We start from the raw sequence: 115343 nt of genomic DNA on the forward strand, positions 1-115343 counted from the left end.
CCTCCAGATCTCTACGCATTTCACCGCTACTCCTGGAATTCTACCCCCCTCTACAAGACTCAAGCCTGCCAGTTTCGAATGCAGTTCCCAGGTTGAGCCCGGGGATTTCACATCCGACTTGACAGACCGCCTGCGTGCGCTTTACGCCCAGTAAATCCGATTAACGCTTGCACCCTCCGTATTACCGCGGCTGCTGGCACGGAGTTAGCCGGTGCTTCTTCTGCGGGTAACGTCAATTGCTGCGGTTATTAACCACAACACCTTCCTCCCCGCTGAAAGTACTTTACAACCCGAAGGCCTTCTTCATACACGCGGCATGGCTGCATCAGGCTTGCGCCCATTGTGCAATATTCCCCACTGCTGCCTCCCGTAGGAGTCTGGACCGTGTCTCAGTTCCAGTGTGGCTGGTCATCCTCTCAGACCAGCTAGGGATCGTCGCCTTGGTGAGCTGTTACCTCACCAACAAGCTAATCCCATCTGGGCACATCTGATGGCAAGAGGCCCGAAGGTCCCCCTCTTTGGTCTTGCGACGTTATGCGGTATTAGCCACCGTTTCCAGTAGTTATCCCCCTCCATCAGGCAGTTTCCCAGACATTACTCACCCGTCCGCCACTCGTCAGCAAAGCAGCAAGCTGCTTCCTGTTACCGTTCGACTTGCATGTGTTAGGCCTGCCGCCAGCGTTCAATCTGAGCCATGATCAAACTCTTCAATTTAAAAGTTTGATGCTCGTGAATTAAACTTCGTAATGAATTACGTGTTCACTCAGAGACTTGGTATTCATTTTTCGTCTTGCGACGTCAAGAATCCGTATCTTCGAGTGCCCACACAGATTGTCTGATAAATTGTTAAAGAGCAGGTGCGACGCGGCTTTCAGCTCACCGTCGCGAGGTGGCGCATATTACGCTTTCCTCTTTTTGAGTCAAGCCTTTATTTTCGCTTTCCTCACAGACTTCTTAACGAAGTCTTTCTGACCCAGCGGCCTGTATGCCGTTGTTCCGTGTCAGTGGTGGCGCATTATAGGGAGTTATTAGAGCCTGACAAGACCTAAATGCAAAAAAAAGCTCAACCGTTCACTTTTCAAACAACATTTGAACCAAAAGCCTATTTTTGCCTGGTTTTTAAACAAAAACGAGCCCGTCAGGGCCCGTTTTATTCAAATTTGTGACTTACTGCACTGCCACAATACGATCATCATTGGCTTCAAGGCGAATCACTTTGCCAGGAACCAGTTCACCAGACAGGATTTGCTGCGCCAGTGGGTTTTCGATCTGCTGTTGAATAGCACGTTTTAACGGACGCGCCCCGTAGACCGGATCGTAACCGTTGGCGCTCAACAGTTTCAGCGCCTCGTCGGAGATATGGATTTCATAACCACGTTCTTCCAGACGTTTGTACAGACGCTGCAGCTGGATCTGAGCAATAGAAGCGATGTGTTGCTCACCTAACGGATGGAATACCACAACTTCATCAATACGGTTGATAAATTCCGGACGGAAGTTTTGGCTAACCACACCCAGCACCATCTCTTTCATTCGACCGTAATCCAGTTCGCCAAAGCGCTCCTGAATGAGATCGGAACCGAGGTTAGAAGTCATAATAACCACCGTATTACGGAAGTCGACCGTTCTCCCCTGCCCGTCAGTCAGCCGACCGTCGTCCAGCACCTGCAACAGAATGTTGAATACATCCGGATGCGCTTTTTCCACTTCATCCAACAAGATGACGGAATAAGGACGACGGCGCACCGCTTCCGTCAAATAACCGCCTTCTTCATAGCCGACATATCCTGGAGGCGCCCCGACCAAACGAGACACGGAGTGTTTCTCCATAAACTCAGACATGTCGATACGCACCATCGCGTCGTCGCTGTCGAACATAAAGTTAGCCAGCGCTTTACACAGTTCGGTTTTACCGACCCCCGTCGGCCCCAGGAACAGGAAGGAACCAATCGGACGATTCGGATCGGACAGCCCCGCGCGGCTACGACGTATGGCGTTCGATACTGCTTCAACGGCTTCATTCTGCCCGATCACACGGCTGTGTAACTCTTGTTCCATACGCAACAGTTTTTCGCGTTCGCCTTCCAGCATTCTGGCAACCGGAATACCGGTCCAGCGCGCCAGCACTTCGGCAATTTCTGCATCCGTTACTTTGTTACGTAACAGACGCATGGTTTTACCTTCCGACTGGGTCGCGGCTTCCAACTGTTTTTCCAGCTCCGGAATTTTGCCGTACTGCAGTTCAGACATTCGCGCCAGGTCGCCAACGCGACGCGCCTGCTCGATGGCGATCTTCGCCTGCTCCAGCTCCGCTTTAATAGTTTGCGTACCAGAGAGCGACGCTTTTTCCGCTTTCCACTCTTCTTCCAGCTCAGAGTACTGACGCTCTTTATCGTCCAGTTCTTCATTCAGCATATCGAGACGTTTTTTACTCGCCTCGTCAGACTCTTTCATCAACGCCTGCTGTTCCAGTTTGAGCTGAATAATGCGGCGGTCGAGCCTGTCCAGCTCCTCCGGCTTAGAGTCAATCTGCATACGAATGCTGGATGCCGCTTCATCGATCAGGTCGATAGCTTTATCCGGCAACTGACGGTCGGCGATATAGCGATGAGACAATGTTGCCGCCGCCACAATCGCCGGGTCAGTGATCTGCACATGGTGATGCAGCTCGTAACGTTCTTTCAGGCCACGCAGAATAGCAATGGTGTCTTCCACTGAAGGTTCTGCGACAAACACTTTTTGAAAACGACGTTCCAGCGCCGCGTCTTTTTCAATGTACTGACGGTATTCATCCAGCGTGGTGGCGCCCACACAGTGCAGTTCACCACGCGCCAGCGCCGGTTTCAGCATATTCCCGGCGTCCATTGCGCCATCGGCCTTACCTGCGCCAACCATGGTGTGCAGCTCGTCGATAAACAGGATGACGTTGCCTTCCTGTTTCGCCAGATCGTTCAGCACGCCTTTCAGACGCTCTTCAAATTCGCCGCGATATTTCGCCCCGGCCACCAGCGCGCCCATATCCAGCGCCAGTACGCGACGACCTTTTAAGCCTTCAGGGACTTCACCGTTAATAATGCGCTGCGCCAGTCCTTCAACAATTGCCGTTTTACCGACCCCTGGCTCACCGATTAACACCGGGTTGTTTTTAGTACGACGTTGCAGTACCTGAATGGTACGGCGAATTTCTTCATCACGACCAATTACCGGGTCAAGATTACCTTGTTCAGCCCGCTCGGTCAGATCGACGGTATATTTTTTCAAGGCCTGACGTTGGTCTTCAGCCCCTTGATCGTTCACGCTTTCACCTCCGCGCATCTGTTCAATTGCCTGAGTGATATTGGCCGTGGTCGCACCGGCTGATTTCAGCAGATCGGTTAACGTGCCGCGAGACTCAAGCGCCGCCAGAACAAACAGCTCTGACGAAATAAAATTGTCCCCCCGTTTTTGCGCCAGCTTGTCGCAAAGGTTCAGTACGCGTACCAGTTCCGAAGAAGGCTGTACGTCGCCGCCGGTGCCTTCCACCTGCGGTAAACGGCTCAGCGCCTGATCGATAGCGGTGCGCAACTGGCCAGCATTAATGCCGGCGGAGGTTAATAAAGGACGTATCGATCCCCCTTCCTGGTTCAGCAAGGCGCTCATTAAATGAAGAGGTTCGATGAATTGGTTGTCGTGCCCCAGCGCAAGCGACTGGGCATCGGCAAGAGCAAGCTGGAATTTGTTAGTAAGACGATCCAGACGCATAACTCCTCCCATAACAGGTCAAAATTGCTACTGGAGATTAAATGAGGTCATCCCTCAATTATTCAAGGTGAATGACCTGAATTATGTGAAAAGAAAGTTACCCGTACCGGATCGTCTTGATTCTTTAGGTTATATCAGCCAAATAAAACTTGCCATACGACCTGTCGTCTTGTCGCGACGATAAGAGAAGAAAGTCTCACTTTCGCTAAAGGTGCAGCGATCCCCGCCATAGACATGTTCAACGCCGGTATTCGCCAGACGTTGGCGTGCAAGCTGATAAATATCCGCCAGAAATTTTTCCCCGTGCGGCAAAAATGCGCTATCGGCTTGCGCATCTTTTGCTAAAAATGCGTCACGCACTTCCGGCCCCACTTCAAACGCGGTCGGGCCGATCGCCGGACCTAACCAGGCGATGATATTTTCTGGTTTGTCAGCAAAGCAGGTGACAGTTTCCTCCAGTACGCCTTCACATAATCCGCGCCAGCCCGCATGAGCCGCCGCCACTTCTGTTCCCTCACGGTTACAGAATAGCACAGGCAGGCAGTCTGCCGTCATTACCGCGCAGACGGTTCCTGGCGTATTACTGTAAGACGCATCCGCACGTTTGGAGGCATAAGGTTCTCCGGTAAGCCTCAACACATTTTTACCGTGAACCTGTTCAAGCCAGACAGGTTTCGAAGGCAGATTGCCCGCCGCAAACAGACGCTTGCGGTTCTCTTCAACATGCTCCGGGTTATCGCCGCAATGCGCGCCCAGATTCAGCGAATCGTAAGGCGATAAACTCACCCCGCCAATACGGGTAGAACTACAGGCTGCGATGCCTTTCGGCAGCGGCCACTGCGGGACAATCAGTGCATTCATAACCAGTCCACATCATCTTTATGATCTTCGAAATCGGCGCGCATCGCATCGATAAGGTCCACCATATCTTGTGGAATCGGCGCGTGCCACTCCATTTCGATACCCGATACAGGATGGTAGAGACGCAGCATCGTTGCATGAAGCGCCTGGCGGTCAAACTTACGCAACGTGGAAATAAACTCTTCCGATGCGCCTTTCGGTGGACGTGGACGACCACCGTAGACCTGATCGCCCACTAACGGGTGCGTAATATGCGCCATATGCACGCGGATCTGGTGCGTACGCCCGGTCTCCAGACGCAACCTAAGACGCGTGTGCACACGGAAATGTTCCATAATGCGGTAGTGGGTCACCGCCGGTTTGCCCATGGGATGCACCGACATATGGGTACGTTTGGTCGGGTGACGACTGATGGGTTCATTCACCGTTCCTCCCGCCGTCATATGTCCGATCGCGACCGCTTCATATTCGCGGGTGATCTCGCGCAGCTGCAAAGACTCCACCAGGCGCGTTTGCGCCGGAACGGTTTTGGCCACCACCATCAGCCCCGTCGTGTCCTTATCCAGACGATGCACAATGCCCGCGCGCGGAACATCCGCAATCGGCGGATAATAATGTAGCAACGCGTTCAGTACCGTACCGTCCGGGTTACCCGCGCCAGGATGTACCACCAGATCGCGTGGTTTGTTGATAACCAGAATATCGTCATCTTCATAAACAATATCTAACGGGATATCCTGCGCTTCAAAACGAATCTCTTCGTCGATCTCCGCATCAATAGCCACCCGCTCGCCGCCTAACACTTTTTCTTTTGGCTTATCGCAAAGTTGACCATTGACCAACACGCGCTGATTCAAAATCCATTCTTTTATACGCGAACGTGAATAATCCGGGAACATTTCGGCCAAAGCCTGATCTAAGCGTTGACCGAGTTGGTTTTCGGAGACCGTTGCGGTGAGTTGTACTCGTTGTGCCATATACAGCTTCTTCGTTTAACGTTGGGTTTTACGGCTTTGCCGTTTAATATAGTGTGCTATTGTAGCTGGTCTTAACCGGGAGCAGGAACAGAGAATCTCCCGTAAAACATTTTGAGGAAAGTCAAAACGTCATGACGCGCATGAAATATCTGGTGGCAGCAGCCACGTTGAGCCTGTTTCTGGCGGGTTGCTCGGGTTCAAAGGAAGAGGTGCCCGATAATCCGCCGAATGAAATCTACGCGACTGCTCAGCAAAAGCTGCAGGACGGTAACTGGAAACAGGCAATAACGCAATTGGAAGCGTTAGATAATCGTTATCCATTCGGACCGTATTCTCAGCAGGTGCAGTTGGATCTTATCTACGCCTATTACAAAAACGCCGATTTGCCGCTAGCGCAGGCCGCCATCGATCGTTTTATGCGTCTTAATCCAACGCACCCTAATATTGACTATGTCATGTACATGCGCGGCCTGACGAACATGGCGCTGGATGATAGCGCGCTGCAAGGTTTCTTTGGCGTCGATCGCAGCGATCGCGATCCGCAACATGCGCGGGCGGCGTTCAATGACTTTTCGAAACTGGTACGCAGCTATCCTAATAGCCAGTACACCACCGATGCCACTAAGCGTCTGGTATTCCTGAAAGACCGTCTGGCGAAATATGAATATTCCGTCGCAGAGTACTATACCGCGCGCGGCGCATGGGTTGCGGTCGTAAACCGGGTAGAAGGTATGCTACGCAATTATCCTGATACGCAGGCCACCCGCGATGCGTTGCCGCTGATGGAAAACGCCTATCGTCAGATGCAGCTGAATGCGCAGGCTGACAAAGTCGCGAAAATTATTGCCGCTAACAGCAAAAACACCTGAAGCAATACCAACAAGCAAAACGGCAGCCTTCCGGCTGCCGTTTTTTTATTCGATATCTGATGCAACAGAAATGATTTCACTGCAACGCATCCAGTCAAATATGGCCTGCTTTCAGCCATTCCTCAAGTAAAAGATCGCTTCTTCCTGCGATGCCTCACAAAAAGTTCGCCTTGACAAAAAGTGACAAAATAATGTGATTTACATCACACATTTTGACATTAAGAACGGTATGCTGGAATCACCAAGACGGGAAAGACAAGAGGTAAAATTTATGACAATGAACATTACCAGTAAACAAATGGAAATTACTCCGGCAATCCGCCAACATGTCGCAGACCGTCTCGCCAAACTGGAAAAATGGCAAACTCACCTGATTAATCCTCATATCATTCTGTCTAAAGAGCCACAGGGCTTTATTGCTGACGCCACCATTAATACACCGAACGGACATCTGGTCGCCAGCGCAAAACACGAAGATATGTACACCGCTATTAATGAATTGATCAACAAGCTGGAACGGCAGCTCAATAAAGTGCAGCACAAAGGCGAAGCCCGTCGTGCCACCGCATCGGTGAAAGATGCCAGCTTCGTCGAAGCAGAAGAAGAGTAGTCCCTTACATTGAGTGTATCGCCAACGCGCCTTCGGGCGCGTTTTATTTCACCGTAGCACACTGAAATAAAAGGATTTATTTCAACCAGCGTCCACATATCGACCACATCGACAACAAAAAACCCCGAATCTGGGGTTTTTTCATATGGAGTCTTAAATGCAAGAGTTAGAAGGAGCACCACTACATCAATCAAAACTGGCCGGCGTCAGGCTTGCTTGTCCTCCTGAACTTTCAGCTCCAATAAAAGATTACTTCAAAAGTAACGGGTTTGACGTTAGTAACACTGTTTGCTTTTCCAACAATGCACCGGATAGACTTAGTCTCATCTTTGAAGTGGCCACTCAGGCAAGGAAGTTAGCAGGGGTTATTATGGGATTACTGAACAGGAACGATGTTGAAATCGAGTTGAATCTTTGCACTCGCGGTGATGAGCCGAAAACAGCAAAGGTAAAATTGCGTAGCCTGAAAGATGTTGAGGCTTGCGAACGTCTGATCGACAAACTGGCATCAGTGGTTGTGAAGCCCAAACAAGACGACCAGTAAACGCAGCAATAGCCCCATTCTCTGGGGCTTTTTTGTATCTGCAAAATGTTAAAAAGTTTGCGCACCTCCACCTCTCATATTTAAGACGGCCATCGGAAAACCGTCACAACCATCACGACTCTTAAAATCCACCTTTAACCATCTGATTATCATGAATAAATGTTGTGACGGTAAAACCATCACAAAACGCAACACAAACCGTCACACCTAATAAACTCAATAAGTTATAAAACAGAATTGTGATGATTTAAAACCGTCACACTGTGATGCTCCTGTGATGATTTTGTGATGGTTTTAGTAATACCTATTTATTATTTAATATCATATAGATAGATACTATTTTTAAATCTTGTGACGTTTGTGACGGTTTTCCGATGGTCCCATTCAAATTTTGAAAATCTCATAACTGGCTATAAATCACCCTGATTTGTTAGTAATAATGTTGGTGTAAATGTTGGTGATTCGTATCTGGGCAGATGGGAAGCGGGATATGGTGTGGGGATACAGAAATGTTAAAGGCCACCGGGGGTGAGCCGGTGGCCTTAGTTACGTTTCCTGGCTGCTTACGGTAAGCAGGCCAGAATCAGCTCAATCAAAGCGACAATCGCTTTCAGAGCGATGACAGCAATCTGAAGAAATGCTTTCATCCGTTCGCCTCTAAAAGAAGCGCGGTTTACCAGTCATTGCCTTTGTTCTGCCTGTCCGACTGGCTCTCCATCAGATGTTAGTTGATGAGAATCGCGCTCCAGCCCAGGCACTGAACAGGTACCACCCTGATTCAGCCAGGTCTTGAAAATCCTTTTCGCAGCCATTGCACTCCAACTGACCAGAGCGAGAATTCCACTAACAGGTCGGATTATAAGGGGATTTACACTGAAATTAAACTCACACCGTTTACTGAAGCTAAAAAAAACCCGGCTGGTAAGGCCGGGTTCTTTTAATTTGCTACTGGCAGTTTGGTAGACCACAGTAACAGCGCGATTCTCATCAACTAACAGGGTTTATTCTAGCATTATACGAAGTTATGTCAAAAGTCCTGCCAACGTCAGGCACGCGCAGTCAAAGATTTCAGTTTTTAAATTTGCCAACAACTTGTATTTAAAGGGTTCATCAGTTTACTCCCGTGCAAAATCGTTACGTTAAAAGGTACGTAATCCACCACCACCCCGCACCACATCTGGCTTTTTCGTTTTCATGCCCCTGACGGAAATTGCCTGAAAACTGAAATCTTTGAAATCTGTTTCACACATTTCAGTTAGCACTCGGCAGTCAAAGCCCCAGTACTGGCGCGGTCTGGCGATGTGTTTTGTACCACCGGAAAAACTGAAATCATTCTCAACACGAAAACCGCAGGCGGGTGCGGTGTAGCGCCGTTTTCGTCACTTCCGCCGTTATTTCGTCGCCAACAGACAGCCGCAGCGGCTTGCTGTGCCACTGAAACAAATGAGGTAATGGATGAACGGGGGCAGATATTAACGACGCTGAAAATGCGTCTGATACGGTCTGAAAGTGGGGATAAAAAAGCCCGCATTATGCGGGCTGAAAAGAGAGAATCAGGCGATGATGTTCTGGTACTTGCTCCGGGTCTGTCCGGCCTTCACTGCCGTCTGGTTAAATGCGCCCGCGTTCGTCGGCGTACCGACACTGGGGTGCGAATGGCTCGCGCACTGCTGCGCCAGCTCTGCCAGTAAATCAATGGTGTCCAGCATCATGGTTAGCGTATTTACGCCCTCGCTACCGATATGCACGGTTGGCCCCATAATCTGCTGACCGCCCACTGCCACGGATTTACGTAATGCGGCAATCTTTTCTGTCAGGGTTCCCCCCACATCAACATTCATGGCGCCGGCCACTTTCGTGGACTGCTGCCCGGCGATTTCGGTTTCTTCATTTCCTGTAATACTGGCCAGCCGGTTTCCTTTTACCGCCTGGCTGAAGTCGCCAGCACTGACCTGCTGTATGGCTCCGGCCATCAGCGTGGCGGTACCCAGTACTGTGATTTTATCCGTGGCTTTCACCGTGGTTTCACGGCTGACCAGTTCGCGCCGTTCCGTGTCGGCTTTCACCGTCCGCGCCATCGATGTTTCACTGATGGTCTGATCCGTCTGGCGTACCCAGTCTCCTGCCTGTGTCACGCGTTGCGATACTTCCGCGCGCTGCTGTTGCAGCTGTTCGCCGGGCTTAATGTCCGGCAGACTGGTGCCATCCGGCAGCGTCTGCCTGATAAAGGGCTTGTCCGGTCTGCCGCCCGTAAACGCCACTTCTACCAGCGTTCCTTCCGGTGGAAACTGGAACATTCCCGAATCGTTACCGGCCATTGGCACCGGCAGCGGTACGGCGGAATATACCGGCGTCTGGTTGTCCGGGTTGCCGTCCGCGTCAAGCAGCTGCACGTCAACAGCGTACCGTGGCCGGAACGGGTCGGCAAAATTACCGCTTTTTACGGCCTCGCTGGGTGCCACCACCCTGGCCAGTTTGGGCAGGTGAAGACCTGAAGCCAGTTCCGGGTAATGGCTTTCTATCTGACGCTGCGCCGGTGTTTTCTGTAATGGCTGACCTGTGGCGCGGTTCCGTGGTGTCCACGTGATGGTCATTGTGTCATTCGTCAGATGAACTTTGGTCACGCGTTCCCCGTTCACGTCCACGCCCGGACGAAGACTCTGGATCACCGGCAATGTCATGGAATTACCGCCCGCCGTTCCCTGGCTGAACTCTGCCGGGATTTCTACCGGACGTCCGGCAAACAGCGCCTTTTCTGCGCCGCCGACATACAGCGAACCATCCGGCAATGGATACCAGATGTAATCCGTGATACTGAATGCCCTGCCCAGATTATTCAGCAGCTGGTATCCCGTCCCGTTATGGGTGAAATGGGGGATCGGTTTATCACTGTACGGCACATCCGGTACCGCAATGCTGATCCCGCTGTTTTCCTCCAGCCATCCGGCCACATCGCGCAGTGTTGGATGCTGGAATGAGCATGGCCACATCCGCTCAAATACGCCAGCCAGCTCGCGGACGAACAGACGCTGATAACCGTTTTCGGCAGGCTGTGAGCGCTCCACATAGCCGGTAAACCAGCGCAGAAGTAAACCGGAATACCCCACATCCAGCCGTACCAGTTTGCCGGTGTAGTCTGTGGTCGTCTGTGCCGTAATAAAGCCACGTCCACAGCTGTTCAGCTCCAGCACCAGACTGGCGTCAGCCAGGTGTATTTCATCCGTTGAAAGGTAAAGGCGTTTTACTGGTTTCATCATTAACCTAAAGCATCATTGACGGGCTTCAGCACCCTGCGTTCAAACCACGTCAGTTTTTCTTCATCCTCTCCGGCACTCTGGCCACCGGATTGTCCCGTACTGCTGGCCGTCTGTTTTTTTGCCGTTGTTTTACCGGTTGCCCTGGCTTCCCGCTTCTCCTGTACGCTGACATGTTCCGCCAGGGTGAACGTGACCAGCCAGGCCATTTTCCCGTCCTGCGGCGGTGCATCCAGCATTCCGCTGAAGGTGGCCTCACGAAAATTCACCGCTCTGGCCACCTCATGCGCAACGCGGTATTTCATGCGTTTCCCGTCTGCATCAGTGGCGCTGGCCAGTTCAAAAATACGCTTCAGGATCTCCGGGTTTTTAAAGGGTATTTCGCCGCTGATACGCAGCTCTTTGCCCTTTGCCCCCTGCTCTGATTTGGTGGTCGCGCTGGTCTGACCGGACTGGTCTTTATCCTGAAACTGCTGGGAAACGGTCACGCGCATGTTTTTCAGCAGTATGGCCTCACCATTAAGCGCCAGTGTCGGGATCGACGTCATGAATCATGCCCCTTATTCCATCAAGATTTTTTCCGGCCAGCATGATTGCCGCAGTATAAACGGCTGAAGGCTGCGGAATGTCCTTTACCAGCGCCAGAAGGGTGGCGGCGGTGTCGCCACTGGCCGTAAATACCCATGCCCTGGCGCTTTTCCCCTGCAAATCAGCAAGGCCGCTGGCCACATCGTTAATCAGGCTGTCACGCAGTTGCGTAAATTCCCCCAGCTGTTGTTTCAGCCCGTCCAGGCTGAATCCGGCGCCAGCCGCTTTCTGCGCCTCACTGATAGCGGCAGCGGATAACGCTGCCCTGCTGGTCGGAACGGACAGCGGAATGGCAACCGGCAGTCCTGCCCCGGCTTTCGCGGGGATCTGCATTTTCTCAGTAGCCAGTGTCGCCGCAGACTCAGCCAGACGTCTAACCTGGGTGAATGCGGGCGCGGGGAAAACATCCACCAGGGTGTTAAGCCCCTTCATGAAGTTTTCATGGGTCTGTCCCGTTACCATCATGATCACCACATCGGTATTGCCTCCCGTTCCGGCCAGCCTTTCCGCCAGATAATGGATTGCATTGACCGGACTCAGGTATGCCCCGTTATCTGTCTGCTGCCCCAGACCGTGAATCCACGGATGCGCCGGAACGACAGAACAATCCAGCGCAGCCAGAGAATCCGTAAAAGCCAGACGCGCTTCACGCCACATCCGGTACCTCCGGCCAGTCAGGGGAAGCTGTATCCACACGGTTAACCATTACGCTGTAGAGTTCCCATGCTTCAAGCCGTTTAATCTCTTCATCTGTGGCAATTTTTAGTTTTACTGCCCGCGCCAGTGGTGCAATGGCTGATTCAGCCTCAGCAAGGCGGCGAACTTTTTCAGCCTCCGCCTTTTTACGCAGCTCTTCCGGCGAATAAACCCGTTGAACGACTTTACCGTCTTTAAACTGCCAGCCGCCTGAAATATCAGCGCAACGGTTTTCATCCGTATCAGGTAGCTCCGCCACGCTCTGGCCAGCAGGCCATAAACCGGAAATATCGCGCGTAATACACGTAATAACATCGTTATCGTCGTAGGTAATTTTCAGCGTGTCTGCTGAAAATAATTGTTGGCACCCGTACCAGTCCTGACCATCCTCTGATTTAAGATGCGCCGCACCGGGGAATGATGCATCCGGTGTATAAGGGATGAAATTTTTAATATTTAAAAACTGTTCGCTCTTTTTGTTTCTTTCCGCTTTCATCATTATTCCTTCTTATACACTTGGTGCCGTTACCCACGTATCACCAATCAGATACTGAATGGGACGGTAATAAACCTTGTCATCATCACCTTCCATTTCCCAGCTACCGTCAGTATGGAACCCCGTCACCACCTGTCCGCCGCCGAGCTGAAAATCACGCCACAGACCGCCAGAAAGCGCCACCGGGCCGAGTCTGATCGCTTTGACCATATTCGAGTAGAGGTAGCCGCTCAACCAGGCTGCATTCCCTCCCCCCCACACGGTGCCTGATACGTCTCCGTTATTGGCGTAGATGGCCCCGCCTGCACGAAGTGTGTTAGCGGTGATATCTCCATTGACCGTAAAGACAATCGAACCATCAGGATTTCGCTGGCTGTACAGATGCCACCCCTGATCGTCGTCCAGTTCAATAACTGTTGGCCTGTTTGCGTCGCCCCATAAATTAAACGTGGCTGTCATTGTCGAATTATTATTGCTCGTCAGTGACAGTTTTTTTGCGTTGCCTGCGCGTACGGCACCATTAGTGAGAACATCTACTGACATGTGCAGCCCGGAATTGTCGATATAACCAACCAGAGCATTATTGGCATAAATCCCCAGAACGCCGTCACTGTGCCACTTAAACCCTGTATCGTTATCGCCGAATACAATCGAATTGCCGCCCAGCGCATTATCAGTACCAATGCCTAAAGACCCATTAATCCGCCCCCCGGTAATCGGCAATGCACCCACATCACCGGCTGAAGGTTTATTTGCGGTGTTGTAGTCAATAACCCACGGGCGGCTGGTATTCGGTACCGTTCCCCAGTCCTGGCGCTTTGCGTTCGCGCCCATATGCGCGTAATAGTGCTGAAACCAGACTTCCCCGATTTTCTCAACAAACATATATCCGTAGCTGTACAGCTTGCTGCCATCCGGATAGGTCGGAAAATCAGCGACCGTATCAGAATTCGACACCGCCACCCGCCACCATCCTGGAGTATTAGCTGATGCCATCGTGCCGTTATCGGTAATCTGTCCAATGGCATCGGCGGAAATAGCCTTCACATCTGACGCCCACAGGGTGATATCCCCGGATAATGGATGCCCATTGACCTTACGGTCTGACGGGACACGCCCGTTCGCATTATCCATAGCCGCTTTAACCGCTTTCGGCGTTGCGGCCAGTGATTCCGACTCACTGTTCGTATCACTGCTTAACTGCACAAACCCTTTTTCGCGGGTTGTGGCGTCCGGATGATTACGGGATTGTTCATGTTTTCTCAGCGCATCGCTGGCCTGCTGCTCATTCAGCGTCCCTTTCGGGCGTAAATCCGTAATATTGCCGTTTTCATCAATACCCGCCACCGCAAACATATAATGCTGTACGCCGTTCTGCACATAATCCGCCAGGTTGTCAGCAACCGTAATACGGGACTGCACACCCCACACGCTGGTAAGCGTTCCTGTCCAGCATACATCCAGCCAGACTTTGACCGGCCTGGTTGTCACGGTAATATTCAGGTTTTCTGCAAGCGTTGTGCGCAGCCCTGCCACATAGCCGGTACCTTTGGTCACATAAAACTGATTCCCGCTTTTCCCGACCAGATAGCCGTCACCAAAAAACGCCGCCGCCCCGAAGATATCGATATTTTCCAGGCGCTGGCGCTCGTCCATTCCGGCCATACGTGCGGTAAAGTCAATCTGCCAGGTCTCAGCAGGCGTATTAATTCCGGTTTCAGCCTGTGCGCCGTTATATTCCATCAGAAACGAGCGCGTAAGCACGTTCCCCTGTTTCCCTTCAGCTGTTTTAAGTTTTTGCTGTAATGGCGCATGAACAATCATTGCCAGCGTACCGCTGGCTTTATTCAGCAATCCAATCCAGTTAAAAGAAAAATCCCCCACGTCCGCCCCCAGTACGACGGAATGCACCACGGCGTTGTCATTCACCACACCCTTACGGCTGACGGCCTGCCGGTGAACAATCTGTTCAGCCGGTGGCAGGGTTTCATTGCGGTCAACCGGCTGATCCGGATCAAGTCCCGGTACGTTAGCGAACACAAATTCATCCAGCAGGACAGGCTCCCCCGTGGCCCCCTGTTGCGCTTTCCACTGTTCAAATGCCAGTGTAATTGTTGTCTGTGACATATAATCCCCTTATAACCCTGCGCTGTACGTTGCGCTGCTGGTTTCCGTACCGCTCAGTGCTGCCGGATAAACCACATATTCCCCCTGATCCCATCCCGCCCGGATAGTCAGCCGTTCGGACGTGATCACTTCAAACTGGTAACGGCGGCATGTCCGCCCGTACTGCCGGATAATCTGGATCATCAGCTGCGTGTTAGTCGCAATCTGGCTGTCCGTGACGCGAACCTGAATCACATCCCAGTCAATACCCGGCTGGCGCTCCATCAGTTCAACGTACCCGATCCCCAGACGCTCAAAGATACTGATAAATCCCTCAACAGAACCGGCGTCACGCGCATTCACGAAGGCATACGCCACACGCCTGCGGAACAGTTCCAGCGGCTCCCCGTCAAAGCGGGAAATGTCCCGGTCATACGCCAGCAGGTTAAGTAACGCCGGTGTACAGGTCAGCGGATCAAACTGGTTCAGTGGCCACGTCACCCAGCCGTACACTTCCGCCCAGAACCGACGCGCCGTTTGCAGCAGTTTTCGCGGCTCGCCCCTGTCCATCCAGGAGGGAAGTACCATTCCGGCCAGTTTTTTCATGAACTCATTCATTCTCAATACTCACCACAAGCGATTTCAGGCGCGGCACATTCAGCTCACTGGCAATGTCATCCAGCGAAAAATTCAGCGATTCCGTTACCGGAAAATTTTTATGGATTTCGCGCCCCAGCTGCGAGAAGGAGAACCGTGAATACGGCCACGTCCTTCTGACGTCATAGTCCGTATTTTCCCGGAAGGCGCACCGGATCAGGTTTTCAATACCGTCCTTCAGGCGCTTCTGTTCATCATCACTGATGTTGTTCAGGTTCCTGACCCAGACAGTGACCGCCAGATCGTGCAGGGTTTCCGGCATGGCATAACACTGCATATCGTCCCCGTGGCCGTGATGCCCCTGCGTGTTGATATAGTCATTTACGGCATCCACAAACGGCGCAGAAGCCACGCCGCTGTCCAGCAATAAATAGGCGTTGGCCGTCCCCGGCCCCCTCGGTGCTTCGTGCTCAAAGAAAATCCGGTCAATGCTCAGTCCGGCAACACCGGCAATCATCGACCGGTACACCGCGTCCGTGTGGTAGTTGCCCACCAGGTTAAACTGGTTACGGCAACGCTCACGCAGTTCATCATCGCTTTCCTCATCCGCGCCCGGTACGGTCAGCCAGTTTTCTTCACTGGCCACATGGCTGATGCCGTCCACGGCCACCGGCAGAATGCGGTAATATCCCGGCGCAAGGTTATATGCGCCGCCCGTTCCCGTTGCCTTTACCGGCAGCAGTGCGCTGGCGGTACCGGAGGCAATCACCACATCTTCCGTGATGGCCAGTTCATACACCCTGCCGTTAATACGTTCTGTCTGTATCACCGTTCCGGCCTTCACCGTCACCACGGCGCTGGCGTCTTCCTTGTAAAAACGGATAACGCCCTGTGCAGCGCTGGCGGGCTTCGGCGTGATATTCACCGCCCATGCCAGCAGCCGTAACATGCTTCCACTGGCCGTGGCCACAAACATATTGGCCAGTACGGTGGAGATCAGAACCTCCTTCAGCCACATCACCGGCGCGGTTACAATGGCCGTGACCAGTCGCCAGAACGGAGACATACGGGAGGTATTCGTGATAATTCCCTCCTCCGTCGCAATGGCATTAAAGCGATCGCGAATCTCTTCTTCCGTCACCGGCATACCGCTGGCTTTCACCGCCTCTTCAAAGTCAACCTGTGGCTTTTCCGTCATAAATCCACCTGTACCGATATTCCGCCGAAGTCATAAGTGCTGGCCGTGATCCACAACCGTGTCCGGCTTTCTTCACCAATTTCCACTGTTCCCGGAACGATACGTTCATCATCCTCAATCAGTAATTCCATACGGGTAAAAATATCTGCCCGCATGGTCGGGCTTCTCTCGGCAATTAATTCCGTCGCCAGACCGCTTTCAATAATGGAATGAATAATGTCCTGCCCGATACTTTTACGGTTATTACATAATTCAGGTTCATTACCGGCATTCAGGACAAAGTCATTTCCCTGAATTAATAAATCAACATACAGGATTTCATTCATACGCCCAGCTCCTGAAACTCCATTAACTGCCCCGGCGTTATCATTTCTTTTGGATAGATATTGACAGTATTAATTTTCCGGCTGTTATCCGTCACAGCCCTTGAGTTATTACTGACAGATTTACTGATACCACCTTTATCAATTCCTTTTAATTCTCCACCAGTAGAAAGCGTATTTGTTGTCAGTGCCGGAGGTGACTCGTTAGCCAGCGAAATATTGACACCGGGTATTTTATTCAACTTTTCTACAATCCAGTTCCATGATTTCAGGAAGCTACCTTTAACGGACTGCCAGATATTATCAAACATGGATACAATACCATCGGCCATCCCGCTTAATGCCTGTGAAGGTGAAAATCCCGTCAGCAGATTAATAAAGCCGTTCCAGCCGTCCTTAATCCATTGCCATGCCGTCGAGAACACACCGGCAAGCCATTCGACAACGCCAGCCACAGCGGTAAACGCTGCCGTATTCATCACCGCCGCCTGTACATCGTCCCAGTGTTTAATCAGCAGATAACACCCTGCTGCCAGCAGGCCAATCGCACCAATAACCAGCAGAACCGGCCAGCTCATCAGATTTATGCCAATTCCGGCCATAATTGCCGCCATACGAACCGCAAGAAGCGTACCACGCAGAAATTTAAGCGTCAGATTCCATGCCGCTACAGCTTTTGAGGCAATCCAGACGGTGGCGGTGTATATCTTCGTGACTGAAGTCAGTGTCTTCCAGAGAGCAATCGCACCCAGCTTAATAAGTTTTGAGACGCCCAGAACGATGTTAGCTATTGCGCCGGCAGCAGCAAACCCCAACAACGCCATAGCCGCATAACCGATAACACGCGCAATGTTGGGAAACAACTGCATCCAGCGGGCAAAGGTCTGTCCCATATCAGCCAGGCGGTTCAGCACCGGATACAGGACGGGGATCAACGTCAGTCCAATGACGGTCTGAACAGACTTAAGGATCTGTACAAAGCGATCCCACGGTTTCACCAGTTTGCCGGCCATCTTCTGTGTACGCTTCAGCCCGTCAGAACCGCCCAGCTCAGTGATGTTACGTTGCAGTAAGGCCACATTGCCGTACAGGTGTTTCACCACCGCCGAACTGTCACCAAATGCCGCATCCAGCTCCGCCTGTGCTTTCAGGTTCCCTTCCAGGCTTTTGCCATACTTGCCCTGTAACTTGATCAGCATTTCAGGCATGGATAGCATTTTGCCGGTGGCATCCGTAAAGGACAGCCCCAGCTTTTTACCGCCCTCAATGGCTCCGGTCATGAAGCCTTCGTAAGCGCTGCTGGCTTCCGTTCCCAGCGTGCGGTTAAGCTGCCCCAGTACGGCCAGCTGTTCATCCAGTCCGACGCCGTAGTTGGTACCGACGCCCCGCGCCCCTTCCATCAGGTCTTTGATAGTGCCCATTTCGGTACCGAAGACCTTGCGCATATACACCATTTTTCCGGCCAACTGCTCAGCAAACTGAACCTTGCCCAGACGCTCCGCATCAGCGGAAAAATTACCGAACATCTGCCCCATAAATTCCGCCGTTTCGGCAGATGTGGATCTCAGGGCAAATGCCAGGGTATTAGCAACTTTTGTCACTTTCGGCAGCTCATTACCGGCGAGGCCGGCAATGGAGGCATTAATATTTTCTGTGGACTTAACAAACTCCACCGCGCTGGCACCGTAGGTCATACTGAACCGCAGCGCATCACGCTGGACAGCCTTTAAAGCCTGATCATCAATCCCTTTTGCCGCAGCGTCATTCAGTGCGTCATACATCTCAATAGCCGGCGATAACGCCCCTTTGATGGCCATCCCTGTGCCGGCTAAAGCCAGCGCACCGCCCCCAATCTGCGTAAAGGCCGCTTTCGATTTTTCCGCAAAGCCTGTGACACTGCTCTGCACCTGCTTTAACGGGCGCGTCAGTTTATCAATCAGGCTTAATGTAAAATCTAACTGTTTCATCCTGAACCTTTAAATGCGGTGCTTATTCCGTTAGCAACCGCTATGCGCGTATTTTCCCAGTGGCGATTATCCAGCCAGATAGCGGCGGAAATATCATCCACGGAATCCTGACCGTGCGGTAAATAATGACGCCGTAAAATCAGATATTGTTCGAGTCCGTTCTGTTCGATTGACCGGACTCGCTTTGTCAGTTTTTTACTTCAATTTCCAGCTCTGGCGCATAAAGCTCATTGATTTTCCCTGCAAGTTGAAGCGCTGCCCCCGGACGCTTCAGAATATCTTCCAGCGCTTCTTTACACTCTGGTACAACAATACGCATAAGATAACTATGGGCTGGAGCCACTTTATTATCCATCGCCATTTCATTGATGAATTTATTATAAGCCGTCTGATTTGGTTCAAACGTAATTTCTTTCTTACATACAATCAGATTAATTTTTTCCATAAATAATATTCTCTCTTAAATTAATTTCATCAACCAGCGTGTTATGACGTGCAGCACACTGCCCGTATAACTCCAGATAAAGTGTCAGTAATTCCGCCGCATCTTTTCCCTGCGTGCCATTCAGGCGCGGCAGCTGCGTGGCACATTTAGTTTTCAGGTTTTCCTGATAACGTACGTTCGGTACTGGTGACGGCGTCGTTGTACATGCGGACAAAGTCATCAGACAGGCACACGTTAGTAAACACCGGTTTAACCACCTCCGTACGAATTTCACGCGGCGGCGCATTTTTCAAAGCCTCCAGTTGTTCTTCCAGTTTTCGCCCGGATTCACTGGCCACGCTCGCCAGCGTTTCCCCGGTAGCGCTGGCTGACCGGCTGATGGCCAGATCGATACTGTCACGCTGCCAGTTAGCCGCCTTCCAGCCTGCCCAGAAGGCCAGAACAACCGTCACAAGCCAGCCCGCCACCACACGATCCATCAGCGAACCCCGTCATGTTCCAGACTGAAATGATTGCCGTCCGGCCTGGATTTGAAGCGCCCGCCCCAGCTGCCGCCCAGTGACTCCCAGTATTCGCCCAGCGGCAGGTAATCCTCTGTGCGGGTCTGGTACTGGCCGTTAACAAACAGGTTAAAATCCACCGCCAGACGCCGGGTATGCAGACTGTTGGTAATACCGCTACCCTTTTTAGCGTTCAGCGCCGCCTGTTCCGGCGTGCGGTAAGCCTCCCCGAACGTCAGCCGGTAGCCGTGTTCTTCTGCCCAGTGGATCAGATTTGCCACCATAATGGTAAACAACTGTTGTTTTTCGCTCAGTGTCACTTTGTCACCCCCTTGCCCAAAATTCCGGCAAATCCACGTTTACGTAACCATGCTTCCACCACGTTTTGTCCCAGAATCCCCAGACCAGAACCAAATCCCAGCAATGCCAGCGGATGAATATTTGGTACAAAGTAAAGAGCAACGCCGGCAATAACAGATAACCCGGCCCCGACAATGACACGGCCGGCCACCAGACGAAGGGTAATCGGCTCGTCACTGTTAAGTAGTTTCCCCAGTGCAATCAGCCCCCCCATAACCACAAGGGCAATAAATCCCTTTTCATAGTCCTGCATCCCTGCTGCCCCTTATCCAATCAGGTTTTCCGTGGCCTCCGCTTCCAGATACGGAACGCCGTTGATGTTGACGAACTTCGGACTGGTCACGAAGTATTTAATTTTATGCGTGGACACGCTGCTGCCCTTCGGATCAACATCCAGTACACTATTGAGCTGGAGCTTATTACCGAAGGTTTCCACCTTCATTTCTTCGCTGCCGGCTTTGGCGTAAAAAAGGAAGTCCACAGGGGGAATGCCCCGCCATGAACCGGCTGAACGGGCTTTGGCCGTCAGTACCTGAAGCACTTTTGAACTGACTTCAATTTCACCCTCTGCGGCCACATCGCCGTCGACATAGCCGTCAGGTACACCGCGTGTCTGAGCTGCGGCACTGTTGTCGGTGATATCCAGCGAAATCTTTTCAATATGGATCAGGTCGCCGTCCACGTAGACGTCAAAGGACATCCCTGAAATACGTTTGGTCATGCGCTGGCCTCCAGACTCGCATCCAGTAACAGACTGATGGTGATTTGCAGTGGTACTTCATACGTACGCACCACAATGTAGATATCCACCGCCTTTTTGTTCTTCCAGACAATGGTCACGTCACCGTCCTGCGGTGGCTTCACTTCGCCCGGAAATGACACACCGTTAATGCTGGCCGCCGTGGACATTTCACGCAGCGGACGGGCAAACAGCGTCTGGTGTGCGGCAATGCTTCCCGGTGTACTGTTCAGGGAGCGATCGGCAATCTTACCGATAGCCAGCAGACGGACACGACGGGCGGCCTTGTCCACAATACGCAGCGTCTCAATGGACTGATAATCACCTCCTTCCACATCCAGCGTGCGACCGTCAGCCCAGTAAAAGCCGTCATAATCCGGATACCACATCGGCACGCTGTAGCGCTGCGCTTCCAGCGCTTTAAGGGTGGCCAGCTCCAGTGTTTTCCCGGTGCCATCTTCCGGCAGTTCATCGCTGCCCAGATTCAGTAACGGCCCGGTTTTTACCCGCGCCGGACTGTCAGCGATGGTAACAGCGCGATTACAGAGGCGACCGGCCAGAACACCCGGTTCATTCCCCCAGAGACGCGGAACCAGCTGCACCGCTTTTTCAGCAATACCCTGCTGAAGAGTGGACAGACGTTTCAGATAATCCGCCTGTGATTCATCCTCCTGCATACCCTGTACGGCCAGAATGAACCACACCCAGCGACCGTATTTTGCAATCAGTTCGGATCGCAACGTTGCCGCCTGGTTAATCTGCTCTTTTGCAGCCACATCATCCGACAGCACCACACCTTCCACCGAACAGGAAACCTGTGCAGCTTTGACGGCATCAACCCACGCCCCTGACTCACTGTCAGCGGCCAGCACATGGATGAACCCCCACCAGTTCTGCCCGGCGTTCGCCAGTGCAGCCAGTACATCACTTTTTAACGGACTGTTTCCCTCACCCAGTAGCGCGTTAAAGTCACTCTGTGCATTAACAGCCAGAGTTTTTCCCACATTTTTGGTACCCGTACCGATAAACAGCAACGTGCGTTCCACCTCTTTGGTTTCACCCAGTAACTGGTTTACCTGGTTAACGGTTACGATTGGCCAGGTCATGCTCTCCCCCTGATATCCTGCGCGTTAACATCCCAGCCGAACCCGATAGCCTGAAGCTGTCGTGCCAGCGCTCTGTTAAAATCATCCTGACCTATCCCCAGAAACGCCCTGGCAGGTAAATCAATCTGCCAGGATGTTTTGACCGGTTTGTCCTCCAGTATCCGGATAAGCAAACCTGCCTGTCTGGCGGTCATTTTTTCCTGTATTTCCTTATAACCGGGCTTACGCCAGCGCTTGCCGCGCCTGACTTTATACCCGGCCTTACGCAGACGTTTCGCCTGTCGCAGTGATGCAGGTTTATCCCCCTGCTCACGGCCTTCCACCTGCCTGCGGTTGACGGTTACGCTCATGCCATTCTGCTGGACGTAACCCACCACGCCGGCAGGCAGATTTCCCTTCGCATTCCGGTAATGGCCACCGGCCAGATACAACCTGACGGAATCCGTTTCCGGCATTTCACGGATGCGGATAAGTTTCGGCATATTGCGCAACATTTTGCCTTTACGCCGGGTCTGTCTCCCCTGCCACTTATCCCCCTCCGGTGACTGCTGGTTGCGCACATTGCGCTTTGCTGCGGCTTCCACGCCGTATTTCGCCATACGCCACAACAGCCGGCGACGTCTGGCAGGAGGCAAATCCAGCTTTTTCAGCGCCTCCTGTAGCTGGCGGAACTGTTCCTGGTTCAGTTCGCCATTTATCATCCCTCCCCCTCATTGACGGGGATCACCGTCACCTCATCCGCCGTCCAGACTTCGGGGTTTGCCAGCTTCCAGCGCTGGCCATCAAACGGGATCTGACCTTTGGGATCGGGGATCAGATTCAGTTCCTCCACCATTGGCAACGTCACCACCATAATGGCGGTTTCCTGGTCGATGGTTTCGATATCAAATTCCGGTAGTTCGGCATCAATGCCGGTTTCCTCAAAGAGCGCCCGCTCATCCTGACAAAGCCACGACATAAATAACGCCATCAGAATTTTGGGATCGTACTCACGGTAGGGATAACGCTCCCACGTCAGCACGGCGTTATAACGAATGATGGCAATGCGATACTGCCCCAGCCCGGTGTCACGCTGTGCCGGGATGAATGCGATTTCATCCATCTGGCTGTCAAATCCCTGCATTGCCCGTCTGGGCATGTTCGCAATGAGAAAATCCGTTAATTCGGTAAGCTGGCTCATATCATGGCCACCGTGATGCGTTTCAGCCCTTTGATACGCCGTACCGCCAGCGTGGATTCCGCTATCAGACTGGAGCGGGTTTCATCGCTTTCCTGCCCCGGATGGCTTTCACGGCGACCAACAGACGCAAATTCGCCCATCAGGTCAGCTTTGGCGCGGGAAAAAACAGCCTTGCGGTAACGGGCGCACAACAGATTTTCACCGTCAATCTCAACGCCCGGAACGTCCGCCGCGCTTGCATGGCCACTGAGACGACAATCTGCCACTACCCTGATCAGATCATCATTGATTTCACCGGCTGCGGTCAGCAGCGCCTGACGGATGGTGGCTGCGTCGATATCGGCAGGAATAGCACGCTGGGACTGAAAATCCTTCACGCTCAGGTCTGGCCAGAAGCCATCATTCGTCAGAATGGCATCATCAAAATCAATTGCAGTTCCGCTGAACATCCTGTTCCTCCGGAAAAAAGCGGGCTGGCCGGTTTCCACGGGCGATACGCTGATGCGATCCCCTCCACCGCGCCCGCTTTCGGGTCGGTAGTCTTATTCGCCGCTTACTGCGGCCTGAATCTCGCCTTCTTCAAACCACGAATCAACCGCACGGCCATCAGCAGCCTGATAGTGGATCAGATACTGATTGCAGCAGTGGGTGTATTCTGCACGGGCTTTCACATGCCCTTTCTCACCGCTGACAGAAATCTTCACTGCTTGCCCAAGTGAATGTTTAAACCCCATTTTTGAACTCTCCGATGACTATTTTTCAAGCGCCCGCAGACGGGCAGCAATACGCTGCAACATCGTACCAACGCCACATTTAGGGTCGAATCCCTTCGCCTGCTCCAGCAAATCCTTCGCCCGGAGCAATACATCCCTGTCTTCCGTTGCCGCTGCGCGTGGCTCTCCGTTCTCATCGCGTAGCAGGTGCAGACCGGCAAATTTCACATATTTGGCCTTGATGACCTCATACATATTCCAGTGCTGCATAACGTTTCCCAGCGTGCGGCTGAAATACGGCTCCACATCCTGCCCCTGTGCGGCTTCCGTCTCCGCCCAGGCCAGTACCGTATCGGCCACAAACACCGGGAACGCACTGCCGAACGCGGCCGGGGTTTCCTGCCCCCGTTCGATGGCCACATCCGCCCAGTCCAGCGCCTGATCGAACTGGCCGGTATCAAACAGCCAGATGACACACCAGGCAAAAACGGGATTCTGATGCATGCTGTCACTTTCCAGCCAGGTTTGTGCGGTCGGCATCCAGCGGGGCAACAGCACATCACGCTTGAACTCCATGCGCTCCGCACGGTTGCTAATCGCTGCGGCCGCTGCCACATCCTTTTCCAGTGCCGCAATCTGGACGTGCAGACTGGTTTCACTGTCGAGAGATTGTTGCTGACGCAGCAGCCGTTCTGCTGCAATACGCGCGCTGTGTCGCTGTGCCGGTGACAACTGCATTATTTCCCCCGTTATGCGCCTGCTGGCGGTGCAGCCGTTGCCCCAATCGTTACCGCGCTTTCGTCAAATGCGGCATACAGTTCCGGATATTCCACGGCATAGCCTTCATTACGCAGGTATTTGTTTTCATACTGCTTGCGATCTTCCACAAACTCCGCTTTACGCTGACGCGTACCGCGCTGGGTGTAGATATGCAGGTTAGGCAGTGTGGTAACAATCATGCGCTTGCCTGGCATAAACGGCGGAACATAAGCCGTACGGCCGGCGATACTGTCAGACAGCAGCTGTGCCGCAATCTTTTCAGTGGGTTTATCAGCTTTCTGATACAGACGGAACGACTCCGCCGCCACCAGGTCAGCACCTACCAGAACCACCAGACGCGGATCATTACGGTACTGTGCCGGAATTTTGGCATTGATAAGATCGGATGCCATCGCATCCAGCGACACGTAATCACCTTTACCGTCACCGTCCAGCACAACCTTATCAGTGATGATCTGCTGGCCGTCCTTCCACTCTTTAACGATTTGATGCCAGCCCTTGTTCACATCCTCGCCGTTCGGGTTGGTTTCCGCATTTGTGGTTTCTGCCACTTTGGTACCATTAAACCCGATACGCAGCATATCCAGCGCAAACGCCTGATTGGTGAACTCCTGGACGCGCTGGAAAAACTCGTTTTCATCGCCGGCATTCGCCCAGACAGAAAGCAACTGCCAGGTCAGTGCGGCACACGAATCTGTTTCGACCAGCCTGTAATCATTCCCGCTGACGCCCACTTTTTTACGGAAACGGCCATCCAGCACACGCCCGGTATACAGGCCAGAACTGCCAACCGGAACCACCTGCCCCTGTAACTGATCCACATCAGCAACCGTCAACAGATTCAGGAAAGATGACTCCTCCAGCAGCGCATTACGCATCTGGGTTTCTTTCGGATCTGACAGCGCAAACCAGCGGTCGCCATCGGTCGCACCGTAGGATTCACGCAGACCATTGTGGTACTGGCGCAGAAATTCACGGGCTTTCGCATTTAATTGCATATCCTTTTTCCTTAAAGAAAAGTTGTGTTATCCCTTACAGGAAATTGAAGCCTTTTTTGCCCTTGCTGAATTTTTTATCCGGCAACTGGGTAACTTTGCTGTTCAGCTTGCTGAAGTTTTTCACCAGCTCCGGCAGATTGCCCACCAGGCGCGCAAAATCTTCGGTATCCACCACTTCTTTTACTGTATCCACATCATCCTGTACGTCAGATACAGCGTCTTCGGTTTCACTAAGGCGCGTCTCAATAGCGGTAACACGCTTATCAATGGCGTCCAGTGCTTCAGCCAGCGCCTGCAAGGCGTCAGATTGTGACGGCTCCTGTTCCGTGGTTTGTTCCGGCTCTTCAATACTGAAAAAATGGCGCCAGCCTTTTTTCGCTTTAGACATTCCCTTTTCCTTTTTAAATTCCCTGACTTCATCAAACGCCAGCGGCTTATACGGGCCGATGCGTTTTCCTTTGGTGCGGCTGAAACGTAGCCGTGTGGTGCTCACTCCTGCCGGGCTGTCAGTGACTGCCAGCCCTTCCAGATAGGTCTTACCGGTGTTCCGGAAATTACCGTCCGGTGTGAATTCCGGAGACAAAAATAAAAGTTGCCCGTTGGCGTTCGCCTGAAGTAACGAAATACCAGGACATAAACGAGCATATAAACGCAAAATACCTTCATCATCACGTTCAGCTTTTAATTCCAGCACCTCCCCCATATTCCCGAAATTACGGGAATGCTCCGGCCATAACAGCGCCGTATACAAAGAGGGGTCGTATAATTCAGCGGCATCCAGTAGCCATTGCTCTTCAATAGCCCGCTTATCAACCGTTTCACCCGCAGTAGCGATACAAATCCAGTTTGTTGCCAGCTGTGAACCTGACATATTGCCTCCCTTCCTGCTGCGGTTTTCAGTATCGCCAATTAAATTAACCGCCGCATTCACTTCATTTCGGATATAAACAATTAACCGAACACATCAGAAATAAAGCAGGATTTAATAAAGAACTGCCCGTGCATAATGTGTGCATGGCTAAATACTCTGAAGAATTAAAAGGCGTTGCGCGGGCGCTTTATTTAAAACGTTATACCCCGCAGGAAATTGCCGGTGAACTTAATCTGCCTAACAGACGCATTGTCTATTACTGGGCGGAGAAATATTGCTGGGCGGAATTACTCAGCCACGAATCAACCGAAGACGCATTAAACCGCCGTATTCAGTCGCTGACATTACGTGAAGGGAAATCGGAACTGGAGCTGCGGGAGCTGGACAGCCTCGTGTCTCACCTGGTGAAACTGCGTGCACAACATAATAAACATCAGGAAAAGCTGGCAGAAATTAAACTCAGTGAAAGTGATGCGCTGGCGTCCCGCCAGTCCTGTGGCGACGAAAAGCCCCGGAAACGCGGCAAATACAAAAAGAACGATATCAGCCATCTAACCCAGGAGGATTTTGACCGTTTCGCGCTGGAGCACCTTTTCGGCTACCAGAAACACCTTCGCGACAATCTTCATCAGCAAATCAGGAATATCCTGAAAAGCCGCCAGATTGGCGCAACCTGGTATTTCTCAATAGAAGCGTTTGAGAATGCGGTTATGACAGGTGATCCGCAAATCTTCCTGTCCGCCTCAAAAGCCCAGGCTGAAGTATTCCGCAGCTATATCGTCAACATTGCGGAGCAGTATTTCGGCGTGGAGCTGACCGGCAACCCCATCCGTTTGTCCAACGGCGCGGAGCTGCGCTTCCTGTCAACCAATAAGAACACCGCCCAGTCATACAGTGGCCATCTGTACTGTGATGAATATTTCTGGGTACCCAACTTTGCAAAATTAAACGAAGTGGCCAGCGCAATGGCCACACACGACAAATGGCGCACCACTTACTTTTCCACACCCAGCAGCAAAACACACCAGGCGTACCCGTTCTGGACAGGCGAAGAGTGGAAGCGCGGCGACAAAAAACGCGCACGAGTGGCGTTCCCAACAGAGAAGGAGCTGCGTGACGGCGGACGGTTATGTCCTGATGGCCAGTGGCGCTACATCATCACGCTGGAAGACGCGATCGCAGGCGGGTTTAACCTGGCCAGCATTGATAAGCTGCGCAACCGCTACAACCGCGACACCTTCAACATGCTGTACATGTGCGTGTTCGTGGACAGCAAGGACAGCGTATTTTCGTTCTCCCACGTCGAACGTTGCTGTGTTGATCCGGATATCTGGGAGGATCATGACGAAAACCTGCCACGGCCATTCGGCAATCGTGAAGTATGGGCAGGCTATGACCCTGCACGCAGCGGGGACACATCCACCTTCGTGATTATCGCGCCGCCAATCGTGGCTGGCGAAAAATTTCGCGTGCTGCGCGTATTCCACTGGCAGGGAATGAACTGGAAATGGCAGGCGGCACAAATTAAGAAGCTGTTTGGCCAGTACAACATGACCTACATCGGCATTGATATTACCGGTCTGGGGAGTGGTGTCTTTGAGGATGTGCAGCATTTTGCCATGCGTCAGGCGGTGGCTATCCGCTACGGCGTGGAAACGAAAAACCGCCTGGTGATGAAGATGATCGACGTTATCGAAGACAACCGCGTGGAATGGGATAAGGAGAAGACGGAAATCGCCGCCAGCTTTATGACCATCCGCAGAACATCCACGGCCAGCGGTAACGCTATGACGTTTGTTGCCGACCGTACAGCTGAAACCGGCCACGCTGACAGCTTCTGGGCTATCGCCCATGCCATTGACAACGAACCATTAAACTTTGAAAACCAGCGAAAATCACGCTGGGGCAACTTAGGGAAAGCAGCATGAAAAAACGGAAATACAGGGAACGCCGCACCGTTACCAGACCGCGCCATATGAGTCTTATCACGCTGGGTAAGCCAGAACCCATTCTGACGACCGGCACGAACTATACAGACGTCTGGTATGACAATGAAGCGGAACACTGGACGCTCCCGATTGACCGGCTGGCGCTGGCGCAACTGGTAAACCTGAACGCGCAGCACGGTGGCGTGCTGTATGCCCGCCGCAATATGGTGACAGCAAATTATGATGGCGGCGGCCTGACGCATGAGCAACTGGGCGCGGCCGTGTTTGACTGGCTGACGTTCGGTGATGTGGCCATTCTCAAGGTACGTAACGGCTGGGGGGATGTAATCGCACTTTACCCGCTGCCGGCACTCTATACCCGCCAGCGTAAGACCGGGGAATTTGTTGTACTTCAGCAGGGTGAACCGGTAATTTATCCGCCTGAAGATATTATTTTTCTCAGGCAGTACGACCCGCAACAGGCCATTTATGGTCTTCCGGATTACATCAGCGGCATCCACTCCGCCATGCTCAACGGTGAAGCCACGATTTTTCGCCGGCGTTACTACCACAACGGTGGTCACACGGGCGGCATGATTTATTGCAACGACCCGAATATGACCGACGAAGTGGAAGAAGAAATCATTCAGAAGCTGGAGCAGTCGAAGGGGATCGGGAACTTCAGCACCATGTTTGTGAACATCCCCAAAGGCGATCCGGATGGCATCAAATTTATCCCGATTGGCGATATCAGCGCCAAAGATGAGTTTCAGAACATCAAAAGCATCAGCGCCCAGGACGTGCTGACCGCGCATCGTTTTCCGGCTGGTCTGGCAGGGATTATCCCCACCAACGGAGCTATAATGGGCGATATTGAGAAAGCCGCCAAAACATACCGCAAAGCGGAGATTTTACCTATTCAACGCATGTTCACCGCCGCAGTGGAACAGGAAAATGATGTCCCCCCCCACCTGTATCTTAATTTCCTGAAAGACAGTGAGCTGGAAGGTGATTAATGTCCGCAAAAAGGCTAAAATATCATCGTTTTCCAACTTCCGGAGCGATGGATATGCGGGTAATGAAGGTTTACTGTCCGGTATGTGAGGCAAGGGCTGTTATCAAAAAAACAGCCAGAAAGCACAAGGAGCTATCTGATTTATATTGCGCTTGTACTGATGTTGAATGTGGTCACACGTTTGTGATGAATATGACGTTCTCGCATACCATCAGTCCCAGCGCCAAATCCAGCGATGCGTTGATCGCCACTATCTGTAACAGCCTTGATATGCAGCAAAAACAGCTAATGCTCAAGTTTCTGGGTCAGGACGGCACCGCAGCTGCATAGAAAAAGGCACCAACTGGTGCCTTTTTACATAAACGTTGAGCAATTATTTGTTTTTATTTATATCATTATTAGGATGGTTTACAGGAATAAGGCCGGAGGCTAAATCATTAGCAGTTTGAAGACTGGCAGGAATCAGACCAGGCCAATTTGCCCCAGGTATCCCCCAATGAAGTTTAGCTAGATTCTCACCTGGCCAAGTTGATTCCGCAGAACTTAAACCAAGCCCCTGAAACCCGCTTGAACCTAAAGTCGGCCTTGCAAAAGGCAATGTATTTTTAGATATCTCCTGATTAATAGCGTCTAATTTATTTTGATTCGTTATAATTTTGGCATTCAAATCCATTAGTTCCTTTTCTTTTAATTCCAGTTCCGTTCTCACCTTCGAAATTGAGTCTATAGCATTATAATAAGAATTGGTAACTGTCTGAACCTCTTTTCCCTTTTCCTTTATTAATTCATTAATATCCCTGAGTTTTATCTGGGCATTATTATATTTATCTTCAAGCGCGTTTGTATCATACTCAATAGCTTTATTTGCCCTTTCAGCATTTAGCCTCGCTTTTGCGTCTGCATATTCATACTCGACATTTTTATTTATTTCTTCTATTTTTAAATCAAGAGCACTCTGTTTTCTCTTACTATCATTTGTACTCTTTTTCGTAAGCACTCCATTTTGTATTACATCGACAACGTATGAAATAAAAGGAGTACCAACTACAAATATAATTGAGGCAACAAATGGATACCAAAATGTATGGGTATGAGGGATACTAATTCCAAAAAAGACACTATTTGAGGGTAACGCTTTTATTTTTTCAATACGTTGTTCAATGTCCAGACTGAACGAGAATAAGAGTAATAGAACGCGGTCCCAGTTACAGAGAACCCAAGAGGATATAAAGCATAGAAAAAATGGATTTGATAACCGTTGATTAACAGCTTTCACTACCGGTTCAGTTGTAACTGATTTTACCGCATCCAAAGCTTTATCTATTGTTTCGCTCATTTTAGGAATATCAACCATTAGTTTTTTAAACAAAGTTATTGATAAATGAATAATATCATACTATTAGAAAACTGTGACATCACGACTTCCTTCATGATGTCACAGTTTTTAGCTATAAACTGAGAGATACAAGGTGGTTAATCTCGTTTAAAAATCCAGCATCGGAATGTATCCGGCATCCGTTGCATATCCCCTTTACCACGGTTATGGCGCTCACTAACTGCGCTGCGCGTGGTGCTTTGTCTGATGAACCGACGTTCATTACCATTCTTAAGCAGCTTTTTTATTTCTGTTAAAGTGAACGGAATACGCTGCCTGTGTGCTGCTGCAACTTCTTCCATGTGGTTGAAATTTACTGCAATTTCATTTTCATCTGATGAATGGTTGATGCCATAGGGTGCCAGTTCATCCAGGTAATCAAACAGCTCCCAAAACTCCTGCACCATTGGGTGATCCTTTTTAAGCGCCTGACAACGTTCAATGGCCAGTGCGGTGATGGCTTCACGCGTTTTTTCTATGCGTTCGACCGGCACAGGTACAACAAGCGCAAGCGCCTCCAGCAAGCCCACAAGCTGCGCGTGATTCTTTGCAATACGGATATGGCGAATATTGCTGTTAGACTCCAGCTCGCTCCTGGCGCGTTCGTATCCCTTACCGAACGTTTGCATGATTTCTTTCTCACGCATGGTGGCCAGTAGTGTGAATCCGGATACTCGGCTAACAGGGAGTTGTTCCAGTCGCTCCGCAGCGTGGCGCGTCTGAATAGATTGCCCGCGCTTGTCGGTATAGATATGGATAATACGCTCCAGAAACGCCTTGCTGCCGTCTGTATCAGCGTTCTGCGCAATCACAATACTGCCCCTGAATGGCGGTTCGTATGTCTCGTTATTGTTGGACTTTATCCCCACAGCACGGGAAGCGCGGCCGTTATACAATGATTTCAGTTCATCCCAGTCAAAAGCGCGTTGCTTGGCGTTATCCGTGGTGCGGTCGCCTTCGATTAACACAACCGGCAGGTTGCCGACCTGGGCAAAGTTGCGCCCACGCGCTGCGGCCGTGGACTTAGAAGGATCAAAACCTTCGTATTCTTCACGGCCGGCGAGCTTCCACAGAAATTCAATCAGTGTGGATTTACCTGTCCCCGGTTCCCCCACGATTTCCAGAAACGGGAATGACTTATCGCGCTCCCGGATTTGTTCGGCAAACAGCGACCCCAGCCAGAATGCCAGCGCCACGTACCCCTTTTCACCAAATGCCGTCCAGATATCGTCAATCCAGCCCGTGGTAAATTCATTCAGCTTTGGATTCAGATCCAGCGATGGTGTCAGGCTCAGGCTTTTTACACTGGCGTGATTGATTTCAAAATAGTCTTCATCGTTCATCTCATACAATCGGCCATCGCACACGGCCACACGGTTAAACAGCCACGCTGAATAATCTTTGTTGTAGCCGATAAAGTTCTGTGTCTTAACCTCTTTTATTTCAGGAAGCCGCATCTGGATGAACTTATCCAGTTGCTTGGTGCTGCCGGTGTATACCGCCCCTTTGGCAATATGCAGCAAACGTTTCTTAAACTCGGCGGAGCTGGTGAGCTGGTTCGCCGTGAAGGTATCCTTCACCGCTGGCCGGTTCGGCATGTTGACCTTAACGTAATACCAGGACTCGTCAGTAGGTTCAGAACGCTGGAAATAGAGCGGAGTCAGCCAGCAGTTAGCTATTTCTGTCACGCCGCCAGATTCTTTCACCGCACGTTCTTTGGCTTCCCAGTCCTGGATAACTTCAGTACCAGTATTACTTATGCGCTCATAGGCTCGCATGTACCTGTCCAGATCCAGTTCAAACCAGTACATTCGGGAATTATGTTCAAAATAGAACGAATGCCACTCATTATGCTGATGCATGAGAAGCGCTTTTTCAGTCGGACTTTTCGCCAGCAGAATATCGCCATAGTAGCGATAATTTTTGATGTCCGATTTGCTTAACCGGCCACGCAACAACAAGTCATTCCAGTCCAGACTGGAGGATGATTTCACCGGCTGCGCCGCGCGAACTTTCCAGCCGGCATCCTCACTACGAGCTGCGAACGCCAGCGTATGCTTTGTGCCGGCCTTATCACCGTCAAACGCCCATACAAGGCGTGGGCGCGGTTTTTCACCCAGCTCTTTGGCCAAGGTATCCAGTGCGACTAGTGGGTAGTTGTTACTACTCAGCGTGGCAACGGCGGGTAAACCTGCCTGGCAAAGACTCAGCGCATTAAATATCCCCTCAGTGATCCAGATTTCGTTTACTTCCAGCAGATTGACAAAAGGTGGCACCCACCAATGACCGACATAGCTCCCTTTGATATTGGCTTTTTGCTTACCGAAACGCTGCGGTTGATCAATGATGCGTTCCCATATGGCACCACAGGACAGCTTAAATCTGACTGTTGCCGATCCCATGCCATCTTTAACAAACGCGCCCTGGGTGAAGATGCCTTTAAGTGGTTCGGTATCCAGCCCTCTGGCCTCGCGCAAATACGCCTCCGCAGCTGCGTGTGGAGTTTCAGGCGTGTCCTTATACCGCTTAGACCAGTCCTCAAAAATATCCGGGTACAGCTCTTTAACAACGACCTGATGGCCGCAGTTATTTTCGCGGCCACACTTCAGAATCCAGGGCTTATCAATGCTGGTGAATAATTCGCGCTTACGACACTTAGGGCATACCCCCTGCTGCAAATACTTATCCCGCTCTTTAAACTCAAAATCCTGAACAAGACGCCGCACCACGTCCTGTTGTATCGTTGCGTTCATAAATAATCCATTTGTGAAATAATGAATAAAAGGCAAAAATTATATTTTATACTGTTTGTTATATCGCTCATGCGTCATTAATTCCCAGTTCCTGCCCTTATCCTTACTAAGCAGACGCCAGCGATAGGAGACATGAACAGAAAAATAATGATTCGGCTTAATAACCTGATAAACCTTTTTACCGTTGTAATATTCTGTCAGTACTGAAAATGCCCTATTAATGACACTTTCACTCGCATGAGAGGTCACTGTCAGCATAATTATTTCACACTAGCTATTTTTATGAGATACATCCAGACATAAGAAACAATTTTTGCCTGATGGATAGCATCATATAAAGCGTGATGTTTAACGCCTTCAAACTTAATAATATTATTAATATTCAGTCCCAAAACTTTAGCCAGTGCACTTACTGTTCTCACATCACGATCATTCCAGTAATTCCACATCGGGCTTAACAAGCCGACCTTATTTGCAGCATGACGAAGAATAACGTTGTCGAATGACGCTCCATTACCCCAGACCTGTAAATGATGTGCATCAGTAAGTTCACAGATAAAATGGAAAAGGTCAGATATGGCGGTATCCAGCGGACAATTCGCATCATTAATAATCTCGCTCTTTGCTTCGATGGACTGACGCAGCCACCACAACACTGTATCTGCGCCCATCGTGCAGTCGTAATCAACGCTACTTGTAAGACTAATACGACGATAGAATGTTTCACCCATTTCACCCGTTTCCGGATTAAACAGAACAGCACCGATAGCGGTAATTGCAGCGGTTGGTTTATTATCCATTGTCTCAAGGTCAATCATTAAATGTTTCATGGTATTTCCTTAACGTTGAACGGCGGTAAGTTGTACAGCAGTTTTATTATTTTTTACAGTGCATGAAGCGAGTGAAATGAGGCCTGGAATATTATCATCAACCGGAATACTCCCATTAAAAGCCATCATGGTAATTTCGTGAAGTTCACAATAATCCTCAAATTCATTATTAAACCTGGCCATTAAAGACATACCTTCGAGACACTTCGCCAGTTTTAAATTTAGCTCCATTAACTGGATACCATCGCTATGAACAGAGAATGACTCCTTCTCAATAGCACTTGCCTGTTCGCGATAGGTACGTAACAGGCTACGAATAAGCGTGGCGTATTTCGCTTTCATAGTGAATCCCGAATAAATTTAAAAATTATTTTTTATTATGGCTTGTTGTTTTACTCGTCGTAAAAACTCGCTTAGCCCACTCTTTAAAGATTCCTGGTTCAGATGTAAATAAGCGGTTTTTCCAGTTATGCCACTCAGGCGGCGCAGACTGCGCAAGGTAAGCTGCGTAATCATCCCATTCGCCACGATGAATATAAATTTCTCCCCCTTTTTTCGAGGGGTTATCAGGATCTTTCATGCGTACAACTGGCAACTTATTAGCAGAAGCCATTTTTCGGATCGCAGACGGTGTTTTACCTATGTAGGTAGCAAAAAGTTCTGGTGTCACCAGTAATGAAATCTCATTTTCGGATAGCTCTTTCATCTGTGTTATCCTCCGTCAGTTTGGGTTCTTAGGGCGCTTTAATCCGCTCTAGGGTGTATTTGTATGTCACATCTGACAAGCAAAGGATATGTCACATATGACCAACTCGTCAAGTGCAGGAAAGAAAATCCAATTAATTAGGAAGGCGGAGGGATTAAGTAGAAGTCAACTATCTGAAATAATAGGAATTTCCTACAACACTTTAACTAATTACGAAGTGAAAGGCATACAGATGACTGAAGGCAACCTCATGTTGTTCACTCAGCATCCAAGATTTGAAAAATATACGCTTTGGTTAATGACAGGCAAAACAGCACCGGCAGCGGGACAGGTCGCGCCGTCTCTCTCCCCTGATGGGCAAGACGACAAAAAATCATCCCACTCCACCCAGAAGGCTGGTTAATTGTCTGTTTTATATACGCATTAGCACATAATTTACATAATGATTCAGATGTCGGAGGGCTTCGCTATGTCGATTAAGAAGCTCGATGATGGTCGTTATGAAGTGGACGTAAGACCGCGCGGAACTTCAGGAAAGAGGATTCGCCGAAAATTCAACAGGAAGTCAGAAGCTCAGACATATGAAAAATATGTTTTGACAAACTTCCACGATAAAGAGTGGCAGGATAAACCAGCAGACAGAAGACTTTTGTCTGATTTGATCGCGCTATGGTGGAGTTACCACGGTAAAAACCATAATTACGGTGACTCATACAAAAAACGGCTAGAAAAGATTAACCGTGAAATGGGCGAACCCAGAGTTTACGAACTGACCCGTAATTTTTTAATGAAGTATCGCGCAAGCAGGCTACATGATGGTGTGTCTGCCGGAACGGTAAACAGGGACTTTTGTACTATGTCCAGCATGTTTAGGCTGCTGATTGATATGGAGGAGTTTCATCATGAAAACCCATTTCACAAGGTGCGTAAACTACGCCTGGAAAACACAGAAATGTCCTTCCTGTCAGAAGAGGAGATCCGGGACTTATTAATGGCACTCACTGGTGATGATCGTAGGGTTGTCGTGTTATGCCTAAATACAGGGGCGCGATGGGGCGAAGCCAGTAATCTGAAAGCAGAACACGTTATCAGTAATCGTGTAACTTTCGTCAAGACTAAAACTGGCCCCGCCCGGACAGTTCCAATTTCACAAGAGATAGCTGACTACATCCTTACGCGCAAATCAGGAAAGTTGTTTGACACTAACTATGAACGAGTTCGCGATGTACTCCGTAAGGTAAAACCCGACCTGCCAAGAGGACAAGCGCTTCATGTGTTACGACATACTTTTGCTACTCATTTCATGATTAACGGTGGAAACATTATCACGCTACAGCGAATCCTGGGGCATACAACTATTGAGCAAACAATGACGTATGCTCACTTCGCCCCGGACTATTTATCCGATGCTATACGGTTTAACCCTATGCGCGGGAGTGTCCAGATAATGTCCACCAACTAAGGCACTTTAGGGGTAATTAGGGCTGATAAGGCGCTCATAACTGATTGATTTAAATAAGAGCGCCTTATTTAACAAGCATTTCAATCGCACCTTCAGGCGCGTTTTTTGTTGACAGGATTAAAACAGTACGGGTACTGTACTTACGTACACAAAGGAAACAGTTATGAAGCTAACCCGGTTTTTCTTCGCATTCTTTTTTATCTTCCCCTGACCGGGAGGCGTTTCGTCATGTGATAAAGAATGCGAAGACGAACAAGAAGGCCTCCCCCACCGGGAGGCCTTTTTTATTGATAACAAAAAAGGCAACACTATGACATCGGAAAACCCATTACTGGCGCTGCGAGATAAAATCAGCGCTTTAGACGAAGAGTTACTGGCCTTACTGGCAAAACGACGCGCGCTGGCGATTGAAGTGGGACAAGCAAAACTACTGTCGCATCGTCCGGTTCGGGATATCGATCGTGAACGCGCGCTGCTGGACAGGCTCATCCATCTCGGTAAAGTCCACCATCTCGACGCACACTACATTACCCGTCTGTTCCAGCTTATCATTGAAGACTCCGTGCTTACTCAGCAGGCGCTGCTGCAACAACATCTGAATAATACTCACCCTCATTCGGCACGTATTGCGTTTCTTGGGCCGAAAGGCTCCTATTCTCATCTCGCGGCGCGCCAGTATGCCGCACGCCATTTTGAGCAATTTATCGAGAGCGGTTGCGCAAAATTCACCGATATTTTTCATCAGGTCGAAACCGGCCAGGCCGATTACGCCGTGGTTCCGATAGAGAACACCAGCTCCGGCGCTATCAACGATGTGTACGACTTATTGCAACACACCAGTCTGTCGATTGTCGGTGAGATGACCGTCACTATCGATCACTGCGTACTGGTTTCCGGCGCTACGGATCTGAATACCATCGAAACGGTGTACAGCCATCCGCAGCCGTTCCAGCAGTGCAGTAAATTTTTGAGCCGCTATCCGCACTGGAAAATTGACTATACCGAGAGTACGTCGGCAGCGATGGAAAAAGTCGCGCAGGCAAACTCTCCGCGCGTCGCGGCGCTCGGCAGCGAGGCAGGCGGCATGTTGCACGGTTTACAGGTGCTGGAACGCATCGCCGCAAACCAGACGCAGAATATCACCCGCTTTCTGGTGCTAGCGCGCAAAGCCATCAACGTTTCCGATCAGGTTCCGGCAAAAACCACTCTGTTAATCGCCACCGGGCAGCAAGCTGGCGCGCTGGTCGAAGCGCTGCTGGTGCTGCGTAACCACAATCTCATCATGACGAAACTGGAGTCGCGCCCCATTCACGGCAATCCGTGGGAAGAGATGTTTTATCTCGATATTCAGGCGAACCTGGAGTCGCAGGTAATGCAAAGCGCGCTAAAAGAGCTGGGCGAGATCACGCGCTCAATGAAAGTGCTTGGCTGCTATCCCAGCGAAAACGTCGTGCCGGTAGAACCTGCCTGACGTTCAATAAAACGGCTTTTCTTCATCCCTGCGACGGCTACCTGCAGGGTGAAGATGGCGCCGGAGAGCGGATAATCCGCCACTTCCTGAGCAGACATATTTTCTCTGGTAGTTGTAATAAACAGCGTTTTCATATCTGCGCCGCCAAAGCAAACCATCGTCGGACAACGTACCGGCAACCGGTACTCTTCCAGCTGCTCTCCTTGCGGTGAGAAACGCGCCACGCGCCAGCCGTCAAACATCGCGCTCCAGTAGCACCCTTCGCTATCCATCGCCGCGCCGTCGGGAAGTCCTTCTCCTTCGCCAAAATGGCGAAAAAGTTCACGCTTGCCCGGTTCGCCATGCTTATCAAGTAACGTGCGGTATATCACGCCATTCGGCGTATCGGAGGTATACATCCACTGGTTATTCGGGCTGAACGCCAGGCCGTTGTGTCCCTGGATATCGCACTGGATCACTTTTGCCGTCAGGTCATGATCGATCCGCATCAGCAACGCGCCATTATAGTCACCTGGCGCCCAGAACGTTCCGGCATAAAAACGTCCATCGCCATCAGTGCCGCCATCGTTGAAACGCGCCAGTTTCGTATTAGAGGGATTGTCGCAAATCTTACGCTGCAATAATCCATTTTTATCGGCCAGCCAGATAGCATGACGCATGGCCACAATAAATCCGCCCTGCTCACGCAAGGCAAAACAGCCCACCTCTTCCGGAAACGCCAGCACGCTATGCGTCCCGCTCGCCGGATGGTAACGATGGATCTCCTGTTCCAGGATATCGGTCCAATACAGCGCGCTTTCATCCTCGCTCCATGTGGGGCATTCTGGTAAATGTCCGGCATAATCAAATAAAACGTGCGGCGTAGTCATAACGGTTCCTTAAACGAAAAAAGCCAGCAAAGCTGGCTTTTAGTATAGATGTCATCATTATGGTCGGCTGTCATTCGCCTGACGCAATAACACACGGCTTTCATTCTGGAAGCGTCTGGCATAATCGCCAAACCAGTGTTCAACTTTGCGAAAACTGTCGATAAAAGCCTGCTTATCACCCTGTTCCAGTAACCCGATCGCATCGCCAAAACGTTTATAGTAACGCTTGATAAGCGCCAGATTGCGCTCCGACGACATAATAATGTCCGCATACAGCTGCGGGTCCTGGGCGAACAGACGCCCGACCATCGCCAGCTCCAGTCGATAAATCGGCGATGATAGCGCCAGAAGCTGCTCAAGCTGGACGTTCTCTTCCGCCAGATGCAGCCCATAAGCGAAGGTAGCAAAGTGGCGCAGCGCCTGGATAAAAGCCATGTTCTGATCGTGCTCGACAGCGCTAATTCGGTGCAACCGCGCGCCCCACACCTGGATTTGCTCAAGGAACCACTGATACGCTTCCGGTTGACGCCCATCACACCAGACCACCACCTGCTTCGCCAGGCTCCCGCTGTCCGGACCAAACATCGGATGCAAGCCCAACACGGGGCCATCATGGGCCGCCAACATTGCCTGCAACGGACCGCTTTTCACCGATGCCAGATCGACCAGAATACAGTCGGACGGCAGGGGCGGCAGTTGCGCTATGACCTGTTCAGTAACATGAATCGGCACGCTGACGATCACCATTCCGGCATCGGCGACAATGTCCCTGGCGCGCGGCCAGTCCTGTTGTTCCAGAATACGGACCTGATAGCCCGACAGCGTGAGCATTTTTTCAAACAGACGCCCCATCTGTCCGCCGCCGCCCACAATGACGACCGGACGCAGAGAAGGACAAAGCGTTTTGAATCCCTTATCATTTTCGCTGGAGTAAGATTCACGCATTACCCGGCGCAGGACATCTTCAATGAGATCGGGCGGGACACCGATCGCTTCTGCTTCCGCCCGTCGTGAAGCCAGCATAGAGGCCTCACGCTCCGGCACGTAAATAGGCAGGCCAAAACGGCTTTTCACCTCGCCGACTTTGGCAACCAGTTCCAGGCGCTTAGCCAGTAAATTCAACAACGCTTTATCGACATCATCTATTTGATCGCGTAATGCGGTCAATTCAGCAACCATAACAACCTCTTATGCGACGCGCGCCGCCAGCTGGCCGCTCAAATCTTTATGAATTTCACGTAACAGGGCATCGGTCATCTCCCAGCTAATACAAGCATCGGTGACGGAAACGCCATACTTCATTTCGCTGCGCGGCTGCTCGGAAGACTGATTACCCTCATGAATATTACTTTCAATCATTAAGCCAATGATTGAACGATTGCCATCTTTAATCTGCGCAACCACAGATTCGGCAACGGCTGGCTGGCGGCGATAATCTTTATTGGAGTTACCATGACTGCAATCTACCATCAGCGAAGGACGTAGTCCCGCCTGTTCCATCTCTTTTTCACACTGAGCGACATCTGCCGGGCTATAGTTTGGCGCTTTGCCGCCACGCAAAATCACATGGCCATGCGGATTTCCCTGGGTTTGCAATAACGCAACCTGACCGGCCTGGTTAATGCCAACAAAGCGATGGGGTTGAGCAGCGGCGCGCATGGCGTTAATCGCTGTCGCCAGGCTGCCATCCGTGCCGTTTTTAAAGCCGACCGGCATAGAAAGACCAGACGCCATTTCGCGGTGGGTTTGCGATTCGGTTGTGCGCGCGCCTATCGCCGACCAGCTAAACAGATCGCCCAGGTATTGCGGGCTGTTTGGATCCAACGCTTCGGTCGCCAATGGCAACCCCATATTCACCAGTTCCACCAGTAGCTGACGCGCTATTTTCAACCCGGCTTCCACATCAAATGAGCCATCCATGTGAGGATCGTTAATCAGCCCTTTCCAGCCGACGGTAGTCCGCGGCTTTTCAAAATAGACGCGCATTACCAGATAGAGGCTATCGCTGACCTCTTCGGCAAGGGCTTTAAATCGACGGGCATATTCCAGAGCGGTTTCAGGATCGTGAATAGAACAAGGACCGCATACCACCAACAGACGCGGATCGCGCCCGGCAATAATGTCAGAAATGATTCCCCGGGACTGCGCTATCTGCGCTTCCTGCGCCAGACTCAACGGAAAGGCCGCTTTAAGCTGCTCCGGCGTCATTAATACCTGTTCATCGGTGATACGTACGTTATTCAGCGCGTCTTTTTGCATGATGGCGATCCTGTCTTTTCTTGTTTGCGATAGTTGATCCTCCACGAGGATGTTTAAACCATACCACAAAAAGTAAAGATTTCAATCCATATTACGTAAAATAAACTTTACACCATGCGCAATCTTCGATTAATCCCCTCCATTTCGTATCAAAAAATTTACACCGCAAGCGAATTATTTTATTCCCAGCCTCAGAAAAGCGGTAAAATGAGCGATGCTCGCCATTTTTTTGATTATTCTTTCTCCGCACGCATAATTTTACTTTCTGATATAGGGTGATTAATACCATTATCACAAGAATTTAATATCAGGGACGCTACTTAAATTATTCATATTATCAATAAGACATAATGACGATATGGCAAAATAATGTTATTTTGCTACAAACAATCACGGATGTATTTTAATGCTTTACGACTGAAGATGGTGGGGACTTGTTAATGCGTTTTTCTCACCGATTTATCCTTCTGTTATCGCTATTATTAGCAAGCTTGCCTCTGTATGCTCAACGCGTCACGGAAGAAGAGAAATCCGTACGCGCCATCGTCTCCGGTATCGTCAGTTATACACACTGGCCGGCGTTATCCGGGCCGCCAAGGCTATGCATATTTTCATCTGCGCGTTTTGTCAGGGTACTTAGCGAAGAGGCTGACTGGGCTTTCCCTTATCAACCGCTTGTCATCCGTACCACACAAGAAGCCCTGAGCGCCCGCTGTGATGGTTTTTACTTTGGCAATGAATCGCCAGCTTATCAGGTGGAGTTAACGCGTCATTATCCAGTTAATGCTTTGTTATTAATTGCCGAGCAAAATACCGAATGTATTATTGGCAGCGCATTTTGTCTGATCATTAACAATGATGAAGTCAAATTTTCCGTCAACCTGGACTCCCTCTCGCATAGCGGCGTGAGAGTGAATCCAGAAGTATTAATGCTTGCACGGAATCAAAAGCATGAATAAGGAATTTTCTCTGTCCAGACCAACATTTAAACGCACACTACGGCGGATTAGTATAATCAGCGTGCTGCTTACGATGACATTGATCTGGCTATTAATTTGCGTTGCGTCTGTCCTTACGCTCAAACAGTATGCGCAAAAGAATCTCGATTTGACCGCCGCCACAATGGCCCATAGCCTTGAAGCGGCACTGGTATTTTCCGATAACGCGGCCGCAGCGGAAACGCTCGCCACTCTGGGACGCCAGGGACAATTTTCAGCGGCGGAGGTCCGCGATAAAAATGGCCGTACTATCGCCTCATGGCGCTATGATGCGCGAGCCGCAGACGATAAGCTCATCGGCTTAATTAGCCACTGGCTTTTTCCATTGCCGGTATCACAACCCGTCTGGCACAACGGCAGGGCCATCGGTGAAGTACGGCTTGTCGCTCGCGACAGCCTTATTGGTCATTTTATCTGGCTATCGCTGGCAGTGCTGACAGGATGTATTCTGCTGGCATCCGGCATTGCCCTGCTGCTCACGCGTTATTTACACAATGGCGTTGTGGATGCGCTGCAAAATATTACTGAAGTTGTACACGACGTTCGCACTAACCGAAATTTTTCACGCCGGGTACCTGATGAGCGTATTGCGGAATTTCACCTGTTTGCGCAGGATTTCAATAGCCTTCTGGATGAGATGGAAGAATGGCAGCTACGGCTTCAGGCTAAAAATGCCCAGTTACTACGTACCGCGCTGCACGATCCGCTGACGGGGCTTGCCAATCGCGCGGCATTTCGCAGCTGTATTAACGCGCTGATGAAGGACAATTCCGCTCGTAGCAGTTCGGCATTGTTATTTCTGGATGGCGATAACTTTAAATATATTAATGATACCTGGGGACATGCGGCAGGCGACCGCGTACTTATAGAGGTTGCCAAAAGATTAGCGGAATTCGGTGGTAGCCGTTATCAAACTTACCGACTCGGCGGCGATGAATTTGCGGTGGTGCTTTACGATGTACATTCGGAATATGAAGTACAACGTATTTGCGCAGCGCTATCCCAGGCGTTTAATCGACCTTTTGAACTGCATAACGGCCAGCGAATAACGATGACCCTGAGTATTGGCTTTGCGCTGACATGGGAACATGCCACTGCCGAAAAACTACAAGAACTGGCCGATCGAAATATGTATCAGGCTAAACACCGGCGTGCGGAACGCTCGCTAAACTAAGGAACGGGCCTGGCCGTTTCTGACTCAGCGTTGAGACCACAGACCCAACCTAATCATGCAACCGTCTATGGCGTGGAGCAACCCCATAAAAAAGGGGCCAGCGTAATGCCAGCCCCTTCTTTTCTACAAGCTTTCGGATGTTGCGAAAGCGCGTTCTTAGTTAAGACGCTCTTTGATACGAGCCGCTTTACCAGTACGCTCACGCAGGTAGTACAGTTTAGCTTTACGAACAGCACCACGACGTTTAACAGCAATGCTGTCAACTACCGGAGAGTGAGTCTGGAAGACACGCTCAACGCCTTCGCCGTTGGAAATTTTACGAACAGTGAATGCAGAGTGCAGACCGCGGTTACGAATAGCGATAACCACGCCCTCGAATGCCTGCAGACGTTTCTTGGTACCTTCAACAACCCATACTTTCACTTCCACGGTATCGCCCGGACGGAAGGAAGGTACGTTCTGCTTCATCTGCTCTTGTTCAAGTTGCTTAATAATGTTGCTCATAATTTAATCTCTTATCCTGGGTAAACTGATATTTGGGGGCCTATGCCATCCCATCATGTTTATGCTGCTGTTGTGCGTGTTCTGTTTTGAACTCCGCCAGCAACCTTGCTTGCTCTTCAGTCAGAGCCAGGTTTTCCAGAAGTTCAGGTCTTCTAAGCCAGGTTCGGCCCAGCGACTGTTTCAAACGCCAGCGACGTATCTCGGCATGGTTTCCCGACAGCAATACTGGCGGTACTTCCATCCCCTCTAACACTTCAGGGCGCGTATAGTGCGGACAATCCAGCAACCCATCAGCAAACGAATCTTCGATTGCTGATGCTTCATGCCCCAGAACTCCCGGTATAAACCGGGCGACGGAGTCAATCAGCGTCATTGCCGGTAGTTCGCCACCGCTGAGAACGTAATCGCCAATTGACCATTCTTCGTCAATTTCGGTCTGAATTACGCGCTCATCTACGCCTTCGTAGCGACCACACACCAGAATAAGCTTCTGATTCGTGGCCAGCTCGCTAACGCCCGCTTGATCAAGCTTGCGTCCCTGAGGCGACAGATAAATCACTTTAGCGCCTTCACCTGCCGCGGCTTTTGCTGCATGAATGGCGTCCCGCAAGGGTTGCACCATCATTAACATCCCTGGTCCGCCGCCGTAAGGACGATCGTCCACGGTACGGTGCCGGTCATGCGTGAAGTCGCGAGGACTCCAGCTCTGGATGTTCAGCAGGCCATTTTTTACTGCCCGGCCAGTTACCCCGTAATCGGTAATTGCGCGGAACATTTCAGGAAACAGGCTAACTATGCCAATAAACACAAGCCAATCCCCATAACGCCATTTATTACCGTTTATTCGGTGGTTTAAAAACCAGGATCCCAGTCTACTTCGATAGTACGAGTAGCGAGATCGACTTTCTTGATAACCTGCCCATCGAGGAACGGTACTAGTCGTTCCTTGATACCAAATGCATCTTTCAGGTTCGCCTTAATGACGAGAACGTCATTCGACCCGGTTTCCATCATGTCGATAACTTTACCGAGATCGTAGCCTTCAGCGGTGACTACCTGGCAGCCCATCAGGTCTTTCCAGTAGTAGTCTCCCTCCTCAAGCGCAGGAAGTTGCGAGGAATCCACGACAATTTCGCAATTCGTCAGAAGATTCGCGGCATCTCGATCGTCAACGCCTTTCAGCTTGATGATCAGATCCTGATTGTGGTGCTTCCAGCTTTCCAGCTGTACCTGCTGCCACTGACCCGCCTTCTGGATAAACCAGGGCTGATAGTCAAAAATGCTTTCGGCGTCTTCAGTGGAGGAAAACACTCTGAGCCAACCACGGATACCGTATGAAGAACCCATTTTCCCCAGTACAACCGGTTCAGCGGGTACTTGTGCGGCGAGTTGCTTGCTCATCATGACCACCGTGACAGATTAAGCTGCTTTTTTTACTTCTTTGATCAGCGCCGCAACGCGATCGGAAATGGTTGCGCCCTGGCCAACCCAGTGAGCGATGCGATCCAGATCCAGGCGGGTGCCTTCTTCTTTTTCGCTAGCGATTGGGTTGAAGAAACCAACGCGCTCAATGAAGCGACCGTTGCGTGCATTACGGCTGTCGGTGACAACAACCTGGTAGAACGGACGCTTTTTAGCGCCGTGACGAGCTAAACGAATAGTTACCATAACATCCTCTTGTGTGAATAAAACAACCGGGCCCCATCGAGGAACGGAGCCCGGCGTCATATTAAAAGCCCGAAAATTTTACTGATTTCTGGGAAAAAAGCAATCAACAGTTAATAACTCTGCTGTAGAAGGCCGTCGGCGGCGCAGCGAGTTCGGTGCCGGCGTGCGCGCAGCCACCGCAGCGTACACGCAGTACGTGAGGATGGCGAGCACACCCCGGAGCCGAAATAGCAAGTGAGCCAGGCCGGGAAATTAGCGGCCAGGGAAGCCTGGCGGCATCATCCCCTTCATACTCCGCATCATCTTCGCCATCCCGCCCTTCTTCATCTTCTTCATCATGCGCTGCATGTCGTCGAACTGTTTCAGAAGGCGGTTAACGTCCTGCACCTGCATCCCACAGCCCTGCGCGATACGACGCTTGCGGGAACCTTTGATGATTTCCGGCTTCGCGCGTTCTTTCAGCGTCATCGAATTGATGATCGCCTCCATACGCACCAGCACTTTGTCATCCATCTGCGATTTAACGTTGTCCGGAATCTGCCCCATGCCCGGTAATTTGCCCATCAGACTGGCCATACCGCCCATGTTTTTCATCTGTTTGAGCTGTTCCAGGAAGTCGTTCAGGTCGAAACCGTCGCCTTTCTTCAGTTTAGTCGCCAGCTTTTCAGCCTGTGCGCGGTCAACTTTGCTTTCGATATCTTCGATCAGCGACAGCACGTCGCCCATGCCGAGAATACGCGAGGCGATACGATCCGGGTGGAACGGCTCCAGCGCGTCGGTTTTCTCGCCGACACCGAGGAATTTAATCGGCTTGCCGGTGATATGACGAATAGAGAGCGCCGCACCGCCACGCGCATCACCATCGACCTTGGTCAGCACCACACCGGTTAACGGCAGCGCTTCGTTAAAGGCTTTTGCGGTATTCGCGGCATCCTGACCGGTCATCGCATCGACGACAAACAGCGTTTCTACTGGCTTGATAGAAGCATGGACCTGTTTGATTTCGTCCATCATCGCTTCGTCAACGTGCAGACGACCGGCGGTATCCACCAGCAGCACGTCGTAGAATTTGAGCTTCGCTTCTTTCAGCGCGGCGTTGACGATATCAACCGGTTTCTGGCCGACATCAGACGGGAAGAAATCCACGCCAACCTGCTCAGCCAGCGTTTCGAGCTGTTTGATCGCCGCCGGGCGATAGACGTCGGCAGAGACGACCAGCACTTTCTTCTTGTGCTTCTCGCGCAAGAATTTACCCAACTTACCGACGCTGGTGGTTTTACCCGCCCCCTGCAGACCCGCCATCAATACTACGGCTGGCGGCTGCGCAGCTAAATTCAGCGTCTGGTTCTCTTCGCCCATCGCCGCAACCAGTTCGCTACGGACAATCTTGACGAACTCCTGCCCTGGGGTCAGGCTCTTGTTAACTTCATGACCAACCGCTTTCTCTTTTACGCGATTGATGAACTCACGCACTACCGGCAGCGCAACGTCAGCCTCCAGCAGCGCCATGCGCACTTCGCGCAGCGTCTCTTTAACGTTGTCTTCAGTAAGGCGCCCACGGCCACTGATATTGCGCAGCGTGCGCGACAAACGATCGGTTAAATTATCAAACATTGTCTCTCGCCTGGGGTGGAAACGGTTGGTCGCCGCAGCGACACAGTTACAGAATTTCGCCACAGTATACCATGAAGCCGTCTTTGTTGTTATGCAACGGTTGGAGCTGCGGTCACGTAACGCTATACTGCTTCTCTTTCTCACTGGTCAACTGTCGACACAACTATGCCCGTTTTTGCTTTACTTGCCCTTGTCGCCTACTCCTTCAGCCTCGCGCTGATCGTTCCCGGACTGTTGCAAAAAAACAGCGGCTGGCGGCGTATGGCTATTCTTTCTGCGGTCATCGCGCTGGTGTGCCATGCTGTCGCGCTGGAATCGCGTATTCTGCCCGGCGGCGACAGTGGACAAAACCTGAGCCTGCTGAATGTCGGTTCGCTGGTCAGCCTGATGATCTGCACGGTGATGACCATTGTCGCGTCGCGTAATCGCGGCTGGCTACTTCTGCCCATTGTCTATGCTTTTGCGCTGATTAACCTGGCCTTCGCCACGTTTATGCCTAATGAATATATTACGCATCTGGAAGCGACCCCAGGCATGATGGTGCACATCGGTCTGTCGCTTTTCTCTTACGCGACGCTGATAATCGCCGCGCTGTATGCGCTACAACTGGCGTGGATCGACTATCAGTTGAAGAACAAAAAGCTGGCGTTTAGTAATGAAATGCCGCCATTGATGAGCATTGAGCGCAAAATGTTTCATATCACGCAGATTGGCGTCGTACTGCTGACCCTTACTCTGTGTACCGGCCTGTTTTACATGCATAACCTGTTCAGTACTGAAAATATTGATAAAGCCGTGCTCTCTATCGTGGCATGGTTTGTCTATATCGTTCTGCTGTGGGGGCATTACCATGAAGGCTGGCGGGGTCGGCGGGTCGTGTGGTTTAACGTCGCAGGCGCGGGTATTCTGACGCTGGCCTATTTTGGTAGCCGCATATTACAGCAATTTGTAAGCTAAGCTTTTAAAGGAGTTTCCCCTGGAACACATCTCCACCACCACGCTGATTATCATATTAATCATCATGGTGGTCATCTCGGCCTATTTTTCCGGTTCCGAAACTGGAATGATGACGCTAAACCGTTACCGTTTACGCCATATGGCGAAGCAAGGTAATCGCTCGGCAAAACGGGTAGAAAAATTACTGCGTAAACCCGACCGACTGATAAGCCTGGTGCTGATCGGCAATAACCTGGTCAACATTCTTGCCTCGGCGCTCGGCACGATTGTGGGTATGCGGCTTTACGGCGACGCTGGCGTGGCTATCGCCACCGGGGTACTGACGTTTGTCGTGTTAGTTTTTGCCGAAGTCCTGCCCAAAACTATCGCCGCGCTCTATCCGGAAAAAGTGGCCTATCCCAGCAGCTTCCTGCTGGCGCCGTTACAGATACTGATGATGCCGCTGGTGTGGTTACTTAACACCATCACCCGCCTGCTGATGCGTCTGATGGGAATTAAAACGGACATCGTGGTCAGCGGGTCGTTAAGCAAAGAGGAATTACGCACTATCGTGCATGAATCCCGTTCGCAAATCTCTCGCCGCAATCAGGATATGCTGCTGTCGGTTCTCGACCTGGAAAAGGTCAGCGTGGATGACATCATGGTGCCGCGTAATGAAATTATCGGAATCGATATCAATGACGACTGGAAGTCTATCGAGCGGCAGCTCACCCACTCGCCGCACGGACGCATTGTGCTCTATCGCGATTCGCTGGATGACGCCATCAGTATGCTGCGCGTGCGTGAAGCCTGGCGGTTAATGGCCGAGAAAAAAGAGTTCACCAAAGAGATGATGCTGCGCGCCGCCGATGAAATCTATTACGTCCCGGAAGGTACGCCGCTCAGTACGCAACTGATCAAATTTCAGCGCAATAAAAAGAAAGTCGGACTGGTCGTCAACGAATATGGCGATATCCAGGGGCTGGTCACCGTGGAAGATATTCTCGAAGAGATCGTTGGCGACTTCACCACATCGATGTCGCCAACACTGGCGGAAGAGGTCACGCCGCAAAACGACGGTTCGGTCATTATTGACGGTACCGCCAACGTCCGGGAAATCAATAAAGCGTTTAACTGGCACCTGCCGGAAGATGACGCGCGCACCGTCAACGGGGTGATTCTGGAGGCGCTGGAGGAAATTCCGGTTGCTGGTACGCGCGTGCGCATTGAGCAGTACGATATCGATATTCTCGATGTACAGGAAAATATGATTAAGCAGGTAAAGGTTGTACCGGTAAAACCGCTGCGCGAGAGTGTGGCGGAGTAACACAATGGCGAACTCCGGTTCGCCTTTTTTATCGCCGTCTTTTAAGATTCCATCAATTCCTGCCATTTACTTAACAATGCAATAATGACTTTTCAAGCATTCAGAAAGGATATTGATGTTATGTCAGAAGATTATGTAATTGAATGGGATAAGAATTTTGCAGACGACCTCAACGTCGTCGCCAGCGTTTTTTTATCGCACAACCCAACCTTATGGCCCACTATTTTCTCTCAACTTTCGACGCAACCTGAAATCTTTGAAGACGAAGATGAAGACGAATATGGGTTGCAGGACGTTCTGGATTGTAGCGGTGGCGATCTCGGAAATAACGATCTGGCACAGGCATTTTTACAAGTTCTACGCGGCGAAGGATTAATTCACCTCGTTGACTGGAAAGGTGAAGATGAAGAAGGCGAACTGGCTAATTTTGCCGCAGATCGCTTTTATGAACTCACAAAAAACCTGACGGATTCTGAGGAATTAAGAAATCTTCTTGTCGAAATAACCCAAGAGGATGAAATCTCCGATGTCTGTGAAGCCGGAGACCGTTACCTTGACGAGATCTTTGAACGTATTCAGACCGAACTCAATAAAAGGGGCTTCCAGATTTTTGATCTGAATGAAGGAGCTGACACCTATAATGTGGTCGTTCTGCCAATGAGCGAATATAAAAAAATAGAGGATTTCAACACGCCGTGGCTGGAAGTGCAGGATTTTTTAAGCTAAAAAAATGGCCGACTTTACATCGGCCATCAGACTTTTACTTCGCCTTCGCTACCGTCACCATCGCCGCGCGAATGGTACGACCGTTCAGCGTATAGCCTTTCTGCATAATACCCAGCACATTGCCTGCCGGAACCTCTTCCGACTCCACCATCGCAATCGCCTGATGCACGTTCGGGTCCAGCGGCACGTTGGTCTCAGCAATCACTTCCACGCCGAACTTACGCACCACATCCAGCATAGACTTCAGCGTCAGCTCAATCCCTTCGACCATTGCCGCCATATCCGGATTGGCTTTGTCTGCGACTTCCAGCGCGCGATCCAGGCTATCGATTACCGGCAGCAATTCGTTGACGAACTTCTCGAGAGCGAATTTATGCGCTTTTTCGATATCCTGTTCAGTACGACGGCGCAGGTTTTCCATTTCCGCTTTGATGCGCAACACGGTGTCGCGTTCGCGAGTCTGGGCTTCTGCAAGCTGAACTTCCAGATTCGCAATTTTTTCATCGCGCGGATCCACCTGCTCAGCAGAATCGTTTGGTTCAACTGCCTCAACCTCTTCGTGCTGATCCATGATAATTTCTTCCGGGGCTTGCCCCTCAGGCGTTTTCTGTTCTTTACTACTCATGAATTTCTCCGCGTTTTTTTCGCATTCATCTCGCTAACTTCGCTTATTATGGGGATCAGATTCAGGGTTTCAAGGGAAGTACTCACATTGTCATCAATCTTCGCTACAAGGACCTCAGAAAAATGAATAATCATTTCAAGTGTATCGGCATTGTGGGGCATCCGCGTCATCCCACCGCACTCACGACACATGAAATGCTCTACCGTTGGCTATGCGATCAGGGTTATGAGGTCATTGTGGAGCAACAAATCGCCCACGAATTACAGCTAAAAAATGTGCCAACCGGCACGCTGGCGGAAATTGGTCAACAGGCGGATCTGGCGGTAGTCGTGGGCGGCGACGGCAATATGCTTGGCGCAGCGCGTACGCTGGCGCGTTATGACATCAATGTGATTGGCATTAACCGCGGTAATCTTGGCTTCCTGACCGATCTCGATCCGGACAACGCCCTGCAACAATTATCGGATGTGCTGGAAGGGCGCTATATCTCCGAAAAACGTTTTCTGCTGGAAGCGCAGGTCTGCCAACAGGACCGCCAGAAGCGTATCAGCACAGCCATTAATGAAGTGGTGCTGCATCCGGGAAAAGTGGCGCATATGATCGAATTCGAGGTTTATATTGATGAAACCTTCGCTTTTTCACAGCGATCTGATGGTCTGATCATTTCTACGCCGACAGGCTCCACCGCCTATTCGCTCTCCGCAGGCGGCCCTATTCTGACCCCTTCACTGGATGCCATCACTCTGGTGCCGATGTTCCCGCATACCTTGTCGGCGCGCCCGTTAGTCATTAACAGCAGTAGCACGATTCGTCTGCGTTTTTCGCATCGCCGTAGCGATCTGGAAATTAGCTGCGACAGCCAGATAGCGCTGCCTATTCAGGAAGGAGAAGATGTGCTGATTCGCCGCTGCGACTACCACCTCAACCTGATACATCCCAAAGACTATAGCTATTTCAATACATTAAGCACAAAACTCGGTTGGTCAAAAAAATTATTCTAATTTTACGTTAGCCTCTTTACTGTATAAAAAACCAGTTTATACTGTATTTAATTACAGTCATGGTTTTTCATACAGGAAAACAGCTATGTTGGCGCAACTGACCATCAGCAATTTTGCTATCGTTCGTGAGCTTGAGATCGATTTTCAGAGCGGAATGACCGTCATTACTGGTGAAACCGGCGCGGGTAAATCTATTGCGATTGATGCCCTGGGTCTGTGTCTGGGCGGTCGCGCTGAGGCCGATATGGTCCGTACCGGAGCGACCCGCGCCGATTTGTGTGCCCGCTTTGCGCTGAAAGACACGCCTGCGGCATTGCGCTGGCTGGAAGAAAACCAGCTTGAAGAAGGTCGCGAATGCTTACTTCGCCGCGTTATCAGCAGCGATGGCCGCTCACGGGGCTTTATTAACGGCACCGCTGTGCCCCTGTCTCAATTGCGCGAGCTCGGTCAGTTGCTGATTCAAATTCACGGTCAACATGCGCACCAGCAGCTTACCAAACCCGAACAGCAAAAATCGCTGCTGGATAGCTATGCCAACGAAGCCGCTTTAGCGCAGCAGATGGCTGCCCGCTACCAATTATGGCATCAAAGCTGCCGCGATCTCGCCCATCACCAGCAACAAAGCCAGGAACGCGCCGCGCGCGCGGAACTGCTGCAATATCAGTTAAAAGAGTTGAACAACTTTAATCCGCAGGCCGGCGAATTCGAGCAAATTGACGAAGAGTACAAACGGCTGGCCAACAGCGGGCAGTTGCTTACGACCAGCCAGAACGCTCTGGCGCTACTCGCGGACGGCGAAGACGTTAACCTGCAAAGCCAGTTATATAGCGCAAAACAACTGGTTAGCGAGCTGGTGGGTATGGACAGCAAGCTTTCCGGCATCCTGGATATGCTGGAAGAAGCCACTATTCAACTCACCGAAGCCAGCGATGAATTACGCCACTATTGCGAGCGTCTGGATTTAGACCCCAATCGCCTGTTTGAGCTTGAACAGCGCATCGCTAAACAAATTTCGCTGGCGCGAAAACATCACGTCAGCCCGGAAGCGCTGCCGCAGCTTTATCAGTCACTGCTCGAAGAACAGCAGCAGCTCGACGATCAGGCCGATTCGCTGGAAACGCTGACGCTGGCGGTTAATAAGCATCACCAACAAGCGCTGGAAACGGCGCAAGCGCTGCATCAACAGCGTCAGTTTTACGCCCAGGAGCTGGGGCAGTTGATCACTGAAAGTATGCATTTACTTTCAATGCCGCACGGTCTGTTTACTATCGACGTGAAATTTGATGAGCATCATCTGAGCAACGACGGCGCCGATCGCGTGGAGTTTAAAGTGACGACAAACCCAGGTCAGCCGCTGCAGCCTATCGCTAAAGTCGCGTCTGGCGGTGAACTGTCGCGCATTGCGCTGGCTATTCAGGTGATTACCGCGCGCAAAATGGAAACGCCGGCACTGATTTTTGACGAGGTCGATGTTGGCATCAGCGGCCCAACCGCCGCCGTGGTCGGTAAACTCCTGCGTCAGCTTGGCGAATCCACTCAGGTGATGTGCGTCACTCACCTGCCACAGGTAGCCGGGTGCGGTCACCAGCACTTCTTTGTCAGTAAAGAAACTGACGGGGCAATGACCGAAACCCATATGCAACCTTTGGATAAACGTGCGCGTTTACAGGAACTGGCCCGCCTGTTGGGAGGAAGTGAAGTTACGCGTAATACGCTGGCAAACGCAAAAGAACTGCTGGCGGCGTAAACTTTTTTATCTCCCGAAGGTCTGAGTTCACAACAAAAACGCCGTAAGACCCGACAGCAAAAGGTTTTAAAGTGATGAAAGGTCTATTATCATCGGCATATTAATATGAGCCACGTACTGCTCAGGCCCGAAAAGGAACCCAATCACTATGCGCTGTAAAACGCTGACTGCTGCCGCAGCAGTACTCCTGATGTTGACCGCAGGCTGTTCCACTCTGGAGCGAGTGGTTTACCGACCTGACATCAATCAGGGGAACTATCTTACACCTACGGATGTCGCCAAAGTGCGTGTTGGTATGACGCAACAACAGGTTGCGTATGCTTTAGGCACGCCGATGATGACCGATCCTTTTGGTACGAACACTTGGTTTTATGTTTTCCGCCAGCAGCCAGGACATGAGAACGTGACGCAGCAGACTCTGACGCTCACCTTTAACAGCAGCGGCGTGTTAACCAATATTGATAACAAACCGGCGTTGACGAAGTAATTTTGTGATACCGCCTGATGAGGTTACGTTCATCAGGCCTGCAAACCTCTCCCCCGCCATTTGGTACGAATTTGCCTGATGGCGCTACGTTTATCTGGCTTACAGGCACGCCTGTGCTTCAGGTGTGGTACGGCTTTCACACCGTTATCCGGCAAAAGAGGCTAATTATCTGCCAGCCGATTTTTCGGCGCGCTGGCGGCGTAACGCTTTTGGATCGGCGATTAAGGGACGGTAAATTTCAACCCGATCGCCATCCTGCACCGTATCGGTGAGTTTTACCGGACGACTATAGATACCCACTTTATTTTTCGCCAGATCGATATCCGTGCGCAATTCCAGCAAGCCGGAAGCGCGAATCGCCTCTTCGACCGTCGCGCCCTCCTCCAGCGTTACGCGCTGCAAATACTGCTTTTCCGGCAGCGCATAAGCCACTTCAACCACAAGTTTATCCGGCACGGTAAACCTCTTTGGCGCGAACCGTAAACGCCTGCACCATGTTGGACGCTAACTCTTTGAATATACGACCAAACGCCAGCTCAATGAGTTTATTGGTAAACTCAAAATCAAGCTGAAACTCAATGCGGCACGCCTCGGGGCTGAGCGGGGTAAATTTCCAGCCGCCGATCAGCTTTTTAAAGGGGCCATCCACCAGATGCATCAGAATGCTCTGGTTACGCGTTAGCTGATTACGCGTCGTAAACGTCTTGCTGATACCCGCCTTCGACACGTCAACAGCCGCCGTCATCTGTGCTGGCGATGACTCCAGGACGCGACTACCAACACACCCAGGCAAAAACTGGGGATACGATTGCACGTCATTCACTAACTGATACATCTGTTCCGCACTGTAGGGGACTAAAGCAGTCCGACTAATCTGAGGCATAGCAATTCCCATCAACATAAATCGTGTAAATAATACCACTTATCAGCGAGTAAAAAAAATGCTGTCCCCAACCGTCATGCCTTAATTGTGCGTGCATAGCCCAACTCATGCTAAGATAGATTTTTGCACCTCATCAGGACGTAATGGGGTGTTTTCGATATCAGATTACCTATGAATTCACGACACTTATGACGAAGAAAAAAGCACATAAACCGGGCTCAGCCACCATCGCGCTGAATAAGCGCGCCCGGCACGAATACTTTATCGAAGAAGAGTTCGAGGCTGGTCTCGCCCTGCAAGGCTGGGAAGTAAAATCTCTGCGCGCAGGAAAAGCCAATATCGGCGACAGTTACGTTATCCTCAAAGATGGCGAGGCCTGGCTGTTTGGCGCAAACTTTACGCCGATGGCGGTCGCCTCGACACATGTTGTATGCGACCCAACCCGAACCCGCAAACTGTTGTTAAATCAGCGTGAGCTTGATTCGCTGTATGGCCGTATTAATCGTGAAGGTTATACTGTCGTCGCGCTTTCTCTGTACTGGAAAAATGCCTGGTGCAAAGTGAAGATCGGCGTGGCGAAAGGTAAAAAACAACATGATAAACGTTCCGATCTTAAAGAACGTGAGTGGCAACTGGATAAAGCACGCATTATGAAAAATGCAGGCCGATAATAGACATTTTTTGTGACCAGCTTCTCAGTATGAAGCTGGTCAATATTCATATCTCATGCATGCCTCGAAAATATATTCTCTGTGTCTGACGCTTATCAATAGCAATAAATACCGCACCACAACAAGAATATATTCTTTGTTTAAAAAATTTTTATAGCCTAATAACACAATACTTCAAATGATTTTTATAAAATTTAATATTGCTGAATACCTTCACAAAAGGTATTGTTTTTATGTTAAAAAAGAAAAAGAAGAATAAATTAAAATTCATTATAAAACATGAAGATAAATAAAAAGTCATTATGCGTTGTTAGCCTACCCCACCTCTCCTTAACACAAACTCCGTTATATTTCAGACGCACTAACACCTTTATCAATAGATCTTAATTTGCAGAAAGATTTTTTTCTGACTATATCATCTAATACGAAAGCACTAGTCAGGCACAAAAAATAAAGGGTTATTCGGCGAGAAAACCAGACCTTCACCTACGCTCATAAAAAAGAATATGGCTACGGAAATTCATCTCTCATGATGAACGGGAAGGCTCGTCTACGCATTTTGCCCTGAACGTCGTGCCCGTTAATTAATACACAGAGCAAATCCATCAGGAGCTAATTTATGCGTCTACTCACCGTGGTTTCGAAATTGACTGGCGTCTCCACCACTGTGGAATCCTCAGCGGTCACTCTTAACGCCCCGTCAATTGTTAAATTATCAGTGGCCCGGGAGGAAATTAGTCAACTTACGCGCATTAATCAGGATCTGGTGGTGAGGCTCCATTCCGGCGAAACGATCACAATTAAAAACTTTTACGTTACCAACGATCTGGGCGCAAGCCAGTTAGTACTGGCAGAAAACAATGGCACGTTATGGTGGGTAGAAAATCCGCAAGCCGGGCTACATTTTGAACAAATCGCTGATATTAATGAGCTGCTGGTCACTTCTGGCGCTTCCCATGAAGCAGGCGGCGCCGTTTGGCCGTGGGTACTGGCTGGTGCGGTGGCGGCTGGCGGCATTGCCGCTATCGCGTCTTCCGGCGGCGGCGATTCCCACCATCATTCGGATGGCGATAATCCGCCCCCCGATAACACCAATCCTGACGGTAATCCCCCTGATAACAGCAATCCCGGCGGCAGTAACCCTAACGGCAATACTCCAGGTAGCAGTAATCCTGTAGATACTACCCCGCCTCTCGCTCCCGGCAAGTTGTTGATTTCAGCGGACGGAAAAACGGTGAGCGGCGAGGCCGAAGCGGGCAGTACCATTACCATCAAAGATCCTTCAGGTAACGTCGTTGGCGAAGGCAAAGCGGATAGCGACGGTAAATTTAGTATTGATCTGACAGCGCCACAGCTTAGCGGCGAACAACTTACCGTGACCGCGACTGACGATGCCGGCAATACCGGCCCATCCGCAACCATTGATGCGCCCAACATTCCTCTCCCCGATACACCAGCTATCACCGCCGCTATCGATGATGCCGCTCCCCTCACCGGCACGCTGAGCAATAATCAGTTTACGAACGACAATACCCCCACGCTGGAGGGAACCGGCAGCGCTGGCACAGTCATCCATATTTACGCCAATGGTCAGGAAATAGGCTCCACAACGGTTGATGCCAGCGGAAGCTGGCGTTTTGCCATTACCAGCGCGCTGGCGGATGGGGAAAATCATTTCACCGCCATTGCGACTAACGTTAAAGGCGAAAGTAGCGAATCAGCCCGCTTTACGCTGACTATCGACACACTCAGCCCCGATGCCCCACGCGTTGAACTGATTGCCGATAACACCGGTTTGCTCACCGGGCCGCTACAGAATAATGACCGGACTGACGAGGCAAAACCGCTATTTTCCGGGCAGGGAGAGGCAGGTAATACCATCACGATTAAAGAGGGTTCAACCGTTATCGGCAGCGCTACCGTAGACGAAAATGGACGCTGGACCTTTACGCCGACTACGCCGTTAAGCGATGGCGAACATACCTTTACCGTCGAACAAAGCGACAAAGCCGGAAACACGAGCCGCGTGACGACAACGCCTACTATCATTGTGGACACCACGCCGCCTGACGCCGCTATCATTGATAATGTTGCGAAAGACGGCACAACCGTTAGCGGCACCGCTGAAGCTGGCAGTACCGTGTCGATCTATGACCCGGCGGGAAATTACCTGGGCTCCACGATTACCGCAGAAAATAACCACTTCAGCATCACGCTGAATCCGGCCCAGACCCACGGCGAGCGTCTGGAAGCGCGTATTCAGGACGCCGTCGGTAACATCGGCCCTGCCACGGAGTTTACCGCTTCTGATTCACAGTATCCTGCCCAGCCGACTATCCTTACCGTGACGGATGACGCTGGCACCGTTACCGGGCTGCTGAAAAATGGCGATGCCACAGATGATAACCGCCCAACCCTCAGCGGTACTGCTGAACCAGGCAGTACGATATCGATTAACGATAATGGCTTTCCTGTACCGACCTTTCCGCCCATTATCGCTGACGCTGACGGCAAATGGAGCTTTACCCCCTCGCTGGCACTTGCCGATGGCGACCATGTCTTTACCGCTACCGCGACCAACGATCGCGGCACCAGCGGGCAGTCCGTCTCCTTTACCATTGATATCGACACGCAGCCGCCGGTGCTGGAAGGCCTGGCGGTTAGCGACGTCGGCGACAGACTTACCGGCACTACGGAAGCTGGCAGTACTGTGGTTATCAAAGACAGCCTAGGAAATACGCTCGGTAGTGGAACGGCAGGCGACGACGGCACCTTCTCAATAGGTATTAGCCCGGCGAAAATTAACGGCGAAACATTAAGCATTAGCGTTACCGATAAAGCCGCGAATAGCGGTCCGGTAGAAACGCTGAACGCGCCGGATAAAACTGCGCCTGCGGCACCGAACGGTCTTATCGTGGCGACCGACGGTCTGTCCGTAAGCGGTCAGGCGGAAGCCGGGGCAACGGTCACTATCCGTGACAGTAGCAACACCGTACTTGGCAGCGCCGTCGCTAACGGCAACGGACAATTTATCGTTCCGCTGAATACGGCGCAGACTAACGGCCAGGCGCTTATCGCTACCGCCACCGATGTCGCGAAAAACGAAAGCGCCGCCGCGACGGTTATCGCGCCGGACAGTACCGCGCCGGAAATGCCGAAAAACGTGGTAATTAGTGAGGATGGCACCAGTATCAGCGGCACCGCCGAACCGGGTAGCGCCATTACGATCGCCACGCCGGACGGCACGCCGCTTGGCAGCGGCAAAGCAGATGGCGAAGGTCATTTTACCCTTCCCCTCGTCCCCGCACAGACCAACGGCGAACAGGTTACCGTCACCGCCACCGACAGCGCCAACAACGTCAGCCCGCCAACTACAGCGCAAGCGCCCGATATCACCGCCCCGGATAAGCCCATTATCACTCAGGTGCTGGACGATGTTGAAAGCTTCACCGGGCCGCTGGTTAACGGACAAACCACCAACGACAACCGTCCCACCCTTAGCGGTACGGCGGAGGCCGGCGCGCGTGTCGAAGTCTTTGATAACGGCGTTTCACTGGGACTCGCCACGCTACAGCCCAACGGCGCCTGGACGTTTACGCCGTCGCAAAATTTAGGTGAAGGCGCGCATCGACTGACCGTAATCGCAACCGACGCTAAAGGCAATGCCAGTCAGGCCGCGTCATTCGACCTGGTGGTCGATACGCAATCGCCGCAGCAACCGGTAATCACCTTCATTACAGATGATGCGCCGGGTATTCTCGGTAGCGTCGCGCATCTGGGGCTCACTAACGACAGCACGCCAACGATTAATGGTACAGGTGAACCGGGTTCCACAGTACACCTGTATCAGAATGGCGCCCGGATAGCAGATATTATCGTCGGTAATTCCGGCGTCTGGAGCTACGCTTACACCACGGCCTCGCCACTGGCGGACGACACCTACACCTTTACCGTGACGGCCAGCGACAGTAACGGCAACACCACGCCTTTTTCGACCGATTTTACGATTACCATTGATACCCAGGCCCCTGCCGCCCCCGGCGTTATCGGCGTAACTGACGGCGACGGAAATACGATTGATACCAATCAGATTACCCAGGAATCCCAGCCCCGGTTGAGCGGTAGCGGCACCGCAGGCGACACAATCATCCTTTACGATAATGGCAATGCCATAGGTCAGGCGCTGGTCGGCACGGACGGGCGCTGGCAGTTTACGCCGCCTGCCGCGCTGGGCGACGGCGACCACCTTCTGACCGCTCGCGCCAACGATCCGGCGGGGAACGAAAGTCCCGAATCCCTCAGCTTTACCCTGCGCGTCGATACCCAGGCGCCGGATGCGCCGCAGATCGTGTCAGCCGCCATCACCGGCGGAGAAGGCGAGGTGCTACTGGCAAACGGCAGTATTACCAATCAGCGTATGCCGACCCTCAGCGGCACCGGCGAACCCGGCGCCATCATCACCCTGTACAATAACGGCGTAGAACTGGCTACCGTCCAGGTCAATCCACAGGGTAGCTGGACCTATCCGCTAACCCGTAATCTGAGCGAAGGGTTAAACATCCTGACGGCCACCGCCACGGATGCCGCAGGCAATAGTAGCCCCACCTCCGGCGTTTTCTCCGTTACCCTTGATACCCAGCCTCCAGCGCAGCCTGACGCGCCGCTGATCAGCGATAACGTCGCGCCGGTTATCGGCAACATCGGCGATAATGGCGCAACGAACGATACCACGCCGACCTTCAGCGGCACGGGAGAGATCGGCAGCACGATTATTCTCTACAATAATGGCAGTGAAATTGGTCGCACAACGGTAGGCGATAACGGTAGCTGGAACTTTACGCCTGCGGCACTGACGCCAGAAACCTATACCATTACCGTCACGGAAACCGATATAGCGGGCAATATCAGTCCGCCTTCCGCCTCAGTCACTTTTACGCTAGACACCACTGCGCCCGCCAATCCGGTTATCACTTTTGCCGAAGATAACGTCGGCGAAGTCCAGGATACTATTGTCAGCGGCGCAACCACTGACGACAATACACCGGTCATTCACGGCACTGGCGACATCGGCAGCGTGATCACGCTCTATAACGGCAGTAGTGTCGTGGGTGTAGTCACCGTCGATGAGACCGGCACCTGGACGCTAGCGGTGACCAGCGCGTTGCCGGATGGCGTCTACACCCTGACCGCCATTGCCGCCGATGCCGCCGGAAACAGCAGCGGCGTATCGAATAGCTTTACCTTCACCGTCGACACCGTTCCGTTGCAGCCGCCCGTCGTCAATGAGATCCTTGACGATGTTGCGCCAGTGACCGGGCCATTAACCGATGGTGCCTTTACTAACGATCGGACGCTGACTATCAACGGCAGCGGCGAAAACGGCAGCACCGTCACGATTTACGACAATGGCATGGCAATCGGTACGGCGCTCGTCACCGACGGGGTCTGGACATTTAATACGCCCGAATTGTCAGAAGCCAGCCATGCGCTAACCTTCAGCGCGACTGACGATGCTGGAAATACCACGGCGCAAACCCAACCGATCACCATTACCGTGGATATCACCGCCCCGCCCGCGCCAACAGTCCAGACGGTGGACGACGATGGCACGCGCGTCGCCGGACTTGCCGATCCTTACGCTACCGTTGAAATTCATCATGCCGATGGCACCCTGGTCGGCAGCGCTGTCGCTAATGGCACCGGTGAATTCGTCGTTACGCTCAGTCCGGCGCAAACCGATGGCGGTACGCTGACGGCAATTGCTATCGATCGCGCGGGGAATAACGGCCCGGCTACGAATTTTCCCGCCTCCGACAGCGGTCAGCCCGCCGTCCCGGCCATCACGGCGATTGAAGATAATGTCGGGAGCGTACAGGGGAATATTGCAGCAGGCGGCGCCACGGACGACACCACGCCGACGCTGCGCGGCACCACGGATATCGGCTCTACCGTTGAGGTTTTCATTGATGGCGATTCGGCAGGCTATGCCACCGTTGACGCCAGCGGGAACTGGATCTTTGAGATCGCGACGCCATTAAGCGAAAGCACACATTACTTCACCGTCCAGGCAACCAATGCGAATGGCCAGGGCGGCCTGTCCGCACCGGTCGGGATCACTGTCGATCTTAGCGCGCCGGCGCAACCGGTTATTACCAGCGCAACGGATGATGTCCCCGGCATGACCGGTACGCTGGATAACGGCGCGCTCACCAATGATTCACGCCCGACGCTCAACGGAACGGGAGAAGCAGGCGCCACCATCCGCATTCTGGATAACGGCGTAGAAATCGGTTCCGCCACGGTAGATCAAAGCGGCAACTGGCGCTTCACCCCGAACGCGCCGCTGGAGAGCAACGCGCACATCTTTACCGCCGTAGCGACCGATCCCGCCGGCAATAGCGGCCAGCCTTCGGACGGTTTTACGCTGAACATTGACGCGCAGGCGCCAGATGTGCCGGTTATCACGTCCGTGATTGACGATAACAATCAACCGACCGTTCCGGTGTTACCGGGGCAATCCACCGACGATCGGCAGCCAATACTGAACGGAACTGGCGAACCTGGCGCGACAATCACCATTTTTGATAACGGTACGCCGCTTGGCACGGCTCAGGTAGGCGAAAACGGTAGCTGGACATTCCCGGTGCCCCGCAATTTGTCAGAGGGAAGCCATAATCTGACGGTTAGCGCTACCGATCCGGCGGGCAATACCAGCGCGGTCTCCGCGCCGTGGACGATCATAGTCGATATTACGCCTCCGGCGATCCCGGTTCTCACCTCCGTCGTGGATGACCAGCCCGGTATTACCGGCAACCTGGTTAGCGGGCAGCTAACGAACGATGCGACGCCCACCCTGAACGGGCGCGGAGAGGCAGGCGCGACGATTAATGTCTATCTTGACGGTAATCCCGCGTCCATCGGTACCACGACGGTGAATAGCGACGGCACGTGGAGTTTCACGCCGCAGACGCCGCTTGCAAACGGTAGCCACACGTTCACCCTTAGCGCCACCGATCCGGCGGGTAATAGCAGCGCGGTGTCCAGCGGATTTGTGCTGACGATTGACGCCACACCGCCCGCCGCGCCGGTTATCGCCAGCGTGGCAGATAATACGGCGCCGGTAACGGGCATCGTCCCCAACGGCGGCTCGACGAACGAAACCCGACCAACACTCTCGGGTACCGGTGAGGCGGGTACAACCATCTCGATTTATAATGGCAGCGCGCTGGTCGGCACGGCGCAAGTTCAGGCCAACGGTAGCTGGAGCTTTACACCGTCTACCTCGCTGGGCGCGGGCATCTGGAACCTGACGGCGACAGCAACCGATGCGGCAGGCAACACCAGCGCCGCGTCCGAAATACGCTCGTTTACTATTGATACCACGGCTCCCGCCGCGCCTGTTATTGATACGGTCTACGACGGTACGGGCCCCATTACCGGCAATCTGAGTTCAGGACAGATCACAGACGAGGCGCGCCCTGTCATTAGCGGCACCCGTGAAGCCAACACAGCTATTCGTCTCTACGATAACGGCACATTGCTGGCTGAAATTCCCGCCGACAATAACAGTAGCTGGCGCTACACGCCCGATGCCTCGCTGGCGACGGGCAACCATGTAATTACCGTCATTGCCGTTGATGCCGCAGGCAACGCCAGTCCCGTTTCAGACAGCGTTAATTTCGTCGTCGATACCACGCCGCCGCTGACGCCGGTAATCACATCAGTCAGTGACGATCAGGCGCCAGGCCTCGGCACGATTGCGAACGGCCAAAATACCAACGATCCTACGCCAACCTTCAGCGGCACCGCAGAAGCCGGCGCCACGATTACGCTCTATGAAAATGGTACGGTCATTGGCACGACAACGGCCCAGCCTGACGGCGCGTGGAGCGTCGCCACCTCAACGCTGGCAAGCGGAACGCACGTCATCACCGCCGTCGCCACCGATGCCGCAGGAAACAGCAGCCCGAACAGTACGGCTTTCACCCTGACGGTCGATACCACCGCGCCGCAAACGCCGATCCTGACGTCCGTAGTGGATGACGTCGCGGGCGGGGTCACAGGAAATCTCGCTAATGGTCAGATAACCAATGATAACCGCCCCACGCTGAACGGCACTGCCGAAGCGGGCAGCGTGATCAGTATCTATGATGGCAACACTCTGCTTGGCGTCACCTCGGCTAACGCGGGCGGCGCGTGGAGTTTCACGCCGACGACAGGGTTAAACGACGGCACGCGCATATTAACAGTGACCGCCACCGACCCGGCAGGCAACGTTAGCCCGGCCACCAGCGGTTTTACTATCGTGGTCGATACCCTTGCGCCAACGGTTCCGCTTATAACCAGCATCGTTGATGATGTCCCGAACAATACCGGCGCCATTGGCAATGGACAATCGACCAACGACACACAGCCGACGCTCAACGGTACTGCGGAAGCCAACAGCGCGGTAAGCATCTTCGATAATGGCGCGCTGGTCGCGACCGTGAACGCCAATGCCAGCGGTAACTGGAGCTGGACGCCAACCGCCGCGCTCGGCCAGGGAAGTCACGCCTATAGCGTTAGCGCCGCCGATGCGGCTGGCAACGTTAGCGCCGCTTCGCCATCGACAACGATTATCGTGGATACCATTGCGCCCGGCGCGCCCGGCAACCTGGTCATCAATGCTACCGGTAATCGCGTGACGGGCACCGCGGAAGCAGGCAGTACAGTGACGATTACCTCTGAGACTGGTGTGGTACTGGGAACCACCACCGCCGACGGTACAGGCAGCTTCACCGCCACACTCACGCCCGCGCAGACCAATGGTCAGCCGCTACTGGCATTTGCCCAGGATAAAGCAGGCAACACTGGCATTGCCGCCGGATTTACCGCGCCCGATACGCGCGTGCCGGAAGCACCGATCATCACCAACGTAGTAGATGATGTGGGTATTTATACCGGCGCTATCGCCAACGGCCAGGTCACTAATGACGCACAACCCACATTGAATGGTACCGCTCAGGCGGGCACCACGGTGAGCATTTATAACAACGGGGCGCTGCTCGGCACCACCACGGCGAACGCCAGCGGAAACTGGAGCTTTACCCCGACAGGTAATTTGACCGAAGGCAGCCACGCCTTCACCGCCACCGCGACTAACGCCAACGGTACAGGCAGCGTCTCCACCGCCGCGACGGTGATTGTCGATACGCTGGCGCCCGGTACGCCGTCAGGTACGCTCAGCGCCGATGGCGGTTCACTTTCCGGACAGGCAGAGGCAAACAGCACCGTAACCGTCACGCTGGCGGGCGGCGTGACGCTCACCACCACCGCCGGCAGCAACGGCGCATGGTCTCTCACCTTGCCGACAAAACAAATTGAAGGTCAGCTCATTAACGTGACGGCCACTGACGCTGCGGGTAATGCCTCCGGCGCGTTAGGCATTACCGCGCCGGTTCTGCCGCTGGCGGCAAGGGATAACATCACCAGTCTTGATCTGACTTCGACCGCCGTCACCAGCACGCAAAACTATTCGGATTACGGCCTGCTGCTGGTTGGCGCGCTTGGCAATGTCGCCTCGGTTTTGGGTAACGATACCGCTCAGGTTGAGTTCACCATTGCTGAAGGTGGTACGGGCGACGTCACCATCGATGCCGCCGCAACGGGAATCGTGCTTTCGCTGCTCAGTACTCAGGAGATTGTGGTACAGCGTTATGACACCAGCCTCGGCGCCTGGACGACGATCGTCAACACCGCCGTTGGCGACTTCGCGAATTTGCTTACCCTGACCGGGAGCGGCGTTACCCTGAACCTGAGCGGTCTGGGCGAAGGCCAGTACCGGGTACTCACTTATAACACCAGTCTGCTCGCCACCGGGTCATATACCAGCCTGGATGTCGATGTACACCAGACCAGCGCAGGTATTATTAGCGGGCCAACCATCAGTACCGGCAACGTCATGGCTGATGATACCGCGCCGACGGGCACCACGGTCACCGCTATCACCAACGCCAACGGCGTCAGTACGCCGGTCGGCGCGGGCGGCGTGGATATCCAGGGACAATACGGCACGCTGCACATTAATCAGGATGGCAGTTACACCTACACGCTGACTAAGCCCACGGCAGGATACGGACATAAAGAGAGCTTCACCTACACCATTACCCAGAATGGCGTCGGTAGCAGCGCCGCGCAACTGGTTATCAATCTGGGTCCCGCGCCGGTACCGGGCAGCGTGATAGCGACAGACAATAACGCCTCGCTGGTCTTTGATACTCACGTTAGCTACGTCAACAACGGTCCCTCGACACAAAGCGGCGTCACGGTATTAAGCGTCGGACTTGGTAATGTACTGAACGCGAATCTGCTTGATGATATGACTAATCCGATCATCTTTAACGTTGAAGAAGGCGCTACGCGAACCATGACGTTACAGGGAACCGTCGGCGGCGTCTCACTGGTTTCCACGTTCGATCTGTACGTTTATCGCTTCAACGATGCCATTCAGCAATATGAGCAGTTCCGGGTGCAAAAGGGCTGGATTAACACCCTGCTGTTAGCCGGACAGTCTCAGCCGCTGACCCTGACGTTGCCTGGCGGCGAATACCTGTTCGTGCTGAATACCGCCAGCGGCATTAGCGTCCTCACTGGCTATACGCTAGCGATTTCCCAGGACCACACCTATGCCGTTGACAGTATCACCGCCAACACCACCGGCAACGTACTGACCAATGATGTCGCCCCTACGGACGCCCTCCTCACTGAAGTAAATGGCGTGGCGATTGCGGCGACCGGCACGACGGAGGTAAACGGGTTGTATGGCTCGCTCATCATTGACGCAAGAGGCAACTATACCTACACGCTGAAGAACGGCGTCGGCGCCGACAGCATTAAAACGCCGGACAGCTTTATCTATACGGTCAAAGCGCCAAACGGCGATACCGATACGGCCTCGCTCAATATCACGCCAACCGCCAGGGCGCTGGATGCGATTAATGATGTCAGCGATACCCTTAGCGTCGCCACGCTTCAGGATACCGCTGCCTGGCTGGACTCCAGCGTCGGCAGCGCCAGTTGGGGGCTACTCGGCAAATCGGGCAGCGGGAGCGGCACCTTTGACGTTGCAACGGGCACCGTACTTAAAGGCGCGTCACTGGTCTTTGATGTCTCCACGCTCATTACGCTGGGCAATCTGAATATTAGCTGGGCCATTCAGGAGAACGGGACCGTCATACGCAACGGAACCGTTCCGGTAGCGAATATCACGCTGGGCAGCGCGACGGTGACCGTCAACCTGAGCGGCCTGGAGCTGGATGCCGGAACGTACACGCTTAACTTTACCGGCACCAATACCCTGGCCGGGGCGGCGACGATCACGCCACGCGTCATCGGCACCACCGTCGATCTGGATAATTTTGAAACGTCCGGAACGCATACCGTTCTCGGCAATATTTTTGATGGCAGCGATGCGGCGGGGGCGATGGATCAGCTTAATACGGTGAATACCCGCCTGAGCATTAGCGGGTATAACGGCAGCGCCGCCACGCTGGACGCCGCGGCGAATACCACCAGCGCCACGATTCAGGGACATTACGGCACATTGCAAATTAACCTCGATGGCGCCTACACCTACACCCTGAATAATGGCGTCGCGATGTCGTCCATCACCAGTAAAGAGGTCTTTACCTATCAACTGGATGACAAGATGGGTCATACGGATAGCGCCACATTGACCATTGATATGGCGCCGCAAATCGTCAGTACCAACCAAAACGATGTTCTCATCGGCTCCGCCTATGGCGATACGCTGATTTACCACCTGTTAAACGGCGCGGACGCGACCGGCGGCAACGGCGCCGATCGCTGGCAAAACTTCTCCACCGCGCAGGGCGACAAGATCGATATCCACGAACTGCTGACCGGCTGGGATCACCAGGCGGCGACGCTGGGTAACTTTGTTCAGGTTCATACCAGCGGCGCCAATACGGTGATCTCCGTCGATCGCGACGGCGCCGGCAGCGCGTTTAAATCAACTGACCTTGTCACTCTGGAGAATGTGCAGCTTACGCTAAATGATCTTTTGCAGAACAACCACCTGATAACCGGCGGTTGATAAAAAAGCCCCGAACGCCACGACGTTCGGGGCAACAAGCGGTGATATTTAAAAGGGATAAACTATGGGAAGAGTCGCGCCTGTCGCCATCGTACTGGCATTTGCTTTGTTTCATCACCAGCCCCGGGGCGCAGAAGCGCCGCCAATGATTACATCCGAAGGATTAGCAACGGACCAGATGCTTCCTTCGCTGGATGGCTCCGCCGCTGAGTTGCCGCTCAGCGCCGCCGCGCCGGGCAACCTGACGCTCAATGACGCGGTCAATCGCGCCGTTAACTGGCATCCTTCTATTCGCGAAGCCGTCGGCAAACTGCTCGCACAGAATGAACAAATAGAGGTCGCCAAATCGAAATATTATCCGCAAGTCAGCGCTGGCGTGAACAATGGGTACAGCAATACCTACACCGATCACGGGTATAGCCCCTCGCTGGTGCTGTCGGTATCGCAAATGCTTTATGACTTCGGCAAAGTGGCAAGCCAGGTTCGCGCCGAAACCGCAGGCGCAGCACAGCAACAGGCCAATGTGTTGCTCAGTATTGATACCGTCGCGCACGAAACCGCCAACGCCATTGTACAAACGCAGAGCTGGCAGCAAATGGTAGAAGCGGCGGAAGAACAGCTCGTCGCGCTGGACGGCATCGGTAAACTTATCCGGCAGCGCAGCGATGAAGGCGCTACGTCGCTCTCTGACGTAGTGCAAACCGAAGCCAGAATCGAATCCGCCCGCTCGCAACTGGCGCAGTATCAGGCCAATCTCGATAGTGCGAAAGCCTCACTGATGAGCTGGCTGGGCTGGAATTCGCTTAACGGCATCAATAATGACTTCCCGGCGAAACTTGCTCGCAGCTGTGAGACGGCGACTCCCGACGATCGACTGGTGCCCGCGGTACTGGCCGCCTGGGCGCAGGCCAACGTTGCGCGGGCGAATCTGGACTATGCCAGCGCGCAAATGACGCCGACGATTTCGCTCGAACCTTCCGTACAACATTATCTTAATGATAAATATCCCAGTCATGAAGTGCTGGATAAAACCCAGTATTCCACCTGGGTGAAAGTTGAGATGCCGCTTTATCAGGGCGGAGGGCTGACCGCCCGACGCAACGCCGCCAGCCATGCGGTAGACGCGGCTCAGTCGACCATTCAGCGCACCCGGCTTGATGTCCGCCAGAAACTGATGGAGGCGCGCAGCCAGGCAATGAGTCTTGCCAGCGCGTTACAAATCCTTCGTCGGCAACAGCAGCTTAGCGAACGTACGCGCGAACTGTATCAGCAGCAATACCTTGACCTCGGTTCCCGCCCGCTGCTCGACGTGCTTAATGCGGAGCAGGAAGTTTACCAGGCGCGTTTTGCCGAACTGCAAACGGAAAGCCAGTTGCATCAGTTACAACTGAACTGTCTGTATAACACCGGCGCGCTTCGTCAGGCGTTCGCGTTAAATCATCGCAGCATTCAATCCGTGGAGATCCAGCCATGACCCGCGCCGCCCCCGATGTAGAAGAGGTACTCAGTGAGCGCGCGCTAAGCCAATGGGCGCAGGCCATCAGCCATGTCGCCGGTCATTATCGCGTTGCCTGTTCTCCCGGTTCAATTCAGGCCAACGCCCCGTGGTTTAGGGGTAAAAGCAGAACGACCGCCTTAACGCAGCTCGCGCGGCAGGCGGGTTTATCCTTTCATGCGCCGGACATAGACAAAACGGCATTTAGTCAGTGGCGATTGCCGTTGGTTGTCGAGCTCCGGGACGGGCAGTTATTGGTCATCGAGCATGTTAATGGCGAAGATGCGGTAGACGTTTTTGTGATTGAAGAAGAGGGTCAGCGTAACCGCCTGACGCTCAGCGAGTTATTGCCGGAGATCCTCTATGTTGCCGCGCTACGCCCGCTATCGGCGCTCAAGGATAGCCGCGTCGATCGCTATATCTCCCGCTTTAAACCCGACTGGATGCGCGAGCTGGTTCTGCAGGATATTCGCCCTTATTTACCGGTAATGGTCGCCGCCTTTCTGATTAACGTGCTGTCGCTGGCCGGGATTGTGTTCTCTATGCAGGTTTACGATCGGGTGATCCCCGCTCAGTCATATCCTACCCTGTACGTTCTCTCCTTCGGCGTGCTGGTAGCGGTGCTGTTTGGTTTTCTGCTGCGTGAAGCGCGTACGCACATTATGGACGTGCTCGGTAAACGCGCCGATATGCGCATTTCCGATCGGGTATTCGGTCATGCGTTAAGGCTGCGCAACAGCGCTATCCCCCGTTCCACTGGCAGTTTTATCTCGCAGTTACGCGAACTGGAGCAGATCCGCGAGATGATTACCTCTTCAACGCTGGCGACCATTGTCGATCTGCCTTTCTTTTTCCTGTTTATGATAGTCCTGTCGATTATTGCCCCACCGCTGGCATGGATAGCGCCCGTGGCGGCTCTGCTGATGATCCTGCCGGGCGTGGCACTGCAAAAAAAACTGGCTGTCCTCGCCAACCAGGCCGCCCACGAAGCGACGCTACGCAATGCAGTCTTGGTCGAAAGCGTTCAGGGGCTGGAGGATATTAAACTGATGCAGGCGGAGAACCGCTTTCTTCAGCAGTGGAATAGCTATATCCGTATTACCGGCGAGTCGGGTCTACGCACCCGCAAACTCACGCAAGGGCTTATCAGTTGGGGGATGTCGGTACAAAGTCTGGTGTATGCCGCAGTGATTATGTTTGGCGCGCCGATGGTCATTGAAGGCAGTATGACTACCGGCGCCGTGGTCGCCGCGTCGATGCTCGGCTCGCGGATGATCGCGCCAATGGCTAACCTGTGCGGCGTGCTGGCGCGCTGGCAGCAGGTGAAAGCGGCGAAGATGGGTCTCGACAACATTATGCAACTGCCCACCGAGACACAGCATGATGATAGCCTGATACACCGCGACATCCTCCACGGGCATTACCTCTTTGAAAACGCTCAGTTTCGTTACCATAACGACGATCAACGCATACCGCTGCGCCTCGTGCGTCTGGAGATCATGCCAGGCGAGCGGATTGCGATACTGGGGCGTAACGGTGCGGGTAAATCCACACTTTTACAGGCGATGGCGGGCAGCCTGGAGATGATTCAGGGAGATGCCCGGCTTGATAATCTCAGCTTGTCGCACATCGATATGGCGGATTTACGCCGCAACATCGGCTTTCTTAGCCAGAACGCGCGGCTTTTCTTCGGCACCCTACGAGAGAACCTGACTCTCGGCGCGCCGCACGCCAACGATGAACAGATTTTTGACGCGCTCGAAGTCAGCGGCGGCGCCGTCTTCGTCAGGCGGCTGGCAAAAGGGTTGGATCATCCCATTATGGAGGGTGGTAACGGCCTGTCCGGCGGGCAGCGTCAGTCCCTGTTGCTGGCGAGAATGCTGCTGCGCTCCCCCAATATTGTGCTACTTGACGAACCCAGCGCCTCGCTGGACGAGCATACGGAACGAGAGTTTATTCAGCGGTTACATCAGTGGCTTGGCAATCGAACCCTGGTCGTCGCGACGCACCGGGTACCAATACTGGAGCTGGTTGAGCGTGTCGTTGTCCTGAAAGAAGGACAACTGGTGATGGATGCGCCAAAAGCGCAGGCGCTTAACGCGGATCGGATGCAAAGTCATCGTCGGGAGTGGAAAAATGAAAATCAATCAGCATGATGCCGCGATGGACGATCCCGATATTCAGCGTGAACGGGCGTTTTCCGGCGCGGGTCGTATTGTTCTGATCTGCTCACTGTTATTTCTCATTCTCGGCATCTGGGCGTGGTTTGGCCGACTGGATGAGGTTTCCACCGGCAACGGGAAAGTGATCCCCAGTTCACGCGAACAGGTTCTGCAGTCGCTGGATGGCGGCATTCTGGCGCAGTTGACGGTGCGGGAAGGCGACAGAGTTCAGGCTAACCAGATTGTCGCCCGGCTTGATCCGACGCGTCTGGCGTCCAGTGTGGGTGAAAGTGCGGCAAAATATCGCGCTTCACTCGCCTCCAGCGCACGGTTAACTGCGGAAGTCAGCGACTTACCTCTCGCCTTCCCCGCTGAGCTGAACGGCTGGCCGGATCTGATTGCCGCAGAGACGCGTCTCTATAAAAGCCGCCGCGCGCAGCTGGCCGATACCGAAGCCGAGCTACGGGATGCGCTGGCGTCGGTTAATAAAGAGCTGACCATTACCCAGCGGCTGGAGAAAAGCGGCGCGGCCAGTCATGTTGAAGTGCTACGCCTGCAACGACAAAAAAGCGATTTAGGCTTAAAAATTACCGATCTGCGCTCACAATATTATGTGCAGGCACGCGAAGCGTTATCGAAAGCGAACGCTGAGGTCGATATGCTCTCCGCCATTTTAAAAGGACGCGAGGATTCCGTCACCCGCCTCACCGTGCGTTCGCCGGTACGCGGCATTGTTAAAAATATCCAGGTCACGACGATTGGCGGCGTGATCCCGCCTAACGGCGAGATGATGGAGATAGTACCGGTAGACGATCGTCTGCTGATTGAAACCCGCCTTTCGCCGCGTGATATCGCCTTTATTCATCCCGGCCAACGCGCATTGGTTAAAATTACTGCTTACGATTACGCCATTTACGGCGGGCTTGACGGCGTGGTGGAGACCATTTCACCGGATACCATTCAGGATAAAGTGAAACCGGAAATTTTCTACTATCGCGTGTTTATCCGCACCCACCAGGACTATCTACAAAATAAATCAGGACGCCGTTTTTCGATTGTTCCAGGCATGATCGCCACGGTGGATATCAAAACCGGTGAAAAAACCATTGTCGACTATTTAATCAAACCGTTTAATCGCGCGAAAGAAGCGCTGCGCGAGCGGTAAATCGTTGAAGATAAGAAGATACGGGGGCTGGTCACGCATGTCACAAGTCTGTTATACTTACCTTACACATTGGGGCTGATTCTGGATTCGACGGGATTTGCGAAACCCAAGGTGCATGCCGAGGGGCGGTTGGCCTCGTAAAAAGCCGCAAAAAAATAGTCGCAAACGACGAAAACTACGCTTTAGCAGCTTAATAACCTGCTTAGAGCCCTCTCTCCCTAGCCTCCGCTCTTAGGACGGGGATCAAGAGAGGTCAAACCCAAAAGAGATCGCGCGGATGCCCTGCCTGGGGTTGAAGCGTTAAAACGAATCAGGCTAGTCTGGTAGTGGCGTGTCCGTCCGCAGGTGCCAGGCGAATGTAAAGACTGACTAAGCATGTAGTACCGAGGATGTAGGAATTTCGGACGCGGGTTCAACTCCCGCCAGCTCCACCAAATATTGATCCGGATACGTTCGGTGAAGTACAGAAAGCCCGCATGGCACAAGCCCTGCGGGCTTTTTTGTGTCTGTCGTTGTCCGAGAACATCCGGTTAAATCCGGTGATTATTGGTATACGTTTAGGTATACGGTAGGATGTATACCTAAAAGCGTATACCAATTCATGAAGGAGCGGACACAGTGGCACGGACAACGCGCTCCCTAACCAACACCGAAGTTCTGCGTGCTAAAGCGTTAGAGAAGGATCTAACGCTGCATGATGGCGATGACCTTTTCCTGATAGTGAAAACCAGCGGGAAAAAGCTCTGGCGCTTCCGTTATCAACGTCCGGCGACAAAACAGCGGACAATGATGGGGCTCGGTGCATTCCCTGCCCTTTCGCTTGCTGATGCCCGAGGATTAAGAGCTGATTACCTTGCCTTATTAGCCAACGGAATCGACCCGCAAATTCAAGCTGAAGTTGCAGAGGAACAGCAGCAAATCGCTCTGGACAGTATTTTTTCAACGGTCGCCGCTAACTGGTTCCAGCTCAAAAGCAAAAGCGTTACCCCTGATTACGCTAAAGATATATGGCGTCCACTGGAAAAAGACGTATTTCCAGCCATCGGGGAGATCCCTGTCCAGCAAATCAAAGCCAGAACACCGGTTGAAGCCCTTGAACCGATCAAAGCACGTGGGGCGCTGGAGACAGTTCGTAGACTGGTACAGCGTATCAACGAAATAATGATTTATGCGGTTAACACTGGCTTGATTGCTGCCAACCCAGCGTCAGGTATTGGTATGGCTTTTGAGAAACCCAAAAAGCAAAACATGCCGACGTTGCGACCAGAAGAATTGCCTAAGCTGATGCGTTCGCTAGTCATGTCAAATCTATTTGTTTCGACTCGCTGCCTAATTGAATGGCAACTCCTTACGCTCGCTCGCCCCTCAGAGGCTTCCGGCACTCGATGGACAGAAATCGACCTTGATACAAAACTCTGGACGATTCCAGCCGAACGAATGAAGGCTAAGCGAGAGCACATCTTACCTTTGTCTCCTCAGGCATTAGACATTCCAGAGGTAATGAAACCTATTAGTGCGCATCGTGAGCATGTCTTCCCAAGCAGAAATGACCCTAAACAACCAATGAATAGCCAGACTGCTAATGCAGCTTTAAAACGAATTGGCTATAGTGGAAAACTGGTTGCTCATGGGTTAAGGTCAATAGCGAGCACAACGCTGAATGAAGCAGGATTTAATCCAGATGTTATCTAATCATCTCTTGCACATATGGATAAAAATGAAGTTAGGAGAGCTTACAATAGAGCTACGTATTTAGATAAGAAAATTGAACTTATGGCTTGGTGGGGTTTAAAAGTTTACTCTACTGCAACTATTACTAAGGAAAATTCATGAGCTTAGAAGATGAAGTAAACGATTCAAAGAAACAAATCATTTCCGATGGATATGATATGTCTGTTGGTGAAATAATGAATCTTTACAGAGATAATGAATTAATTATATCTCCAGATTATCAAAGATTATTTCGCTGGGAGCTTTCACAAAAAACACGCTTTATCGAGTCGTTGTTATTAGGAATTCCTATACCTCCAATTTTCGTTCACCAGGATGACGATGGGGTTTGGGAACTCATTGATGGTTTACAGCGCGTCTCTACTATATTAGAGTTTTCCGGGTTACTGCGCGACAGCACAAATAACGAAGTTCTTCCCGGCTCAATATTAAATGGGACACAATTTCTACCGAGTCTTTCCAACAAAAAATGGAGCGATGCAACTAACCCCGATAATGAAATAGGCAAGTCACTTCAACTTGAAATAAAAAGAGCTAGACTTAGGGTAGAGATATTAAGAAAAGGCAGCGATCCGTATGCCAAATATGAATTATTTCAACGTTTGAATACTGGCGGTGCAAACCTTTCGGAACAAGAAGTTAGAAACTGTATTGCTGTAATGCTTAATTCTGCCTTATATCAGTGGCTTAAACGATGCTCTGAATTTCCCGCTTTTGTGAGTACTACAAATCAGACACAGGAAGCTATCGAACGACAAGCGAATATGGAGCTTACATTAAAATTCTTCGCATACAAACATTTCCCATACGTACCTGGAATGGATGTTCATGAACACTTAGATTATGCATTAGTTGAAATGTGCAAGTCACAAATAGATTTAACAGCGGAAGAGCATATTTTTCAAAATGTATTTACACTTCTGAATGATATATTCCAAGAAAAAGCATTTAAAAAATGGGATGGTCAATCATTTAAAGGAAAGTTTTTAATTTCCTTATTTGAAACTATCACTAACGGCATTCAAAATAATTATGATGCCATCATAGCATTACAGCCTGATGCAACCAGAAATGATTTCATTACTCAAAAGGTCAAAGGCCTTTGGGATGAAGTTGATTTTACTAATAACTCTGGTGCTGGCGTTAGAGGCACAACTAGGTTAGCCAACCTGTTACCTTTCGCATCAGAATATTTTAAGCCGTAAGGTATGGTACTATGAGCAAAATCAGAACTCTTGAGGGATTCCAAGATTACGTTGATACGGAGATGGCTTGGAGAATCAAGGAGATCGCTCATCTTACGGCCTCCATTGACAAAAGTTCATCATTAGCTCAGAGAACAATAATTCGAGCCTCAATCCCACTTTTGTATGCTCATTGGGAAGGTTTTATTAAAAATTCAGCTGCTATGTATATCGAATACATATCAAATCTGAAACTTAATTATTCTGAGCTAGAAGATTGTTTAATAGTATTAGGCATGCGTAAGAAGCTTTTTGAAATAACTAGCACAAATAAGCATGACATCATTTCTGAATCTTTGAAATTTATACTTACAGGACAAAAAGAAAAAGCCATTCTCAAATTTGATTCAGCAATACAAACAGAATCAAACTTAAAATCACATGTCTTTGATAACATTGCTAAAAGCATTGGGGTGTCTGTTGAACACTTCAATACAAAATACAACTTCATTGATGAGAGTCTCTTAAAGAGAAGGAACTGCATAGCACATGGAGAATATCTAGATATAGATGCTAATGAATGGCGTAATTTATCTAAAGAAACACTTACTTTAATGCGAACATTTAAAAATGAGGTACTTAACAATGCTTCCACTAGAAAATACTTAAAACCAGTGCAAATTAATCAATAAGTACTGCTCACGCGCGCAATGCTCTCCCCGCCACGCCTGCCCGCTTAAGGGACCGCTTTTAATGCAGGAGCAAAGGTGGCCTCAGGCCGCACCGCGACTGGCGCTGGCAGTGAGTACAGAGGCGGGAAAACGTATGCAAAGCCATGCACCCTTTGGATGCATGGCTTAATTCGGGAAAAATGACGGGATTTACGGGGATTTTTTGACAGGCTACTGCGCGGCCAGTCCGGCGCGTCGACGGGTGTAAATCATGTTCTGTGCAGGGGTGAATTTTTCACGATTATCATCCTGCGAAGGCGCGTCAGGCCTGTATCCGATGGCCGTTAAAATGTCGTTATCCTGTGCAGAATAATTAATTTCATTTCCTGCGGCCAGCCAGACGGAAAGAGCTTCTCTCAGGTAAGAGACTGAACGGTCAATCGCGCGATTTTTTATCATCGCGGGCTGGTTTTTAATCCCCATCAGCTCCGGTGCCAGTGCGGCGGTCAGCTCTGCGCCGTTCTGCTGCATAAAATCATGCAGCCGGTTACGGATGCTGATGCGCTGCACTTCCTCGTGCGAGAAGATGTAGCGACCGGCGGCCTGATTAACCTCCCATTTTTTTACGTCAATCAGGTCACGCAGCGACTGTAATCTGCGAGAGCCTGATGCGTTGTCATCCGGCAATAATTCCTGATATTCCTGCATTGCGGCGGCCAGTTCGGTTTTACGGTTCAGCCACGCGGTTTTGTTTGTGTGACAGGCTTCATAGGTCTGCTGTAAGGTCAGGGTGGTCACGGGTTGTCTCTCCTGATTAGTGGCGGAACGGCGAGCTGTAGCAGCCTTTTACCCAGCGGGGTGCAACGGGGGCTGTCGGCACCGGCGCAGGTTTCTCATCGACGACCGGGGAACGTATCACTTCAAAGATGGACTCATGCGTTTTGAATGTCGCCGAGCAGTGCACATTCTGACACTGCAGGTAACTCTCTTTGACGTTGTCAGACATATAGCGGCTGGTGCAAACGTGGGCCGCCGTGCGGCAGAATGGGCAGCTCTTTCTTGAGGTGACCGGGCCTGGTGGCAGTGGCAAAAGTATTCTGGCCGAAATTGCGACCATGCTTGCCGGGGAAGATAACGCCACATCGGCCACCATCGAAACGCTGGAATCACCACGTGAACGTGCTGCGCTGATTGGCTTCTCGCTGATTCGTCTGCCTGACCAGGAAAAGTGGAGCGGTGACGGGACAGGACTCAAGGCCATCACCGGCGGGGATGCGGTCTCCGTTGACCCGAAATACAAGGATGCGTACTCCACCCATATTCCGGCGGTGATTCTGGCCGTGAACAATAACCCGATGCGATTTACCGACCGTAGCGGCGGTGTTTCCCGTCGCCGGGTGATCCTGCATTTCCCGGAACAGATTGCCCCGAAGGAACGCGACCCGCAGCTCAAGAACAAAATCGCCCGCGAGCTGGCCGTGATTGTGCGCCAGCTAATGCAGAAGTTCAGCGACCCGATGACCGCCCCCCCCTTGCTCCAGTCACAGCAGAACTCCGACGAGGCGCTCAGCATCAAGCGCGACGCCGACCAGGCATTTGATTTTTGTAGCTATCTGGAGGCACTGCCGGAGCCTGACGGTATGTATATTGGCAATGCCAACATCATTCCGCGTCAGCCGCGTCTGTATTTATATCATGCCTATCTGGCGTATATGGAAGCCCACGGCTACAGGAATACCCTGAGCCTGACTATGTTCGTAAGGGGTTGCCAGCCATGCTGAAAGAATACGGGCTGAATTACGCCAGGCGGCGAACAAAACAGGGGATGCAGACGAATCTTGCGCTCAGAGAGGAAAGTAACGACGACTGGCTGCCCCAGTGCGACGAAACCACCGCAACATAACCTACCCGGACCGGCATCAGCCGGTCTTTTTTTATCTGAAATCCCGGAAGGTGAACAGTAAAGCGTTCACTGCTCACGGACCGTTCACCATATATCACATTGAAATTAAAGATAAATAATGGCGCGTGAACAGTTTTCCGTAAAAAAAGTTTTTTCATTACCTGGCCTCGATTTCATCACAGAACCAATGCCTAAACATACCCCCTGCAGTCTACCAATCGCGATCTATTGAATCAATTTCACTCGGGGAAAACTGTGTTTTCTACTATCGATTTCCAATTCTTCATTTGTGAAATTGCCTCACTCAAACTTTGAGTCTCATGGGCCGGTTCGGCATAAGAAAGACTTAAAATTGTCGTAAGACACATAGTGGAAACTGGTACACCATCATCAGACGGGTTTCTGATACTATTTAAATATTGAAAAACGGCCGTTGATATAGCTTCGCTATAGTTTTCTTTAAGTATTTTAAGCAGTGGGCGAATCACGTCAAGAACAGCTTGTCCATATTCTAAAGCCTGCTCCTCACTCGGAATCATTCCTTTATGAATGACCCCATTACGAAATTTTATTTTATTATTATTGAGCAAAGTGGGTTTACAACCTAATTCCAATAGATGTAGGAATATGAATGCACCTAGTTGTCTTTCTGATTGATTTGAAACTTCTTTCAATGCTTCAACCACTTTCGATTCACTGATACCTTTCGAAATGCATACTACTTTTATGAAGAACTCATAGAATCTTTCCAATGAAGAAGTAAATGATGAAACTGCCTCTCGATAGTAACCATCGATGATTGCATATGCGCCAATATCGAAAAGAATTTCGAATTTGTGTTGTTGTAAAAACGTGATGGAGGTATGCCCTTTAAGGCACGTCATTTCATATCTGCCATCCTCTCGGAATCCAACTGACGACAAGTTCGTAATCATAGGAAGAGAGCTTTCACTAGTGCCAATCATTTGATTTGTAATGAATTCCTTCAAACACACTGGACATGAGGATTGTAGTTTCATGCCTAACTCACTGTAAGTAGTGGAAATTACTGGTATACATCCATTTTGGGTAAAAGACAATTCTTCCTGCGAGAATGCAAAAGTGAACAGTAAAGTGTTCACTGTTCACGGACTGTTCATCATGTATCAAATTGAAATTAAAGATAAATGATGGCGAGTGACCAGTGTGAACAGTTTTCCGTAAAAAAGTTTTTTCTTATGTGATCTATTCAAAAACAATTTCGCTTAACCACAGAAAGTATTGCAACAAATCACCATTGGTATACGCTTAGGTATACAAATGAAAGTTGAATTGGCAAATCAACAATAAAAACATTAGGTTGAAAATAGTATTCAGATTCCGCCGGCCAATGAAGTTCACTAAGCCCGCACAGCACAAGCTCTGCGGGCTTTTTTACATCTATTGCCGCCTGGTGAGGATTGTAGAGAGCCTCACGGGCATTGACGTCAAATGACGCGATGGGTGACAGGGCAAAACGCCAAAAGTCTCACCAATAACTCCCGAAAGAATTGGAATACGAGAGTCAAAGAAAATAGAACACTCACTGAGAGTCCTGCCTGGCTGGGGCAAAGCTCGCAGTCAGACTGTCGAGCATAAAGATAAGCAGTTACCCGTGAGACGCCAGGATGTTGGGCTACGGTATCCATAGATTTGCGAAGATTCAGCAGACCTTCTTTGCGAAGCTTTAATGATCAATTCTTTTCTGTCAGCTGCTTTAAGCGTCCTGGCCGTAGTGGCACGAGCAGCGGCGAAACTATCTATGCGCTGTCGAATGGTCTCTGTTCCTCCAGGAGCAATATTTTCTCACGGAATTTTTTATTACCGTAGGCGTTATTCAGCGTAGTCCGAAGACGTGATCCTGCTCACCCAGTCAAACATAACTTGCATATGATTGCCATTGGATTTCCTCACACCAACCTGACACGCATTTACACCTGTCGTTTTACCAGTCAAAACCTGTCCATACTTCATATAGATTTTGATACCGACTCCCTGTTTATAGCACTTATTGCAAATCGAGAAATAATCTCTTCTTGATGGAGTATATTGCTGAAGATTAAATTCGTCAGCCGGCACCAACGAAAGATTAAAAGCGTCATTACCTGATAATTCTTCAAGAATTGCCAGAGACTCTAATTTAACTTCAATGCGATTATTTCCTTTAGGCTTATCCGAAGCCAGAATCAAATTTTCCCTCGGATTAAACTTCGCAATGTAGCCTGTGATTATCCGGGCATTATTACTCACCAATCGAACAGGGATATCATTAAAACGTAGAAATTGAACTCGACGAGCAAGCATAGAATAATCCCGCGGCCATATTTCAGCCTCTCGCCCGTAGGAAATATCATTTACAGCTATACATTCCATAAAGATATATTCATCTATGCTGAATGAAAAAGCCCCGGATTCACGGGGCTGAATAAAACGAAATAAATTAACGTAACAGAGACAGCACGTTCTGCGGGACCTGGTTAGCCTGCGCCAGAACGGAAGTACCGGCCTGCTGCAGAATCTGCGCGCGAGACATGTTGGAGACTTCGGTCGCATAGTCGGAATCTTCGATACGGCTACGCGCTTCAGACAGGTTGTTTACGGTATTGCCCAGGTTGGTGATAGCGGAGTTGAAACGGTTCTGTACCGCACCCAGGTCAGAGCGCAGCGCATCCACCTGCGCCAGCGCGGCATCAATTTTCTGCAGCGGGTTTTCGGTGGTTTTAGCGGCTGCTTCAGCCAGCTCTGGTTGTGCTTTGAAATCATGACCAGCGGCTTTGCTGGCATTGTAGGTTTTACCGTCGATAGTAACGACTTCGGTTTTACCATCTACGCCACCCAGTTGGTTAGCCGCTGTTTTGGTAGTGCCGTCAGCAGCAGTATAAGTTGTGGTTTTAGCTTTAATTGCTCCTGTCGCTTCATCGTAATCTGCGGCGTAATACTTATCGCCAGCTTTAAGCGCATAACCGCCTTCAATTGTCTTACCATTTTTATCGGTATAAGACATTTTGACCAATGTCGCGGCATTAGCATCGGCAGTGTCAACGCCGCCAGCGATTAAGGCATTCTTAGCATCTGCTGAAGCAACTACCGGTGTAGTTGTTAACTCCTGTACTTCTGTTTTAGTTGTCACACCAGCAGGCATTGTGGTTTTAGTTGCGCCAGCCGCAAGGGTTACTGTACCGTCAGTAGCAACGTTAACTTCATAATCGCCATTTTTGGCGGCATCAGCACCAGTAAAGCCACCAATAGTAACAAAGTACTTGTTATTATCTGCGTCAAATTTAACCGCACCACCGGTTACAGAAGCCGTACCAGTCGTACCACCCGTAGCCGTTTTAATAGCTGCATCAGTAAGACCCGATACATCCAGTGTAGTACCATTATCGGCATAAGCTGTCGTTGTTACTGCTGTATCTTTCACATCATACGCTTTCTGCACGTTCAGTGAATCCAGGCCCAGGGTCTGAGAGTTGATCTGCTTCAGATCGATATCGATAGTTTCACCGTCGTTGGCACCAACCTGGATGGTCAGGGTGTTGTCCTGCGCCAGGACTTTCACGCCGTTGAACTGAGTCTGGCCGGATACACGGTCGATTTCGTTCAGGCGCTGGGTGATTTCAGCCTGGATGGAGTCGAGGTCAGACTGGGAGTTGGTGCTGTTAGCAGACTGAACCGCCAGTTCACGCACACGCTGCAGGTTGTTGTTGATTTCGTTCAGCGCGCCTTCAGTGGTCTGCGCAATGGAGATACCGTCATTAGCGTTACGGGAAGCCTGAGTCAGACCTTTGATGTTCGCGGTGAAACGGTTAGCAATCGCCTGACCTGCCGCATCGTCTTTCGCGCTGTTGATACGCAGACCAGAAGACAGACGCTCGATAGCGGTGCCCAGTGCGGACTGGGATTTGTTCAGGTTATTCTGGGTCAGCAGCGACAGACTGTTAGTGTTGATTACTTGTGCCATAAAATTTTCCTTTTGGAAGGTTTTTGATAAAACAATCTCCCATGAGAAAAGCGACTAAAATTCTTCTTTATCTGATGTAAAGGAGAAAATCATGGCTACTATTGGGTATATTCGGGTGTCAACAATTGACCAAAATATCGATTTACAGCGTAATGCTCTTACTAGTGCAAATTGTGACCGCATTTTTGAGGACCGTATCAGTGGCAAGATTGCAAACCGCCCCGGCCTGAAACGAGCGCTAAAGTATGTAAATAAAGGCGATACTCTTGTCGTCTGGAAATTAGACAGACTGGGCCGCAGCGTGAAAAACCTGGTGGCGTTAATATCAGAATTACATGAACGTGGAGCTCACTTCCATTCTTTAACCGATAGTATTGATACCAGTAGCGCGATGGGGCGATTCTTTTTTCATGTAATGTCAGCACTGGCCGAGATGGAGCGAGAATTAATTGTCGAGCGAACCCTTGCCGGACTGGCTGCCGCCAGAGCGCAAGGACGACTGGGAGGGCGCCCTCGGGCGATCAATAGACATGAACAGGAACAGATTAGCCGGCTATTAGAGAAAGGCCATCCTCGGCAGCAATTAGCTATTATTTTTGGTATTGGCGTATCCACCTTATACAGATACTTTCCGGCAAATCGTATAAAAAAACGAATGAATTAAAATAAAAATTACAACAGGATGGATATAACATTTTTGTAATACAGACGTATGGCATGAATAAACCGAAAGGGTATACGAAAAAGACAGCATCTAATAAAAAAGAGAAAAAATTCAACGCATTAACATATATAGTATAACACACTCACGATAAAGCCTATGTTATATCCAGCTATAGACGACATCGCTCAAAACACTACCAGACGCAGTGTTCACATAGAAAGGCTTTTTAATCAAACTGTTAGATGTAAGCATTTACGGATAGAAAAAGTAGTAAAGTTTATGCCTTAAGTGTCGATAACCTGGATGACACAGGTAAGCCTGGCATAACATTGGTTATCAAAAACCTTGGTTTTCAAGAACCAATAAATCGTGTGGCTGATGCGCTATAAAAATCGCAGAGCGGTGACGATATCCGCATAAGGAGCTGTTCGTTCGCAACATTCGAACGGTGACGTTAAAGCCGGTTTCATTGGCTAATGAAGACGAAGGGGACAAAATTACTACAGAGTTGATACCACAGAGATAGTCCAGGCTCGCAGGTGATACGGGATTTAACGCCGTAAAGTCTGCACAGAACACGATCTGCCGCCGGATACCATTAAATTGCCCCGCAACGCGTTATCAATACAACTACCGACGTTTCCCGTTACCTTGTTGTCGGTACGTTTACCTCATTGTCTGAAAGGTTATTTGCGAAGTTATCATTAATAATCCACGGGCGTCTGGTATTCGAATCCAGTTCCCCAATCCTGGCGCTTTGCCTTTGCGACCATACGCACGTAAATAAGCCTGAAACCAAACTTCACCGCTTAACGCTCTCCTCTTTCCCGATTTTTACGCAAAAAATCATCACATGATCAAGTGTCGTATTAGTTATTGCATTTTCCAAATGATATTGGTAATTATTATCATTCTCATTAAAGACTTGTTCGATTTATGACGTGGAGAGAGAGGATTTCTCATGCGTATTCTGTTTGTCGGTCCGCCACTGTATGGACTGCTATACCCTGTGCTGTCCCTGGCGCAAGCGTTTCGTGTTAATGGCCATGAAGTACTGATTGCAAGCGGTGGCAAATTTGCACAGAAAGCAGCCGAAGCTGGGTTGGTGGTATTTGACGCTGCGCCTGGTTTCGATTCGGAAGCGGGTTATCGCCGTCAGGAGGCATTACGAAAAGAAAATAACATTGGAACAAAAATGGGGAACTTCTCATTCTTCAGCGAAGAGATGACTGACCCACTGGTCGCGTTCGCCGGGCAGTGGCGGCCAGATCTCATCGTCTACCCTCCCCTTGGGGTCGTTGGACCACTGATTGCCGCCAAGTATGACATTCCGGTAGTGATGCAAACCGTCGGCTTCGGTCATACGCCCTGGCACATCAAAGGCGTGACGAAATCACTTTCTAATGCCTACCGCCGCCATGGGGTCAGCGCGCCACCAAGAGATCTGGCGTGGATAGACGTCACACCGCCCAGCATGAGCATACTGCAAAATGACGGAGAGCCGGTTATCTCCATGCAATACGTCCCGTATAACGGCGGCGCCGTCTGGGAAGAATGGTGGGAACGTACACCTGATCGCAAGCGTCTTCTGGTCAGCCTCGGCACCGTCAAACCGATGGTGGATGGCCTGGATCTGATTTCCTGGGTAATGGATTCTGCCGGCGAAGTAGATGCCGAAATCATCCTGCATCTTCCGGCAAACGCCCGCTCGGATTTACGTTCACTGCCGCCGAATGTCCGTCTGGTCGACTGGCTTCCGATGGGCGTTTTCCTTAACGGCGCCGACGGTTTTATCCACCATGGCGGCGCAGGCAACACCCTGACGGCGCTACATGCCGGCATTCCGCAGATAGTCTTTGGTCAGGGTGCCGACAGACCCGTCAATGCCCGCGCCGTGGTCGAGCGCGGATGCGGAATTATTCCCGGTAAGAGCGGACTTACGAGCAGCATGATCAATACCTTCCTCGGTAATCACGCGCTTCGCGAGGCGTCGCAGGAGGTCGCGGCGGAAATGGCGGCCCAGCCTTGCCCGACCGAGGTGGCAAAAAAACTGATCGCCATGCTGCAACACGGCTAACCGCGGCAGCGCAATGACAATATGGCGGCTGAACCCAGCGTGTGTCGCCATATCTCATCTTTCACCGATAAGGAGGCTTAATGCCCGCGACTCATTCCCCCATGCCCGCTCGTGCCTGGATAGTTCGCCTTGCCCGCGTGTGTTGGGAACGTAAAACACTGAGCATCATTGTCATCGTAGCATCAGTATCGACCATTTTACTGGCTGCGCTGACGCCGCTAATAACGCGTCAGGCCGTCAATGACGCGATAGCAGGCGATACGACCCACCTGCCGTTACTTGCCTGCGGCCTGCTGTTAATTGCCCTTTTTGATTTTATCGGGAATTACGTGCGCCGCGGCTATGCCGGAGAACTCTCGTTGTGGGTTCAGCATACGTTACGTAGCCGTGCGTTCGACAGTATTCAAAAACTGGACGGCGCAGGCCAGGACGCCTTGCGTACCGGGCAGGTCATTTCGCGTACCAACAGCGATCTTCAACAGGTACACACCTTGCTACAGATGTGTCCGGTGCCGCTGGCGGTGCTCACTTACTATGTGGCCGGTATCGCGGTGATGCTATGGATGTCGCCATCCATGACGCTTATCGTGATTTGCGTACTGGCCGCCCTTGCTATTACCGCCCTGCGCGCCCGTCGCCGTGTTTTCGCGCAAACGGGGCTTGCCTCAGACCGGCTGGCGCACATGACGGAGCATATGCGCGAAGTATTGGAACAGATCTCAGTGGTGAAGTCCTGCGTGGCGGAGTTACGCGAAACGCGTTGGCTCGATGGTCAGTCGCGGCAAATGGTGCGAGTACGCATCGGCGCCGCTATCTCGCAGGCGATGCCGGGCGCAACCATGCTGGCGCTACCGGTGATAGGGCAGATCGTCCTGCTGTGCTATGGCGGCTGGTCGGTAATGAATGGGCGCATCGATCTGGGAACCTTCGTTGCGTTCGCGAGTTTTCTCGCTATGCTGACCGGCCCTACCCGCGTACTGGCATCGTTTTTGGTTATCGCACAGCGCACACAGGCGTCGGTAGAGCGCGTCTTCGCGCTTATCGACACGCGTTCTCGCATGGAAGACGGTACTGAGTCGGTTGAGGGTCAGATTATCGGGCTGGACGTGGAGAAGATGAGTTTCCACTACGACAACGGTAACCGTATCCTCAATGAGATCTCGTTTTCCATTCACGCCGGTGAAACCGTGGCGGTGGTTGGCGCATCCGGCTCCGGGAAATCAACATTGCTGATGTTGCTGGCGCGCTTTTACGATCCCACCTCCGGCGGAGTATGGCTCAACACCACTACGGGTCAACAGAATATTCGCGACCTGAAACTGACGGCGCTTCGTCGTCGCGTTGGCGTAGTTTTTGAAGACGCGTTTCTGTTTGCCGGTACGGTGGCGGAAAACATCGCCTATGGGCACCCGCAAGCGACTCAGGACGACATTCGACGCGCCGCCGATGCCGCAGGCGCCAGCGGGTTCATCAATGCGCTACCGCAGGGGTTCAACACCCGACTGACCGAACGCGGAAGCAACCTCTCCGGCGGCCAACGCCAGCGTATTGCGCTAGCCCGGGCACTGATTACCGCGCCGGAACTGCTGATTCTCGATGACACCACCTCGGCGGTCGATGCCGGTACTGAAGCGGAAATTAACACGGCTCTTGGTCGTTATGCCGATAATGAGCATATGCTGCTGGTGATTGCACGCCGCCGTTCAACACTGCAGTTAGCCGATCGGATCGTCGTGCTGGATAAAGGCCGCGTCGTGGATATCGGTACCCAGGCGGAGCTGGATGCAAGGTGTCCGACGTTTCGCTCGCTGATGAGCGGCGAGGGGGATTTTCTCGCCCTTGCCCCGGCAGAACAACGTACGCTATGGCCAACAACGCAGGCGGTAAAATCCGACGACGCGCATGAGCGCCAGACACCCGCCGGAAAAGGTTTTGTCGACCGGATGACGCGCGTTCCAGAACGCGCCGTACAGATGGCGCTGGCAGGCCACGGGCGTCAAGTCTCATCGCTGCTGACGCCAGTAGCCTGGATGTTCGTCATCGCCGCCCTGCTTATCGCGCTTGATTCCGCCGCAGGCGTTGGCGTGCTGGTGCTTTTGCAGCGCGGTATTGACTCAGGCGTTGCCGCAGGGGATATGTCGACTATTGGCATATGCGCCCTGCTCGCGCTGTGCCTGGTGGCGATCGGTTGGTGCTGCTATGCGCTGCAAACGATCTTCGCCGCCCGCGCGGCAGAGTCGGTACAGCATACGGTACGCTTACGCAGCTTCAGCCACCTGCTACGCCTGAGTCTTCCCTGGCACGAGAAGCACATCGACTCGCGTCTTACTCGCATGACCGTCGACGTTGATTCACTCGCCCGATTTCTGCAAAACGGTCTTGCCAGCGCGGCCACCAGCATCGTGACGATGGTCGCTATCGCCGCGGCAATGTTCTGGCTTGACCCCATTCTTGCATTAACGGCATTAAGCGCCGTGCCTGTAGTAATGCTGGCGACGTGGATTTATCGCCGTTTGAGCTCGCCTGCTTACGCCCAGGCACGGCTGGAAATTGGTAAGGTGAACAGTACGCTTCAGGAAAAGGTCTCCGGTATGCGGGTAGTGCAGTCACACGGTCAACAGAAGCAGGAAGCCGCCAGGCTACGGGCGTTATCAGACAACTTCCGCGCCACCCGCGTGCGGGCGCAAAAATACCTTGCTGTCTATTTTCCGTTCCTGACCTTCTGTACCGAGGCTGCCTATGCCGCCGTGCTTTTAATCGGAGCGACCCGGGTCGCCGAAGGCGAAATGACGCCCGGGATACTGGCGGCGTTCTTCCTGCTATTGGGCCAATTTTATGGCCCGGTACAGCAGTTGTCAGGCATTGTTGATTCCTGGCAGCAGGCGACCGCCAGCGGCAAACATATCAATGCGCTATTGGCGACTGAGGAAACGGAGAATATTGAACCGTCCTCCATAACGCCTGGCACTGGCGGCGCGCTACGTCTGGAGGCATTGACATTCCGCTATCCCGAAAAAACGCAACCTGTGCTTGATAATCTCTCGCTCACCATTCCGCCAGGAACGGTAGTCGCGGTGGTCGGACGTAGCGGCGCCGGCAAATCGACGCTGATCAAGCTGCTGGCCGGGCTCTACTCTCCTGGCAGCGGGCAAATCCGTGTCGGTGAGCGCCTAATTGATGCCGCGTCGCTTAGTGATTATCGTCGCCAGACGGGGCTGGTCACTCAGGATGTCGCATTATTTAGCGGCGATATTGCCGAAAATATCCGCTATTCGCGGCCAGACAGCAGCGACACGGAGGTGGAGATCGCGGCGCGACGGGCGGGACTCTTTGAAACTGTGCAACATCTGCCGCTGGGGTTTCGTACTCCGGTCAATAACGGCGGCACGGATCTGTCCGCGGGCCAGCGTCAGTTGATTGCCCTCGCCCGCGCGCAACTGGCGCAGGCGCACATTCTGCTGCTCGACGAGGCGACAGCGCGTATCGACCGCAGCGCCGAGGAGCGCTTAATAACCTCGCTTACCGGAGTGACGCATACCGAGAAACGCATCGCGCTTATCGTCGCGCACCGGCTGACCACCGCTCGCCGCTGCGATGTGATTGTCGTAATCGATAAAGGATGTATCGCTGAATATGGCAGCCATGAGCAGTTGATAGCGGCTCATGGCCTGTATGCTCGTCTGTGGCGGGACAGCATCGGCCAGACACACGATACGCAAGGAGAGGTCGTAGGATAGTTTTTATCGCCACGATTTACGCAAAAGAAAGCCCGCAAGCGGCTGTTCCTGTAACAGCCGCTTTAACTATTGATACTGACCGAAATATAAACGAGATGGAATACAAAGAATGAGACTGAGCCCGCCCGTCGCTCCTGTCGCTATACAGACCGCTACGCGCCTTCGCCGTCAACTCGCCGCCGGAAGCCAGGTTGACGCTTCTCACTTCTGGCGAGAAGCAAACTCGCTCGCACTGCCGCTGGTGACAGCCATTAACGGCGCAGACGATGAACGGGAAGTCACCTTCCTGTGGCGTGCCGCCTCTCCTCTGCGGGGGGTTTATGTTCGCCTGAACCGTGTCACCGATAAAGATAACGTGGCGAAAGGTATGATGACGCAACTGCCCACAACGGATATCTGGCATCTGACACTTCGCTTACCGGCGTCCTACTGCGGTTCCTATACGATGGTCGAAATACCACCGGAAACCCCGGACGAGACGGTGTTGCAGCTTGGAAGCCGTTTCGCCTCCCTTGTCGGGAAGGCGGACCCGCTGAACAGCACGCCGGGAATAAATGTTCGGGGCAATGCGCAGGAGTCCGTTCTGGCGTTGGATCATGCCCCGGCACAGGAGGAGTGGTCAGGCTGTCGCGCTTACGCCGGGCAGCTTTTCACCTCAGAGCATCGGCTCGCCGGACAACGTCGCCGTGTGCGGCTGTATCTTCCTGACGTTCCTGTCGAACAACCGCTGGGCTTGCTGGTACTCACGGATGGCGAGATCTGGTTCGACCATCTTGGGGTAAGCGCCGCCATTGACGCCGCCATCCGCAGCGGACGCATCGCGCCGGTGGCCGTACTCGGCGTTGATAATATCAATGCGCGTGAACGCGTCGCAATCCTCGGCGGTCGCCGCGAGCTGGTGCTCGACATTGCCGAACGCCTGCTGCCAACCCTTCGCGCCAAATACCCGGAACGACAGTGGGCGGACCGTACACAAACGGTGCTGGCAGGGCAAAGCCTCGGCGGCGTGACCGCGCTGATGGCGGCCCGCCACGCGCCAGAGAGCTTCGGCCTGGTGCTGAGCCACTCCCCCTCAATGTGGTGGACGCCGGACAACCGCAATCGCCCGCCCCATTTCAGCGCAGAAGAGCGCTCATGGGTCAGCGAACATGTGTTATCCGCGCCCTCGCCAGCCGTACGTACGCATCTGTGCGTGGGATCGCTGGAAGGTTCGACGGTCCCGCAGGTCAAACAGTTGCATGAAAAATTGCGCGCCGCCGGCGTTGAAAGCCATTGCAGCGTGTACACCGGCGGTCACGATTATGCCTGGTGGCGCGGCGCGCTGATTGACGGATTACGTCTACTGCCCCGATAAAACTTCACCTGCCAAAAAGGAATCACATCCGATGTATGGTCGCCAGTACCACAACAAGTGCTATCGCATGGCGCTATTTTTAGTGAGTTTTTGTTTTAGCGCGCTGAGTTATGCGCAGCCGGATATGCAGCCATTAGGACCGAATATTGCTGATAAAGGTTCGGGATATTACCATTTTAGGGTCAATGACTTTCAATCTGCCGATGGCGCAAGACATTACCGGGTATGGACCGCTATCCCCAATAAAGCCGCCCCGCCGTCGGGTTATCCTGTCTTATATATGCTGGACGGCAACGCAGTGATGGACAGACTGCCGGAGACGCTGCTCAAACAGCTGGCAGACCACTCGCCGCCGGTGATTGTGGCGATTGGCTATCAGACTAACCTGCCGTTTGATCTTAACGGCAGAGCTTATGACTATACGCCGGCGCCGGGAATCGATCGCGAAGGCAGTGAAAATAACCCGCGTTTTCATCGTAAAACCGGCGGCGGGCCAGCGTTCCGCCAGCTACTGGAGAGACATATCGCGCCGCAGGTGGAACAAGGAATAACCATCAACCCCGAACGGCGCGGGGTATGGGGACATTCTTATGGCGGCCTGTTCGCTTTGGACTCCTGGCTGTCGTCATCCTTCTTTCATATCTATTACAGCGCCAGCCCGTCACTCAGCAGGGATAACTTTGTCCTGTTGAATCGCCTTACGACAGTGAAGCCGTCGCTGTTCTGCCATAAAAAACTCATCATAATGGAAGGTTCAGCGTCGAATGGGGATAGCAGGCAACGCCAGATGGCCGAGCTCCTGCAAAAAGTTCAGGAGACCGTGAGAACGCTTGAGAACAACGGCGTTAACGCGGCCCTGCAGCATTACCCGGGCCTGGGCCACGGGCCCATGTTTAACGCCTCTTTTCGCAGTGCATTGCTGGATATCAGTCGCGAACCGGCAAGCCAAAAACCACGCTGCCATTAACCCGCCGCCAGAATATGCTCGCCAGCGGCGGGCATAATCCATCAAAACGAGGCCGTCACACCGGCATAATAAGCCCGCCCCGGTTCGTTATAGGTATTTGCCCCTTCGGCGGAGCGATAGATCTGTTTATCGAAGATATTGCTGATACCGACATTAAGACGCAGGTTCTTATTGATATCGTAGTTAACGTTAGCGCCGACCAGTGAGTAAGCCCCCAGCGCTTTCCCGGACAATACTTTGGTCTCTTCACTACGCGACTCCGCATGTGTTCGCGGTTTTTGCTTGCCGTATAACGTCCAGTTGACGTTAGCGGAGAGCGCGCTGGTGATAGTCCAGTCGAGGAAGGTATTCACCGTATATTTCGGGATTATCGATAAGGGATTGCCGGTATCTTTTTGCTCAGACGCGATCATATAAGTCGCATTGGTATTCCAGTTCAGACGGTCCGGCATCAGCGGAATAGCCATGCTGGCTTCAATACCTTCAATCAGCGCTTTACCGCCGTTCTGCCACTGCAATACATAAGCGCCAGATGCGCTTCTGCCAATAATTTTATCACCTGCGACAATCTTATTCTGATAATCGTTACGGAAATACGTGACGCTTGCGTGGTAATCGTCTACGGTAAATTCCAGCCCAATCTCTTTATTGATGCTAATTTCAGGATCGAGGTTCTTATTACCGACCAGGTAACAGCCGCCCGACGTAATATCTTTTGGACAACCGTTGCCTTTCGAATAGAGTAAATACCCCTCACTGGTTTGATACAAGTTCGGTGCCTTAAAGGCACGGGCAATACCGGCTTTCACCTTGACGTATTCACCTAACTCCTGGGAAAGGTTAAGACTGGGACTAAAATTACTCCCGGATTCGCTCAAATAGTCAAAACGCAGACCCGGAATAATATTGGTACCGGCCATGGGTTCGATATTATCTTCAACGTACAGCGCACTGATTTCCGATTTATTTTTGCTGCTACGGTTAGCCGCCGAACCGGATATCCCGGCGATATTGCTATCCTTAACCGTCAGACTGGTAGAGGAAGGATCGTTCAGTTCATCGCGGTTCCACTCCGCGCCGACGGTGAGCGTTTGCTCAAATAGCCATATCACCGGGACATTCACCTCGCCGCTGGTGCGATACGAGGTCAGGCGGTTAGTGGTGAACGTCTGGTCGTTGGTAATACGCCCCTCGCCGCCGCCGGAGAGCCCCTCATTCATGCGGGTATTATCGGTTTTTTCATAGTAGAACCCCAGGCGGCTTTGCCCCCAGTCCCAGATGCCGTTATGAGTTAGACCGTAATTCTGCCGGTACAGGCGATTGGTCTCCCGCCCGGACTGCGCGAGACTTTTGGTAACCGCGTTTGAAGTACTGTTTTGCGTATCGCCGGCATAGATATTCCCCTGCCGACTGTATCCCGCTTCAAAATCAAGGATTTGCTGCGGGGTCATTTTCCATGAGAAGACGCTATTAATATCTTTATTGGTGACCCCCTCCCGTCCGGCGGCATTCTTGGTACCGGCGGAGGAGTTAATATCCCAGCTGTCGGCATCGGTTCTATTGAGATTACCGTACAGGCGCATCGTCAACGTATCTCCAGCCAACGGGCCGCTAAGGCTAAAGTTACCCCGCCGGGTATCACCTTCTTTGCTGCTTTCCGGCTGGTTGGTATAGAGCGACAGCGAGCCGTGCCAGTCATTAGTGGGGCGTTTGGTGATGATATTCACCACCCCGCCTGCGGCACCGGAGCCATAGCGAGCGGCGGCGGGCCCACGGATCACTTCAATACGTTCTACCATCTCCGGCGGTACCCAGTTTGTATCGCCACGGGTGTCGCGTTCTCCGCGCCAGCTATAGCGAACCGAATTTCGCGACGTCACCGGCACGCCGTCAATCAGCACTAAGGTATTTTCCGGCCCCATACCACGAATATCAATTTGTCGGTTATTTCCGCGCGTCCCCGAGGCGCTATTGCCGGTAAGATTAACCCCAGGCATCTTACGAATAATATCGGCAAGATCGTTAACGGGAGGATTCTTCTGAATATCGTCACGAGTAATAATCGAAACGCCCGGCTGTTGCTTTAATACTTGCTCGGCGGTGGATTCAACCACCATCGTTTCGCCGTTGTCGTCAGTAGATTCTGCTGCTGATAATGGACTATTAACCCCTGTAGAAACCACGGTTATTAACCAGATGAACTTCTTAACTCTCATACCCATTCCCTAAATAATGTCTAAAGTAGCGCTGTTGCCCTCAAGCTCACATCCTTGCCAGGTTACGTCTATATAGTAATTATTATCATATGCTAATGATAATAATTATCATTCAATTAAGAAAAAGGCAATCTTTCGACCGCAAAAATCTGGTAATAAAAAACGGAAATGGGATTTTGCAATATGACTCTCTGTCCGGGCTCCGCTTTGCCAGTAAATCCGGGAAGGGTGGCAGAATGCGCCTACTGAACGAAGGTTTTACAAAACAGAAATAGATGAAATAAAACTATTTTTCAAAGCGTTAATGATAATAAACACCCAGGTAAGATGGTATAGTGCGGTTCAGAGTTCACCGGCGCTTCCCTGTCGACGGCAAACCGTTCTTACAGTTTGCCGTCAGGGTAATGGCGGGATCGGATACGATTGTAGTCATTCGATATTTGATGATGAAAGTGATGTTGGCGCCAAAATACAAAGCGCCTGGTAATATTTATCAGGCGCTTTGCAGACAGAAAACCATCAAACATCGGTTTCTCGTTCTCCAGAAGCTACTGGAAAATATGACAACCCACAGTTAGTGGGTTTTACTGCCGTGTCTTGAGAAGTACCTTCTTGTATTCCCAAGTCGTCCAGGAGACGCCGCAACCAATAAAGTTCAATCGCCTGCACTTTTCTCTGTCGTTTGTCTTCCCTTTCAGAAGGCGGGCGAATATCAGACTCATGAGTACATGTAACACAATAACCTTTTAACTCTATCCACTTAGGCTTAGGGGGATCCTTAGGCTCGGGAGGCGTCGGGCTGGCAACGCACGAACAGGCACTTATACATCCAGGCATAACGTTTTCCTTTTCAAACAATTCGCTTTAGTTGGAAGTTCTACTTGAGAAAATAGAAATGGTTATTCAGATATTTTTACCGTCGCATACTCCTGTAATAATAAAAGATACTGTAAACAATTTACTCCCAGCTACTATTCAGTAGCAGATTGTCATTCTTACATTGCTTTTATTTCAGATTTACGTCAAATAGGGCTAAATATTTTCACTATAAAATACGTTAAAAAGTGTTTGTGTACTTGTAGACATTGTGGCGTCTTCGGTACGCAAATCGGTTAGTGTACAATCTTTAAAACTGGTATTTCTTAAATTAGCCTCAGACAAATCAGCCCCGTCCAGGTTCGTAGCAGTAAAACTAGCCTTTTGCAGGTTTGCCCGAGTTAAGACAGCGCCTTCCATAATAGCAGCCATTATAGTAGCACCCTTTAATGTCGCACCGCTCATATCGGCACGTATAAGGGTTGAGCCTGAAACATTAGCGTGATCCATATTCGCACCGGAACAATTACATTCTACCATGCTACAGCCTAACAGACTTGTGTGTTGTAAATTGGCGCCAGTAAGATTAGCGCGATCGAGGGTAGCGCCACACATAATGCTATCTTCCAGACAGGCGTTCGTTAAGTTACTGTCGCCTAATGATGCTCCCGATAGATTTGCGCCCTTAAAATTTGCACCGTCACAATCCGCCATAAACAGTATTGCCCCCTCTAAATCTGCGCCGCTTAAGTCTGCGTCACATAAATTTTCTGCCGTCAGATTTGCTCCGGTAAGGACAGCGCCTTTAAGATTCATGCCTCCCTGGGCAGTTAATATTACAGAATCCTGAGGGAGAGAAAATTCGCATCTGAATAGTAAAGCTCGACATACTTTTTCAAAAGAGGCAAGCGGAATTTCTCTCGTCTCAGAATGGTCACCTTTACTGACCCGTACAATAACTTGTCCAGCTTCGTTATTCTCACCAGGAAGATTAAATTCGACACGACACCCATCCATATCCTCCAGTATGATGTTTTCTGGCAACGGAGCACCTCTGTCAGGCATTGAACTTTTCAATGTATCAGCCATAGTGTCTATCAATTCCTTATACTGTGCTTCATTTTTCCGACGCACCCCACCACAGGTAAAAAAGTTAATGATATATTCCAGAATGGTTTTGGGAGAGGTGGCTTGCCGCATAGCAGCAGAAGTCCCCGCGCCAAAAGCAGATGTAGCCATACCAGCCAGACTATCGAGTGAACGCTGCATAATATTTTCTCCCAGAGAGAGCAACATGGTACATGATAAAATTTATCATATAGATTTGCATTTAGAGATAAGGTGAATACCCCCTTTGCGTCTGGTTACATAATCACGCATCACGACGCGTTGCTGTCTGACTTACACAATACCAGCCAAATAAATATATTGGCTTATACTCGTCATACTTCAAGTTGCATGTGCTGCGGCTGCGTTCCCTCACCCCAGTCACTTACTTTAGTAAGCTCCTGGGGATTCGCTCGCTTGCCGCCTTCCTGCAACTCGAATTATTTAGAGTATAAACATTATTTAAAATAATAAACACGGCATTCGTTTTAATACTACGTTCAGGACTCATCCCACTCATTAGCAGAAAACCTATTAAAAAGCGTGTTCAGGCGTTTTATTGCTACCATTGATAAACTGTTTAACAACGTCGTCTGTACAGGCCTTCTTCGTTGCCTTTACGTTTAACTCAATCAGGCTACCGTCTCGGTTATAAGTCTATCGAGTAGTAGGGACGTAGTATGACGATGCAGCAAAGTGATATGGAAAGATATAATCCATTATTAATGTTAAAAGAAGTCATGGCGCAGACGCCTTATCGCCATAAACGCTGGGGAGAGCGTAAGTTTCGCTATAAATTTGTATTACGTTGCCTTATTAACCCCGTAACGACAATTAAATACTTCAATGAATTATGCCATCTGTCTCAGCCCAGAACGCTGATCATTCATCGTCCCCTATTGCCGGCAAAAATCCAGCGGCCCTATTTGTATACCGGGCTTAGCATACGTTGCCGGGCAAAAGCTATTCTGGAACACTACCAGTTCGTTCAGTCCTTTCCGGAAAGTAAAATTAAAAAGATCCTCCTGTCCGAGGAACAAATCTTGCTCGCTCACCTTGAAGGAAAAAACGACGCTCTGGTAGACATCTACTGCGGTCCCTGTGGCTATGACAGAGAAGGTGAGCTGACATTAACGCTGTGCTTCAATGATACGCCGTTGGCACGTTTATCATTTTCCTTTATCCGCCATGAAGGGAAGCAAATAGCGCTGGTTGCCGGGTTACAAGGGCCCAGTAAACATGTCGGCCCACAAGTCATACGTAACGCCACCAAAGATTGTTACGGTCTCTTTCCTAAACGGATGCTGTATGAAGCTTTTGCAACATTGATGCAGGCCTGTAATATCGACGAGATTTATGCGGTAAGTGAAAACAACCATGTTTATCGTCAACTCAGGTACTTATTCCAGAAGAAAAAAACTTTTGTGGCCAGCTATAGTGAATTCTGGGAGTCGCTAAACGGCGTTAAGAAAGGTGCCTTATATCATCTGCCATCACAGGTGATGCGTAAAGCGCCTGAAAGTATCCCCAGCAAAAAACGCGCAGAGTATCGGAAACGCTATCATATTCTGGATACAATAATACAAGAGGTTAACAGCCTCTCCCGGTAGAACTATTTCATACGCGGATGCGCAGATCCTGCTACCGTTCAGCGGATCTCTTTGAAATCTGTATCGCTACTGGATGGTTAAATACAGAATGGCTTGCGAGTGAAAAGCGCGGCATTAAACCGTCGCTTTCACTCATGCTATGATCAACATCTTAATCTTATTCCCTTCACCATAACGTCATCGATTAGCATGTTAACCATTAAATACAAGCTAAACATTTTTCACTTTTTTATTTGGTTGAGCGAAAAAATAATACAAAATAGAATTTTCAGTAAGCTAAGTCAGGAGTTTTGGTGAAAATACAAGAAGTTAAGCGTATATTAACCCGCTGGCAACCGTCTTCCTTTTCCCTATACCGGGAGGTGTTTACGCAATACGGCGGTAGTATCAATATGCACCCAGATATTGTGGATTATTTCATGAAGCGCTATAACTGGCATTTTAAATTCTTCCACTATAAAGAAGATGATAAGATTAAAGGCGCCTACTTTATCTGTAATGATCAGAATATTGGCATCCTGACGCGCAGAACCTTCCCGCTATCTTCAGATGAGATACTTATTCCGATGGCGCCAGATTTACGCTGCTTCTTGCCCGATCGTACTAACCGACTTTCGGCGTTGCATCAGCCACAAATACGCAATGCCATATGGAAACTCGCCAGAAAGAAACAAAATTGTCTGGTCAAAGAAACGTTCTCTTCTAAGTTTGAAAAAACACGCCGTAATGAATATCAGCGGTTTCTTAAAAAAGGCGGAAGTGTAAAAAGCGTTGCTGATTGTTCTTCTGATGAACTGACTCATATTTTTATCGAGTTATTTCGGTCTCGTTTCGGCAATACTTCATCCTGCTATCCCGCTGATAACCTTGCCAACTTTTTTAGTCAACTGCATCACCTTCTGTTTGGGCATATTCTTTATATTGAAGGGATACCCTGTGCATTTGATATCGTATTGAAATCTGAAAGCCAGATGAACGTCTACTTTGACGTATCTAATGGTGCAATTAAAAATGAGTTCAGGCCACTCAGTCCCGGCAGCATACTAATGTGGCTAAATATTAACCGTGCCAGACATTACTGCCAGGAAAGACAAAAAAAATTACTTTTTTCCATCGGCATACTAAGGCCTGAATGGGAATATAAGCGCATGTGGTCGACCCCCTATTTTACCGGAAAATCGATTTGCTAAAAAGAAAGCCTGGACGTAAATATGTTTTTTACGTCCAGATTTTTCATAAGTCCTGATGAACTGATAAAAAACGAAAGTTTAATCATAATTTGAAAAATAAGTTAACCACCATATAATCATAATGACAATTACTCGAAATTCACTTACACTACACTCGGTTTTACGGAATTGATTAACACAGTATGTTACAGATAACGTGCTAAAAAGCGTGCAGCGGTTATACATTTTCATATGTGTGTGTCATTAACCTGGCGTCAGGAACAGATGATGATGACAACTACCCTTTTATCTCTTCTGGCCTGGCATACCGTCAGTAGATTAAAGGAGTAGCCTTGCTTTATGGCATTACAAAAATGCGGGTGGGGTCTATGCTCAATGTATACGTTATTTGTAACAACGCTCTTGTGCATAAACAATACGTTATTGCCAACAGCACTGAACGGGTACAGTGGTTCTTGCTGACAACAGGCTTAAAGATCGCCTTAACACGGGATACCTGATAACTGGATTATATTATGACACATGCAGACTGGCTGATTCTTGGGTATACAACTGTTATTATTATTTTTGGTATTGTATGTTATATCGGATTGCTTAAATTGATAACGAAAGGCAAGCATGAAAAATAACGCACTTACCAGGAAGAATATACTCTCAGGAGATAAAATGCTTCGGCAATGATATGACACCACTGCCGAAATGCTATTTTTACAGAAATCAATCAGGTATTGAGGGTGATTTTATCATAGCCGCGCCAGCGATAATTCAACAACGAGAGCAGCCAGAATAGCACGAAAGCGCCCACTACCCAGAAGCCCACATTCCCCATATGATCGTTAAGCGTGCTTACGGTCTGCCAAAATGTTCCGCTTAACTGTAACGCATCATCAATCAACCCCAGCGCCTCAAGCCCGCCAATCGCCAGCGCGACAATGACGGATGCGGCGGTAATGGTCATATTATAATAAAGCTTACGTAATGGATGCGAGAAAGCCCAACCGTAAGCGCCGACCATGACAAAGTTATCCAGGGAATCCACCAGCGCCATCCCGGCGGTAAACAGCACAGGAAAAATCATCATCGACCAGAGAGATAGCCCCTGGTTGGCTGCTGAAGCGGAAATGCCCAGCAATCCAACCTCGGTTGCGGTATCAAATCCCAGACCAAACAGAAAACCGACAAAATACATATGCCAACTGGAAGTGACCAAACGAAACGTACGCTGAAATATACGCGTCATCAGCCCGCCAGGTATCGCCTCGTCATGCGCCCTCACTGACTCGCCGCGGGTAACCGAGCGAAATTGCCGCCAGACGTTGAACAAAATAAACAGGTTAAGCAGGGCCATCGCCAGCAGAAAAAAAGCGGAAACAGCCGTACCGATCAATGAACCATATTGATGCAAAACATCAATACGATCGCGAAATGCCATCGACGTCACAACAATCGCCAGACATGCCAGAACGACAATGGTCGAATGACCCAATGAAAAAAACGCCCCCACGCCTAAAGGCGTTTTACCCTGCTGCATCAGTTTACGGGTGACGGTATCGATGGCTGCGATATGATCGGCATCAACCGCATGACGCAGCCCAAAGCTATACGCCAGTATGGCTGCACTTAGCATGACTGCATGGTGATGAAAAACACAGAACGCCCAAATCCAGGCCAGGATGTTAACCCCGACAAGAAAGACGGTTAATGCTATTCCCCGTCGTTTAGTATGATTATTCATGCCCCTGCACCCACTATATTTTTAATTAACGCTACGGTTTGTAGGGGGAATGTATGATCATTTGATTAAAACGTCACACCTCAAGATGCGACTTTTTGTAAACGTGCTTTACCGCTGACACATTTGTGCGCATTACTGCGGAACAAGGCTTAAAAAGCGTATCCGAACGTATAACCCTCCCAACGCTTCGCTACGGGAAAAATGGGGATGAGTACGGTGCAGGCGTGCGATATCATTGACCAAAGCCAGACCAATGCCCGCCCCGGCCACATTTCCTACGTTATCGAGCCGGTGGAACGGCTGTAGCGCCAGATGGATGTGTTCATCATCAATGCCGGGGCCGCTATCTTCGACAACCAGCGTCACGGCATCGCCATCCCGTTCAAGCCGCGCGGTGACGATGCCTTGCTCAGGCGTGTATTTCAGCGCATTATCCAGCAAGTTTCCGCACAGCTCGCTAAGCAGTACCTCATCCCCCTCGATCCACATCGCTTCCTGTTCGCCTTCGTAGCCCAGGTCGATATGTTTACTCCGCGCCTGCGCCAGGCGGGTAAAGCAGCCGCTCTGTACGATATCGTACAGATTCACCGGTGAAAAGCGCCGCTCTCCCTGCTCTTTATGCTTTACCGCAGAAAGTTGCAACAATCTTTCCGTGAGCTGAATGGTACTATCCAGCGTTACGCTCATCGCCTGCAGACTTTCGTACCAGTGATGAGGGTGCTGGCTGGCTAACGCCACCGCCGCCTGCGTTTTTAACACCGCCAGCGGCGTTTTTAACTGGTGAGAAGCATCGGCACTAAAGCGTTCCTGCCGGGAAAGGATGCCGCGGAGCCTGTCAATGTAGCGATTAAACGCCACGATTAACAAGCGTGTTTCCGACCACGGCAGCAGTTCCGGCAGCGGCGTTAGCAGACCCGGTTCGCGGCGTACCATTAATGACGAAAGTTGACGCATAGGGCGCAGGATCCGGCGTAATAACCAGCCAACCAGCACCAGGGTCAGCAACACCAGCAGCCCCTGTGAGATCCAGGAAGAGAACAGCAGTTGGCCCGCCAGATAACGACGGGACTGCAGCGTCTCTGCGACATAAATCTCCGCCATGCCGATAATACCGCCTTCGTTGACCGGCTGTAGCAAACGCGCCACGCGGATCGCCTCGCCGCGATACTCGGTATGATAGAACCACGCCAGCGCCGGATAAAGCCGGGTACGGGGCGTAGCGGGCGGCATGGCAGGCAGATCGTCATAACCGGAAATGACCTTCCCGGAAGGGTCGACGACTTTGTAATAGAGTCGATCATTCATATTAAGCTCGAAGCTATCCAGCACCACCCAGGGCACGTTAACTTCCAGATGGTTATTGCGCACCACCAGCCGTTCCGATACCGTTCGCGCCGAGGAGAGCAACGTACGATCATAAGCCTGAGTGGCGGCCTGTAGTGCATTGACATAGCTGTTAAACGCCGACAGCCCCCATAGCAGAATCAGCGGCAACCCCAGGAACAGCAAGAGTTGCAGGTACAACGATTGCGGCTTAACCCACTTCATCGCCGCGCTCCAGCACATAACCCAGGCCGCGCAGCGTCGTAATTCGTACATCGCTTCCCTGGAGTTTTTTACGCAGTCGATGAATATAAAGTTCGATGCTTTCAGGGCTTACCTCATCGTTCAGGCTGAACACCTGTTCAAAAAGCTGCTGACGCGAAACCGGCCGCGTTCGTCGGTACATCAATACGGTTAAGAGCGCCTGCTCACGCGGCGTCAGCGCTAACGGTTGTCCCTGTAACAGAAAATACCCTTCATCATGAAAGATCAATTCCCCCAGTTGCTGAACTTCATGAACCTGCCCAGCGCTGCGTCGGAGCAAGGCCCGTAAACGGGCATCCAGTTCTTCCAGTTCAAAGGGTTTCGGCAGATAGTCATCGGCGCCGACGTTGAGACCTTTTACGCGATCCGCCACCGCGCTTCGCGCCGTGAGCAGCAAAACGGGCAAGGTCTGACCGCGTTTACGCAGCCGTTGCACCACCTCCAGTCCATCCATTCCCGGCATATTGATATCCAGCACCGCCAGCGCGTACATTTCACTGTGCAGAAGATGGTCAGCCGCCAGGCCGTCAAATACGCAGTCCACGGCAAAGCCGTTTTGCACCAGCGCTTTCTCCAGCCAGTGAGCCAGCTCACGGTTATCTTCCGCCAATAAGAGACGCATATCACATCCTGTAAAGTTTCTGCCGCATTGAAAGGGAATTGAAAGGTTATTGTTTTAACAATCACGCAACCGAACTGCTACATGTCGGCTCACATAATCACAAAAATCTTCTTCCGAACCTGAAAAATCCGGACGTCCGGCGTGAGGATAAAAAATGAAAAAACAATTACTTCGTACCCTTACTGCAAGCATTTTATTAATGAGTACCTCTGTTCTGGCGCAGGAGGCGCCGTCGCGAACGGAATGTATCGCGCCAGCCAAACCTGGCGGCGGTTTCGACCTCACCTGTAAGCTGATTCAGGTGAGTTTGCTGGAGACTGGCGCTATCGAGAAACCCATGCGGGTAACGTATATGCCCGGCGGCGTCGGCGCTGTGGCCTATAACGCGATAGTCGCTCAACGCCCTGGCGAACCCGGGACTGTGGTCGCCTTTTCCGGCGGTTCGCTGCTCAACCTGTCGCAGGGGAAATTTGGTCGCTACGGCGTGGATGATGTGCGCTGGCTGGCAAGCGTGGGCACTGATTACGGCATGATCGCCGTGCGTGCGGATTCCCCGTGGAAAACGCTGAAAGATCTGATGACAGCGATGGAAAAAGATCCCAACAGCGTGGTCATTGGCGCTGGCGCCTCTATTGGCAGCCAGGACTGGATGAAGTCGGCGTTGCTGGCGCAAAAGGCGAACGTCGACCCGCACAAGATGCGCTACGTTGCCTTTGAGGGCGGCGGCGAGCCGGTGACGGCATTAATGGGCAACCATGTTCAGGTTGTCTCCGGCGATCTCAGTGAAATGGTGCCTTATCTGGGCGGCGACAAAATCCGCGTGCTTGCCGTCTTTTCAGAAAATCGTCTGCCGGGCCAGCTTGCCAATATCCCTACCGCTAAAGAACAGGGCTACGACCTGGTGTGGCCGATTATTCGCGGCTTCTACGTCGGCCCCAAAGTCAGCGATGCCGATTACCAGTGGTGGGTGGATACCTTCAAGAAGCTCCAGCAAACCGACGAGTTTAAAAAGCAGCGCGATCTGCGCGGCCTGTTTGAGTTCGACATGACCGGCCAGCAGCTCGATGACTACGTGAAAAAACAGGTTACTGATTACCGTGAACAGGCGAAAGCCTTCGGACTCGCGAAATAATCGCGGAGGCAATGATGAGCGATCGTATCTTTGCGGGTATCTGGCTGTTGCTCTGTATCGCCGGGCTATTCATCGCCTGGCAGATCCAAAGCGAATACAGCTATGAACCCGTCGGCCCCCGCCCTTTTCCGCTGGGGATTATCGGCCTGATGGCGCTCTGCGCGCTGGCGCTGTTATTGCGCCATCCCGACACGGTTAGCTGGCCGCGCCGCCATGTTCTGCAAAAGCTAATTACCATGATCATCATCTTGTTGATGTATGCCTGGGGATTCGAATGGCTGGGTTTTCCCATCGCCACCGCGCTTCTCACCATGGTTATCGGGATGCTGTTCGGCGCCACGATTCCGGCGGCGGGTATCTCCGGCGCGGTATTAGGTATTCTGCTGTGGTATGCCTTTGACCGGCTGCTTGATGTCACCTTACCTCTCGGCGCCTGGCTGAGTTAACGGAGCAACGATGGATACCTGGATATATCTTTCTCAGGGTTTTGCGGTGGCGATGACGCCGGAAAACCTGGTTATCGCGTTGATTGGCTGCTTCGTGGGCACGATCGTCGGTCTGCTGCCGGGCCTGGGACCGATCAACGGCGTGGCAATCTTACTGCCGCTGGCCTTTGCGTTGCATCTGCCTGCGGAGTCGGCGCTAATTCTGCTGGCGACGGTGTACATTGGCTGTGAGTATGGCGGCAGGATCTCCTCCATATTGCTCAACGTCCCCGGCGATGCGGCGGCGATCATGACGGCGCTGGACGGTTACCCAATGGCGCAGCAAGGGAAAGGCGGCGTAGCGCTGTCGATTTCCGCAGTCAGCTCATTTTTCGGTTCATTAATCGCTATCGGCGGCATCATTCTGTTCGCCCCTTTACTGGCGCAATGGTCGCTGGCCTTTGGTCCTGCGGAATATTTCGCCTTAATGGTTTTTGCCATCGCCTGTCTTGGCAGCATGATGGCGCAAAACCCGCTTAAATCATTTCTGGCAGCGCTGATCGGTCTTGGCCTTGCGACCGTCGGCGTCGACGCCAACACCGGGGTTTATCGCTTTACCTTTGACAGCGTTCATCTTTCCGACGGCGTACAGTTTATCGTCGTGGTGATCGGCCTGTTCTCGGTATCAGAAATACTTTTAATGCTGGAACATACCAGCAGCGGGCAAACAATGGTCCGCAAAACGGGTCGAATGTTATTCAACCTGAAAGAAGGCGCGCAGTGTATCGGCACCACCCTGCGTTCTTCGGTAATCGGCTTTTTTGTCGGCGTATTGCCCGGCGCCGGGGCGACCATCGCCAGCGCCATTACCTATATGACCGAGAAAAAACTCAGCGGCAACAGCGATAGCTTCGGCAAAGGGGATATTCGCGGCGTCGCGGCTCCGGAGGCGGCAAACAACGCCTCTGCCTGCGGCTCCTTCATCCCGATGCTGACGCTGGGCGTTCCCGGTTCCGGCACTACGGCAGTGATGATGGGGGCGCTGACGCTGTACAACATCACGCCAGGCCCGGCGATGTTCACCGAACAGCCGGATATCGTCTGGGGACTCATCGCTGCGCTGCTGATTGCGAACGTGATGCTGCTGATCATGAATATCCCGTTGATCGGTCTGTTCACCCGTATGCTCACCATTCCGCTGTGGTTCCTGGTACCCGCCATCGCTGCCGTATCGGCGGTAGGGGTGTATGCGGTACACAGCACCACCTTCGATCTGGTGCTGATGGTCGCGCTCGGCGTGTTAGGGTACATTTTACGTAAAATGCACTTCCCCATGTCGCCGCTGATCCTGGGATTCGTACTGGGGGAAATGCTGGAGCAGAACCTGCGCCGCGCACTCTCCATCAGTAACGGCAATATGGCGATTTTGTGGCAAAGCGGCGTTGCCAAAGCCCTGCTGATCATGGCGATCATGGTCATTGTCGTACCGCCAGTGTTACGTCTGATCCGTAAACACAGCCGTAAACCGCAGGTTGACGCCGGTTAATTGACTGCTGAAATACGTTGTACTTGTCCGGCCTACGCGCTCATGTGCCAGGCCGGGCAACCCCGCCAGCATCACTCTCCCCATAACTCGCTCATTTTACCCCCTTCTTGCCGTTGTCAGGCTCGTGGCGCCGTTAACCTCACCCTTCGCATTGTTAAATATTTGTTGTTTTTTATCACAATAATTAAACAAAAACGGTTATTTCATACGCGTTCCTGGAAAATGTCGATATTTTTAATTTATGGCTACGAAATGAGCATCGCCATGTCTCCCTGACCATCTTACCGAGAGGAATGATTCTGATGAATGCACTGACTGCCGTAAAAGCGAACACAGATGATTTAGCCCAACGCCATACTGGTTTCACTCTTGCCCCTTCGGCGCAGTCGCCGCGCCTGCTGGCGTTAACGTTTACGGCGGATACCACAAGACAATTTCTCCACCAGGTTGCGCAGTGGCCGGTGCAGGCGCTGGAATACAAATCTTTCTTACGTTTTAAAATCGGCAAGATCCTCGACGATCTGTGCGGCAATCAGCTACAACCGCTGTTGATCAAAACGCTCCTCAACCGTGCACAAGGCGCGCTGTTGATCAGCGCCGAAGGGATCGATGATGTCGCACAGGCAGAAGAGATGGTCAAACTGGCGACGGCGGTGGCGCATCTTATTGGTCGCTCCAACTACGATGCGATGAGCGGCCAGTATTACGCGCGTTTCGTGGTCAAAAACGTCGACAACTCCGACAGTTATCTGCGCCAGCCCCACCGCGTAATGGAACTGCACAATGACGGTACCTATGTTGAGGAGGTGACCGACTACGTGCTGATGATGAAAATCGACGAACAAAATATGGAAGGCGGTAATTCGCTGCTGCTGCACCTTGATGACTGGGAACATCTGGAGTCGTTTTTTACCCATCCGCTGGCGCGTCGCGTCATGCGCTGGGCGGCGCCGCCAAGCAAGAATGTTAGCCATGACGTCTGGCACCCGGTGTTTGATGTCGACCAACAAGGCCGCCCGGTCATGCGTTATATCGACCAGTTCGTCCAGCCAAAAGACTTTGAAGAAGGCGTCTGGCTCAGCGAGCTTTCAGACGCGCTGGAAACCAGTAAAAACATCCTCTCCGTGCCGGTACCGGTCGGCAAATTCCTGCTGATTAACAATCTGTTCTGGCTACATGGACGCGATCGTTTTACGCCGCATCCTGACTTGCGTCGCGAACTGATGCGCCAGCGCGGTTACTTCGCCTACGCCGCCAGCCATTATCAAACTCACCAGTAAGCGCCACGGCGAAGGAATTACGCGATGTATGATTTTGTGATTATCGGCGGCGGCATTATCGGCATGTCGACCGCCATGCAACTTATTGATCTCTACCCGGATGCACGCATCGCGTTGCTGGAAAAAGAGTCCGCGCCAGCCTGCCACCAGACCGGGCATAACAGCGGCGTGATCCATGCCGGGGTGTACTACACGCCCGGCAGCCTCAAAGCGCGGTTTTGTCTGGCGGGCAATCAGGCGACCAAAACCTTTTGCGATCAAAACAACATCCGCTACGACACCTGCGGCAAAATGTTGGTCGCCACCTCGGAGCTGGAAATGGCGCGGATGCGCGCGCTATGGGAGCGGACGGCGGCCAACGGCTTAGAGCGCGAGTGGTTAAGCGCGGCGGAGCTGCGTGAACGCGAACCCAATATCATTGGCCTGGGCGGGATTTTTGTCCCTTCCAGCGGGATTGTCAGCTATCGCGATGTCGCGACGGCCATGGCGAACCGCTTTCAGGCCAAAGGCGGCGAGATCATCTACCATGCCGAGGTCAGCGCGCTGACAGAACATGCCGCTGGCGTTGTTATTCGCACCTCGCAAGGTCGGGAAATCGAAACCGCTACGCTTATCGGCTGTGCAGGACTGATGGCGGATCGGCTGGTCAAAATGCTGGGCGTGGAGCCCGGTTTTATTATCTGCCCTTTCCGCGGCGAGTACTTTCGTCTGGCCCCGCGACACAACCGGATCGTTAACCATTTGATCTACCCGATCCCCGATCCGGCAATGCCGTTTCTCGGCGTCCATCTTACCCGCATGATCGACGGCAGCGTTACGGTCGGGCCGAATGCGGTGCTGGCGCTTAAACGCGAAGGCTACCGTAAGCGCGACGTTTCCTTCACCGACACCCTGGAGATTTTCCGCTCCGCCGGCATTCGCCGCGTACTGCAAAACCATCTGCTTTCCGGGCTGGGCGAGATGAAAAACTCGCTGTGCAAAAGCGGCTATTTGCGGCGAGTACAAAAGTATTGCCCCAGCCTGACCGTCAACGATCTCCAGCCCTGGCCGGCAGGCGTGCGGGCGCAGGCGGTTTCACCGGACGGCAAACTGATTGATGATTTTCTGTTTGTCACGACGCCGCGTTCCATTCACACCTGTAACGCCCCCTCCCCGGCGGCGACATCCGCGATACCTATCGGCGCGCATATCGTCAGCAAAGTTCAGGCGCTACGCGAAAGCCAGAGCAACCCCGGACGTGCGCTGCGTGCAGCACGCAGCGTGGACGCACTACACGCCGCATTTACCCGTTAACCCTTCAGACAGGAAGCAATTATGCAACTTAACGACTCTACCCTGTTCCGCCAGCAGGCCTTTATCGATGGCGACTGGCGCGACGCGCGCGGCGGCGATGTCATCCCCGTGAGCAACCCCGCCAACGGGAAACCGCTCGGCAATGTGCCCAAAATGGGGGCGGAAGAGACGCGCGACGCCATCGACGCCGCCAATCGCGCCCTGCCCGCCTGGCGCGCGCTCACCGCCAAAGAGCGAGCCAATATCCTGCGTCGCTGGTTCAATCTGATGATGGAACATCAGGACGATTTGGCGCGTCTGATGACGCTGGAACAGGGTAAACCGCTGGCGGAAGCGAAAGGCGAAATTAGCTACGCCGCCTCGTTTATTGAATGGTTCGCCGAAGAGGGGAAGCGTATCTATGGCGACACGATTCCAGGTCATCAGGCCGATAAACGGCTGCTGGTGATTAAACAGCCCATCGGCGTCACCGCCGCGATTACCCCGTGGAACTTTCCCTCGGCAATGATCACCCGTAAAGCCGGCCCCGCGCTGGCCGCAGGCTGCACAATGGTACTCAAACCCGCCAGCCAGACGCCGTTTTCCGCGCTGGCGCTGGCGGAACTGGCCCGGCGCGCCGGAATTCCCGCAGGCGTATTTAACGTCGTTACCGGTTCGGCTGGCGATATCGGCGGCGAGCTGACCAGCAACCCGCTGGTACGCAAACTGTCGTTTACCGGCTCGACGGAGATTGGCCGCCAGCTAATGGAACAATGCGCCAAAGACATTAAAAAAGTATCGCTGGAGTTGGGCGGCAATGCGCCGTTTATCGTCTTTGACGATGCCGATCTGGATAAAGCCGTTGAGGGCGCGCTGGCTTCGAAGTTTCGCAACGCCGGGCAGACCTGTGTCTGCGCCAATAGATTGTATGTTCAGGACGGCGTTTACGATCGTTTTGCGGAAAAACTCAACCAGGCGGTAAATAAGCTCGCGGTCGGTGACGGCCTGCAAGCCGACGTCGCTATCGGGCCGCTGATTGATGAAAAAGCCGTGGCGAAAGTCCAGGAACATATCGCCGACGCGCTGGAAAAAGGCGCCCGCGTCATTACGGGCGGTGAAGCGCACAAATTGGGCGGCAACTTCTTTCAACCGACCATTCTGGCGGATGTTCCTGATAACGCGAAAGTCGCCAAAGAAGAGACATTCGGGCCGCTCGCGCCTCTGTTCCGCTTCAGCGACGAGGCGGACGTCATCAGGCAGGCTAACGATACTGAATTCGGCCTGGCAGCCTATTTTTATGCACGCGATTTAAGCCGCGTTTTCCGCGTCGGCGAAGCGCTGGAATACGGCATCGTCGGTATTAATACCGGCATTATCTCCAACGAAGTCGCGCCTTTCGGCGGTATTAAGGCCTCCGGATTAGGCCGTGAAGGTTCCAAATACGGCATCGAAGATTATTTAGAAATCAAATATATGTGCATCGGCCTTTAACAGGAGAGTCGCTAATGAATACCAATAACGCTTTAATGCAGCGCCGTCATAACGCCGTTCCTCGCGGCGTGGGGCAGATTCACCCGATTTTCGCCGAGCGGGCGGAAAATTGTCGGGTCTGGGATGTCGAAGGCCGTGAGTATCTCGATTTCGCGGGCGGCATTGCCGTCCTGAACACCGGTCATTTACATCCGGGCATTGTTTCAGCGGTCGAAGCGCAGTTGAAGAAATTGTCGCATACCTGTTTTCAGGTGCTGGCCTATGAACCGTATCTGGCGTTGTGCGAACGCATGAACCAGAAGGTACCGGGCGATTTCGCCAAAAAAACGTTGCTGGTCACGACCGGTTCAGAAGCGGTTGAAAACGCGGTGAAAATCGCCCGCGCGGCGACAAAACGCAGCGGCGCTATCGCGTTTAGCGGCGCTTACCACGGTCGTACCCACTACACGCTCTCTCTGACCGGGAAAGTACACCCGTACTCTGCTGGTATGGGATTGATGCCAGGCCATGTCTACCGCGCGCTTTATCCTTGCCCGCTACACAACGTCAGCGACGACGACGCGATCGCCAGCATTGAACGCATCTTTAAAAATGATGCCGCGCCGGAAGATATCGCCGCCATTATTATTGAGCCGGTACAGGGCGAAGGCGGATTTTACGCCGCCTCTCCCGCGTTTATGCAGCGACTGCGCGCGCTATGCGACCAACACGGCATTATGTTGATTGCCGACGAAGTGCAAAGCGGCGCGGGCCGGACCGGTACGCTGTTCGCCATGGAACAGATGGGCGTTGCGGCAGATATTACCACGTTTGCGAAATCGATCGCCGGCGGCTTTCCGCTGGCAGGCGTTACCGGCCGGGCAGACGTGATGGACGCTATCGCGCCGGGCGGGCTGGGCGGCACCTATGCCGGAAACCCGATTGCCTGCGCCGCCGCGCTGGCGGTACTGGACATTTTCGAGCAGGAAAATTTACTGCAAAAGGCGAATACGCTTGGCAACACGCTGCGCGATGGCCTGATGGAGATAGCGGAAACGCACCGTGAGATTGGCGACGTGCGCGGACTGGGCGCCATGATCGCCATTGAGTTGTTTGAAAATGGCGACCCCGGCAAACCGAACGCGGCTCTGACCGCCGACATTGTGACCCGCGCCCGCGAGAAAGGGTTAATTCTGCTCTCCTGCGGTCCTTACTACAACATCTTGCGCATCCTCGTTCCACTCACTATTGAGGCCTCGCAGATTCGGCAAGGCCTGGAGATTATCGCCCAGTGCTTTGATGAGGCGAAACAAGCGTAATGTCCAATAAGCAGCGTCGGATGGCGACGTAACTGTCTTATCCGGCCTACAAAAACCGTTTCGATTGTAGGCCGAATAAGCCAGGCGCCATCCGGTAAACGAGCGCAATAACAATAAAGAGGTTTTAGGATGGGGCAATTGTCAGAATCACATACATTAGGGGGCGGGCTGAAATCACGCCACGTCACCATGTTATCGATCGCCGGCGTCATCGGCGCCAGCCTGTTTGTCGGTTCCAGCGTGGCGATTGCGGAGGCCGGCCCTGCGGTACTGCTGGCCTATCTGTTCGCAGGACTTTTAGTCGTCATGATTATGCGAATGCTGGCTGAAATGGCCGTCGCCACGCCAGATACCGGTTCTTTTTCCACCTATGCGGATAAAGCGATCGGCCCCTGGGCCGGATATACCATCGGCTGGTTATACTGGTGGTTTTGGGTGCTGGTTATTCCGCTGGAGGCCAATATTGCCGCCATTATTCTGAATTCATGGATACCAGGTATTCCGGTGTGGCTATTTTCATTAGTGATTACGCTTGCCTTAACCGGAAGCAATTTATTGAGCGTCAAAAATTACGGCGAATTCGAATTCTGGCTGGCGCTATGTAAAGTAATTGCCATTCTGGCGTTTATCGCGCTGGGCGCGACGGCGATTAGCGGTTTTTATCCGTATGCCGAGGTAAGCGGTATCTCCCGGCTCTGGGATCACGGCGGTTTTATGCCTAACGGCTTCGGCGCGGTGTTAAGCGCCATGTTGATCACCATGTTCTCTTTTATGGGCGCGGAAATCGTCACTATTGCTGCCGCGGAATCCGATACGCCGGATAAACATATTGTACGCGCCACCAATTCTGTTATCTGGCGAATTTCCATCTTTTACCTGTGTTCCATTTTTGTGGTGGTGGCGCTGATCCCGTGGAATATGCCGGGTCTGAAAAGCGTAGGTTCGTACCGCTCGGTACTGGAGCTGCTTCATATTCCGCACGCAAAATTCATTATGGACTGCGTGATTTTGTTGTCGGTGACCAGTTGTCTGAACTCCGCATTATATACCGCCTCCCGGATGCTCTATTCCCTTAGCCGCCGCGGCGATGCGCCTGCGATAATGGGAAAAACTAACCGTAGCAAAACGCCCTGGGTAGCGGTTCTCCTCTCTACCGGCGCGGCCTTTTTAACCGTTATCGTCAATTATTATGCCCCGGCAAAAGTGTTTAAATTTCTTATCGACAGTTCCGGCGCCATCGCGCTGCTGGTCTATCTGGTGATTGCGATTTCGCAATTGCGGATGCGTAAAATTCTGCTGGCGCAGGGCGGAGAAATTAAGCTGAAAATGTGGCTTTATCCGTGGCTCACCTGGCTGGTTATCGGCTTTATCTGCTTTGTCCTGGTGGTGATGCTGTTTCGACCGGCACAGCAACTAGAAGTCATTTCGACCGGGCTGTTAGGGCTGGGCATAATAGGTACTGTCCCCATTATGTCTCGCTGGAAAAAACTGATAAGGTGGCAAAAAGCCCCCCTGCAAAACCTACGTTAGTTATTCCCGGCGTCAGCCGGGAAGCTTCTCAGGAGTAAAAAATGACCGCCCTTTCCCAACCGACGGCCATAGATGGCTATCGCTGGCTTAAAAATGACATTATTCGCGGCACTTATCAGCCGGATGAGAAACTGCGGATGAGTTTATTAACCGCCCGCTATGCGCTCGGCGTAGGGCCGCTGCGTGAGGCGCTGTCGCAACTGGTGGCGGAACGGCTGGTCACCGTGGTGAATCAAAAAGGCTATCGCGTGGCATCCATGTCAGAGGCGGAACTCCTCGATATTTTTGACGCGCGCGCCAATATGGAAGCGATGCTGGTACGCCTGGCGATTGAACGCGGCGATGATGCGTGGGAGGCGGAGATCCTGGCGCGAGCGCATATGCTCAGTAAACTGGAAGCCAGCGATGCCAGTGAACATATGCTCGATGAATGGGATCAGCGCCACCAGGCGTTTCATTCCGCCATTGTCGCCGGGTGCGGCTCCCACTATCTGCTACAGATGCGCGAACGCTTATTTGACCTGGCGGCCCGCTACCGCTTTATTTGGTTACGTGAAACCGTTCTGTCCGTCGAGATGCTGGAAGATAAACATATCCAGCATCACACGCTAACCGAAGCGATACTGGCGCGCGAGGCGGCACGCGCCAGCGAATTAATGCGTCAGCATTTGCTGACGCCGATTCCCATTATTCGCCAGGCGATGGCAGGGAAAATGTAGCCTGGCGCGGCCTGATAGCCATTATTCTTCAGGAATACGCAACACTTGTCCCGGATATATTTTTTCCGGGCTTTTCAGCATCGGTTTATTTGCCTCGAAGATTTTATTATACAGATTGGCGTTACCATACACTTGCTTTGAAATAGCGCTCAGGGTGTCGCCTGATTTTACGGTATAAAACTGACTTTCAGCCGCCGGCGTCGTGGTTTTAACCTGATCGTCAACGCTGCTAATCCCGGCGATATTCCCCACGGCAACCAGAATTTTTTCTTTTGCCTCCTGACTCAGCCCATCACCCGTCACTGTCGCTTTTCCATCCGCAATTTGCACATTCACTTTGTCAGCGTCGGGTATTCCCGTTTTATTTAAATGTTCCTGGACTTTTTTCGCCTGATCGTCCTTATCATGATTAGCATTAGCGGTTACCGCGTCCCAGAGTTTTTCACCTGCATCTTTTACAAAATTGAAAAGTCCCATATTCACCTCGCTTGTCAAAAATACACACAAAGAAAAGTGTAGCAGAGGGAATGAGGTTATCCTGATAAGCGGCGCTTATGCGCCGCCGGTGGCCGGTAATTAATGACGCATCTGAACCCAAAATGCGTGGATAAGCCCCGGAATATATCCGAGTAATGTCAGCAGGATATTAAGGATAAATGCCCAACCGAACCCTTTTCCTAAAAGTACGCCGAGCGGAGGCAAAATAATCGTAAATACAATTCTCCAGAAACCCATATACACTCCATACAAGCAAAATTAGTCATTGTTTAAAAAGAGATTTTATCTCTAAGCATAGTCAGTTTACCTGAGCCTGCCAGTCGCGCGCCGCGCTTTTACCCTCCTTTACGCTCTTTACGCTGGCATTAGGTTGATGTTTATTTTAGAATTAACTAAATTTAGAAAATACTTAAATAACTATGACAGAGCTTGAACAACTTCAGGCCAGCGCAGAACAGGCGGCGGCCCTGCTCAAAGCGATGAGCCACCCAAAAAGATTACTGATTTTATGTATGCTTTGCGGTTCGCCAAAAACCAGCGCAGGCGAACTGGCGCGCATTACCGGGCTAAGCCCCTCCGCGACGTCGCAACATCTGGCGCGGATGCGAGAAGAAGGGCTGATTGATAGTCAACGCGATGCCCAGCGCATTCACTATTTCATTAAAAATGAGGCGGTTAATACGATTATCGCCACGTTAAAGAATCTCTATTGTCCATAAGGAGGCACGATGTCCATTGGGATAGTTTCCCCCCGTGAGGCGCAAGCGCTGATAGCGCAAGGCGCGAAACTGATTGATGTACGCGACGCCGACGAATATCTGCGCGAGCATATTCCACATGCGCAACTGGCGCCGCTCTCCCGGCTTGAACAGGGCGATTTGCCCGCCAACCTGCGAGCGGAACAGATTATTTTTCACTGTCAGTCAGGTAAACGAACCAGCAGCAATGCAGCAAAACTACAGGCCATTGCCGCCCCTGCTCAGGTCAGTCTACTGGAAGGCGGTATCGATGGATGGAAAGCGGCAGGATTGCCCGTCACAGAAGACAAATCGCAACCGTTGCCGCTGATGCGTCAGGTGCAAATCGCCGCCGGCGGGTTGACGTTGCTTGGGGTGATTCTGGGCTATACGGTCCACGGCGGCTTTTTCCTCATTAGCGGTTTTGTCGGGGCCGGGTTAATGCTGGCAGGCATGACCGGCTTCTGCGGAATGGCGCGACTACTGGAAAAAATGCCCTGGAATAGCCGTACTCATTAAGCGGTACCTTCACCGCGCGTCGGTAGGTGTGTAGTAGACTGAAGGCGGGTTTATACCATTGTTCAACAGGAGAGCGTGATGTTCACACCAGGCGATATCGTACAGCCCCGAATGGGTGGGCCGAAACTGAAAGTGATTGAAGTCAACGAGGATCATATTGTCGCGGTACAGGTCGGTAATGAGCAGGGCGAAAAATTGATCCTCAAAGCGGCAGATGTCACCCCCTATTGCGAAGAGGGCGATTTTGGCGTGTGCTGATTTATCAGAATGAGCATGGCGCAACGTTCCCTGAGTCCCGGTTAATAGAGACAGGAAACGCAGCGCCATCTGTTAAAGGTTATCCGTGATTAGATTAAGAAATCATCCAGAGATTTCCCCGCCGCCAGCGCCTGGGCAATCGGTTTAGGCGTACGACCTTGTCCGGTCCAGGTTTTTTCTTCGCCATTGAAATCAGTAAAACGATATTTTGCCGGACGCGGCTGGCGCTTTTTAGCAGAACGCGGCATTGCTGAATCCATGGCAAATAACTCTTCCGGGTTAATACCGTCTGCTTTCATCAGCTCCAGAAAGGCATTAATTTTCTCCTGCTTCTCGGCAAGCTGGCGTTGCTGCAATTCTTCTTCTTCGCGTCTTTCTTTAGTGACAACCCTGAATTTTTCGAGCATTTCTTCAAGAACGTCAATGGAGAATTCGCGAGCCATAGCGCGCAGCGTGCGGATATTATTTAAGTTCTGTAACATCAAATTCATATCAATAAAAACCTTTTAACGCAGAAAACAAAAACTATTACAGGCGGTATTGTATGCGATTATTGATTATATTTCCAGATCCTAAAGTTCATACAGATATACTCAGTATAACTCGATTAATTATATTAATCTGTTAACCAGAAGGTTATATTCATTACCCCCTGTGTGTTTCAGGTTATTCTGCCTACGGTATATCTGTAGGTTTCCCGTTCGGCTGTTTATACCCTTCATTCTTCAAGTGGCTTATGTGTTGGCTACGGATTACCCGGCCCATCCATTAGCCTCGCCCTGACGGGCCGTCGCACGCGACGTTCAAATCTGCTCCCGGCAGATTTGTCGCTCCCCCCAGTCACATCGTTATCTATACTCCTGGGGACTCACTCCCTTGCCGCCTTTAAGCAACTCGAAATCCATAGCGTATATAGCGTATTGCGTATCTCAGTAACCACGGTGACCCTCACGGTGGCTAACCTTATACAGAAGTGAATATTTCAGCACAATAATAGATTAACCATTCAAAAATCATCATCAGA

At 51.7% G+C, this 115343-nt stretch carries 101 protein-coding genes, 1 rRNA gene, 1 other RNA gene, 3 pseudogenes and 1 other annotated feature; of the genes and pseudogenes, 47 read left to right on the plus strand and 59 right to left on the minus strand.

Annotation, left to right across the window (positions count from 1 at the left end; all coding sequences use genetic code 11):
* From ACLD4F_RS08315 to rluD, 4 genes are all read right to left on the minus strand, one after another.
* A 16S ribosomal RNA gene (locus tag ACLD4F_RS08315) occupies window positions 1-714 on the minus strand; the annotation flags it as partial.
* Window positions 715-1167: 453 nt separating this feature from the next.
* Window positions 1168-3741, minus strand: a complete 2574-nt coding sequence (gene clpB, locus ACLD4F_RS08320) for an ATP-dependent chaperone ClpB (protein WP_411010787.1) — start codon at window positions 3739-3741, stop codon at window positions 1168-1170.
* A gap of 129 nt (window positions 3742-3870) precedes the next feature.
* A complete protein-coding gene (gene yfiH, locus ACLD4F_RS08325; protein ID WP_411010788.1) occupies window positions 3871-4602 on the minus strand; it encodes a purine nucleoside phosphorylase YfiH in 732 nt (243 codons plus the stop codon).
* Window positions 4599-5579, minus strand: a complete 981-nt coding sequence (rluD, locus tag ACLD4F_RS08330; RefSeq protein WP_000079130.1) for a 23S rRNA pseudouridine(1911/1915/1917) synthase RluD — start codon at window positions 5577-5579, stop codon at window positions 4599-4601. Before rluD ends, yfiH begins: the two co-directional genes overlap by 4 nt.
* A gap of 131 nt (window positions 5580-5710) precedes the next feature.
* Here rluD and bamD point away from each other — a divergent pair, with 131 nt between their 5' ends.
* From bamD to ACLD4F_RS08345, 3 genes are all read left to right on the plus strand, one after another.
* Window positions 5711-6448 carry an outer membrane protein assembly factor BamD gene (gene bamD / locus ACLD4F_RS08335; RefSeq protein WP_000197660.1) on the plus strand — a complete coding sequence of 246 codons (738 nt, stop codon included), beginning with the start codon at window positions 5711-5713 and terminating at the stop codon, window positions 6446-6448.
* 271 nt (window positions 6449-6719) lie between these two features.
* Window positions 6720-7058: a ribosome-associated translation inhibitor RaiA gene (gene raiA / locus ACLD4F_RS08340; RefSeq protein ID WP_000178449.1), complete on the plus strand. Its 339-nt coding sequence runs from the start codon at window positions 6720-6722 to the stop codon at window positions 7056-7058.
* 157 nt (window positions 7059-7215) lie between these two features.
* Window positions 7216-7602 carry a hypothetical protein gene (locus tag ACLD4F_RS08345; protein ID WP_039511383.1) on the plus strand — a complete coding sequence of 129 codons (387 nt, stop codon included), beginning with the start codon at window positions 7216-7218 and terminating at the stop codon, window positions 7600-7602.
* 1553 nt (window positions 7603-9155) lie between these two features.
* Here ACLD4F_RS08345 and ACLD4F_RS08350 read toward each other — a convergent pair.
* The 24 genes from ACLD4F_RS08350 to ACLD4F_RS08465 form a co-directional block, all read right to left on the minus strand.
* Window positions 9156-10859, minus strand: coding sequence for a hypothetical protein (locus ACLD4F_RS08350; RefSeq protein WP_002954301.1), 1704 nt, complete (start codon window positions 10857-10859; stop codon window positions 9156-9158).
* Complete coding sequence (locus tag ACLD4F_RS08355) at window positions 10859-11404, minus strand: hypothetical protein (RefSeq protein ID WP_000200789.1); 546 nt, start codon at window positions 11402-11404, stop codon at window positions 10859-10861. The genes ACLD4F_RS08350 and ACLD4F_RS08355 overlap by 1 nt, the downstream gene beginning before the upstream one ends.
* Window positions 11376-12101: a hypothetical protein gene (locus ACLD4F_RS08360; RefSeq protein ID WP_002954300.1), complete on the minus strand. Its 726-nt coding sequence runs from the start codon at window positions 12099-12101 to the stop codon at window positions 11376-11378. The genes ACLD4F_RS08355 and ACLD4F_RS08360 overlap by 29 nt, the downstream gene beginning before the upstream one ends.
* Window positions 12091-12636, minus strand: coding sequence for a tail fiber assembly protein (locus ACLD4F_RS08365; protein WP_002954299.1), 546 nt, complete (start codon window positions 12634-12636; stop codon window positions 12091-12093). The genes ACLD4F_RS08360 and ACLD4F_RS08365 overlap by 11 nt, the downstream gene beginning before the upstream one ends.
* 12 nt (window positions 12637-12648) lie before the next feature.
* Window positions 12649-14763, minus strand: a complete 2115-nt coding sequence (locus tag ACLD4F_RS08370; protein WP_002954298.1) for a phage tail protein — start codon at window positions 14761-14763, stop codon at window positions 12649-12651.
* 9 nt (window positions 14764-14772) lie between these two features.
* A complete protein-coding gene (locus tag ACLD4F_RS08375) occupies window positions 14773-15360 on the minus strand; it encodes a phage tail protein (RefSeq protein ID WP_001001824.1) in 588 nt (195 codons plus the stop codon).
* Window positions 15353-16537, minus strand: a complete 1185-nt coding sequence (locus ACLD4F_RS08380; protein WP_002954297.1) for a baseplate J/gp47 family protein — start codon at window positions 16535-16537, stop codon at window positions 15353-15355. The genes ACLD4F_RS08375 and ACLD4F_RS08380 overlap by 8 nt, the downstream gene beginning before the upstream one ends.
* Window positions 16534-16863, minus strand: a complete 330-nt coding sequence (locus ACLD4F_RS08385) for a DUF2590 family protein (RefSeq protein WP_002954296.1) — start codon at window positions 16861-16863, stop codon at window positions 16534-16536. Before ACLD4F_RS08385 ends, ACLD4F_RS08380 begins: the two co-directional genes overlap by 4 nt.
* Entirely contained in the window at window positions 16860-18827 is a 1968-nt protein-coding gene (locus ACLD4F_RS08390) for a phage tail tape measure protein (protein ID WP_002954295.1), read from the minus strand. The genes ACLD4F_RS08385 and ACLD4F_RS08390 overlap by 4 nt, the downstream gene beginning before the upstream one ends.
* Window positions 18824-19018, minus strand: a complete 195-nt coding sequence (locus tag ACLD4F_RS08395; protein ID WP_371045435.1) for a DUF6890 family protein — start codon at window positions 19016-19018, stop codon at window positions 18824-18826. Before ACLD4F_RS08395 ends, ACLD4F_RS08390 begins: the two co-directional genes overlap by 4 nt.
* A complete protein-coding gene (locus ACLD4F_RS08400; RefSeq protein WP_000411498.1) occupies window positions 19015-19272 on the minus strand; it encodes a putative phage tail assembly chaperone in 258 nt (85 codons plus the stop codon). The genes ACLD4F_RS08395 and ACLD4F_RS08400 overlap by 4 nt, the downstream gene beginning before the upstream one ends.
* Window positions 19259-19492: a hypothetical protein gene (locus ACLD4F_RS08405; protein WP_001747519.1), complete on the minus strand. Its 234-nt coding sequence runs from the start codon at window positions 19490-19492 to the stop codon at window positions 19259-19261. Before ACLD4F_RS08405 ends, ACLD4F_RS08400 begins: the two co-directional genes overlap by 14 nt.
* A complete protein-coding gene (locus ACLD4F_RS08410; protein WP_000376378.1) occupies window positions 19419-19751 on the minus strand; it encodes a hypothetical protein in 333 nt (110 codons plus the stop codon). Before ACLD4F_RS08410 ends, ACLD4F_RS08405 begins: the two co-directional genes overlap by 74 nt.
* Entirely contained in the window at window positions 19751-20092 is a 342-nt protein-coding gene (locus ACLD4F_RS08415) for a M15 family metallopeptidase (RefSeq protein ID WP_000175558.1), read from the minus strand. Before ACLD4F_RS08415 ends, ACLD4F_RS08410 begins: the two co-directional genes overlap by 1 nt.
* Window positions 20089-20385, minus strand: a complete 297-nt coding sequence (locus ACLD4F_RS08420) for a phage holin family protein (RefSeq protein ID WP_001154426.1) — start codon at window positions 20383-20385, stop codon at window positions 20089-20091. The genes ACLD4F_RS08415 and ACLD4F_RS08420 overlap by 4 nt, the downstream gene beginning before the upstream one ends.
* A gap of 12 nt (window positions 20386-20397) precedes the next feature.
* A complete protein-coding gene (locus ACLD4F_RS08425; RefSeq protein ID WP_000166745.1) occupies window positions 20398-20853 on the minus strand; it encodes a phage protein in 456 nt (151 codons plus the stop codon).
* Window positions 20850-21977 (minus strand): DUF2586 domain-containing protein, encoded by a 1128-nt coding sequence (locus ACLD4F_RS08430; RefSeq protein ID WP_001534842.1) that lies wholly within the window; start codon window positions 21975-21977, stop codon window positions 20850-20852. The genes ACLD4F_RS08425 and ACLD4F_RS08430 overlap by 4 nt, the downstream gene beginning before the upstream one ends.
* On the minus strand, window positions 21974-22678 hold the full coding sequence (locus ACLD4F_RS08435; protein ID WP_001534848.1) for a hypothetical protein: 705 nt from the start codon (window positions 22676-22678) through the stop codon (window positions 21974-21976). Before ACLD4F_RS08435 ends, ACLD4F_RS08430 begins: the two co-directional genes overlap by 4 nt.
* Window positions 22675-23157 (minus strand): phage tail protein, encoded by a 483-nt coding sequence (locus ACLD4F_RS08440; protein ID WP_001534864.1) that lies wholly within the window; start codon window positions 23155-23157, stop codon window positions 22675-22677. The genes ACLD4F_RS08435 and ACLD4F_RS08440 overlap by 4 nt, the downstream gene beginning before the upstream one ends.
* Window positions 23154-23606, minus strand: coding sequence for a head completion/stabilization protein (locus ACLD4F_RS08445; RefSeq protein ID WP_001534883.1), 453 nt, complete (start codon window positions 23604-23606; stop codon window positions 23154-23156). The genes ACLD4F_RS08440 and ACLD4F_RS08445 overlap by 4 nt, the downstream gene beginning before the upstream one ends.
* A gap of 93 nt (window positions 23607-23699) precedes the next feature.
* Window positions 23700-23891, minus strand: coding sequence for a hypothetical protein (locus ACLD4F_RS08450; protein WP_000505908.1), 192 nt, complete (start codon window positions 23889-23891; stop codon window positions 23700-23702).
* Between the two features lie 18 nt (window positions 23892-23909).
* On the minus strand, window positions 23910-24608 hold the full coding sequence (gene gpM / locus ACLD4F_RS08455; RefSeq protein ID WP_001534829.1) for a phage terminase small subunit: 699 nt from the start codon (window positions 24606-24608) through the stop codon (window positions 23910-23912).
* An 11-nt stretch (window positions 24609-24619) separates the two neighbouring features.
* Window positions 24620-25648 carry a phage major capsid protein, P2 family gene (locus tag ACLD4F_RS08460; RefSeq protein ID WP_002954293.1) on the minus strand — a complete coding sequence of 343 codons (1029 nt, stop codon included), beginning with the start codon at window positions 25646-25648 and terminating at the stop codon, window positions 24620-24622.
* Between the two features lie 34 nt (window positions 25649-25682).
* A complete protein-coding gene (locus ACLD4F_RS08465) occupies window positions 25683-26519 on the minus strand; it encodes a GPO family capsid scaffolding protein (protein ID WP_001534870.1) in 837 nt (278 codons plus the stop codon).
* 143 nt (window positions 26520-26662) lie between these two features.
* Here ACLD4F_RS08465 and ACLD4F_RS08470 point away from each other — a divergent pair, with 143 nt between their 5' ends.
* The 3 genes from ACLD4F_RS08470 to ACLD4F_RS08480 are packed head-to-tail and all read left to right on the plus strand — an operon-like array spanning window position 26663 to window position 29792.
* Window positions 26663-28447 (plus strand): terminase large subunit domain-containing protein, encoded by a 1785-nt coding sequence (locus ACLD4F_RS08470; protein WP_002954292.1) that lies wholly within the window; start codon window positions 26663-26665, stop codon window positions 28445-28447.
* A complete protein-coding gene (locus ACLD4F_RS08475; RefSeq protein ID WP_001534877.1) occupies window positions 28444-29463 on the plus strand; it encodes a phage portal protein in 1020 nt (339 codons plus the stop codon). The genes ACLD4F_RS08470 and ACLD4F_RS08475 overlap by 4 nt, the downstream gene beginning before the upstream one ends.
* Window positions 29463-29792 (plus strand): ogr/Delta-like zinc finger family protein, encoded by a 330-nt coding sequence (locus ACLD4F_RS08480; RefSeq protein ID WP_031622694.1) that lies wholly within the window; start codon window positions 29463-29465, stop codon window positions 29790-29792. Before ACLD4F_RS08475 ends, ACLD4F_RS08480 begins: the two co-directional genes overlap by 1 nt.
* Before the next feature lie 43 nt (window positions 29793-29835).
* Here ACLD4F_RS08480 and ACLD4F_RS08485 read toward each other — a convergent pair whose 3' ends face one another.
* The 5 genes from ACLD4F_RS08485 to ACLD4F_RS08505 form a co-directional block, all read right to left on the minus strand.
* A complete protein-coding gene (locus ACLD4F_RS08485; protein WP_225905931.1) occupies window positions 29836-30816 on the minus strand; it encodes a coiled-coil domain-containing protein in 981 nt (326 codons plus the stop codon).
* 119 nt (window positions 30817-30935) lie between these two features.
* The gene (locus tag ACLD4F_RS08490) at window positions 30936-33590 is read right to left on the minus strand and encodes a toprim domain-containing protein (RefSeq protein WP_002954291.1); all 2655 of its coding nucleotides are present in this window, start codon (window positions 33588-33590) and stop codon (window positions 30936-30938) included.
* Window positions 33591-33850: 260 nt separating this feature from the next.
* Window positions 33851-34420, minus strand: coding sequence for a 3'-5' exonuclease (locus ACLD4F_RS08495; RefSeq protein WP_002954290.1), 570 nt, complete (start codon window positions 34418-34420; stop codon window positions 33851-33853).
* A 9-nt stretch (window positions 34421-34429) separates the two neighbouring features.
* The gene (locus ACLD4F_RS08500; protein WP_001534817.1) at window positions 34430-34762 is read right to left on the minus strand and encodes a hypothetical protein; all 333 of its coding nucleotides are present in this window, start codon (window positions 34760-34762) and stop codon (window positions 34430-34432) included.
* Window positions 34763-34787: 25 nt separating this feature from the next.
* A complete protein-coding gene (locus ACLD4F_RS08505; RefSeq protein WP_002954289.1) occupies window positions 34788-35126 on the minus strand; it encodes a Cox family DNA-binding protein in 339 nt (112 codons plus the stop codon).
* A gap of 97 nt (window positions 35127-35223) precedes the next feature.
* Here ACLD4F_RS08505 and ACLD4F_RS08510 point away from each other — a divergent pair, with 97 nt between their 5' ends.
* The 4 genes from ACLD4F_RS08510 to pheA all read left to right on the plus strand — a co-directional run bounded on the left by ACLD4F_RS08510 (window position 35224) and on the right by pheA (window position 38059).
* A complete protein-coding gene (locus tag ACLD4F_RS08510; RefSeq protein ID WP_000185337.1) occupies window positions 35224-35529 on the plus strand; it encodes a helix-turn-helix domain-containing protein in 306 nt (101 codons plus the stop codon).
* Window positions 35530-35595: 66 nt separating this feature from the next.
* Window positions 35596-36588: a tyrosine-type recombinase/integrase gene (locus ACLD4F_RS08515; RefSeq protein ID WP_024132356.1), complete on the plus strand. Its 993-nt coding sequence runs from the start codon at window positions 35596-35598 to the stop codon at window positions 36586-36588.
* A 162-nt stretch (window positions 36589-36750) separates the two neighbouring features.
* Window positions 36751-36876 (plus strand) — a sequence feature (Phe leader region).
* On the plus strand, window positions 36752-36799 hold the full coding sequence (gene pheL / locus ACLD4F_RS08520) for a pheA operon leader peptide PheL (RefSeq protein ID WP_010989056.1): 48 nt from the start codon (window positions 36752-36754) through the stop codon (window positions 36797-36799). It overlaps the preceding feature by 48 nt.
* Window positions 36877-36898: 22 nt before the next feature.
* Window positions 36899-38059, plus strand: a complete 1161-nt coding sequence (gene pheA / locus ACLD4F_RS08525; protein WP_080203073.1) for a bifunctional chorismate mutase/prephenate dehydratase — start codon at window positions 36899-36901, stop codon at window positions 38057-38059.
* Here pheA and ACLD4F_RS08530 read toward each other — a convergent pair.
* The 3 genes from ACLD4F_RS08530 to aroF are packed head-to-tail and all read right to left on the minus strand — an operon-like array spanning window position 38020 to window position 41187.
* Window positions 38020-38928, minus strand: coding sequence for an SMP-30/gluconolactonase/LRE family protein (locus ACLD4F_RS08530; protein WP_156010509.1), 909 nt, complete (start codon window positions 38926-38928; stop codon window positions 38020-38022). The two genes, pheA and ACLD4F_RS08530, sit on opposite strands and share 40 nt — an antisense overlap.
* A 57-nt stretch (window positions 38929-38985) precedes the next feature.
* Window positions 38986-40107 (minus strand): bifunctional chorismate mutase/prephenate dehydrogenase, encoded by a 1122-nt coding sequence (gene tyrA, locus ACLD4F_RS08535; protein WP_000225191.1) that lies wholly within the window; start codon window positions 40105-40107, stop codon window positions 38986-38988.
* A 9-nt stretch (window positions 40108-40116) separates the two neighbouring features.
* Window positions 40117-41187, minus strand: coding sequence for a 3-deoxy-7-phosphoheptulonate synthase AroF (gene aroF / locus ACLD4F_RS08540; RefSeq protein WP_411010789.1), 1071 nt, complete (start codon window positions 41185-41187; stop codon window positions 40117-40119).
* Window positions 41188-41627: 440 nt separating this feature from the next.
* On the opposite strand from aroF, the gene ACLD4F_RS08545 reads away from it, so the two are divergent.
* Together ACLD4F_RS08545 and dgcN are read left to right on the plus strand one after the other, a co-directional pair.
* Window positions 41628-42146, plus strand: a complete 519-nt coding sequence (locus ACLD4F_RS08545) for a YfiR family protein (protein WP_001212379.1) — start codon at window positions 41628-41630, stop codon at window positions 42144-42146.
* Window positions 42139-43359 carry a diguanylate cyclase DgcN gene (gene dgcN / locus ACLD4F_RS08550; protein ID WP_023231960.1) on the plus strand — a complete coding sequence of 407 codons (1221 nt, stop codon included), beginning with the start codon at window positions 42139-42141 and terminating at the stop codon, window positions 43357-43359. Before ACLD4F_RS08545 ends, dgcN begins: the two co-directional genes overlap by 8 nt.
* A gap of 156 nt (window positions 43360-43515) precedes the next feature.
* Here dgcN and rplS read toward each other — a convergent pair whose 3' ends face one another.
* From rplS to ffh, 5 genes are all read right to left on the minus strand, one after another.
* A complete protein-coding gene (gene rplS, locus ACLD4F_RS08555) occupies window positions 43516-43863 on the minus strand; it encodes a 50S ribosomal protein L19 (RefSeq protein WP_000065257.1) in 348 nt (115 codons plus the stop codon).
* A 40-nt stretch (window positions 43864-43903) separates the two neighbouring features.
* On the minus strand, window positions 43904-44671 hold the full coding sequence (gene trmD / locus ACLD4F_RS08560) for a tRNA (guanosine(37)-N1)-methyltransferase TrmD (RefSeq protein WP_000469813.1): 768 nt from the start codon (window positions 44669-44671) through the stop codon (window positions 43904-43906).
* Window positions 44672-44715: 44 nt separating this feature from the next.
* Complete coding sequence (gene rimM / locus ACLD4F_RS08565; RefSeq protein ID WP_000043266.1) at window positions 44716-45264, minus strand: ribosome maturation factor RimM; 549 nt, start codon at window positions 45262-45264, stop codon at window positions 44716-44718.
* 18 nt (window positions 45265-45282) lie between these two features.
* Window positions 45283-45531, minus strand: coding sequence for a 30S ribosomal protein S16 (gene rpsP / locus ACLD4F_RS08570; protein WP_000256453.1), 249 nt, complete (start codon window positions 45529-45531; stop codon window positions 45283-45285).
* 252 nt (window positions 45532-45783) lie between these two features.
* Window positions 45784-47145, minus strand: coding sequence for a signal recognition particle protein (ffh, locus tag ACLD4F_RS08575; RefSeq protein ID WP_000460052.1), 1362 nt, complete (start codon window positions 47143-47145; stop codon window positions 45784-45786).
* Window positions 47146-47310: 165 nt separating this feature from the next.
* Between ffh and ACLD4F_RS08580 the strand changes: the two genes are divergently transcribed.
* The 3 genes from ACLD4F_RS08580 to ACLD4F_RS08590 all read left to right on the plus strand — a co-directional run bounded on the left by ACLD4F_RS08580 (window position 47311) and on the right by ACLD4F_RS08590 (window position 50134).
* Window positions 47311-48102 carry an inner membrane protein YpjD gene (locus ACLD4F_RS08580; protein ID WP_001537507.1) on the plus strand — a complete coding sequence of 264 codons (792 nt, stop codon included), beginning with the start codon at window positions 47311-47313 and terminating at the stop codon, window positions 48100-48102.
* Between the two features lie 19 nt (window positions 48103-48121).
* Window positions 48122-49408: an HlyC/CorC family transporter gene (locus ACLD4F_RS08585; protein WP_127172650.1), complete on the plus strand. Its 1287-nt coding sequence runs from the start codon at window positions 48122-48124 to the stop codon at window positions 49406-49408.
* A gap of 120 nt (window positions 49409-49528) precedes the next feature.
* Entirely contained in the window at window positions 49529-50134 is a 606-nt protein-coding gene (locus tag ACLD4F_RS08590) for a hypothetical protein (RefSeq protein ID WP_023136472.1), read from the plus strand.
* A 34-nt stretch (window positions 50135-50168) separates the two neighbouring features.
* Here the strand turns inward: ACLD4F_RS08590 and grpE are convergent, their stop codons facing one another.
* Window positions 50169-50759 carry a nucleotide exchange factor GrpE gene (gene grpE / locus ACLD4F_RS08595; RefSeq protein ID WP_001518875.1) on the minus strand — a complete coding sequence of 197 codons (591 nt, stop codon included), beginning with the start codon at window positions 50757-50759 and terminating at the stop codon, window positions 50169-50171.
* A 122-nt stretch (window positions 50760-50881) separates the two neighbouring features.
* Between grpE and nadK the strand changes: the two genes are divergently transcribed.
* From nadK to bamE, 3 genes are all read left to right on the plus strand, one after another.
* Window positions 50882-51760: an NAD(+) kinase gene (gene nadK, locus ACLD4F_RS08600; RefSeq protein ID WP_001059155.1), complete on the plus strand. Its 879-nt coding sequence runs from the start codon at window positions 50882-50884 to the stop codon at window positions 51758-51760.
* Between the two features lie 85 nt (window positions 51761-51845).
* A complete protein-coding gene (gene recN / locus ACLD4F_RS08605; RefSeq protein ID WP_411010790.1) occupies window positions 51846-53507 on the plus strand; it encodes a DNA repair protein RecN in 1662 nt (553 codons plus the stop codon).
* 148 nt (window positions 53508-53655) lie between these two features.
* The gene (gene bamE / locus ACLD4F_RS08610) at window positions 53656-53994 is read left to right on the plus strand and encodes an outer membrane protein assembly factor BamE (RefSeq protein WP_001203445.1); all 339 of its coding nucleotides are present in this window, start codon (window positions 53656-53658) and stop codon (window positions 53992-53994) included.
* A 165-nt stretch (window positions 53995-54159) separates the two neighbouring features.
* Here the strand turns inward: bamE and ACLD4F_RS08615 are convergent, their stop codons facing one another.
* Both ACLD4F_RS08615 and ACLD4F_RS08620 read right to left on the minus strand, forming a co-directional pair.
* Complete coding sequence (locus tag ACLD4F_RS08615; protein WP_001112990.1) at window positions 54160-54450, minus strand: RnfH family protein; 291 nt, start codon at window positions 54448-54450, stop codon at window positions 54160-54162.
* Window positions 54440-54877, minus strand: a complete 438-nt coding sequence (locus ACLD4F_RS08620) for a type II toxin-antitoxin system RatA family toxin (protein WP_001537508.1) — start codon at window positions 54875-54877, stop codon at window positions 54440-54442. The genes ACLD4F_RS08615 and ACLD4F_RS08620 overlap by 11 nt, the downstream gene beginning before the upstream one ends.
* A 188-nt stretch (window positions 54878-55065) precedes the next feature.
* On the opposite strand from ACLD4F_RS08620, the gene smpB reads away from it, so the two are divergent.
* The 9 genes and pseudogenes from smpB to ACLD4F_RS08665 all read left to right on the plus strand — a co-directional run bounded on the left by smpB (window position 55066) and on the right by ACLD4F_RS08665 (window position 76071).
* Window positions 55066-55548, plus strand: a complete 483-nt coding sequence (gene smpB / locus ACLD4F_RS08625; RefSeq protein WP_001518569.1) for an SsrA-binding protein SmpB — start codon at window positions 55066-55068, stop codon at window positions 55546-55548.
* 619 nt (window positions 55549-56167) lie between these two features.
* Window positions 56168-67642, plus strand: a complete 11475-nt coding sequence (gene bapA / locus ACLD4F_RS08630) for a biofilm-associated protein BapA (RefSeq protein ID WP_411010791.1) — start codon at window positions 56168-56170, stop codon at window positions 67640-67642.
* Window positions 67643-67706: 64 nt separating this feature from the next.
* A complete protein-coding gene (locus ACLD4F_RS08635) occupies window positions 67707-69116 on the plus strand; it encodes a TolC family outer membrane protein (protein WP_000533865.1) in 1410 nt (469 codons plus the stop codon).
* Window positions 69113-71293 (plus strand): type I secretion system permease/ATPase, encoded by a 2181-nt coding sequence (locus ACLD4F_RS08640; RefSeq protein ID WP_411010792.1) that lies wholly within the window; start codon window positions 69113-69115, stop codon window positions 71291-71293. The genes ACLD4F_RS08635 and ACLD4F_RS08640 overlap by 4 nt, the downstream gene beginning before the upstream one ends.
* Window positions 71294-71300: 7 nt before the next feature.
* Window positions 71301-72464 (plus strand): HlyD family type I secretion periplasmic adaptor subunit, encoded by a 1164-nt coding sequence (locus ACLD4F_RS08645; RefSeq protein WP_072101394.1) that lies wholly within the window; start codon window positions 71301-71303, stop codon window positions 72462-72464.
* Window positions 72465-72535: 71 nt separating this feature from the next.
* Window positions 72536-72898: a transfer-messenger RNA gene (gene ssrA, locus ACLD4F_RS08650) on the plus strand.
* A gap of 184 nt (window positions 72899-73082) precedes the next feature.
* Window positions 73083-74297, plus strand: a pseudogene (locus ACLD4F_RS08655) (integrase domain-containing protein).
* The gene (locus ACLD4F_RS08660; RefSeq protein WP_080194710.1) at window positions 74294-75400 is read left to right on the plus strand and encodes a DUF262 domain-containing protein; all 1107 of its coding nucleotides are present in this window, start codon (window positions 74294-74296) and stop codon (window positions 75398-75400) included. The pseudogene ACLD4F_RS08655 and the gene ACLD4F_RS08660 overlap by 4 nt, the downstream one beginning before the upstream one ends.
* 11 nt (window positions 75401-75411) lie before the next feature.
* The gene (locus ACLD4F_RS08665; protein WP_094885066.1) at window positions 75412-76071 is read left to right on the plus strand and encodes an MAE_28990/MAE_18760 family HEPN-like nuclease; all 660 of its coding nucleotides are present in this window, start codon (window positions 75412-75414) and stop codon (window positions 76069-76071) included.
* Window positions 76072-76281: 210 nt separating this feature from the next.
* Here the strand turns inward: ACLD4F_RS08665 and ACLD4F_RS08670 are convergent, their stop codons facing one another.
* Both ACLD4F_RS08670 and ACLD4F_RS08675 read right to left on the minus strand, forming a co-directional pair.
* Window positions 76282-76848, minus strand: coding sequence for a phage polarity suppression protein (locus tag ACLD4F_RS08670; protein ID WP_156017187.1), 567 nt, complete (start codon window positions 76846-76848; stop codon window positions 76282-76284).
* A gap of 16 nt (window positions 76849-76864) precedes the next feature.
* Window positions 76865-77167: an ogr/Delta-like zinc finger family protein gene (locus ACLD4F_RS08675; RefSeq protein ID WP_080177300.1), complete on the minus strand. Its 303-nt coding sequence runs from the start codon at window positions 77165-77167 to the stop codon at window positions 76865-76867.
* Here ACLD4F_RS08675 and ACLD4F_RS08680 point away from each other — a divergent pair.
* A pseudogene (locus ACLD4F_RS08680) lies at window positions 77082-77953 on the plus strand (primase-like DNA-binding domain-containing protein); the annotation flags it as partial. The gene ACLD4F_RS08675 and the pseudogene ACLD4F_RS08680 overlap by 86 nt on opposite strands.
* On the opposite strand, the gene ACLD4F_RS08685 reads toward ACLD4F_RS08680, so the two are convergent.
* The 5 genes and pseudogenes from ACLD4F_RS08685 to ACLD4F_RS08705 all read right to left on the minus strand — a co-directional run bounded on the left by ACLD4F_RS08685 (window position 77848) and on the right by ACLD4F_RS08705 (window position 81932).
* Entirely contained in the window at window positions 77848-78111 is a 264-nt protein-coding gene (locus ACLD4F_RS08685; RefSeq protein WP_162297774.1) for a hypothetical protein, read from the minus strand. The pseudogene ACLD4F_RS08680 and the gene ACLD4F_RS08685 sit on opposite strands and share 106 nt — an antisense overlap.
* A gap of 81 nt (window positions 78112-78192) precedes the next feature.
* A complete protein-coding gene (locus ACLD4F_RS08690; protein WP_411010793.1) occupies window positions 78193-78972 on the minus strand; it encodes a hypothetical protein in 780 nt (259 codons plus the stop codon).
* Window positions 78973-79554: 582 nt separating this feature from the next.
* A pseudogene (locus tag ACLD4F_RS08695) lies at window positions 79555-79777 on the minus strand (helix-turn-helix domain-containing protein); the annotation flags it as partial.
* 27 nt (window positions 79778-79804) lie between these two features.
* Window positions 79805-80344, minus strand: coding sequence for a phase 1 flagellin gene repressor FljA (gene fljA, locus ACLD4F_RS08700; protein ID WP_080207541.1), 540 nt, complete (start codon window positions 80342-80344; stop codon window positions 79805-79807).
* A gap of 67 nt (window positions 80345-80411) precedes the next feature.
* Window positions 80412-81932: a FliC/FljB family flagellin gene (locus ACLD4F_RS08705; RefSeq protein WP_411010794.1), complete on the minus strand. Its 1521-nt coding sequence runs from the start codon at window positions 81930-81932 to the stop codon at window positions 80412-80414.
* 91 nt (window positions 81933-82023) lie between these two features.
* On the opposite strand from ACLD4F_RS08705, the gene hin reads away from it, so the two are divergent.
* From hin to ACLD4F_RS08730, 5 genes are all read left to right on the plus strand, one after another.
* The gene (gene hin / locus ACLD4F_RS08710; RefSeq protein ID WP_000190917.1) at window positions 82024-82596 is read left to right on the plus strand and encodes a flagellar phase variation DNA invertase Hin; all 573 of its coding nucleotides are present in this window, start codon (window positions 82024-82026) and stop codon (window positions 82594-82596) included.
* 961 nt (window positions 82597-83557) lie between these two features.
* Complete coding sequence (gene iroB, locus ACLD4F_RS08715) at window positions 83558-84673, plus strand: salmochelin biosynthesis C-glycosyltransferase IroB (RefSeq protein ID WP_001221109.1); 1116 nt, start codon at window positions 83558-83560, stop codon at window positions 84671-84673.
* 80 nt (window positions 84674-84753) lie between these two features.
* Window positions 84754-88410 carry a salmochelin/enterobactin export ABC transporter IroC gene (gene iroC, locus ACLD4F_RS08720; protein WP_411010795.1) on the plus strand — a complete coding sequence of 1219 codons (3657 nt, stop codon included), beginning with the start codon at window positions 84754-84756 and terminating at the stop codon, window positions 88408-88410.
* Window positions 88411-88519: 109 nt separating this feature from the next.
* Window positions 88520-89764, plus strand: a complete 1245-nt coding sequence (locus ACLD4F_RS08725; protein ID WP_079981845.1) for an esterase family protein — start codon at window positions 88520-88522, stop codon at window positions 89762-89764.
* 31 nt (window positions 89765-89795) lie between these two features.
* Window positions 89796-90731 carry an alpha/beta hydrolase gene (locus tag ACLD4F_RS08730; protein WP_079943997.1) on the plus strand — a complete coding sequence of 312 codons (936 nt, stop codon included), beginning with the start codon at window positions 89796-89798 and terminating at the stop codon, window positions 90729-90731.
* Window positions 90732-90772: 41 nt separating this feature from the next.
* On the opposite strand, the gene ACLD4F_RS08735 is transcribed toward ACLD4F_RS08730, so the two are convergent.
* Together ACLD4F_RS08735 and pipB2 are read right to left on the minus strand one after the other, a co-directional pair.
* A complete protein-coding gene (locus ACLD4F_RS08735) occupies window positions 90773-92947 on the minus strand; it encodes a TonB-dependent siderophore receptor (RefSeq protein WP_411010796.1) in 2175 nt (724 codons plus the stop codon).
* 1032 nt (window positions 92948-93979) lie between these two features.
* Entirely contained in the window at window positions 93980-95032 is a 1053-nt protein-coding gene (pipB2, locus tag ACLD4F_RS08740; RefSeq protein ID WP_350389711.1) for an SPI-2 type III secretion system effector PipB2, read from the minus strand.
* Between the two features lie 518 nt (window positions 95033-95550).
* On the opposite strand from pipB2, the gene ACLD4F_RS08745 reads away from it, so the two are divergent.
* Both ACLD4F_RS08745 and ACLD4F_RS08750 read left to right on the plus strand, forming a co-directional pair.
* The gene (locus tag ACLD4F_RS08745; protein WP_023201825.1) at window positions 95551-96480 is read left to right on the plus strand and encodes a VirK family antimicrobial peptide resistance protein; all 930 of its coding nucleotides are present in this window, start codon (window positions 95551-95553) and stop codon (window positions 96478-96480) included.
* Window positions 96481-96773: 293 nt separating this feature from the next.
* Complete coding sequence (locus tag ACLD4F_RS08750; RefSeq protein WP_076727041.1) at window positions 96774-97670, plus strand: antimicrobial resistance protein Mig-14; 897 nt, start codon at window positions 96774-96776, stop codon at window positions 97668-97670.
* A 721-nt stretch (window positions 97671-98391) separates the two neighbouring features.
* On the opposite strand, the gene ACLD4F_RS08755 is transcribed toward ACLD4F_RS08750, so the two are convergent.
* The 3 genes from ACLD4F_RS08755 to tctD all read right to left on the minus strand — a co-directional run bounded on the left by ACLD4F_RS08755 (window position 98392) and on the right by tctD (window position 101614).
* Window positions 98392-99405 (minus strand): HoxN/HupN/NixA family nickel/cobalt transporter, encoded by a 1014-nt coding sequence (locus ACLD4F_RS08755; RefSeq protein WP_001059351.1) that lies wholly within the window; start codon window positions 99403-99405, stop codon window positions 98392-98394.
* A 132-nt stretch (window positions 99406-99537) separates the two neighbouring features.
* Complete coding sequence (locus tag ACLD4F_RS08760; protein WP_000872338.1) at window positions 99538-100953, minus strand: sensor histidine kinase; 1416 nt, start codon at window positions 100951-100953, stop codon at window positions 99538-99540.
* A complete protein-coding gene (tctD, locus tag ACLD4F_RS08765; protein ID WP_001237934.1) occupies window positions 100940-101614 on the minus strand; it encodes a transcriptional regulator TctD in 675 nt (224 codons plus the stop codon). The genes ACLD4F_RS08760 and tctD overlap by 14 nt, the downstream gene beginning before the upstream one ends.
* A gap of 154 nt (window positions 101615-101768) precedes the next feature.
* On the opposite strand from tctD, the gene ACLD4F_RS08770 reads away from it, so the two are divergent.
* The 9 genes from ACLD4F_RS08770 (at window position 101769) to csiR (ending at window position 112307) form a co-directional block, all read left to right on the plus strand.
* Complete coding sequence (locus ACLD4F_RS08770; RefSeq protein ID WP_000744413.1) at window positions 101769-102746, plus strand: Bug family tripartite tricarboxylate transporter substrate binding protein; 978 nt, start codon at window positions 101769-101771, stop codon at window positions 102744-102746.
* An 11-nt stretch (window positions 102747-102757) separates the two neighbouring features.
* Window positions 102758-103192 carry a tripartite tricarboxylate transporter TctB family protein gene (locus ACLD4F_RS08775; protein WP_001574835.1) on the plus strand — a complete coding sequence of 145 codons (435 nt, stop codon included), beginning with the start codon at window positions 102758-102760 and terminating at the stop codon, window positions 103190-103192.
* 10 nt (window positions 103193-103202) lie between these two features.
* Window positions 103203-104717 (plus strand): tripartite tricarboxylate transporter permease, encoded by a 1515-nt coding sequence (locus ACLD4F_RS08780; RefSeq protein ID WP_000382034.1) that lies wholly within the window; start codon window positions 103203-103205, stop codon window positions 104715-104717.
* A gap of 302 nt (window positions 104718-105019) precedes the next feature.
* Entirely contained in the window at window positions 105020-105997 is a 978-nt protein-coding gene (glaH, locus tag ACLD4F_RS08785) for a glutarate dioxygenase GlaH (RefSeq protein ID WP_139763199.1), read from the plus strand.
* Window positions 105998-106021: 24 nt separating this feature from the next.
* Window positions 106022-107290, plus strand: a complete 1269-nt coding sequence (gene lhgO / locus ACLD4F_RS08790; protein ID WP_063808936.1) for an L-2-hydroxyglutarate oxidase — start codon at window positions 106022-106024, stop codon at window positions 107288-107290.
* Window positions 107291-107311: 21 nt separating this feature from the next.
* Window positions 107312-108760, plus strand: coding sequence for an NADP-dependent succinate-semialdehyde dehydrogenase (gene gabD, locus ACLD4F_RS08795; RefSeq protein WP_001176523.1), 1449 nt, complete (start codon window positions 107312-107314; stop codon window positions 108758-108760).
* Window positions 108761-108774: 14 nt separating this feature from the next.
* Entirely contained in the window at window positions 108775-110058 is a 1284-nt protein-coding gene (gene gabT, locus ACLD4F_RS08800; RefSeq protein ID WP_001524490.1) for a 4-aminobutyrate--2-oxoglutarate transaminase, read from the plus strand.
* Window positions 110059-110187: 129 nt separating this feature from the next.
* On the plus strand, window positions 110188-111588 hold the full coding sequence (gabP, locus tag ACLD4F_RS08805) for a GABA permease (protein ID WP_411010797.1): 1401 nt from the start codon (window positions 110188-110190) through the stop codon (window positions 111586-111588).
* 41 nt (window positions 111589-111629) lie between these two features.
* On the plus strand, window positions 111630-112307 hold the full coding sequence (gene csiR / locus ACLD4F_RS08810; RefSeq protein ID WP_000126152.1) for a DNA-binding transcriptional regulator CsiR: 678 nt from the start codon (window positions 111630-111632) through the stop codon (window positions 112305-112307).
* A gap of 21 nt (window positions 112308-112328) precedes the next feature.
* Here csiR and lysM read toward each other — a convergent pair whose 3' ends face one another.
* The gene (lysM, locus tag ACLD4F_RS08815) at window positions 112329-112784 is read right to left on the minus strand and encodes a peptidoglycan-binding protein LysM (protein ID WP_079943989.1); all 456 of its coding nucleotides are present in this window, start codon (window positions 112782-112784) and stop codon (window positions 112329-112331) included.
* A 99-nt stretch (window positions 112785-112883) separates the two neighbouring features.
* Window positions 112884-113042, minus strand: a complete 159-nt coding sequence (locus tag ACLD4F_RS08820) for a YqaE/Pmp3 family membrane protein (protein WP_000508175.1) — start codon at window positions 113040-113042, stop codon at window positions 112884-112886.
* A gap of 182 nt (window positions 113043-113224) precedes the next feature.
* Here ACLD4F_RS08820 and ACLD4F_RS08825 point away from each other — a divergent pair, with 182 nt between their 5' ends.
* The 3 genes from ACLD4F_RS08825 (at window position 113225) to ACLD4F_RS08835 (ending at window position 114319) form a co-directional block, all read left to right on the plus strand.
* Window positions 113225-113524, plus strand: coding sequence for an ArsR/SmtB family transcription factor (locus ACLD4F_RS08825; RefSeq protein WP_000137432.1), 300 nt, complete (start codon window positions 113225-113227; stop codon window positions 113522-113524).
* 9 nt (window positions 113525-113533) lie between these two features.
* Entirely contained in the window at window positions 113534-114061 is a 528-nt protein-coding gene (locus ACLD4F_RS08830; protein ID WP_001607345.1) for a rhodanese family protein, read from the plus strand.
* A gap of 78 nt (window positions 114062-114139) precedes the next feature.
* On the plus strand, window positions 114140-114319 hold the full coding sequence (locus ACLD4F_RS08835) for a hypothetical protein (RefSeq protein WP_000494943.1): 180 nt from the start codon (window positions 114140-114142) through the stop codon (window positions 114317-114319).
* Window positions 114320-114408: 89 nt separating this feature from the next.
* Here ACLD4F_RS08835 and stpA read toward each other — a convergent pair whose 3' ends face one another.
* A complete protein-coding gene (gene stpA / locus ACLD4F_RS08840; RefSeq protein WP_001051100.1) occupies window positions 114409-114810 on the minus strand; it encodes a DNA-binding protein StpA in 402 nt (133 codons plus the stop codon).
* Window positions 114811-115343 lie beyond the last annotated feature (533 nt).

Origin of the sequence: Salmonella sp. 741265050_HSA, assembly GCF_046569445.1 — a bacterium.
GTDB lineage: Bacteria > Pseudomonadota > Gammaproteobacteria > Enterobacterales > Enterobacteriaceae > Salmonella > Salmonella enterica.

What these genes read in the sequence shown, in the direction of transcription:
- clpB (WP_411010787.1), bottom strand. Translation starts at nt 3,741, where the DNA reads ATGCGTCTGGATCGTCTTACTAACAAATTCCAGCTTGCTCTTGCCGAT.
- yfiH (WP_411010788.1), bottom strand. Translation starts at nt 4,602, where the DNA reads ATGAATGCACTGATTGTCCCGCAGTGGCCGCTGCCGAAAGGCATCGCA.
- rluD (WP_000079130.1), bottom strand. Translation starts at nt 5,579, where the DNA reads ATGGCACAACGAGTACAACTCACCGCAACGGTCTCCGAAAACCAACTC.
- bamD (WP_000197660.1), top strand. Translation starts at nt 5,711, where the DNA reads ATGACGCGCATGAAATATCTGGTGGCAGCAGCCACGTTGAGCCTGTTT.
- raiA (WP_000178449.1), top strand. Translation starts at nt 6,720, where the DNA reads ATGACAATGAACATTACCAGTAAACAAATGGAAATTACTCCGGCAATC.
- ACLD4F_RS08345 (WP_039511383.1), top strand. Translation starts at nt 7,216, where the DNA reads ATGCAAGAGTTAGAAGGAGCACCACTACATCAATCAAAACTGGCCGGC.
- ACLD4F_RS08350 (WP_002954301.1), bottom strand. Translation starts at nt 10,859, where the DNA reads ATGATGAAACCAGTAAAACGCCTTTACCTTTCAACGGATGAAATACAC.
- ACLD4F_RS08355 (WP_000200789.1), bottom strand. Translation starts at nt 11,404, where the DNA reads ATGACGTCGATCCCGACACTGGCGCTTAATGGTGAGGCCATACTGCTG.
- ACLD4F_RS08360 (WP_002954300.1), bottom strand. Translation starts at nt 12,101, where the DNA reads ATGTGGCGTGAAGCGCGTCTGGCTTTTACGGATTCTCTGGCTGCGCTG.
- ACLD4F_RS08365 (WP_002954299.1), bottom strand. Translation starts at nt 12,636, where the DNA reads ATGAAAGCGGAAAGAAACAAAAAGAGCGAACAGTTTTTAAATATTAAA.
- ACLD4F_RS08370 (WP_002954298.1), bottom strand. Translation starts at nt 14,763, where the DNA reads ATGTCACAGACAACAATTACACTGGCATTTGAACAGTGGAAAGCGCAA.
- ACLD4F_RS08375 (WP_001001824.1), bottom strand. Translation starts at nt 15,360, where the DNA reads ATGAATGAGTTCATGAAAAAACTGGCCGGAATGGTACTTCCCTCCTGG.
- ACLD4F_RS08380 (WP_002954297.1), bottom strand. Translation starts at nt 16,537, where the DNA reads ATGACGGAAAAGCCACAGGTTGACTTTGAAGAGGCGGTGAAAGCCAGC.
- ACLD4F_RS08385 (WP_002954296.1), bottom strand. Translation starts at nt 16,863, where the DNA reads ATGAATGAAATCCTGTATGTTGATTTATTAATTCAGGGAAATGACTTT.
- ACLD4F_RS08390 (WP_002954295.1), bottom strand. Translation starts at nt 18,827, where the DNA reads ATGAAACAGTTAGATTTTACATTAAGCCTGATTGATAAACTGACGCGC.
- ACLD4F_RS08400 (WP_000411498.1), bottom strand. Translation starts at nt 19,272, where the DNA reads ATGGAAAAAATTAATCTGATTGTATGTAAGAAAGAAATTACGTTTGAA.
- ACLD4F_RS08405 (WP_001747519.1), bottom strand. Translation starts at nt 19,492, where the DNA reads ATGACTTTGTCCGCATGTACAACGACGCCGTCACCAGTACCGAACGTA.
- ACLD4F_RS08410 (WP_000376378.1), bottom strand. Translation starts at nt 19,751, where the DNA reads ATGGATCGTGTGGTGGCGGGCTGGCTTGTGACGGTTGTTCTGGCCTTC.
- ACLD4F_RS08420 (WP_001154426.1), bottom strand. Translation starts at nt 20,385, where the DNA reads ATGCAGGACTATGAAAAGGGATTTATTGCCCTTGTGGTTATGGGGGGG.
- ACLD4F_RS08425 (WP_000166745.1), bottom strand. Translation starts at nt 20,853, where the DNA reads ATGACCAAACGTATTTCAGGGATGTCCTTTGACGTCTACGTGGACGGC.
- ACLD4F_RS08430 (WP_001534842.1), bottom strand. Translation starts at nt 21,977, where the DNA reads ATGACCTGGCCAATCGTAACCGTTAACCAGGTAAACCAGTTACTGGGT.
- ACLD4F_RS08435 (WP_001534848.1), bottom strand. Translation starts at nt 22,678, where the DNA reads ATGATAAATGGCGAACTGAACCAGGAACAGTTCCGCCAGCTACAGGAG.
- ACLD4F_RS08440 (WP_001534864.1), bottom strand. Translation starts at nt 23,157, where the DNA reads ATGAGCCAGCTTACCGAATTAACGGATTTTCTCATTGCGAACATGCCC.
- ACLD4F_RS08445 (WP_001534883.1), bottom strand. Translation starts at nt 23,606, where the DNA reads ATGTTCAGCGGAACTGCAATTGATTTTGATGATGCCATTCTGACGAAT.
- ACLD4F_RS08450 (WP_000505908.1), bottom strand. Translation starts at nt 23,891, where the DNA reads ATGGGGTTTAAACATTCACTTGGGCAAGCAGTGAAGATTTCTGTCAGC.
- gpM (WP_001534829.1), bottom strand. Translation starts at nt 24,608, where the DNA reads ATGCAGTTGTCACCGGCACAGCGACACAGCGCGCGTATTGCAGCAGAA.
- ACLD4F_RS08460 (WP_002954293.1), bottom strand. Translation starts at nt 25,648, where the DNA reads ATGCAATTAAATGCGAAAGCCCGTGAATTTCTGCGCCAGTACCACAAT.
- ACLD4F_RS08465 (WP_001534870.1), bottom strand. Translation starts at nt 26,519, where the DNA reads ATGTCAGGTTCACAGCTGGCAACAAACTGGATTTGTATCGCTACTGCG.
- ACLD4F_RS08470 (WP_002954292.1), top strand. Translation starts at nt 26,663, where the DNA reads ATGGCTAAATACTCTGAAGAATTAAAAGGCGTTGCGCGGGCGCTTTAT.
- ACLD4F_RS08475 (WP_001534877.1), top strand. Translation starts at nt 28,444, where the DNA reads ATGAAAAAACGGAAATACAGGGAACGCCGCACCGTTACCAGACCGCGC.
- ACLD4F_RS08480 (WP_031622694.1), top strand. Translation starts at nt 29,463, where the DNA reads ATGTCCGCAAAAAGGCTAAAATATCATCGTTTTCCAACTTCCGGAGCG.
- ACLD4F_RS08485 (WP_225905931.1), bottom strand. Translation starts at nt 30,816, where the DNA reads ATGGTTGATATTCCTAAAATGAGCGAAACAATAGATAAAGCTTTGGAT.
- ACLD4F_RS08490 (WP_002954291.1), bottom strand. Translation starts at nt 33,590, where the DNA reads ATGAACGCAACGATACAACAGGACGTGGTGCGGCGTCTTGTTCAGGAT.
- ACLD4F_RS08495 (WP_002954290.1), bottom strand. Translation starts at nt 34,420, where the DNA reads ATGAAACATTTAATGATTGACCTTGAGACAATGGATAATAAACCAACC.
- ACLD4F_RS08500 (WP_001534817.1), bottom strand. Translation starts at nt 34,762, where the DNA reads ATGAAAGCGAAATACGCCACGCTTATTCGTAGCCTGTTACGTACCTAT.
- ACLD4F_RS08505 (WP_002954289.1), bottom strand. Translation starts at nt 35,126, where the DNA reads ATGAAAGAGCTATCCGAAAATGAGATTTCATTACTGGTGACACCAGAA.
- ACLD4F_RS08510 (WP_000185337.1), top strand. Translation starts at nt 35,224, where the DNA reads ATGACCAACTCGTCAAGTGCAGGAAAGAAAATCCAATTAATTAGGAAG.
- ACLD4F_RS08515 (WP_024132356.1), top strand. Translation starts at nt 35,596, where the DNA reads ATGTCGATTAAGAAGCTCGATGATGGTCGTTATGAAGTGGACGTAAGA.
- pheA (WP_080203073.1), top strand. Translation starts at nt 36,899, where the DNA reads ATGACATCGGAAAACCCATTACTGGCGCTGCGAGATAAAATCAGCGCT.
- ACLD4F_RS08530 (WP_156010509.1), bottom strand. Translation starts at nt 38,928, where the DNA reads ATGACTACGCCGCACGTTTTATTTGATTATGCCGGACATTTACCAGAA.
- tyrA (WP_000225191.1), bottom strand. Translation starts at nt 40,107, where the DNA reads ATGGTTGCTGAATTGACCGCATTACGCGATCAAATAGATGATGTCGAT.
- aroF (WP_411010789.1), bottom strand. Translation starts at nt 41,187, where the DNA reads ATGCAAAAAGACGCGCTGAATAACGTACGTATCACCGATGAACAGGTA.
- ACLD4F_RS08545 (WP_001212379.1), top strand. Translation starts at nt 41,628, where the DNA reads ATGCGTTTTTCTCACCGATTTATCCTTCTGTTATCGCTATTATTAGCA.
- dgcN (WP_023231960.1), top strand. Translation starts at nt 42,139, where the DNA reads ATGAATAAGGAATTTTCTCTGTCCAGACCAACATTTAAACGCACACTA.
- rplS (WP_000065257.1), bottom strand. Translation starts at nt 43,863, where the DNA reads ATGAGCAACATTATTAAGCAACTTGAACAAGAGCAGATGAAGCAGAAC.
- rimM (WP_000043266.1), bottom strand. Translation starts at nt 45,264, where the DNA reads ATGAGCAAGCAACTCGCCGCACAAGTACCCGCTGAACCGGTTGTACTG.
- rpsP (WP_000256453.1), bottom strand. Translation starts at nt 45,531, where the DNA reads ATGGTAACTATTCGTTTAGCTCGTCACGGCGCTAAAAAGCGTCCGTTC.
- ffh (WP_000460052.1), bottom strand. Translation starts at nt 47,145, where the DNA reads ATGTTTGATAATTTAACCGATCGTTTGTCGCGCACGCTGCGCAATATC.
- ACLD4F_RS08580 (WP_001537507.1), top strand. Translation starts at nt 47,311, where the DNA reads ATGCCCGTTTTTGCTTTACTTGCCCTTGTCGCCTACTCCTTCAGCCTC.
- ACLD4F_RS08590 (WP_023136472.1), top strand. Translation starts at nt 49,529, where the DNA reads ATGTCAGAAGATTATGTAATTGAATGGGATAAGAATTTTGCAGACGAC.
- grpE (WP_001518875.1), bottom strand. Translation starts at nt 50,759, where the DNA reads ATGAGTAGTAAAGAACAGAAAACGCCTGAGGGGCAAGCCCCGGAAGAA.
- nadK (WP_001059155.1), top strand. Translation starts at nt 50,882, where the DNA reads ATGAATAATCATTTCAAGTGTATCGGCATTGTGGGGCATCCGCGTCAT.
- recN (WP_411010790.1), top strand. Translation starts at nt 51,846, where the DNA reads ATGTTGGCGCAACTGACCATCAGCAATTTTGCTATCGTTCGTGAGCTT.
- bamE (WP_001203445.1), top strand. Translation starts at nt 53,656, where the DNA reads ATGCGCTGTAAAACGCTGACTGCTGCCGCAGCAGTACTCCTGATGTTG.
- ACLD4F_RS08620 (WP_001537508.1), bottom strand. Translation starts at nt 54,877, where the DNA reads ATGCCTCAGATTAGTCGGACTGCTTTAGTCCCCTACAGTGCGGAACAG.
- smpB (WP_001518569.1), top strand. Translation starts at nt 55,066, where the DNA reads ATGACGAAGAAAAAAGCACATAAACCGGGCTCAGCCACCATCGCGCTG.
- bapA (WP_411010791.1), top strand. Translation starts at nt 56,168, where the DNA reads ATGCGTCTACTCACCGTGGTTTCGAAATTGACTGGCGTCTCCACCACT.
- ACLD4F_RS08635 (WP_000533865.1), top strand. Translation starts at nt 67,707, where the DNA reads ATGGGAAGAGTCGCGCCTGTCGCCATCGTACTGGCATTTGCTTTGTTT.
- ACLD4F_RS08640 (WP_411010792.1), top strand. Translation starts at nt 69,113, where the DNA reads ATGACCCGCGCCGCCCCCGATGTAGAAGAGGTACTCAGTGAGCGCGCG.
- ACLD4F_RS08645 (WP_072101394.1), top strand. Translation starts at nt 71,301, where the DNA reads ATGGACGATCCCGATATTCAGCGTGAACGGGCGTTTTCCGGCGCGGGT.
- ACLD4F_RS08660 (WP_080194710.1), top strand. Translation starts at nt 74,294, where the DNA reads ATGAGCTTAGAAGATGAAGTAAACGATTCAAAGAAACAAATCATTTCC.
- ACLD4F_RS08665 (WP_094885066.1), top strand. Translation starts at nt 75,412, where the DNA reads ATGAGCAAAATCAGAACTCTTGAGGGATTCCAAGATTACGTTGATACG.
- ACLD4F_RS08675 (WP_080177300.1), bottom strand. Translation starts at nt 77,167, where the DNA reads ATGGTCGCAATTTCGGCCAGAATACTTTTGCCACTGCCACCAGGCCCG.
- ACLD4F_RS08685 (WP_162297774.1), bottom strand. Translation starts at nt 78,111, where the DNA reads ATGAAAAAACTTTTTTTACGGAAAACTGTTCACGCGCCATTATTTATC.
- ACLD4F_RS08690 (WP_411010793.1), bottom strand. Translation starts at nt 78,972, where the DNA reads ATGAAACTACAATCCTCATGTCCAGTGTGTTTGAAGGAATTCATTACA.
- fljA (WP_080207541.1), bottom strand. Translation starts at nt 80,344, where the DNA reads ATGGAATGTATAGCTGTAAATGATATTTCCTACGGGCGAGAGGCTGAA.
- ACLD4F_RS08705 (WP_411010794.1), bottom strand. Translation starts at nt 81,932, where the DNA reads ATGGCACAAGTAATCAACACTAACAGTCTGTCGCTGCTGACCCAGAAT.
- hin (WP_000190917.1), top strand. Translation starts at nt 82,024, where the DNA reads ATGGCTACTATTGGGTATATTCGGGTGTCAACAATTGACCAAAATATC.
- iroB (WP_001221109.1), top strand. Translation starts at nt 83,558, where the DNA reads ATGCGTATTCTGTTTGTCGGTCCGCCACTGTATGGACTGCTATACCCT.
- iroC (WP_411010795.1), top strand. Translation starts at nt 84,754, where the DNA reads ATGCCCGCGACTCATTCCCCCATGCCCGCTCGTGCCTGGATAGTTCGC.
- ACLD4F_RS08725 (WP_079981845.1), top strand. Translation starts at nt 88,520, where the DNA reads ATGAGACTGAGCCCGCCCGTCGCTCCTGTCGCTATACAGACCGCTACG.
- ACLD4F_RS08730 (WP_079943997.1), top strand. Translation starts at nt 89,796, where the DNA reads ATGTATGGTCGCCAGTACCACAACAAGTGCTATCGCATGGCGCTATTT.
- ACLD4F_RS08735 (WP_411010796.1), bottom strand. Translation starts at nt 92,947, where the DNA reads ATGAGAGTTAAGAAGTTCATCTGGTTAATAACCGTGGTTTCTACAGGG.
- pipB2 (WP_350389711.1), bottom strand. Translation starts at nt 95,032, where the DNA reads ATGCAGCGTTCACTCGATAGTCTGGCTGGTATGGCTACATCTGCTTTT.
- ACLD4F_RS08745 (WP_023201825.1), top strand. Translation starts at nt 95,551, where the DNA reads ATGACGATGCAGCAAAGTGATATGGAAAGATATAATCCATTATTAATG.
- ACLD4F_RS08755 (WP_001059351.1), bottom strand. Translation starts at nt 99,405, where the DNA reads ATGAATAATCATACTAAACGACGGGGAATAGCATTAACCGTCTTTCTT.
- ACLD4F_RS08760 (WP_000872338.1), bottom strand. Translation starts at nt 100,953, where the DNA reads ATGAAGTGGGTTAAGCCGCAATCGTTGTACCTGCAACTCTTGCTGTTC.
- tctD (WP_001237934.1), bottom strand. Translation starts at nt 101,614, where the DNA reads ATGCGTCTCTTATTGGCGGAAGATAACCGTGAGCTGGCTCACTGGCTG.
- ACLD4F_RS08770 (WP_000744413.1), top strand. Translation starts at nt 101,769, where the DNA reads ATGAAAAAACAATTACTTCGTACCCTTACTGCAAGCATTTTATTAATG.
- ACLD4F_RS08775 (WP_001574835.1), top strand. Translation starts at nt 102,758, where the DNA reads ATGATGAGCGATCGTATCTTTGCGGGTATCTGGCTGTTGCTCTGTATC.
- ACLD4F_RS08780 (WP_000382034.1), top strand. Translation starts at nt 103,203, where the DNA reads ATGGATACCTGGATATATCTTTCTCAGGGTTTTGCGGTGGCGATGACG.
- glaH (WP_139763199.1), top strand. Translation starts at nt 105,020, where the DNA reads ATGAATGCACTGACTGCCGTAAAAGCGAACACAGATGATTTAGCCCAA.
- lhgO (WP_063808936.1), top strand. Translation starts at nt 106,022, where the DNA reads ATGTATGATTTTGTGATTATCGGCGGCGGCATTATCGGCATGTCGACC.
- gabD (WP_001176523.1), top strand. Translation starts at nt 107,312, where the DNA reads ATGCAACTTAACGACTCTACCCTGTTCCGCCAGCAGGCCTTTATCGAT.
- gabT (WP_001524490.1), top strand. Translation starts at nt 108,775, where the DNA reads ATGAATACCAATAACGCTTTAATGCAGCGCCGTCATAACGCCGTTCCT.
- gabP (WP_411010797.1), top strand. Translation starts at nt 110,188, where the DNA reads ATGGGGCAATTGTCAGAATCACATACATTAGGGGGCGGGCTGAAATCA.
- csiR (WP_000126152.1), top strand. Translation starts at nt 111,630, where the DNA reads ATGACCGCCCTTTCCCAACCGACGGCCATAGATGGCTATCGCTGGCTT.
- lysM (WP_079943989.1), bottom strand. Translation starts at nt 112,784, where the DNA reads ATGGGACTTTTCAATTTTGTAAAAGATGCAGGTGAAAAACTCTGGGAC.
- ACLD4F_RS08820 (WP_000508175.1), bottom strand. Translation starts at nt 113,042, where the DNA reads ATGGGTTTCTGGAGAATTGTATTTACGATTATTTTGCCTCCGCTCGGC.
- ACLD4F_RS08825 (WP_000137432.1), top strand. Translation starts at nt 113,225, where the DNA reads ATGACAGAGCTTGAACAACTTCAGGCCAGCGCAGAACAGGCGGCGGCC.
- ACLD4F_RS08830 (WP_001607345.1), top strand. Translation starts at nt 113,534, where the DNA reads ATGTCCATTGGGATAGTTTCCCCCCGTGAGGCGCAAGCGCTGATAGCG.
- ACLD4F_RS08835 (WP_000494943.1), top strand. Translation starts at nt 114,140, where the DNA reads ATGTTCACACCAGGCGATATCGTACAGCCCCGAATGGGTGGGCCGAAA.
- stpA (WP_001051100.1), bottom strand. Translation starts at nt 114,810, where the DNA reads ATGAATTTGATGTTACAGAACTTAAATAATATCCGCACGCTGCGCGCT.